Raw genomic sequence first — 85,598 nt, 5'->3', positions numbered from 1 at the left:
TCAACTAGAAAATTTAATTTTTTAATTAATCTTTCAATTTAACTTTAACTTTCTCTTCAGTATGCGTTTTCTCTCGCATCCCGCCGTGTCAGTGGGTGCGCATTATAGGGAGATTTGAATTTGGATCAAGTACTTTTTATAAAAAACTTATAAAAACACGCACTTTGAATAAAAAACAAACTAAACCCCCATTTTTTGTAGATTAAAAGTACAACCCAGAGCTTTTATCATAGCTGTTTCGTTTTTTTATTAGCTATATAAGCTAATAAAGGGAGGAATATTATGCTGCCGTGCTTAATGCTAAGAAAGGATTGTAGAAAAACTGTGATAATAGGAGTTTTAAAAACAAAAAAGCCGAGCTAATGCTCGGCTTTTTCGTGTCTTATAAAGACTTACTCTGCAGACTGCGCGTCTTCTTGAACTTCTTCAGTCGCTACTGGGCGATCAAGTAGTTCAATGTAAGCCATTGGCGCATTGTCACCTGCACGGAAGCCACACTTAAGAATACGAGTGTAACCACCTGGACGGTCCGCGAAACGAGGACCGATCTCAGAGAACAATTTACCAACTACTTCTTTATCACGCGTGCGAGCAAACGCTAAACGACGGTTTGCTACGCTGTCAGTCTTAGCCAGTGTGATTAAAGGCTCAATTACACGGCGCAACTCTTTCGCTTTAGGCAAAGTTGTTTTGATGATTTCGTGCTTCACCAAAGAACCAGCCATGTTGCTGAACATCGCTTTGCGATGGCTGCTGTTACGGTTTAATTGACGACCACTCTTACGATGGCGCATGACCCTATCCTTCTAACTAAACTAATATAGTAATCTGATTATTCAGCTAGACTTGCAGGTGGCCAATTTTCTAGGCGCATGCCTAGAGAAAGACCACGAGAAGCTAGCACGTCTTTAATCTCTGTTAGAGATTTCTTACCAAGGTTTGGCGTCTTAAGAAGCTCGACCTCAGTACGTTGTACCAGATCACCGATATATTGAATTTGCTCGGCTTTCAGACAGTTTGCAGAACGTACTGTTAGCTCTAAATCATCAACTGGACGAAGTAGAATCGGATCAAACTCCGGCTTCTCTTCTTTTTCTTCTGGCTCAGAAACATCACGCAAGTCTACAAACGCTTCTAGCTGTTCAGCTAGGATTGTAGATGCACGACGGATCGCTTCTTCAGGATCTAGTGTGCCATTAGTTTCCATATCGATAATTAGTTTATCTAAGTCAGTACGCTGCTCAACACGGGCTGATTCAACCGAGTACGCAATACGCTCAACTGGACTGAATGATGCATCTAGCAACAGACGACCAATTGGACGCTCATCGTCATCAGAGGATAAACGACTTGACGCCGGAACATAACCACGACCGCGCTCAACACGGATACGCATACTGATATCGCTATTGTCAGCAGTTAAGTGACAAATAACGTGCTCAGGATTAGCAATTGTTACATCGCCGTCGTGCTGGATGTCAGCCGCAGTCACAGGGCCTACACCAGACTTAGTCAGGGTAAGGAAAACTTCATCTTTACCTTCTAAAGTAACTGCTAAACCTTTAAGGTTTAACAGGATTTCAATGATGTCTTCTTGTACGCCTTCTTTCGCGCTGTACTCGTGTAATACACCGTCGATCTCTACTTCTGTCACTGCACAACCCGGCATAGACGAAAGAAGAATACGACGTAAAGCATTACCTAAAGTGTGACCAAAGCCACGCTCTAGAGGCTCTAAAACTACTTTAGAACGGGTTGAGTTGATAGCGTCGATATCGACTAATCTTGGTTTTAGGAATTCGGTTACAGAACCCTGCATTTTATCCTCTCTTAACTCTTAACTTTACTTCGAGTAAAGTTCGACGATTAGTTGTTCATTAATGTCCGCAGACAGATCAGAACGCTCAGGTAGGCGCTTGAAAGTACCTTCCATTTTCTTACCGTCAACTTCAATCCAAGTTGGCTTTTCGCGTTGCTCAGCCAACTCTAGAGCAGCGATGATACGCGCTTGCTTCTTAGACTTCTCACGGATTACTACTACATCTTCTGGAGTAATAACGAAAGAAGGAATGTTAACAACACGACCATTAACCATAATCGCTTTGTGGCTCACTAGCTGACGTGCTTCAGCACGTGTGCTCGCAAAACCCATGCGATATACAACATTGTCTAGACGTTGCTCTAGAAGCTGTAACAAGTTTTCACCTGTGTTACCTTTAAGGCGAGCAGCTTCTTTATAGTAGTTGCGGAATTGCTTTTCAAGTACACCGTAGATACGACGAACTTTTTGCTTTTCACGTAACTGTAAACCGTAATCAGATAGACGACCTTTACGTGCGCCGTGCTGACCAGGTGCTGTTTCTAGTTTACACTTAGAGTCAATTGCTCTTACGCCGCTTTTAAGGAACAGGTCAGTACCTTCACGACGACTCAGCTTGAGCTTAGGGCCCAAATATCTTGCCATGTTCTTTCTCCTAACCTATTAATTATACGCGACGTTTCTTCGGTGGACGACAACCATTATGTGGGATTGGCGTCACGTCAGTGATGTTTGTGATACGGAAACCAGCAGCATTCAATGCACGTACAGCAGACTCACGGCCTGGACCTGGACCTTTAATGAATACTTCTAGGTTCTTAAGACCGTACTCTTGTGCAGCAGTACCTGCGCGCTCAGCAGCAACCTGTGCAGCGAACGGAGTAGACTTACGAGAACCACGGAAACCTGAACCACCCGCAGTCGCCCAAGAAAGAGCATTACCTTGACGGTCAGTGATGGTCACAATAGTGTTGTTGAAAGAAGCATGAACGTGAGCCATACCGTCAACAACTTGCTTTTTGACCTTTTTACGACGAATTGGTGCTTTTGCCATAACTTACCCCACCTTATTTCTTGATAGGCTTGCGTGGACCCTTACGAGTACGCGCGTTAGTCTTAGTACGTTGACCACGTAGTGGTAACGAACGACGGTGACGTAAGCCACGGAAACAACCAAGGTCCATAAGACGTTTGATGTTTAGTGTTACTTCACGACGAAGATCACCTTCAACAGTGTACTTGCCAACTTCTTCACGAAGGATGTCAAGAGTTTCGTCGTTTAACTCGCCGATTTTAGTAGTTTCAGCGATACCTGTCGCAGCTAAGATAGCCTTAGCGCGAGTTTTACCTACACCATAGATGCTTGTTAAACCAATAACAGCATGCTTATGGTCAGGAACGTTAATGCCTGCGATACGGGCCACTAACATATCTCCTATAAATAAACCTGATTATCATCTTGTTGGAAAGCCCGTACAGGATACCCAACCGACATTCAAGTTTTACCAATGAAACAGGCTAAGTGATTAACTTAGCCTGCACGACTAGATTTCTTAGCCTTGCCTTTGCTTGTGCTTAGGCTCACTGCAAATCACACGTACTACACCAGCACGTTTGATAACTTTACAGTTACGGCAAATTTTCTTAACGGAAGCACGTACTTTCATAACTCAACTCCGTAACAGACCCTATCGGCCGTAGCCTTTAAGGTTTGCTTTTTTCAGCACAGAATCATATTGATGAGACATCAAATGAGTCTGTACTTGTGCCATAAAGTCCATGATAACAACAACGATAATCAAAATTGATGTACCGCCGAAGTAGAATGGCGTTTGCCATGCCATGGTCATAAACTCGGGCACCAGACAGATAAAGGTAATGTACATTGCACCTGCCAATGTCAGGCGTGTCATCACTTTATCAATGTATTTAGACGTCTGCTCACCTGGGCGATAACCTGGAATAAATGCGCCAGATTTTTTCAAATTATCTGCTGTTTCACGTGGGTTAAACACCAACGCTGTGTAGAAAAAGCAGAAGAAAATAATCGCTGCGGCTAGTACCATTGCGTACAGAGGCTGACCTGGGGTCAACACAGCTGACACTGCTTGTAGTGCATCAGCAAGTGGACCTTCACCTTGGCCGAACCAGCTTGCAATTGTACCAGGGAACAGAATGATGCTGCTAGCAAATATTGGTGGAATAACCCCTGCCATGTTAACTTTCAATGGTAAGTGTGTACTCTGCGCTGCAAAGACCTGACGGCCTTGCTGACGTTTCGCATAGTTAACGACGATACGACGTTGACCACGCTCAAAGAATACTACCATGTAAGTTACTGCGACAACGATAAACGCAATAAGTGCTAAGATAAAGACATTCAAATCGCCTTGGCGCGCCATTTCTGCTGTCGAACCGATTGCAGACGGCAGGTTAGCTACAATACCAACAAATATCAGTACTGAAATACCGTTACCGATACCACGTTCTGTAATTTGTTCGCCCAGCCACATCAGGAACATAGTACCAGTTACTAAACTCACCACTGCGGTGAAGTAGAAACCGAAACCAGGATTCACAACCAAGCCTTGCATCATATTTGGCAGGTTAGTTGCGATACCGATCGACTGTATTGTAGCAAGCACGAGCGTGCCGTAACGCGTGTACTGGCTGATCTTCTTACGGCCTTGCTCACCCTCTTTTTTCAGCTCTATCATCGCAGGATGTATATGCGTTAATAGCTGCATGATAATCGAGGCTGAGATATAAGGCATAATACCCAGCGCAAGTACAGATGCACGCTCAAGCGCACCACCACTGAACATGTTAAACATGGCAAAGATGGTGCCCTTTTGTTGCTCGAAGAACTCGGCAAGTACAGCGGCGTCAATCCCAGGGATAGGCACGAATGAACCTAAACGGTAAATAATGATGGCACCCAATACGAATAGTAATCGGCGCTTCAACTCCGCAAGCCCACTTTGTGCGCTTTGCATATCTTGACCTGGTTTAGCCATAGTGTACTTCCTTAGTCTTCTACCTTGCCTCCGGCAGCTTCGATAGCTTCGCGAGCACCTTTAGACACTTTAATGCCTTTAACAGTAACTGCGCGTGAAACTTCGCCAGATTTAACAACTTTAACGAACTGAATGTTCTTCTTAACGATACCAGCTGCTTGTAGTGTGCTTAGCTCTACCACGTCGCCTTCAACCTTCGCGATTTCGAAAAGGTTAACTTCAGCAGATACTAGTGATTTGCGTGAAGTGAAGCCAAACTTTGGTAGACGGCGTTGCATAGGCATTTGACCGCCTTCAAAACCAACACGTACTTTACCGCCAGAACGCGACTTTTGACCTTTGTGACCACGACCACCAGTCTTACCTAGACCAGAGCCGATACCACGACCAACGCGCTTACCAGCAGTTTTTGAACCTGCAGCAGGAGAAAGTGTATTCAATTGCATCGAATTAGCCCTCAACCTTAACCATGTAAGAAACTTGGTTGATCATACCACGTACTGCTGGAGTATCTTCTAGCTCAACAGTATGGTTGATACGACGTAAACCAAGGCCACGTAATGTAGCTTTATGCTTCGGTAAACGACCGATTGAGCTACGTACTTGTGTTACTTTAACTGTGTTTGCCATGGTTTCTTACCCCAAGATTTCATCTACGCTAAGACCACGTTTCGCAGCGATCTTCTCTGGAGAGTTCATGTTCTCTAGAGCAGAAATTGTTGCGCGAACGATGTTGATCGGGTTAGTAGAACCGTATGCTTTTGAAAGTACGTTCTGTACACCAGCTACTTCTAGTACTGCACGCATCGCACCACCGGCGATGATACCTGTACCTTCAGATGCAGGCTGCATGTATACTTTAGAACCCGCGTGGCGACCCTTGATTGGGTGCTGTAGCGTGTGACCGTTAAGATCAACATTTACCATGTTACGGCGTGCTTTTTCCATTGCTTTTTGAATCGCAGCTGGAACTTCGCGTGCTTTACCGTAACCAAAACCTACTTTACCTGCGCCATCACCAACTACAGTTAGTGCAGTGAAGCTAAAGATACGACCACCTTTAACCACTTTAGACACACGGTTTACCGCGATTAGCTTTTCAGCCAAATCAGGCTGTTGTTGCTTTGCTTCTACGTTAGCCATTGTCTACTCCTAGAATTGCAGACCGGCTTCACGCGCTGCATCAGCAAGCGCCTTCACACGGCCGTGATATTTAAAGCCACTGCGGTCAAAAGCAAGCTTTTCGATGCCTTTGTCTGCCGCGCGTTCAGCAACTGCTTTACCAACTGCTTGTGCAGCTTCGATGTTGCCAGTGCCTTTAACTGTTTCAGCAATTGCTTTTTCAACAGTAGAAGCAGCAGCCAGTACAATACCCTCAACGTTTACGATTTGAGCGTATATGTGACGTGGCGTGCGGTGGATAACAAGACGCGTTGTGCCTTGTTCGATAATATTTCTACGAGTGCGCTTAGCACGACGTAGACGAGCTGTTTTCTTATCCATCGTCTTACCTTACTTCTTCTTAGCCTCTTTACGACGCACGTGCTCATCAGCGTAACGTACACCTTTACCTTTATAAGGCTCTGGTTCACGGTATGAGCGGATGTTTGCAGCAGTTTGACCAACTAGCTGCTTGTCTGCGCCTTTAACAACGATTTCAGTCTGGCTTGGAGCTTCGATAGTGATACCCGCTGGGATCTCGAAGTTCACTGGGTGTGAGAAGCCAAGAGTTAAGTCTAAAACTTTACCCTTAACTGCAGCACGGTAACCAACACCGACTAGTTGTAGTTTCTTTTCAAAACCTTCGTTAACGCCGATGATCATGTTATTGATCAGAGCGCGTGCAGTACCAGCTTGAGCCCAAGCATTTGCTACTTCACGAGGTGCTGTAGTGATAACGTTGTCGTTAAGAACAACTTCAACTGCGTCATTAAGAACGCGAGTCAATTCACCATTTTTACCTTTAACTTTGATTTCCTGGCCGTTAATTGCAACTTCAACACCGGCAGGAACAGCAATAGGAGCCTTCGCAATACGAGACATAGTTCCCCTCCGATTAAGCTACAAAGCCAATGATTTCACCACCAACACCAGCGGTACGCGCAGCGCGGTCTGTCATCAGGCCTTTAGAAGTTGATACGATAGCGATACCTAGACCACCCATTACCTTCGGTAATTCGTCACGTTTCTTGTAGATACGTAGACCAGGGCGGCTAACACGCTGGATGCTTTCGATAACAGCTTTGCCTTCGAAGTACTTAAGTTCGATAGTCAATTCTGCTTTTACGTCGCCTGATACTGAATAACCAGTGATGAAACCTTCGTTTTTCAGTACGTCAGCAACAGCTACTTTCAGCTTTGAAGTTGGCATTGTTACTTCTACCTTCTTCGCAGACTGACCGTTACGGATGCGTGTAAACAAATCCGCGATTGGATCTTGCAAGCTCATGTCTTACTCCCGTGATTCTATTACCAAGAAGCCTTTTTAAGGCCAGGAATTTCACCGCGCATAGCTGCTTCGCGAACTTTGATACGGCTTAGGCCGAACTTGCGAAGGTAACCATGTGGGCGGCCCGTAATGTTACAACGATTACGTTGACGTGAAGGGCTAGAATCACGCGGTAAAGACTGAAGCTTTAATACCGCGTCCCAACGCTCATCATCAGATGTTTTAACATCGCTGATGATAGCTTTAAGTGCAGCACGCTTTTCTGCGTACTGTGCAACTAATTTAGCACGTTTTACGTCACGCGCTTTCATTGAATTCTTTGCCATAACCCTACCCTTACTTTTTGAATGGGAAGTTGAACGCTTCTAATAACGCACGGCCTTCATCATCTGTTTTCGCAGAAGTAGTGATTGTGATATCCATACCGCGAACACGGTCTACTTTATCATAATCAATTTCTGGGAAGATGATTTGCTCACGTACGCCCATAGAGTAGTTACCGCGACCGTCAAAAGACTTTGCGCTAACACCGCGGAAGTCACGAATACGTGGCATCGCGATTGAGACTAAACGCTCAAGGAAATCCCACATACGCTCGCCGCGTAGGGTTACTTTACAGCCAATTGGGTAACCTTCACGGATCTTAAAGCCAGCAACTGATTTGCGTGCTTTAGTCACTAGAGGCTTCTGACCAGAGATTGCTTCTAGATCTGCAACAGCATTTTCTAGAATTTTCTTGTCAGCTAGGGCTTCACCCACACCCATGTTAAGTGTGATCTTCTCGATCTGAGGGACTTGCATGACAGAGCTGTAACCGAACTTTTCAAAAAGCTCTTTTACTACTTTGTCTTTGTACACTTCATGCAGTTTCGCCATCGTCTACTCCAACTATTAAATAGTTTTGCCAGTAGACTTGAAGAAACGGACTTTTTTACCGTCTTCAAATCTAAAACCAACACGATCTGCTTTGCCTGTTTCGGCATTGAAAATCGCTACATTTGATACGTCGACAGACGCTTCTTTCTCAACAATACCGCCAGCTTGCTGTAGTTGTGGTACAGGCTTCTGGTGTTTCTTGATGATATTTACGCCTTCAACAAATACACGACCAGTCTCAGTTACAACTGAAAGCACTTTACCGCGCTTACCTTTGTCTTTACCGGCTAGTACGATTACTTCGTCATCACGACGGATTTTTGCTGCCATGATCGACTCCTTATAGTACTTCTGGTGCTAGTGAAACGATTTTCATGAACTTTTCGTTACGTAGTTCACGCGTCACAGGGCCGAAGATACGAGTACCAATTGGCTGATGGCTATCATTTAAGATAACAGCCGCATTGCTATCGAAACGGATTAAAGAGCCGTCTGGACGACGAACGCCTTTCTTAGTACGCACTACTACTGCGTTTTTAACATCACCTTTCTTCACTTTGCCGCGAGGAATTGCTTCTTTAACAGAAACTTTAATGATGTCACCAACACGCGCGTAGCGACGGTGCGAACCACCAAGGACTTTAATACACTGCACTTTGCGAGCGCCGCTGTTATCAGCAACGTCCAGCTGAGTTTGCATTTGGATCATTGTCTATGCTCCGGTGTAGTTAACATTTACCTAGATTTTGTATAAAACCTAAGCATTTAGATTAAATTCCACTCAAAAAACGAAGCTTTCGTCTTTCAAGGGCGGGGAATTGTAACAGCAAAGTTCAGCCAAAGATAGTTCAATTTTTAATTAATTTATCAATTTGCCATATCTGCTATCACCGCCTTCTTTCATATGAGGGCGGTGAACTGGAAAACAAGTCTAATGAATAAATTTTAAACCTTTGTTACAGTTTAAAAAATAGCCACACATTGATTTATCTATGCTTTTCAATATAGGTTGCAATCTCATCGACTGTTGCCAACCAATATCCATTTTTGGGGTCTTTTAAGTAAACAATCAGCGCATCTAAGGCTGCTTTATCCGTGGTATAAAGGCCTTTTTCCCCGACTTCATGCCCAGCTAAAATAATCCATTTATTATTTTCTTTGAGCATATCTAGCAGACCTTTGATTTCTGCAAAGCTCATCCCGTCCATTCGGTTGCCAGCCAACTGTGCAAAATCGGTATAAGTTGGATTATTCCCCGTCTCATCTAGCCAAGTACGTCCAGTTTTAAATAGCTCGGCAATGAGCGGCACATAGCTTTTTACCTCTTTGCCCCTGCCAACAAAAGTGTTTCCGCAAGGGTATGCAAATGAGCGCGGTTCGACATCGAGTTTCTCTTTCATGTAGGTCGTTGTGGCTTCAATGTCTTGTCTTAACCAGGCTAAGTCAACCTGCTCAAGCCCCAGATCATCTTTTCTCAGCCATGCAAAGTTGCCTGTGCACAAATGAGAACTCGTATGATTACCTAATTCATGCCCATTTTTTGCGGCTTTTTTCCAGCCATCCAATCGCTCATCAACAAATTTTGGATTGACATAAAAAGTCCCTTTCACATTATGCTTATCTAAAATGGGAATACCGACATCTACTTGACTATTTCGTGCATCATCAAAGGTCAATGACACAGCATATCGCGCGCCATTTGGATATGTAAAATCAGACGTTACTACATTTTTTTGTTGGGTTGCTGCACAGCTGCTCACTGACAAAGTCAATAAAGTTACTGTGGTAAGTTTTTTAATGGCATTCATAGTACACATATCCTTTTCCATTTCTGGTTAATTTAAGTCACTCGCTACGCAGTGTGCGTAGTGGCCATGTTATCTACCATGAAGAAACAGTGAAGGTATTCTTATTTTCTATTTAACAAACATAACCCAATGATATTATTTGTTTTATAAAAACACCCTATCTAAAAGTTGTACCATACTGACAAGCGATAGTCCGCTTTATGCGTACGGTCAGCGACTTCATAGCCAGATATTATTGCTTGTTCATAAAAAGTTCGTTCACGTCTAAATCGGCCGGTATTCATATGCGTTACTTCAAAGCGTACTTTAAAACGATGAATCCAAGACGATTCAATAAACCCTTTCAATCGTTTATTGCCATGCACAATCAGCGTTTCATATGGATAGTAAACCGGTTCTGTATAATCCCCCCAATACTCAAGCCCCCATGAACTTTTGAGGTTTGGGATATCATGACGGAACTGCATCCACAGCCAATCATCTAAGTAGTTGCTTAACCGTTCACTGCGCCCATTTGGATGGCTGTAATGTGAATTAGTATGCTCATAAGACACCTCAAAGAGCGCATTGTCTAGAATGGGGGCTAAGTCAATCGCTATGCCTATCGTACTGCCCCAATACTCTCCATCTCCTGCATTGCCTATCGCGCTGCTGGTGTCCGTTATCGCGATATGCTCCAATACATCTTTTCGCCATTGATACAGTAACTCTACTTTCAAATTACTGCGTTTTGAAAAATACCACTGATACTGCGCTGAGACTTCGGTGGTCTGTTGTGGGCGTAACTGCGTGTTCCCAGCTTGACCTCTTGCATCTAACGGGTCAACGCTACGTGCAAAATCCGAAAAATCAAGCTGGCCCACGCGATGTTCAGCCGCAGCACTTAGACTTTGTTTTTCTGCAAACTGCCAGTCTGCCTTAAGCCTTGGCTTGAAAAAAGAGAGGGATTGCTCACTGTTTTCTTGTGCAGATACATCAATACGCGAGCTTTCATAGGTAATCCCCACTTCACTGGTGAGGGTCTCATGCACTTGGTAATTGACATTGCCAAATAGCTCAGCTCTAAGCTCACTGACATCAGTACGGTCCATATTTTGATCGCCAGATTGCAATACAAATGATTGCATTCTGTTCTCTACTAATTCAATACCAAATTGAGGTGTGAAACGACCTATTGGAGATAGTTCAATGCTGCTTCTCAATATGAGTTCTGTTTTCAACTCATTTTGATGCCATGTAGAGTGAGCAAGCGCAGTCGGAAAAAAGACATCTGTATTGGCAAACGTTTTGTCTTCAATGACCCAAATAGCGATATTCTGCCACCGATGACTCCCCCTTTTAACGAGCCAATCTATACCTAGCTCTGCAATATCCGTTGTATTTTCTACTTCGAGTTCTCGAATTAAATACAGCGCTTCATTACTTGGCTGCATATCATCATATCTAACAGTTTCACCCAGATACTTTTCACGGCTCACTTTACTTGTCAGCATAGTTTCTGTGTCTGTACCTATTTGGCTCAATTGAGCCGTCAATTTAAACTCTTTAGTAGATTCATCGAGCACTTCCGATGATTTTGCGATGGCTTTTTTTTGTTCATCTCGCTGTGTAATAAGTGCAGTGCGATAACCAGGGGTATTATTTGCTTGAATACCTACTGATGCCTCCCTCCCTAACAACGACGTTGTTAATTGTAATGCGACTTTTGGCTTTATACTGCCATCATGAAATTGCACTAGCTCCCCTTGCACATTTCCCGATGTTTCTACATCAAGTAAGATCACATCAGCAACCACAGTGTTACCGGCCGCAACTGGCGGGATTTGACTGCCCCGATAAATGCGGATCTGTTGCACAGAAGCAGCTGGCAGACGATTTAACACATTGCTGAGTTTTTCAGACTTAACAACTGGACGAGCGCCATTAATTAAGACATTCCCGACATTGGCGCCAAAGCCACGGGCAGAGCTCGTATTCTGAAATGAAAAACCAGGTAAGCGGTAAATCATATCCAAGGCTGTTTGTGGGTGATACTGCTCGAAGAAAACACGGTCAAATACCTGACTTTCAAGTGGAGGTGCTTCCTCAGCATTTAATTCTGGGACTAAAAACATCATACTTAATGTAGACATGAAGAGTGAAAGTATATTTCTTGTCCAGGTCATTCTCTTTTCTGTCGCTCGACATGCGGTTGTATCACGTTCTAACAATGTATTTCCTGTATTGGGTCAATCTGATGATATGTGCGCCAGCTCCGTTGGGAACTGGATGCTGTGTTCACTGTATTGGTTCGGCTTCACCTCAAAGCCAAGTTGCTTATCTAAAGCGCGATGTTTTGCTAAAAAGAACTCTTTTGTGCAACAAAAAGTGTTACTTTGCAGATAAGAACAGGATTCTACTGATACAAAATCACCGCTTTGGGACAGTCCTATCGCGTCTAATTTATTATTTTTTAAATAATAAAGTTGCAAGCTAAGCCACTCATTCGATATCCAAGCACACGCTTCTGGGCAGATAACGACATAGTCACAATTAATTGCTAATGCCAACCGTTCTGGCGTCTTAGCATTCAAATTCAAAGGCAAATCAAAAGGTAATGAGCGCACTGTAAAGCTTGCTTGTTGAGATACCTCACACCGCAGTGAGGGCGGGTGGCATATCACAACTTCCATAGGGCATAGGGACTGATGTTCTAACATGCTTAGAACTTTATTTAGCTCTGAGCACTGCTCAATTACACAAATACAGGTGATGTCCATCTCATCATGATCTGTCGTTAGCTCTGTATCTATGCCAAATAGCGCATTATCTTCCGGCTCGGTTTGTCCCTGTATAACTCGACTGATCATACAAAATGCTCTTGATGGTTATGGGCTACCGCAATGACAGATAGACGCCAAAATATGAAGGGGTGCCATTGGGCAAATTTAATTTTTATCTATGTATATGATGATCACAACCACTTATTGCGCTAGAAAGAATTGGGAAGCACCATAGGAACTCGGTGCCTCCCAGCAACTTAAAATCGGGCAGTGCCAGTTATGTCGGCAAACTCGATTCTGCCAGGGCGTCGCCTATCGGGTGAAAGTGCTCTTAGCTCAACCTTAGTTCCGGCTTTCAACGTCAATGGCTGATCATACTCTCGCCATTCTCCTTGATTGACTCTGAACTGAATTGGTAACCCAGGAATGATCGTAGAGGCATGCAACCTATTGTCTATCACCTTGCTCACCACATTCGGGATCCGATAAAAAACACCCAATCGATCAAACTTTTCAAGCTCTTTATGTCCAACGGCATGAATAAAGTCTTGCCACTGTTGATCTCGCTGTTCACGCATTTGAGCAGTTAGGAACCCTGTTGTGTGGTCATACTTTTCACCAGCATAGTTATAGGGTACTTCCCACTTCGCACGATGCCATGCTTTCTCTGCCAACGCTAATAACCGAGGAAATAACATGTACTCAGCTAAGTGATCTTTGCGTACGACCTCAGACCAAAGGTGACCTTGGATCCCCGTAACACGGAAACCTTCTGGAAGTGGTTGATGAGTAAACTGACCATTTTCATCCACTTGCGTTCGATCATCAGCCACATAGTTCCTACCTATGGTGTCTTTCTTAACTTCCGCATTAGCTGGCAAGTTATCAGGCATAAACTCAAAAATTGTTTTGCTATTTGTTCTTCTCGCCCCCCATTTATAGCCACTCTCTTTAGGGTCTAACTCATAGGGAAAATCTAAGTAAGTGACATCCGGCGTTGATAAAATAATGTCCCAACCCCGTCTGGCATGAGCACTCACAACCTTGTGAGCATTTTGCGGTAATGTTGCCCAGACATAAGACGCCACTTTACGTGGCATCTTGTCCTGTCTCGTTTCAGAAAGACCATCATTCCAACCAGCTACCTCAATACCTTTTTTAGCAATCATTGCCGACACTCGCTCAATAAAGTAGCCCGTCAACTCTTCCACTTCATGCACATCATTGGACTTGTCAGCTATGAACTTTTTACAGGCTGGCGACTCAACCCATGCCCCAGCAGTTTCGTCTGCACCGATATGGTAGATATTTAGCGGTGAGCCCGCTTTTTTATGTTGCGCAGCCACTTCTGAAATCACCTTATCAACAAATGCATAAGTTGACTCCATACAAACATTTAATGTGTTGTCGTTGTAGTGTTGAATTGAGCGGTATTCGGTGACATCTTGCGGATCACTGAGCAGATACTGGCGCGCAGCGTCATGTTTACCTGCTTTGGTGAGCGTGTAAAAGCGCTTCTCCATGGCTTTAACCGCTGCACGCGAATGACCTGGCATGTCTAACGAAGGAATAATTTCAATATGATGTTGCTTGGCAAAATTCAAGATCTCTTGGTAATCAGCAATAGAATAATAACCATCTCTGTCAGTATTGATTGCTGACCCCAACTGAGGTTGTAAACAATGCTTATCATCCAAATCAATACATCGATGTGATGATAACGCTGTCAATTCAGGTAAACCCGGGATCTCAATGCGCCACCCTTCATCATCTGCGAGATGAAAATGCAGCTTATTAAGCTTATAAGCAGACATTTTACTGAGTAACCGCAATACAAACTCTTTAGAACGGAAGTTACGCGCCACATCCAAGTGCAAGCCTCGATAATCATAGCGAGGTTTATCAACTACATTTACCGCAGGCACCTGCATAGAGTCCAGTGACAGCAAACTCGCCACCGACTGTAATCCATAAAATGCACCTGTACTATCTTGCGCTTCAATCTGTATTTGCCCTCTTTGAGTGCTGAGCTGATACGCGCCGTTATGACCTTGTTGCTTGCCGCGCACAATGATATTCACTGCAACGCCATTGTGCGTTTGCTTAACCCCTAACGCATCTAGACGCTTTAGGGCCGCTGCCACATCTCCATACTCCAGCCCAGAAAGCTGTAATTTAATACCGCTACTCAAATTAAGTGGCGCCTCATTGCTAAACACCTTCATTGCATCAGGCGTTGGCACAATTGCATGCGCAATAGCATCAACTGAATAATCGTCGATTTTATAGTTTTCAAATAAAGCAGCTGAGGTAAAGTTTGCATATTGATCATCAGGATGAGATTGCATCACACTGGTTTTGGCACTGACTGCTGCATAAGGCTTTATTTCTAATCTTGTATCCTGCTCAATGTATGATTGGGTGCTTTTTATCACTTTTGGCTCAAGACCCTGTGCGGTGAGTATATAGTTGGGCATCAACTCACCTTCATTAAGCAGTGAACTGGCGACCCAAAATTCAATAACTTGGCTCTTCCCTGCTTCGAATCCAGTGAATGCGTTACTTGGTGAGATGTGGTTCAGGTCGCCATTAAAGTGACGTAATGCCAGCTGCTCGCTTTTACTTTGTGTCGCTGGATACACTTGGCTATACAGGATTTTCCAACCATCTACCTTTGCAGTAAACGGACTCGTGATTTCAATTTGTGCGTGATAACAAAATTCAGCCGTAGAACCTGGACATTGCTCAGGCATATTACTGAGTAAGCGATACTTCACATCGAGGGTGTCAGCAAGCTGATTAAGTTGCTGCTGATTTATTTGTGCTAGGCTGGTGCTGGCCCAAGTTTGGCCAGCTATTACCATGGCCGGTAATAACGCAACCAAAGTGCGCGCCGTTAATGCTTTTTTGTTCTCATGCATAAGTCCTATCCTGCTGTTCATTATAATTAAAACATTAAGTTGGTTAAAAATTAGCTAAAACATCTCAATTTAGAACTTTTATAAACCTGTTTCAATTTCGAAACATTCATATAGACAGGAATAATTTACCTAAACACAATAGCTGAATATCCAATGTTTAAGAGGCGTAGTACAACAAAGAAGGTTGAGTGATTAACTATGACACGCCTTCCCTATCGCCTAACACATGAATAGAAAATAAAAAGTGAGTCGATTAAAACAGACCAAGCATGACACTTTACGGCAAGAGAAATGACATAAATGTAAACCTGCGCTTTCTTATTCTAAAAATTAGTGAGCAATTGGAAAGACTGGACTTTTATTATACAGTTTGTAGGTAAGCATGATATTTTTACTACAAGCCAGTCATACTGTGGCATACAGAATTACATTCGCTTTTTAATGAATGTCCTACAGTGCGAATAGTAAGCTGTAATTACCATGCGTATCTCATTCCAACATGACATTTATTCATTTTTGCCTGCCACCTAATCATTTAAATCGTCTCTGCGTCGCACTGTAATGATTGCTCAGCCAGGTGCATGTCATTATCAAGTACCAATCTTCCTCCTTCCATCACCAGTGCCCTTTCACAATAGAGCGAAAGATCTGCAATTGAATGACTTGATAACAAAACGGTCAATTTATCCTCTGCTGCTAAATGCTGTATCGAACGCATAATTGCTCGCTGTGATAAATAATCCAATCCAGCAATCGGTTCATCTAAAAACAGCAATTCTGGACTATGTAGCAGTGCAGCGATCAGCTCCATTTTTATGCGCTCACACATAGAAAGGCGCCGTACTTGAATGTCTAATAAATGTGTCACTTGCAAAAATTCAGTCAAATAAGACAACCGACGTTTATAAACAGGAATGGGGATCTCATAAATGCCTTGGCATAAATTAAAACTATCCATCGCAGGTAAATCCGGCCAAAGCTGAAAGCTCTGCCCCATAAAATATGAACATCGTTTTTTAAATGCTGCTTTGTGTATACAGGGAGACTGGCCAAACACAGTGATATGCCCTTGAGTCGGATTGATCATCCCTGATAACATCTTCATCGTTGTGGTTTTTCCTGCCCCATTTTGGCCAACCACTGCCACGGTCTGACCGCGCTCAATATCGAAAGAAATCCCTTTAACAGCTTCAGTGTACTCAATTTCTCTGTGAAACAGATTTTTTAAGGAAGCTGATAACCCAAGAGGCTTGCGATAGCCTTGATAGGTTTTACTCACGCTCTTCACTTGGATCACCGCCCTATCACTCTTTAGTCGCATCATCTCGCCCCTAAACAGTATCGAGTGGCCGTGTAGCGCATACAAAAAAGCACACGGAGTAAATTGATAACACCTAACAAGTCATGAGTAATAAGCATGGTCTACATGTTTATCTATTTTGGGAATATGCCTAATAGCATTAAACAATAGCTGTATACTTTTCAATCAAAAATATCGCATGTACACAGTACTATTCGTAATTATCAAATGCCCGATTACTTATCGTTTTAGATAACTGAGACTTAGGGATAATAACGCCTAGAATATATGTAAAAAAAGCAAGAATTAATTTATACCAATGGTGGATTTACATTATGAGCTAAAGGTGTATTGAAGAAAAGATAATGCCGAAGTGAAATGGCAGCGATGCATATTGTTGGCGTTGAACAATATGCATCGCCTAGGCTTAACCGCCAAATAGGCCTTTGAATTTGTCTTTAAGTTTATCTTTAATAGTGTCTTTGGCTTTGTCTTTTGCCGCACTGCTTAAGTCTAAGTTCGTTTCCACTTTGTGGAATGGGCCCTTGATCCGTACAGGGACTTTAAAGCCTGTACTTTTATCACGGCTACTTTGCCCTTCAATGGTATCGACTATACCTGTTACCAAACGATAATCGACAAACGTCTTAGGCAAATCAACATCTCCAGAGCCGGTCACGCGAATAAGTGGGCTTGCCAGCAATAAATCAGTATTCGTCCCAACACCTTTATTAAACTTAAAGCTCCCCGTGAGTGCTGAAAAGTCGGTTTTCTGCTGAGGATCAAAATCTGCATTAATGCCTTCAGACAGCCCAGAGAAATTGCCCTTGAGCATTTCTTGGCCTTTTCTTACCATCTCAGCCAAATTGGCCCCTTTTACGCCCCCATCCTTAAACTCAAATGCCAATTGTCCACCTAGCTGCGAGACAAATTGCTTTTGGCTCACCCCTTGAGTAGTTAACTGCCAATTAATACTGCCTTTGCCCAGTACCTTATCAAAGTCGATGGCGTCGGTGAGTAATGGCTCGGCATTAATGCCATTGAGCGCAAAATTTGTCTTGATCAGATATGGTTTTTTAGCCCCATTGATTTCTATTTTCCCTTTACCAGTTCCCTCATAAGCATTAAAGCTATCCAATGACACTATGGCTTTGCCGCCATTTAACTTCACTGACAACTGGTTTTTGCCTAAAGTGACTTTGCGCGCTTTTAATCCAGTTGAGCGCACCACGATATCCGCATCTAATGTATTTAAAGCGGACAAGTCAATTTCAGTATCATCCCATACGATTGGCTGCGCAGGCGTGTCTTCTTTTGGCTCTGACGTTTGCTCAGGCGCTGCAGCAAGCTCTGGTAAATACGGGTTTAAGTCAAGCATGCCCAAATCGACATCTGCAGTGACCGATAATCTCTGGGCTAAGTTCACTTGTGCACGACCCTTTATGGCCAACTCATCTAGCGCAGCAGTGAACTGCTTGAGACTAAACACATTGTCCGCAAATGACATGTCTCCTGTGACTTCAAACTGGTTAAAGGCATTATCTTTGGCATTCAAGTCAACCTTTTGCCATGCAGCCAACGATTTCACTGAACTGCCCGACAGCGAAAGCGCGCCTTCGAACAGCTGACCTTGCTTGAGTACGCTGCCATTAAAATCGATATTTACCAGCTCATTGCGAAGCTTTTTAGTAAATTTGAAGTCTTCACTTTGAATTGCCTTAGCTGGCGTATCTACGCTTAATTCAAGGTCAAAGCGCTGACCTTGAAAAGTAACTTGGCCTTGCACTGAAAGTGATTGATATAATGAAGGTAGGGCTACACTCAATGATAAATCATTCAGTTCTTCTTTAGTTCCACCTTGATTATCGACATAAGTGAGTGAGCCGCCATAAATTGCCACTTCCCCTAAAGCAATATCAAATCCATCAGGTAAGGTGACAGGACCTGAGCTTGTTTCATTCGTTGATGTACTTGCTGATGTCGATGTTGCGCCAAATAACTGCCAGTTTGGCTTGCCTGTTGAGTCCACTTCCAACAAAATTTTGGGGTTTTGAATGACAAAACGCTCCAGCTTAAAATCACCTGATAGCAAAGATCCCCATGGAATATGTACAGCTAGCTGCTCCATTTCCAGCATATGTGGTGCACTGCCCGTTGGCATGTTATCAAAGGCCACTTGGTTAAGCTTAATGTTCAACTCTGGCAAAATGGATAATTCACTATCACCTGCAATCGTTAACTTTCGACCTGTGGTCTTCTCCACTTGAGTCGTGATCTGTGACACAATCGTTTCAGTTGGGATCAACATGGGTGCCACAACTATCAACACCACTATGAATATCAGTAACCCTACTACACCTTTTAATATCGCCTTCATCATCCATCCTTCCAGAGAAATAATTATCTATGCATTATGATAGCGAGGCTGATAAAAAACCACAAAGCAGCACTGAGGCTAAATGCTATCTTGCAAAAATAAAAATCAATTTAGCGTTTAATATAATTATCTAACAGATTATCAGAAAAACCCTAAACCTTTGTTTTTATTGTTTGGAAAATACAATTAACGATCAATCACTGGAAATTATATTAGCACCTACTGGCGGCAAGAGACAGAAAATACCAAATCGCAGCATTCCCTATTTTTCGCAAAATACGCGCAATAAAAAACACAGCTTAAATCAAAGAATAAAAAAGACGCAAAAACCACATTGCAACTGTGCTAGAACTCGGTATGATCCTCGCCCTTGCCAGTTTAACGATACGTTCGCTAAACTGAATAGTCTAGATTTCAACCTAACCTTGGAGTACTCACGCAGCATGAAAAAGTTGCTCATTTCACCGTCAAATATGGCTTTGGGCGAACAAGAAAGTCAGATTTACCAAAACATCTTAAAGCAATCTACTGAGATCAGCCTAAACCTGATGGCAGTTAAAGTAGAGAATCACCCGGAGGACTTCCTGGGTTGGTGTTATGAGTTACTCGATGTGGCTAAAAACCGAATCAATTTTGACCTGCTGGATGACCACCAGCTACCCACTGTTAAAAAACTCCAAGACATGCTGATCTCAGCGATCAGCTTTTTACAGGTCAAAACCCTGAGAATTGCACCTTGGCCTGTGGTCGGTGAGTTCATCGCTCAGCGCAGTGACGTATTAGTGCTAGATGAGCAGTTAAAACTATTGGATTACATTGCCACACTACGCGATAGCAGACTACAAGATATGATTGTAGAGGACCGTCTAGCTTTTGCCGGCAAACATACAGCAAAGCATGATACCAGTGTTTATCAGTTTGATGTCGAGTGGTTTGCGTCGACAAAAAGTGCCAAAGGGTTCCATCAACAGCTGGCTGACCTACCGGGTGCTTTCGATGATGCCTTAGCGCATATTCCACTTGAAGGCCCAGTCACGTTAGAGCACTACCAAGGCTTTACCATCGCATTTCTCAGCGCTTTCAACGGCAGCGATGAAAAGCCAACGCTTGCACCAGCTACGCGCTTACTTGCTATGCGCCGTCCTGATGTATTTACGCCTATCAGTAACAATCGCCTTGATGCCCTTTGCCAAGCGTTGGGGATCACACGCTTAAACAACCGTGACTTTGAGCGGTACTGGCAAGATATAGTGCAAACAATCGCTAAAATGCCTTGGTTTGCAATGGCCAGTGGCAGCAATGAACTTGAAACCAAGTTGGCTGATATCAAGGCGCTTCTACCTGTACTGTTTTATTATGTCGACGAAGACATGGCGACCTCGTCGAACTATTACAAGCTACTGCATAAGCCAAAACGCACATCGAGCGGCTCTGGTACTAAATCTGTGCGCCGAAGCAAAGAATCAGCTGAAACGCTGGTTGATAGAGCACTCAGTGATGAATCTATGCCTGAACATATTCGTAACAAACGCGATTCAATCATCGCGGAAGTCGAAAAAGGCCGAAGCGTTGATGAAACCATTCAGTTAATGCGTACCATATTTGGCTAATCACCTAGCTCACAGCCTGCATACTATCAGTGCAGGCTGAAACAATCCGCACCATAGATGTGCACCCTGATAAAATACACCTCTTCACACAGTTAGTCTGACAAAAACTTATTACATTTTATTTCAATCACCTAAACTAAATTCTAGCCAATGCGCCTAAAGTGGCGCGCAGTTTGCGATTGCTGATATGCCTCTGCGGCTTGGTCTCTCGCTGACCACCCCAGAGCCACTCGTTTTAAAAATACGATTTACTCTGTGCCATATAGGAACCATTATGACAAACAAAGCAACTCTCTTATTGTGTACGTGTGCAGCGCTCCTTTCTACTCAGGCTATTTCAGCCAGCGAACACTCTGTCTCCGCCAATGCAGCTGCCAGTTCAAATTACTTTTGGCGTGGCATTACTCAATCTGATGATGGCGCAGCCGTATCAGGGGGGATTGACTATAGCCATGATTCTGGCTTTTATATCGGCACTTGGGCCTCCAATGTCGACTTTGGTGATACATCCAGTACCAGCTATGAATTAGACTTCTATTTAGGGTTTAGTGGCGAGGTAAAGGCGCTGAGCTATGACGTTGGCTATATTCACTACGCTTACCCTGATGCAGCTGGCGATATCGATTTTGGTGAAGTCTATGGTGCACTCGGTTGGCGTAACGTCAGTTTAAAAGTGAGTTATATGACACATGCGCAATCCGATAGCAGCACAGAAGAAGATATGCTCTATGTTGAACTGAGTGCTGCTTTCCCTGTCTTCACAGATGCCGAGCTGGGCTTACATATTGGTAATTCCAGTGGTGATACCGTCATGGAATGGACAGGAGAAGATGACAGCTATATGGATTATGGCGTCAGCCTGAGTAAAGATGCCTATACTTTTGGCTTAATAAAGACCGACCTTGATGCCGATGACGACCTCAAAGTCTATGTGAGCTACGCCATCGATTTTGATTTATAGGTTTAATTTGCTGCAAACCTTGGGGCCGTAAGGCCCTATTTCAGGCAATTAAACAGTATATTCAACCGCACCGCTGACACGTTTTGCTTTTTCTATCGCTTCATCCACACTATTATCTCGTGCCAATGCAACGCCCATGCGCCTGACACCTTGAACCTGTGGTTTACCAAACAAGCGGATATCGGTATTGGCTTCTGCCAATGCTTGCCCTAAATTGCCAAATTGCACTTGGTCAGACTCACCTTCAACAAGAATAACACTGGATGCAGAAGGGCCATGAAAGTGAATCGCAGGAATTGGCAAACCAAGCACAGCACGCGCATGCAAAGCAAACTCACTCAGATCTTGGGAAATCAAGGTCACCATGCCAGTATCATGTGGACGCGGAGATACCTCACTAAAATAAACCTCGTCCCCTTTGATAAATAGCTCTACACCAAACAAGCCGCGACCACCGAGTGCCTCAGTAATTTTGCTAGCTATGTCTTTACTGCGTGCCAATGCTAGTTCGCTCATTGCCTGCGGCTGCCAGCTTTGCTGATAGTCTCCACCGGCTTGTACATGTCCAATTGGTGCACAAAAGCTAGTCCCCTGACTATGGCGTATGGTCAGTAAAGTGATTTCATAATCAAAATCGACAAAGCCCTCAACAATAACACGTCCTTGCCCCGCTCTACCGCCTTGCTGTGCATATTGCCACGCAGACTCAATATCCTCATGTGTTTTTACCACACTTTGCCCTTTACCTGATGAGCTCATGATCGGCTTCACTACACATGGCATGCCAATATGTTCAATGGCCGCACGAAAGTCGTCGATGCTATCAACAAATTGATAAGGTGACGTCGCTAACTTTAATTCTTCAGCTGCTAATCGGCGGATCCCCTCTCTATTCATGGTGAGTTGTGTTGCTTTTGCCGTTGGTACAACCGTAAAGCCTTTAGCCTCTAACTCAACCAGTGTATCTGTGGCAATCGCCTCAATTTCTGGCACGATGTAATCAGGCTGCTCTGCACGAATAATTTCTGCCAGTCGTTCACCATCCAACATAGAGAGCGTATAGCTTCTGTCTGCAACCTGCATGGCTGGCGCGTTGTCATAGCGGTCTAACACAATGACCTCTGCCCCTAATCGCTTAAATTCAATCACAGTTTCCTTGCCCAGCTCACCGCCACCACAAAACAGGATTTTACATGCCGTTGGAGAAAAAGGGGTTCCCAAAGGGGTAATACGCATAAAGATTCCTTTTGGTTAACATAATCTGATTATTTATCAAGTGAAAATACGTGTTTTTTTCAAAAAATGAGAAGAAAACACCTCAAAAAGCACATATTGAAAACACAATTGCAACATAGTGTAGCGACTGCGTTAATTAATTTGAAGGATTACCATAATGACTGCAAACATATCAATTCATAACAGCGAGCACCCTCAAGCTATTTTAAAACATGCTTTCTCAGCATACGCAAATAATGTTGCCTTAATTTTTGGCGAAGACCAAATAAGCTATCAAGAGCTTGAAATTCAAGTTGAAAGAGTTGCTGCTAATATTCAACAACATGCTCAAGAGAATCCATCTGAGTCACCTTATGTGGCACTATATCTTGAGCGGGGTATTGATATGGTAATCGGTATTCTCGCTGCAATCCAATCAGGAAAAGGTTATATCCCTATCTCGACTGAAGCCCCAATCTCTCGTTGCCAATTTATTATTGAAGACAGTCAACCCGCTTTAATTTTGACGCATAGTAAATTTCAAAATTCAGGGGTATTTAGCGATTATCCCACAGTATCAATTGAGTCAGCGAGTACACAAGCGTTTACCCCGCCACACTCTGCTATGTCTGATATCGCTTATGTCATTTATACCTCAGGCACAACTGGTAATCCTAAAGGGGTCGAAATCCCCTACCAGAATTTATTATATTTAGCTGAGGCGCAGATCAACCGCTTTGGTATTGATAAAATCGAACGTGCACTCTTGTTTGCATCCTATATCTTTGATGCCAGTATATTCGAGTTGATCACTCAGCTGATGCTAGGTCAGACAGTTTACATTGCCAATGAAGAGCAACGTCATGACGCGACTGCTTTGGGAGAGCTTCTTGCCAACAACGCGATTCAGTTTGCCAGTATTCCCCCCGCTTTATTGGCATTAATGGATTTAAAACATCTACATACATTAGAAACATTAGTCGTAGCAGGTGAGACCCCTAACCTTGATATGCTAAAGCAGATATCAAAAGTCACCCGTATTTTTAATGGCTACGGACCGACTGAATATACAGTGGGCACTTGCGCCAATGAATACTCAGAAAGTCATTCTGAATTCAATATTGGTAAGCCATTTGTGCATACACGACTTTATTTACTCAATGATCAGCTCGATGCGGTCGATGATGGAGAAAGTGGCGAGTTATATATTAGTGGCGCAGGCATCGCCAAAGGCTATTTAAATCGACCTGATTTAACACAAGCTCGCTTTATTGATAACCCATTTTATCAAGCAGACATAGATCCTCCTCATTTCGAAAAACTCTACAAATCTGGTGATTTAGCCCGCTTCGATGGCAAGAACTATCACTTTATCGGCCGCAATGACAACCAGGTTAAACTGCGAGGATTTCGCATTGAGCTAGGGGAAATTGAGCAAGTAATTGCACAACATGACACTGTTAAACTCGTTAGCTGTCAGGTCGTAAAGCATACGAATACAAAGTTTTTAGTTGCCTTTGTCGTAACTCATGAAACACCTGATAACCCCCTTACTAAACGCATCAATGATCTTGTCACCAGTACACTGCCCGACTATATGGTACCAGATCACTATCAGTACCTAGATGCACTCCCCATGACAGAGAATGGCAAAGTTGATGCTCACGCTCTTTCAAGCTCTGAGCTGACGACGATGCAACCTGCAAACTATGTCGATCTTGACTCATCTCAGCAACAGTTTTTGGCGCAATTTCAGTCTTTCTGTTTGCCCGGATTAGAGTGGGAGCAAGACTTTTTTCAACAAGGCGGTGACTCGCTCTCTGTTATCAACTTAAGTAACCAACTCTTTCAACATTTAAATATCAGTGTGCCCGCCGCGCTCATTTACCGTCATCGCAGTGCAGGGCAAGTATGGCAAGCTTTACAATCGCAAAAATTCGAAACCATCGCCTTGCCAAAGCGCCATGAAAAACTCCAACATGCGATCCCACTCTCTTTGCAGCAACGCGCTATTTGGTTCCTAGCAAAAGCAGATCCGAGTGATAAAGCATATCATGCAAAATGCACCACCACCTTTACTGGGGAATTAGATGTGCCTGCCATGCAGGGGGCAATTCAAGATGTTGTGGATAATCACGCTGTTTTTCGCACCTACTATGATTTACATGAACCAATCCAGTATATAGATCCAAATTACAAACAAGATGTTCCCTACTTCGACTTTAGTGAATACTCAGAGTCCGTGGCACTTGAACATGTCGACAAGCTTGTAAATGGAGATATGAATGATATTTTTGCGATAGACCAGCTCCCACTGGCACGTTTTGCCATTGTTAAAACGCATCAAGATAAATATGTCTTAATCCATATCGAGCATCATCTAGTGCATGACGGATGGTCATCTAATATCTTCATTAACCACCTATTCAGTTGCTACAAACAACGCTTAGATGGTGCAGACAAAGCCACTTTGCCTGAAATTACACAATATGCCGATTACGCAGCCTATCAACATGACTGGCTGAGTTCAGAACAAGCATCTCATCAACGACAGTTTTGGAAAGAGCAGTTAAAAGATGCACCGGGACGTATTAATCTACCTGTATCTCGTCTAGGAGATGCCCCCACTGAACGAGGCAGAGCACATCGCGTCAAGCTATCCCGAGCACTTTGGAATGACGTGAAATCTTACAGCCAACAAAATCAAGTCACGCCTTTTTCTGTCGCATTGGCTGCACTGAATATCGTCTTATCTCGCTTCAGTGGTGATCAAGATATTTGTGTCGGCTCAGGGGTAGCGAACCGCAGCTACACCAATGTCGAAAACACCATAGGGATGCTAGTGAGCACCGTGGTTGCACGCGTAAAACAAAGCGCAGAAATGAGTGTCAACTCACTCGTACAACATTGCTTCGAGGTAAGTAATGATATGCTGGCAAATCAAACTCTGCCTTTCACAGAAGTCGTTGCCGATGTCAATCCTGAGCGTATTAAGGGGGTCAATCCGCTATTCCAAATCTGTTTCAGCTTCCATGACTCACCGCTACCAGATCTGACGTTACCCGGCTTGGATAACATACAATATTACGAAGCCATCAGCAGTCAGTCATCAAAATTCGAGCTCAATATCGTTGTAATTACTCGAATGGGACAAGACCAAGATGATTCAATTACCATGCTATGGGAGTTTGACTTAAACCGTTACGACCCTTGGTTTGTTGATGCGTTAAGTGAAAACTTTAACCATATCCTTGCTCAACTTATTAAGACGGATGGCGAATTACCCATTGAGCAGCTAACGCTGACAAGCCCGCCTCAGACCAACAAACAACCAGAGCAATACCATAAAACTGATCTGCTATCGCTGCTCACAGCACAAGTTACAGCACAACCAGACCAAACAGCACTGTTGACCACTGATAGAAAAATGAGCTATCAAGAGTTAAATGACCGTGCAGATAAGCTAGCTGGCAACTTATTGCAGCAATTTGGCCAACAAAGCTATATTGGACTCTATTTTACTCCTTCTATAGATACCGTTATCGCGATGCTCGCCGTACTGAAAGCAGGTGCAGCCTATGTTCCGATCTCTACCAGAGCACCAGCAGCAAGAAACGAATTTGTTATATCTGATGCTAAATTACAAATAGTACTGAGTAATACTGAAAGCATTGCCACACTGACAGATACACAACAACTCGATTGGCCGCTATTTAATATAGAAGGTGAGTTCCCCCAATGCTGCGCACCAAGCATTCAACCGACTCCAAAAGACAACGCATATATCATCTATACCTCAGGGACGACAGGTCAACCCAAAGGGGTTATACAAACTCATGAAAATGTCACACGGTTACTTTCTGCAACACAGCAGCAATATCAATTCAGTAACCAAGATACATGGGTGCTTTATCACGATACTATTTTTGATTTCAGTGTCTGGGAAATTTGGGGAGCGCTTTGCCATGGCGGGCAGTTATTTATCCCTAGCTATGCGCAGGCACGCGACAGTTTTGGGTTTGTCAAACAATGTGAGCAGTTTGGTATTACTGTACTTAACCAAACACCGAGCGCGTTTTACAATTTTAGCGACATCGCAATTGAATCAAATGCCACACTTAGTCGTTTAAGAACGGTCATATTCGGGGGAGAGCAACTAAATTATTCACGCTTGGCCCCATGGTGGAAGCACTTTGGTGAGCACATTCAATTAGTCAATATGTACGGGATCACAGAAACCACTGTGCACGTAACCTCTCTACCGCTAGAGCCAAAGATGAATTCGCATATCGCTGATATTGGTAAGCCATTAAATGATATGCAAGTATTTATTTTGGATAGCCAGCTGCAACCTGTGCCAGTGGGTGCGCAAGGCGAGCTATTTGTGAGCGGTGCAGGTCTTGCAAAAGGTTACCTCAACCAAAGAGAGTTGACTCATGATCGATTCCTTGAGCTCTCTTTAAATGGCCAAATGGTAAGAGCCTACAAAACGGGTGATAAAGCCAGATTATTACCAAATGGCCACTTAGAATATTTAGGCCGACTCGACAATCAAATCAAAATACGAGGCCACCGTATTGAGCTCGGTGAGATCGAATCACATTTGCTTAATATTGAAGGTGTGAAGGAAGCTGCGGTGATCACTTATACGCGCCAGCAACAAACAGCACTCAGTGGGTATGTTGTGATGCATCCTGAGGCCCTTTTCGATGAAAATGATTTTTTAAACCAGCTTAAAACACATTTGCCAGCTTATATGGTCCCTGATGCGATCTGTCAGCAAACCTCTATGCCTTTAACTGTGAATGGTAAATTGGATAGTAAGGCACTGCCATTACCCACACTCAACCAGACTAAACAATTTGTCGCGCCAACAAATGAGCGGGAAGCTCTGCTTTGCGAGATTTGGCAACAGACATTAGGGTTAGAAAAAGTGGGTATCCACGATAATTTCTATCGATTAGGAGGGAACTCTATCCTAGCCGTGCAACTTGTTCGCAACGCGCAAAAGTGGCATCAACTGGCTATTCCATTATCGGCGATTATCGCGAGTCCTTCAGTAGCGGCTTTGGCACAGCACTTAGACACATTGGATCTCATTGATATTTGTGATTCAAACAGTGACGAACCGAGCTCAGCTTCTGCTCAAGTAATGGAGCTGTAGCAATGGATATGCATCAATTAATCAACCATCTTCACGCGCAAAAATTGCGCGTGTGGGTGTCCGAGCAAGATACGTTGGCACTGGGATATGAGGATAACGTAGCGCCAACCTTGCTCACGACACTCAAAACTCATAAAGCGGATATATTGGCGCTGCTCAGCGCCCATAACATTCGCTCTGAGGCTGCATTCTTGAAATGGCCAGCCATCAAGCCTATGCAACTATCAAACACACAGGCAAGATTACTGTTTGTAGATAACCTAGACTCACAGCGATGTGCATACCATATACCGCTCCTCGTTAAGCTAAATGAGGGGGTGAATAAAGAAGACATCACAAATAATGTTGATCAAGTTGTCGCTAAACACCCACTATTGAATAGTTATATCATTGAGGATGCACGTGGCCTGAGTTGTCAAACTCAGCTGAACCCACTTAGCTACTCTTCACGGCGCGTTACTTCAACCGCAGAGCTCAAATCTCAGGTTTACGAAGCGATCCATACGCCATTCACACTATCTCATGAAGCGCCTTTCAAAGTGTGTTTTTATCAGTTAAATAATGATACTTACTGCTTATTTTTATGGCATCACATTGTTTTCGACGCTTGGTCAATGCGTGTATTTTTTGACGAACTCGCTGGGCAGTGCACGATACAAACTCCAGCCACAACCAGTTATTTTGATTATGTACGATGGCAATCAAAGCAAAATTTTGCAACTGCTCACCAGTACTGGCAGCAGCAGCTTTCAGGCGCTCATCCGACACAGATCCAAGCGACGCAATACCAACAGGTAGGCAGTAGTCAGGCACAAAATCACTACTTCTCTCTTTGTCGGACTCAATCAAATGCCGTCAAGCAACTTGCCAAGCAATTTAATACAACCCCCTATGTGATTTTGCTGAGTCAATTTGTATATCAAATCGCCCAATATAGCGGCGAATCCGATATTGTCATTGGCGCACCGACAGACAATCGAGATCACCCTCAAACACAAGATATTATTGGCTGCTTGGTCAACACATTGTTACTCAGAGTAAATACATCAAATCATGCTAATTTTAGTGAGTTAATCCAGCAAACAGCAAATACACTCAAGTCCGCTAAACAGCATCAACACCTGCCATTTGATGAACAATTACAATACCTTGATGGAGCTACAAACAGCGCATTGCCTAGCTTAATGTTCAGCTTACAGCGTTTTGGCAGTGATTTAGTTGACGAGTTTAATTTGCCATTTAAACGCGCCGACGAATTCAATAATGACGAGCTTTATAATCCCGTCAAATGTGATTTACGTCTGGCATTTGACGATAGCCAAGAGGAATTACAAGGTCAACTCAACTATGATCCCAGTAAGTTTGATTTAGACTTTATCGTTCACTTTGCCAACACATATCAAATCACATTGGCCAAAGCAATTGAAAACCCTGAGCGAAGTTTAAACTTAGGTCATGTAAACGCATTGCCTTCTTTTGAGTGTATGCACCAAGAGGTAGCGCAGCATCGCTCGTTATATCAAAATTTCAAACATGTCGCATTGACCCATAGCAGTGACGTCGCATTGCGTTACCAACAGCAATCTATCAGTTATTCATCGCTGCTAGGTCAAGTCGAACACCTTGCAAAGCACTTGAAACATCACATGGAGCAGCAAGCATCCTCCACTGTCGCGTTAATGTATGAACGCAGTCCGGAGATGATCATTGCTCTGCTCGCGGTATTGGCTGCTGGCGGGCATTATGTGCCACTTAATCCAACCCAAGGCAGTCACCGCAATGAATTTATACTCAATGACTGTGGCGCCAAAATATTACTCCACAGCATCTCAGTTAAAACAAGTCTATCTGAGCTCAACTTCAGCCATACCGCCATCACGATAGATGAATTGAGCGAAACACGCACACCTGACATTGAGCTTGGTACGCGTCAGCATGATCAACTTGCCTACGCCATTTATACATCGGGCAGTACAGGCTCGCCCAAAGGCGTTTTGGTTGAAGACAGACAAGTCCTTGCATTAATTGAAAGCACAACCAGCTATTACCAATTTGACAACACTGAGCACGTGTGTGCGCTGCCACCTTATTATTTTGATGCCTTTGTCGAACCGTTATTTTTAGCCTTGTTAAATGGCGCCACCTTTATTGTGCCCACAGAGCAAGAAGTTAATTCGCCAGAAAAAATTAATGCGCTGCTGAGCGATGACGTAACACATTTGGTCGCCTCACCGGCAATTTTAAACGCACTAACGCGACCGCAAAAATCACAGCTAAAACGTGTTATTACGGGTGGAGAAGCCTGTAATCGACAACTACTAGAGACTTGGAAACCCCTACTGTTCATTGAATACGGACCTACAGAAGCCACGGTGACGTCTTCAATATATGCAACCAAAACAAATGTTCAAACACCTGCAAATATTGGTAAACCACTAGAGCACTGCGCATTTATCATCGTCGATGAGCAGCTCAATGCCTTACCCGATTACTGCCCGGGTGAAATACTCATTAGTGGTCACGGTATATCACGGGGTTACTTGAATCTGGAATCACAAAATCGGTCACGCTTTATTGAGCTCAATGGCACACACTATTATCGCACTGGCGACATTGCGAGGCGTTTAGCAAACGGAGACTATCAATACCTTGGTCGCAATGACAGACAGGTCAAGCTACGAGGCTTGCGCATTGAGTTGACTGAAATTGAGAATGCATTACTCATGCACCCAGGAATTAATCAAGCATGCGTCAAGGTACAAAATTCCGCTCAAGGCGATGCACTGGTCGCTTACCTCTGTGGAGAAACGGTTTCTGTAAGAGCAATTAATTCAACGCTCAAAACATATTTACCGGAATATATGCACCCCAGCGCCATCTCTTGGCTGCCCGCCTTGCCGCTAACCGCCAATGGCAAAGTCAATCTCGCGGCTCTTGAGCCGATTGAAATAAGCTCTTCTGAACAGTATCGTCCACCGAGAAATCACTTAGAGCAAGCCTTATGTAAACTCTGGCAAACCGAACTGAATTTACCCCAAGTAGGCATTGATGATGATTATTTCATGCTTGGTGGTAACTCGGTAAGTGCGATGAGCTTAGTGGCAAAAATGCAACACCAACACGGCATAGTCATCGAATTAAAACAATTTCTTGCAGCGCGTACTATCGCCAAAATAAGTCATCAAGACTTAGCTAAAGACACCATATCAGTTGTGAACGCGCCGCTTGTTGAGCAAGGTTTAACCCATCAACAAACAGCTTTGCTCGTCAATGAACAGCTAAGCCCAAATGCTGCTGCGTACCATATCCCTCTTTTCTTAGAATGTGATACGGTGCACAAGCAACAAGCATTGCTCAATGCCATTCAAGACTTTATCGCGCACTACCCTATTTTGCGCACTACCTATAAACAAGATACAACAGGCCAATGGTGCTATCACCGCACCCTAGAGGATATTCACCTAGAGAACCTATCGTTAGATGAGCTCAGCCAATTCACTCAACGCCGTTTTGAATTAACTCATCAAGCACCTTTGCGAATAGCTTTAATCAATTCACCGACAACCTCAAACTATGCTATTTACATGGTTTTCCACCATATTGCATTTGATGGTTGGTCCACACGCGTCTTGTTACAATCACTGGATGCAATATTAAATGGTCAATCGCATACCCCAGCGCCAGTCCAATTTAAAGAGTATGCAGCGTGGCAAAGCCAACGCTCAGAGCAAGATCTCGATTTTTGGCAAACACGATTTGCAGGACTATCACTTGCGCCATGGGAAACTGACACGCCCCGTCAAGCAGTTAACGATCACATCGGGGAGTCTATCGACTTTACCTTTGCCGATGATCTCACACACAAGCTAAGAGCTTTTGCTAAAGCGCAAAACACCTCTCTTTACACGGTTTTATTAACCGCCTACCAGCTTTCTCTTTGCCTCTGGAGCCAGAGAGAACATGTTGTCGTAGGATCGCCCAGTGACAACAGACCGAGTGAATGCAGGCAAGCCGTCGGCTATTTTGTAAATACTCTGCCGCATATTTTGCAAAAGCAAGACAGTCAAAGTTTTTGCACTCATATCAAAAATAATCAAAGTTATCTAATTGAAGCCAAAGCACATGAGTCGGTCTCGTTAGATAAGCTCAGCAATGCTGTTGAGCCAACGCGCGCCGCTGGCGTGACACCATTGTTTCAGACTTTTTTTAGCCTAGATCAATTCAATATATCAGAGCAGCAAAGCCCGCACTTTGAGGTTGCAAAACGAAGTACACAGGTCGGCGGTGAGTACACCCCAGCAAAATTCGATTGGAACCTCATTTGTAGAGACGATGGCACAACACTACTGGCTCAATTTATCTTTATGGCGTCGTATTATGAATCAGATAGGTGCCAACAATTTTTAGACTTTTTTACTGTATACATTAACAATCTGTGTGACTATTCCGAGCAACCGATCTGTGATGTACCGATGATCTCACAGCGCGAATTTAAGTCTTTAATGCCCAATACAGACATTACGCCACCGAGCTTTTTGGCGCAATTTAGTGCAGCAGTTCAGAGCCATTCAGATAAAGTAGCGTTAAGGTATCAGGACACAGAGATAACCTATGCTCAGTTAGACAAAGTTTCTGATCATATCGCTCACCAACTCAGCACCTGCACACCATCAATCGTGTCTAACATTGCACTTTATTTTGAAAAAGGTGCCGTTGCTCCTGTGATTATGTTATCTGCCCTCAAAGCAGGTATCCCTTTTGTCAGTCTATCTACTAACCACCCTGTGACACGCAATCTTGAAATCCTCACCTTGGCACAAACAGACCTTATTGTGTGTGAACATGCCGCACCTGATTGGTATAAAGGGCAATCATTGGTCATCGACCTTGATAAACTTCTACTAAAGCACACACTCGATGATTTTGAACCGCTAACATACCCACAAGACAAACTCGCTTATCTTATATTCACATCCGGCACCACAGGTAAGCCAAAAGGTGCGATGTTGCATCATGGTGGGTTGGCCAATTTATGTCAGCATATGCGACATAGCCACCAACTTGAAAACGCAGAACAAGTGATTGCCAGTCAATTTGCTGAATACGTTTTTGATGCCAGTATTTGCGAAATTTTCCCCGCTTTAGCAGCTGGTGCGCAATTAGAGGTAGTGCCTGAAACAATGCGCAAAGACCCCACGGCTCTTTGCCAATTTTTAGTTGAAAGACAAGTTAAAGTCGCATTTTTACCTACGGTTTTAATCAATCAATTTGCAGATAAAATTGCGCAGATACAATTGCAACTCTTATTTACCGGCGGCTCAAAGTTGAACCCTGTTGATATAAAACTCGCAGAGACATTTTTGAATGAGTACGGACTGAGCGAAACCAGTGTATGTGTCACACAAGCCCAAGTCATATGCAACCAGCCCATAAAAATAGGACATGCGATTAGTAATACCCAAACCTTTATCCTTGACGCAGAAAAAAATATATTGCCCAAAGGTGCGATTGGAGAGCTATATGTCGGTGGTCAACCTATTGGACTCGGCTACTGGCAAAACCCACAACAAACAGCAAAGCATTTTGACCAACATGCCTTTGCTCACGGTCATCAACAAATCACCTCATACCTTTATCGTACCGGCGATTTAGTGAGGCTTGATAAACACAATGGCTTAGAGTTTATCGCACGTGCCGACCAGCAATGGGATATTGACGGTCACCGCATAGAGCCTGCTGAAATTGAGTGCAAGTTACTTAAACATCCCGATGTGAAGCAAGCCGCAGCACACTTGATTAAAACGCATGCGGGCGCCAATTCACTCGTGGCCTATATTGTTACGGATCACGCAGACACCTCATCCATCCAACATTGGTTTAATGCGCAAGTGCCTCATTACATGCAGCTAACTCATGTCACTGCGATGGCGACGCTACCTTTAACACTTAATGGCAAGCTAGATACCAGTAAACTGCCAACCGTTATCATTGAGCACAATACCGATATACAAGCGCCTGAGACTGAAACTGAAAAAGCGCTGGCGCCACTTTGGTCAGAATATTTAGGCGTCGCTAATACTGACCTCAATCAGCACTTTTTTGCGCTAGGCGGGTCGTCCATCGTCGCGGCAAAGCTCGTGAGTCAATACAGTACGCAACTGAATATGGATATACCCCTGTCTTTATTACTGACCCACCCGACCTTCAAAGCATTTGCACAGGCAATAGCAGAACGACAGCAACAGAGTCAGATCTCTGATGATGAATTTGAAATGGAGATTTAACAGATGATCATAGATATTATTTATAGCCTGAAGCAACAAGGGATCTGTCTTTGGCTCAACGGCGATAAGTTAAAAATTACCAGTCAAAACGATATTTCAAACAGCGATACTGTGGCTACTTTACGTATGCACAAAGCAGACATCGTAAGCTACTTAAAACAGCATCATATTACTGACAAGCAACGTTTTGAAGCGCTGTCTATTCTGCCTACTAACAGTCATAGCGCGCCACTCACTGCGGGACAAAAGCAGCTCTATTTTACGCATACCTCGTCAGATTCTTCGAGCGCCTATCATATTCCCTGCTTATTAAAACTAACATCTAAGTGTGAAGTCGCACAGCTAAAAGAAGCATTCACAAAGCTCATACATCGCCACAGTGCACTCAATTGCAAATTTACATTTAATGAGCAGGGGGAGCCACATCAAACACGCTGTACAGAGCCTGTCAGTTTTGAACACGCTCAATGCACAGACGATGAATTAGACGCGCTGTGTGAAGACATCTTCTGCGCCCCGTTTGATCTCACTCACCACAGGCCGCTGCGCATCACATTCATACACACAGCAAGTGACATCTATGTTTATTTAGTATGGCACCACATCGCATTTGATGGGTGGTCGCTGAGTATTTTTCTCAATGACCTTGAACAGTTATATCTAGATCACACTCTGCCACCAGCGCTACAGTTTAATGATTTCGCTCACTTTCATTACGCCGAACAACAACTCATTGCTCAGCGTCATGCCCGTGAATATTGGGCTCAACAACTAGCAGGTTTGTCCCCACTGACGTTGGCTCAATGCAAGTCAAGACCGAGTGTATTTAAACACCAAGGTGCTTCCTTTGAGCTGCCTCTTGAAAGTGGCTTTTCAGAACGAATCCAGAGCACGGCACAGCAACATCAAGTCTCTTTAAATACCCTCGGGCTTGCTGCTTGGTACCACACCTTAGCGTTATTCAGTGCGCAAAATAACTTCGCTGTCGGCATGCCAAGCGAAAATCGTAATATCCAAGCTGAGCAAGGCATCATCGGCTATTTTGTTAATACCTTGCCAATTAAACCTACCCTTACCCATACACTCAGCGTGTCTGAATGGATAAGTGAGGTGAATAATCAGGTGATCCAAGCAAAAGCCCATCAAACATTACCCTTTGATGAGATAAAATCCTTACTCGATATCCAACTAGACACCAGTATGCACCCGGTGTTTCAAAGCATATTTACGCTCACTCAATTCTCACCCGAGCCAACCTATCAGCACTGGTCTATAGATGAGCCCAGTCAGTCAACTCAACAACAAGCAAAGTTTGATTTATCCGCTTTTCTCGATTTAGGTACTAGCTCAAGTATTAAATTAAACTATGCAACAGCACTGTATAGCGACCACTATATCAAGCGTATCGCAAGTCTATTCAAACGTATTTTACAGTGCTACATAACAGACAATCAAAATAGCAAACTGAGCGCGCTTGCGTTACTCACAGAGCAAGATATCTCCCATTTACACACGCTGAGTTCGAGCGCCTGCGTCAGCGAGCCGAGCACCAATATGCTCACGCGGTTTAATGAAATTGTCACCGCTTATCCACAAAAAATAGCGCTGCGCAATGCCTCCTCCGCATTGAGCTACAAGCAACTCAATGATAAAGCAAATCAATTAGCCAATATCATCCGGCAACAAACTCAACACCCTGAGGTCATTGCAATCTGTATGGAAAGTGACATGGCTATGGTTGTTGCCATGCTTGCGACACTCAAGCTGGGTGCGGCTTATACCCCTTTGGCACTCAAAGACCCAAATGATAGGAAATCTTATCAACTGAGTGACAGCCAAGCTGATTTCTTGCTGTACGATGAAAGCTCAGAGCAATCACTATCAAGCCTACTCGACACTCACGCTATTTCGGCATTCAAAATCAATGCGCGATTGTCCTTCTCAGATATCAGCACAGAACTTGATTCACCAAGGCTCGACAGCACAGCCATTGCAAACATAATCTACACGTCAGGGACAACTGGGAAACCAAAAGGCGTCACTGTTACACACGCGGGGTGCGTATCTTTAACGCACAGCAGCGAACATCTCACCTACAGCGCCGAGGATCGCTTCATTCAATTGGCAAATCCCGCTTTTGATGCTGCGACTTTTGAGATCTGGGGCGCGCTATTAAACGGCGCAGAACTGCACATCGGATATCAACACATCTTAAACTCTGCAGCCCAATTTAAAGACACCATTAACACACTGAAGATTTCAACACTGTGGTTAACAAGAACGCTATTCGATACCTTGTTCAGCCAAGATGAATCTATTTTCCGTCACCTGACATATTTACTTGTCGGTGGGGAAGCGCTTACACAAAGCTTGGTACATAAGCTATTGTCCTCAAATTTTAAGCCGCAATATTTTCTCAATGGTTACGGCCCTACAGAGTGCACAACATTCACGACACTTCATCGCGTGAATACTAACGACTCTCCAATTCCAATTGGAACACCGCTCCCTGGCCGCTCTGTCGCTGTAGTTGGTGCAGACAAGCAATTATTACCTCTTGGTTGCCCGGGGGAGCTATTGGTTTACGGTGAAGGCGTTGCTCAAGGATATTTAGGCAAACCCGAGCTTACTCAAGCGCAGTTTGTCCGCCAAGCGCTATTTGATAACGAACAAGATTGTTATTGCACCGGTGATATTGTGTACTGGAATGATAACCATACATTATGTTATCTCGGCCGTTCAGATGAGCAGGTCAAAATCCGTGGTTTCAGAGTCGAACTTCAAGAAATTGAGCGACATATCAATGCACTCAAGGACGTTGATAACTGCGCAGTGACCACCCAAAAAACAAACGGCAGCACACTGCTACATGCCTATATTGTATCGGCATCACAAAATCTGAAAAAATCGCAAGCTAACGAAGGGATACTCTGTGCTCTGCGTCATAAAGTCGCGCACTATATGCTACCGCACACCATCACGTTTTTAGAAACGCTGCCGGTGACGCTGAATGGCAAGTTAGATAAACGCAAACTTCCTCAGCCGACGTATGCACACAAAGAAGTTGAATTACCAGCAACGGAAACGGAGCGAAAAATACACACACTATGGCAACAGATCCTCAGTTGTCAGGAGATATCGGTGACAGAAGCCATCACAAATTATGGCGCTGACTCTCTTAGTCTTTTGAGCTTTTGTGGACAAGCTCGTAAGTTAGGCTGGCAACTTACACCTCAGATACTGTTGGAAAACATCTCGATTAGAGCATTGGCTAAAGTCGTGCGTAACTTATCGATACAGCAATTTGCTCATTTAAATGATGAGCAGGCACTGGCACATGCCCTAATACACCCTCATTTCAACCCAAGCCTAATACTGAACTCTGATAACGCTCACATCCTCCATATGCTGCCTGCGGCAGCCGGTGCAGATAGCTTCACCCATCTTGGGAATGAACTCAGCAATATTTGCTCTTTGCATGTCGTTGAAAATGTAAAGCTGTTCACCGGAAAGCACATTGCGATGCAACCTTTGGTGATTTATTATGCCGAGCGTATTCTTACTCAGCAACCCAGTGGGCCATTTTATCTCGGTGGATTCTGCGAAGGGGCTATGATGTCTTTAGAAGTCGCAAACTACCTTCGCGACATGGGACATCAAGTTGCTCATTGCTTCTTAATTGATCCTGTCTTGCCAATGCTAACGACAAAACAGCAAATGCAAGCGGAACAATTAATTGCACTGAGCGATGACATTAAATCTTCCACAATCGCAAATGCCTTCTTAACATTGACGCGGCACTTCTCCACGGCACCGCCCTACGAACATGACACCACCTTTTTCTCAGCTAATGATGTCAGTGAACAAGCCGTGCCCTTGACTGTGCTAGACATAATCCATCAAGTGACTGATATACCCACACTCTATCATGAGGCTTTTCAGCCTCCATGTAATGGTTTAGACCACATTTTACGTTCTGTAGAGATTATTTCGCTTGAAAGTCTGCATGATGAGATCATGACCAATGCACTTGATTTAGCCTTGATAGCGACAACTATCGATGAGAAGCTCAAGGAGCGTGCACACATACAAAAGGTATCAAACCTATGACCCAATCGCAGTTTGCAACTCAATACGGTATACACTTGGGACTGACAATGTTCGCCTGTATGTTAGCAATGCCAATATTTACGCCTTATATGCTCAATTTAGGCTTTGCCTTACAAGATATTGCATTGGCTATGATGGTCATGGCTGTCACTATCATACTAATCGAAGTCCCAAGCGGTATGCTTGCCGATATGTTGGGAAGACGTAAAGTCTTTCTCTTTTCTCTATTCTTCGGCGCATTGTGTAATAGTATCTTGCTGTTTAGCGAACATCTCTGGCATATCTGTGCAGCCATGTTTTTTTGGGGTCTGAGTCAGGCAACTTTAAGCGGCACGCTCAATGCGTGGTTTGTTGAAAAGTACCAACGACTGCAAGGAAATGCGCCCATCAATAAAGGGTTTGCCAAGGTGTATGGTTTAAGTTATCTCATTGGTGCAAGTGCGGCCTTGTGTGCCGCGTTATTCTTAGCGTTTGCTGATGCACAGGTTTGGTCTTTAACAAGCTTATATCAAATCCTGTTCACAAGCTCCATATGCGTTTTTATCACGGTATTTATTCGCACTTATTTTGTTGTAAAAGAAACAGCTAGGGCATCATCTGCCAAATCAACAAACTCGCTTGCGTCTCAGTGCTTAGCAATATTTAAAACGTGTAAGCAAATCGAGATGAGAAGGCTATTGATCATCCTGATTTTTGCTATCCCTGTGGCAAGTAGTATTGAGAAATTTTGGCCAGCGCTCGTTGAAAACTATAGTCATGCGCCTGTAGACACAATTGCATGGTTATTTCCCGCCATGCTTGCTGCCAGTTTTGCCTTAAACGGGCTCGCAGCTGCGATAAGTACACAATTATGCCGACTGTTAAACCAGCGCCTAGGACTAGTGATGGCGCTGGCACATATGGCAAAGCTTGTATGTGTGCTGCTGCTCGCTTTGGCAAGCTCAATACATATGTTCCTTGCCGCACTGATCTTTTTTTATTTTTGTATGGGCCTTGCACAACCTGCACAACAGCAATTTCAACATCAACTAAGCCATGATGATGTCAGAGCCAGTATTGAATCGGTCACGTCATTAAGTACACGTCTTGGTGGATTGCTTGGCACAGCGTTAACAGCTTTAATGTTAAGCTACACAACGCTCTTATCAAGCTGGCTAGCACTGGCAGTATTATCCTTGGTCGCGATTATACTTTGCTGTACCAAACGACTTAATCGCGCTGAACCTCAGCAATTGCAAGCGATGCCTTCATAGATATATTCACTTATATATCACTTAACGTAGATGGCATGACATGGCCATCTACTCCACAATTGCTTGCCATTGATGCGCTTCACCTAACTCCAGTTTTAATCTATCCCCTTTAGCAAGCTTACCAACACCCTGTGGCGTGCCTGTCATCACAATATCGCCTGGCTGCAAGGTAAAGTATCGAGATATCTCTTGAAGTAGGTGGTCTAGTTTAAAAATCATCTTATCTGTTTCACCATGCTGTTTAAGCTGATCATTTTGCCAAAGCTTAAACTCTAAAGGCGGCGTCAACTCTAACCCTTCTACAGGCATAAATGCAGACAGACAAGCGCTGCCATCAAATGCTTTTGCGCGCTCCCAAGGGTGTCCTTGCGCTTTAAGCTGAGACTGTAAATGACGTAAAGTCAGATCGAGCCCAAGGCCAATACCGCAAATATGAGACAACGGCTCTTGAGTGTTAGCGGTTATCGTCTCGCCGACTAACAACACCAACTCCGCCTCATAGTGGTGCTCACCAAGTTGTTCATTAATCGTGAATGCTGGGGCAAAATCGCAAAATGCATTGGCAGGTTTGATAAACAATAAAGGAGACTCGGGTATGGGGTTATTTAACTCTTGCGCATGAGCCACATAGTTACGGCCAATACAGACGGCTTTACCGGCTGGAAATAATATTGTCTCTCCCGATACCCATTTATGCTGATACATTACTTTCTCCATTACTATCCTCTGATCTGCCTAGAATTGTACCTAACTTCAAGACAAACATTGAGCAGCTTATGCTTATACTCAATATACATAGATATTATTTTGCGCACCTCACTGCACGCGACAGTAAACTTATTTTGCCACTGTTATGGAAACTTTATGTTAATCAAAATGCGCGATAAGTTGAAACCTTTATAATCACAAGTTATAAAAACCACACAGCAAGTAACTAGGAATCACATCCATGAAAGCCCATGACAATATCCCACTCACCGACTTTATAGAATATTCGCCGCAAGAGATGCAGCAACGCGCCGATGATAACTTCTCGCTCATGCAACGTAGACATACCATTCGTAGCTTCAGTGACCGCCCTGTACCCAAGGAAGTTATCGAAACCTGTATCAAAACCGCAGGACTGGCGCCAAGTGGCGCAAACCACCAGCCGTGGCACTTTGTGGCGATCCACAGCAGTGATGTGAAAAAGCAAATTAGGGACGCTGCCGAGCAACTTGAGCGCTCCTTTTATGAAGGCCGTGCAGGTGATGAATGGTTGGATGCGTTAAAGCCTTTAGGTACAGATGCCCAAAAGCCGTATTTAGAGCATGCGCCTTGGCTCATTGCTATTTTTACCCAAAAGAAAGGCGGGATCCATTCAGAGGATAAAAATACCAACTATTACGTACATGAGTCAGTCGGTATCGCGACTGGATTTTTGATCCAATCACTACACAACGCAGGATTGGCAACATTGACTCATACTCCGAAGCCGATGAGCTTTTTAACAGAGATCTGCCAACGAGATAAAGACAATGAGCGGCCATACATGCTGCTGATAGCAGGCTATCCAGCTGAGGATGCCACGGTACCAGAGCATGCATTAGTTAAAAAGCCATTGGATGAGATTGCATCATTTATTTAACTGATTAAGAGGGTGTACTGGCTATCGCCAGTACTTCCCCTGCTGCTAACCCAGAGACCACCACCACATCCTCTCCCAATGCTTGACCTAAGCGGACCAGTCTGCGCTGTTTTATACCCTGCTCAACAACATACACCATGGTTAACTGCCCAGTGCGCTTTACATACTGCAGTGGGATCACCACCCTCTTGAGAGGCTTGGACGGCAAGCTTATCTGCGCATACATGCCCGGCTTACTGCCTTTTGGTGGCACAATATCTAGCTTGATTTCAAATTGTCGGGCTAAACTATCGGCTACAGGTACAATTTCACTGATAGTGCCCATGACGGTTGTACTCAACGCCTTCAATTCCACCTGCAATGTATCACCCACTTTGAGCTGCCCCGCTAAGCTAGAGCGCACAGCCCCCCTGACTTGCAAACTCGCAGGGTTAAAAATCTCAACAATCGGCACACCAGGGCTAAGCATGCTACCTGGCTCTTGCAGTCTTTCCACCACCACGCCAGATAATGGCGCATGCAAGCGCGTATAACTTAGCGCAGCTTGTGCGCCACTTAATTGCTCAGTCAGTGCAGCGCGGCGTGCCTTGAGCTCATCAACTTTACTTTGCCATTCATCCATTTGATTATTAGCGACGAGTCCTTTACTCAACAAAGTTTCGCTGCGAGAGAGCTGCTTTTGTGCCTGAGATAATTGCGCTTCATTGGCCCGACTTTGCGCGCGAATTTCCTCCATAGAAGCACGTAGTTGGGTATCTTCTAAAGTCGCGAGCAATTGGCCCTTTTTCACTAGTTGACCCGCTCGCACCTCGAGCGTGTGTAATTGTGCCAACACACGACTAGATACGTGCGTATTCTCTTTAGCAACTAAACTGGCGCTGACAAAGTCTTCAGGCGCCACCTTTGCCGTGGTAACAAGGTATTGCTCGCCACTGTATACAGCAGGCTTAGTGCGAAGTTGCGGCTCAACTTGTGGATTAAATAGCCCGGAAAAAGCACCTAATAAAACCCCTAAAGCAATGAATGCGCCCATCGCTCCCCAATGTCTAGTTATTAAGCGCATTGTCCGCCTCCTCATATTGTGTGTCTTTAAACACCAAAAAATACACCACAGGCACCACAAACAGTGACAATACTGTGGATGCCAAAGTGCCAAAAATAATCGCCAGTGCAAGACCGCTAAATACAGGGTCTAAAATAATCACTAAATTACCTAACATGGTTGTTCCAGCCGCAAGCAATACTGGCCGCATGCGCACTTCCCCAGCCTGATATAGAGCCTCTTTTATTGCCACCCCACGTGCACGTTGCTGATTAACAAACTCGACTAGAATAAGGCTATTTCGCACCACAATGCCTGCCAACGCTATCATGCCAATCATGGCAGTGGCGGTGAACAACACGGGCTCAGGTGCGCCAGCTATGGTGCGCTCACCAAATTGATTTAATAGCCAAAACCCCGGCATGATCCCTATCATGGTCAACGGAATAGCCGACATAATGATGCCAGCCAGTGCACTCGATGCTGTTTGCCAACGTAAAATGATGAAAATCGCCGTCAGTGCAAAGGCAAAGCCAATCCCCATATCGCGAAATACATCCACAGTAATACGCCACTCTCCTTCACCAGAGAAACGGTATTCTGTCCCTGCTGGCAACTGCCAACCAAGCCCAGCGCCACTGGATAAAAATGTTCGTGACTGCCAAGGCCACTGAATGTGCTGTGTTGTTTTACCCTCATCACTGACAATATCTGCAATGACCGCAGCCGGCGTTCTTCCATTAAGCTCAGCCGTCACATAAATCACCTCTTTGAGATCTTTGCGATAGATAGGCTGCTCCACTGAACTTTGCTGCCACTGTCCAAGCTCCCCCAAAGGCACCAGAGGTGAAGTGGCACTTTCAAGTGCGTTCCCTGCCGTCATTTTTGCTAATGTATGCGTACCTCTTAACTGCAGTGCATTGATCACAGGCCATTGGTTGCGCTCTGCAAAGGGCAACTGTAATTCAATATCAAGCGGGGTGACTTCATGGGGCACTTGCAACACACCGGCAACGAAGCCACCACTGGCAATTTGCAATGTCTGATTCACATCCTGAGTGACAATACCTGATAAAGCGGCTTTGCGTTTATCCAAAATGAAGCGTTGGCGCATCGCTTGAGGGACCAAAGACATATCGACCTCAGTCACATGTGCTTCTTGCTCAAGTCGTGCTTTGAGCGCATATGCGGCTGCCACATGCGTGGCCTTATCTGTAAATAAGTCACTGGCATACACTTCAGCGACTAATGTCGACATCACAGGAGGCCCGGGTGGCACCTCAACCACTTTGATGCGAATGCCATTTTTTATCAGTGGCGCCAATGCTTCTCGCATTCTCAGCACCACAGCATGAGACTGATGAACGCGGTGCTGTTTATCAACTAATAAGACTCTTAATTCTGAAAAGTGACTACTATGGCGTTGATAATACCCGCGCACCATGCCATTAAAATCAACACTGGATGGCCGAGCAACATAGGCAGCCATTGCCGTCACTTCCTGTAATTGCCAAACAACCTCTTGTACTCGCTGCGTCATTGCTGCCGTGGCCTCTAAACTCGTACCTCGTGGCATATCAATGAGCACTTGCACTTCATTTTTGTTATCAAATGGTAGGAGTTTGAGTGGCACCGCCCGCAGCAATGGCAAGCTTACACTCACAATAAATAAGCCAAGTACAGACCAAAGTAGCCATTTTGCTCTGATTGGGCTAGCAAGCAGCGAACTCAGCCACCGTCTATACCATTGATTATGTTGCGCAGTCTCTGTGATTGTCGTGCTGCTCAGTAGTTTACTGCCCAACCAAGGCGTGACAAACAAAGCCACTAAGGTCGATACAATCACCGCCACTGGAATGTTAAACGCCATGGGTGCCATATAAGGGCCCATCATGCCAGTAATAAATGCCAATGGAATGAATGCCACGATGATGGTAAATGTGGATGTTAATAGCGGTACTTTTACTTCAAGCATCGCATCCACAATGGTATTGGCACGTTTTGATGGGCTCAACCTATCTGTGTGACGACGTAAAAAACGAGTCATATTGTCGACCCCTGTAATGGGGTCATCCACCAATAACCCCAAGGCAAGGATCAATGCAAACAAGGTTACCCGGTTAATGGTGTAACCAAATAGATAGCCCAAACTGAGTGTGATCCCATAACACACAGGAATAGCCAAGCCAATGATCAGTGCCTGCCGCCAACCTAAAAAGAGGCCAATAAATACCACCACAGTCACAATCGCAAAAGCCAAACTCGCAGTGAGATTGTTTACCTTCTCATCCGCTGTCTGCCCATAATTTCGCAATACCTGATATCGTACACCGGCTGGAAATAATTCAGACTCCAGTCTCTCCATCATGGCCAGACTTTGCTCAGCGACCTGAACGGCATTGCTGCCGCGCTGCTTAGCAACACTCAAGGTCACCATAGGTAAATTGCGTCGCTTATCATCCAGTGTGATCCACTGATAGTGATGTGGCTCACTGGGTCCATCATGCAAAGTGGCAATATCCGAGAGATAAATCTGTCTGCCATTAACGACATTCACAACCAATTGGTTTAATTGTTCGGTCGTACGCAGCACATCTCCAGCTTGCAACTGCCAAAGCTTATCGCCAACAACAAAGTCTCCCACCGTATCTAGTTGGTTGGCATATTCAATTGCCTTTAATACATCCAGTGGCGTGGTGTGATACGCAGCCAATGCACTGGCGTTGAGTGCGACCTGAATTTGCCGTGTACGCCCCGATAGCACCGACACTTCGCTGGTGTCATTAATGGTCTGCAATTGTGCCGAGACTTCTTGCGCAATGCGCGTTAACTCGAAGTCGCTATAGCGTTCAGGGTCTTCACTGTATAAGCCCAACATCAGTATCGCCACATCATCCACTTCAACCGGTTTTATTTGCCAGTGCTTTACCACACTCGGCATCGTATCTTCATTGGCATATAATTTGGTATAAGTGTTGAGGATAGCGCGCTCACGGTCCTGACCGACCTCAAAGCGCAGAGTGACAGCAACACTACCAGATGCACTGGTCGAATAGACATGCTCAACACCCGGGATTTGCCTGAGTATTTTTTCAAGGGGTTCGGTCACCAAACGTGCCACTTCAGAGGCCGCAAAATTTGGCACCTCAACATGGATATCCAAAATTGGCACCACGATTTGCGGCTCTTCTTCACGTGCAGTCTGATGCAGCGCCAGTATCCCGAATAGGATACTGATCAGTAATATAAATAGAGGAATGCGACTATGCAGCAGTTGTCTCATAAAGCGTGTAAACATTAACTGCCGTCCTCATCGATAGCTGGCTGACAAAATAGTTGATACAACTGAGCCAAAATCGCCGTGACCTTATCATCAATGATCCGATAGTAAATTGTCTGTCCATCACGACGCGTTGCCACCACATTGGCTTTACGAAGCCCAGCCAGATGCTGCGACAATGCAGACTGTGCCAGTGGTACCTGCGCATTTAACTCACTGACACTCATTTCTTGCTGTAGCAAACTACATAAAATCATTAAACGGTTTTTATTTGCCATCAGTTTAAGTAGCGCCTCTGCGTGCTCTGCACTTTGCGCCATATCTTGTGCTTTCAATGTTATGTCCATGTCACTTGTCTTTGACGGCATTATAGACAAGTACATTAGAAAGATCTAATATTAGTAAATGCTAATATAATGATCTCACAATTATGACCAAATCTGTGCAAGCACTACTCACCATCCTCAAAGACCAACAAAGGTGTATTGATGGTATGCAAGCAAAACAAGAAATACAGTCCGATCACGGTTTATTGATTGATGTGCGGGAAGTGTCGGAGCACCAAGCCGGCGCCCCCATGGGCGCAGTCAATATCCCAAGAGGTTTACTCGAGTTTAAACTGCCTACATTAGAGCCGGATCAAAATCGCGCCATCTATCTGCATTGTGCGGCGGGTAGTCGCGCTTTATTTGCCGCCGAGCAACTTAAACGTATAGGTTATCAGCGGGTGACTGTCGTAACGTGTCGCGCAGACGAATTGTGTACGATGTTCGTTAATTAATTGCCTCATCACGACCATGCACCTCATGATAGAGCCACACCATGCGATCGAGAAACCATGTTTTTGCGAGGATGAGGCCAACTGTACCGGTGCACGTACTGATCGGCTCATGAAAAAACAGCCCGGCAACAGACATCGCGGTAAATACAAATAATAACGCTGAAATCACATCGAGTGTTTTGAAGTGGTGCAAGGGTACTTGCGCACGCTGATAAATTAAGATGCGCTCTCCAAGCACACTTTGTGACGCCCAGCTGTCTGTATGGGCAGGCTTTTTAAAGCATCTAGGGTTTATCCAAATCCACACACCCAGTGCAACTAATATTGGCCAAAACCAAACTCCAAATAGCTCACGCCACCAAATACACGCAATCAACATAGGTAAACAGCTATAGCGCGTCCAAACACTCCAAGGATTTGTGTGTCTTTGCCACACGTCCTCACTCATAGAAAAGTACTTCGCTGCCAAATTTTCAAACCGCATCTATTTATCCTTAAACACACCATGCTCAACAGACTAACCGCAAACAAAGCGCTGAACTGTTTAAAAATGTAGCTTCGATTACACATTTACTGACGTTTTTAGTCAACTAGCTTACAGCACATCCAATTACTGACTTGTAGACTCGATGTCACTTTATGTAGACACCAACATACAAAGGATTGCTGATTATGATACTGGCTTTGAAATACACCTCCTGTTTAATGGCCACCTGTTTAATGCTCACTGGTTGTCAGGATAATCAAGATCATCGTACTGATTTGCAGCGCTCCGCGGGAAGTTGGCAAAAAACAGGCTACGGACAAGCCCTTCATATCACCATGAATCGCGTCCTCAGTTATCAGTACAACAGCTATGGCTGCATTCAAGTGTCAGCGCAACCACACCATGAAGCAAACGCAGCGTTTTCATCCGTTGACATACTCGACTCGAATCGATTGCGAATACAACGTCAAGGAAATGTGTACCCAAGCCAATATACACACAGTGATGCATTGCCAAGTCAGTGTGTAACCCCCATAAAATTATCTAAGGGCGCTTCACCTCATGCTGTCTTTGACTACTTCTGGCATACTTTTAACGACTACTATGCGTTTTTCTCAGTCAAAGACCTTGATTGGCAGGCACAATATCAGCAATACCGCGCCCAAGTGACTGATACAATGACTGATGAAGCACTTTTTACACTGCTTTCAGACATGGTTGCGCCACTGCAAGATATGCATGTCACCATCTCCTCTGCACAACAGGAGTATTTTTCTCACAAGCCAACGCCTATCCTAAGCGCCATACAGCAAGATGCGGCCTTACAGCGCTTGCAAGGCAAGCCCGGTGACGTAAATACACTCTTCGAAGATTATCAAATTCAATCACAGCAAGTGAGTAAACAATACCTCTTAACAGAAAGCATCCAGACACACCCTCAAAAGAGTGACAATACCACTGCACTTTGGGGTAAGACAGCAAGTAATGTTGGGGTGCTGGTTCTAAACAACCTAGACAGCTACGCCACACACGATGATGCTGATGAAGTTCAAAACCTAAAGGCCGCGCGCGCTATGATGGACAACGTTATGGCCGACCTCCAAGATACTGACGCCATCATCATTGATATCCGCCATAACACTGGCGGAGATGATGCCATCGCCTTGGCCGTTGCCAATTACTTTTCTGACCAAGATGTGTTGGCATTTAACAAGCGAGCCATCAACACCGCGGGGCGCGGTATTCCTGTGCGTCAACAGTTGAAAGCCAAGCAAACTGCTTACACACGACCTGTATACCTACTCACTAGCCAGTTAACCGTCAGTGCCGCAGAGGTATTCACCATGGCCATGGATCAACTCCCCCATGTATCCTTAGTCGGTGAGGAAACCGCAGGGTCACTGTCTGATGCCCTGCGTTTTACCCTACCAAACGGCTGGCAAATCAGTTTATCCAATGAAGTGTATCGCAATGCCCAAGGCGACATGTTTGAACATTCAGGCTTCACACCAGATCACCTTGTCCCTGCATTCAGTAAATATGACCTCAAAATGCGCAGATTTGAAACCTATGACTTTGTGCTGAATAAACTCGATAAAACACCCTTCCCCACAATGGATATCGACGACTTTGAGCGTCAAGTCACGGCGCTTCAAACACAAGGTAACATCCCAAGTATCGCCATTGCGGTTATGGCACAGGGTAAGCCCATATATAGCCAAGGGTTTTCAATAGAACCCGAACGTACCGTCAATACCAACAGTCCGTTTGATGTCACTGGTTTAGACAGCGTGTTAATTGGAGATGCGATGCACAATGCCAACATTGACGGCATGTTACAGCTCGACCAGCCTTTGGCGCATATATTGCCTTTTGAGCTCGACAGCCCCATTGAGCATATCACAGCAGCGCAGCTGTTAACGGGCAAAAGCGGTATTGTTGATGATCAATCTCTCTTGTCCTGTATCACAGACCCCGCGCAAAGCCCCTGCCCTGACTTGTTTAACAGCCCTGACGTTTTGCTAGAAGCATATTTACATAAAGCAGGGGCGCTATATCACAAAGGCAACTTTTCGAGCCATTATGGGGTTGATAAAAGCAATGCTGAGATTTACTCTCGCTTAGGTCTCACACTGGCCAGCTCACTTTTTTCACAAACACATCAAGCGCCCTTGTCTCAGTTAACCCAGCACTATGTTTTTGAACCACTCAATATGCACAGTACACACTGGTATAGCGCATCAGATCAAGCACAACACAAACTCATATCTACCGCAAATGATATCAGCAATTTATTGAGCAAACAGTCGTCTGAAATATCCAACGAGCATGCACCCCACCCTCATTATTTTTGGCATCGTGATAATCGCAAGTTTTATCACCCTAGTCATGGTACAGGCCCCACTTCATTGCTCTTCACTGATACCTTTAATCAAACTGGCTATGTTTTACTGACAGATACTTACGCGAAAACAGACGAGGTTAAAGCCGTGTACAATCAACTGGAAATCTTGTTATTTAGACTTACTCTTCAACTGCCAAAACAGCAGCCCTAACATGACTAGCGTGGTGAAAATGAGGCCAGCGGTTCAATAAGCTGGGTAGGTATTTTAGGTAAATGATAAGGGGCGACTAATTTATCCAGCGTCTTATTTTTTGCCATAGTGTGCATTTGCTGAGAGATGTGGCTACCCAATCCAGAATTGGCAAACGACTCACTCATCGCCATATAGCCATAAATTGGTTGGGTATGACGATACTGCATTTTCTTTAATTTGTGCATCGGTTGGTCAAGCACATCCATCGCAATATCTGCGGTGTCTTCAACCGCAATCACCAAATCAACGCGCCCCTTCAAGACAAGGTCTACCGCAACACGCTCAGACGGCACCGCGACTTTATTTAAACTATTGTCTTTATCAAACTGTGGGAAAAAAGCACCACCGCGCATCACAGCAATACGCTTACCTTGCAAGTCTTCATAGCGATTGACTTCAATATCGCTATTATGTTGACCATAAAAGACAAACGATGAAGACAGCACCATATAAGGCGGCTCGACAAAGGACATGATTTTTTCGCGTTCAGGGGTTCGAATTAAGCCGCCCATGACATCCACTTTGCCTTTGCTGAGCAAACGCACACAACGTGAAAAAGGACAGGGTACAGCTTTGATTTTATATTTTTTTCCGCTGGTTAATTCAGCATATTTGAGGATATCTAAGATAAGACCCTGTGGATGGTTATTATCGTTTAAACGACTATAAGGCGGAGCATGATCAACAGCAACATGGACAATTTGGTCAACTGCAAGGCCATACGCACTAAATGTCAAAGCGAACATACTCTGTATTAGCACGTTTATTAACTTCATTCGATCACCTACCTAATATCACGCATTTTGACATCAAGACACTCAGCGTACTTGCCACTACCTTTACCTGCTTTCCCTCTTTATAACATATCTGATTGTCACAAAAATACCACAATAAAATCGTGACTGTGTCATCACCTTAACATACTAAGTGCACTCAGCTCAGTGATTTTTGTACGCTCAGTGCATTTTGCTTTACCTAGCCGTGATAATGCGATTACAACACTTGGTATGGTCGCAGCTCAAACTCATTGAGTAACAACAGCATTTGGTCGAGAATATTCGCCTGAATATGCTCATAGTTCACCCAGCTTTTGTCTTTACTGAAACAGTAAAATTCCACTGGAATGCCGTGGTATGATGGTGATAGCTCACGTACCATGCAGGTACACTCTGTATTTATCTCGGGTCTTTGCTTTAACAAATACTCAGCATACATCCGAAAGGCAGTGAGGTTGCTACACATCTCGGGTAGCTTGAGCGCATTCAATGCAGGGAACTTCTCTTTTAACTCGCTGATTTGCGCTTCCGTGAGCAAACAGACACTATTCATATCAATAGGGATATTGCGTTTGATGCGTCTGCCAGCAGATTCTTGCATCGCGCGCCAATTTTTAAAAGAATCCGATATCAAAGCGTATGTTGGAATGGTCGTCACCGTATTATCCCAATTGCGCACTCGGACCGTATTGAGGCCTAAATCAATCACTTCTCCATCGGCACCAAATGTATCGACTTGGATCCAATCACCTGTGGCAACCAGCTTATTGGCCGCAATTTGAATACTGGCAACCAAACCCAAAATGGTGTCTTTGAAAACCAATAAAGTAACCGCTGCAATGGCGCCAAAACCTGAGAGTATATATGTCGGTGATTTATCGACAATGGTGCTCACCACCAACACAGTTGTGACAATAAACACCATCAGCTTTACCAACTGCACGATGCCCTTAATCGGCACGTCTTTAGCAAACTTTTGTTGTTGATAAATCGTATGGGCAATGTTCAATAATGAACTCACCAAGAAGCCAAACGCCACTATCAAAATCACTTGGGCCAGCAATTGCAACTGACTCATGACCCACGCCGGTGCAACAAACATGTACTTGTTGATCATCACAAACAAAATACTGCTGATCAGCAATGCGACACGGCCACTGAGTTTACTTAACTGAGGCGCAAGATAGGCAATCTTAGCGCGTAAGAATTGAGACAACATGTTTTTGACTTTGGGCACGAGCGCAAGCTTTATCAAGGCAAAAATAACCACTAACCCGATCAGTGATACACTGTTTGTTAGCGACGCCAAGATAAATGGGTGCATACTCTGACCGCCAACAAAAGGCGAAATCACATCTTGCAAGTGGACCATGCTCATAATGAGTTCACCTCTGATGGCACATTATCCGCTTCCCCTTCAGGGCGCTGCTCTAATCTTGCTATCTGTGCAGATTTTTGCTGCCAAAGTGTATTCATATAAGCCTGAAATTGTACTCGATATGCTTTATCACCTTGATAATCTCCCAAAGGCAATTCACTCATAGGAATATAGTCAACTTGCAAAGAAACTGCATCAAGGCGCCCAAGCACAAAGGCACGACAAATATGTAGGTCCTCGCTGTGATACACCAAAGCGGTATTTAATAAGCCATCAACCTGCTCACTTAATACATCCAATGCAAATGCAGTTCCCCCCGCTTTTGGTTTCAGGAGGTTATCAAAAGGACTCGCTTGGCGACGCTGTTTTTGCGCTGTGAAGCGCGTCCCTTCAGCAAAGTTAATCACCGTCGTTGGGTGATGCTTAAAGTTTTTACAGCTTTGCTTTGTGCGCTCGACATCCATGCGCTTTAACTTCGGATTTTTAGCAATTTGCGCTTTACTGGCACGCTTCATAAACGGCATATCCAAAGCCCATGCCCCAGTGCCAATCAATGGCACATATTTCAATTCATCTTTAAGGAAAAACTTCGGGGCGGGCAGCTGGGATTGCGCACTCAGTACCACTATGTCCAACCAACTTATGTGGTTTGATACCAGTAAATACCAACCATTTACTGAGATAGCTTGCGGCATTTTGACATGCATAGACACCCCACCGAGCTTTAAGCCAATGCGATTGCCCACACACCATTTATGATAAGCCCAGTGTAAAAGCACCGAGAGTAAGCGAACGCGCAGGCACCATTTTACGATGCCTAAGCCCAGTATGATCAGCCCCCAAAATGCAGTGTTGAGTAACAAAAATAAAGCGCCAATCGCACCGTGAAACCACTTCGGTAATATACTCTTCATAGTTTGTTTCCCTTACTAACTTGTTATTGTGGGCCGTACTAAACAATTACTCGCTTGGAGTAGCTAATTGCTCAATGCATTTGTCTTTTTCAGACCACAGACGGTTAAGCTCCCCTTGAAATTGAACACGAAACTCATTATCGCCCGTGTAATCTCCCACCAGCTTGTCACTCACTGGCATTAATTCAACTTCAACATTAATCTGCCCAGCTTTACCAGCCACGAAATCCATAAATGTCGGTACGCCGTTGGGATAATGAATGGTCACATTCACCACTTGATTTATTTGCTCACCCATCGCCTGCATCACAAATGCAATACCACCCGCTTTAGGTTTAAGTAAATGTTTAAATGGGCTGTTTTGTCTTTGGTGCTTTTCATCTGTAAAGCGCGTGCCTTCAACAAAATTCACAATGCTCACTGGCATCGTTTTGAATTTTTCACAGGCTTTGCGTGTCGTCTCGATGTCTTTGCCTTTTAATTTAGGATTTTTCCTAATTTGGCTTTTACTCGTGCGGGTCATAAATGGAAAATCTAATGCCCACCAAGCTAACCCCAAAAACGGTACGTACAATAACTCTTTTTTCAAAAAGAAGTTTAAAAATGGAATTTTGCGATGCAATACCCGCTGTAACACTAAAATATCTACCCAGCTTTGGTGGTTCGCAATCACTAGGTACCAGTCTTTTCTGTTGATCTTATCAGCGCCATTGATTTGCAGCTGATACGGTGAGACGCAGCGCTGATTTACGTTATTGCCAGCAACCCACATACTTGCACATGATTTAGCAAGTTTGCTTAGTAGGCGCTGCAACGGAGGAATGGGGATCAGTTTGAGCACACCGCATATAAATATCGGCACAAACCAAATTAATGTATTTAGGACGTATAAAATCAGCCCCACAATTTGACGGACTAGCGACATGCAAAGTTCCTTTACTACTTTTATTTTACTCGACTATACCTCATCACAACTTAGTATTGTGATGAGGGCATCATACGCAATTTCAAGGGAATAAAAAATCTGAGCAGTTAGGGTTAATCTACAAAATAGGTATAACCAGTTAACCCCATCTTTAATTCCTTTAAAAAGGTTTCTTTTGTTTTTGGCGCCACGGCCACTGCATTGACCTGACGAGTGAAGTTATCGATAAGTTGCTGCTTATCGTAATGCACAAAACGTAACACGTCTTCCACACAGTCACCTTTGAGCGCATTTGTCAGCTGATAGCCTGTCTCATTCAATTCGACATGCACGGAGTCTGTATCACCAAATAGATTATGTAAATCACCCAAAATCTCTTGATACGCGCCAACCATAAACATCGCTAAATGGTACTGCTCAGATGGCTGGTATTGCGGCATAGGCAAGCTAGACTCAATCCCAGCCCCTTCTACATACTCACGAATTTGCCCGTCAGAATCACATGTAATATCTTGAATAATCGACCTTTGCGTCAACGGCTGGTCGAGATTTGAAATCGGCATCACAGGGAACAACTGCTGAATCCCCCATACATCCGGCAAGGATTGAAACAATGAGAAATTAACAAACAGCTTATCTGCCAGCTTTTCGTTTAAATCATCCAATACTTCACGATGCGCCCTTGATTGCGCACTTAAACTGTCACGCACTTGTCTCAATATCGTAAAATACAGACGTTCAATTTGCGACCACTGTGCCATAGATATGAGACCATGAACATATTGATCATGTGCGTCACCAAATAAGTGGATTGCATCATGATAGGTTTCCAGCGCAAGTCTTGGCGTAAGGCGAGATAACGCCTGTCGCAACTCTTGTATTAGATGGTGTTCATCACCACTGATCTGCTCTGGCACATCTTCACTCGGTGCGGTTTCAATATCTATCACATCGGTGATCAACACGGCATGATGTGCTGTTAAGGCACGACCAGACTCCGTAATAATATCAGGATGTGGTAAATCATGTTGTTCAGCGACTTCGGCAAAGGCGTTAACCACGTTGCGTGCATACTCGCCTACCGTATAATTCATAGAGCAAGCACTGCGAGAACCCGAACCTTCATAGTCCACGCCTAAACCACCGCCTACATCCACGGTTTTTAATGGCACGCCCAACTGTGATAATTCCGCATAGTGCCTCGCACACTCTCTCAGTGCGCGTTGGATATCACGGATATTCGCGATCTGTGAGCCAATATGGAAGTGGACTAACTGCATCAAGTGCAGCTTGTTATGACGACGTAACGTGTCAACGGCATTAAGTACCTGACCAGCTGTGAGACCAAATTTGCCCTTTTCCCCTCCGGTATTTTGCCATTTACCTTTACCGATCGAGTTAAGACGGATGCGAATACCAATGGCTGGCTCAATGTGCATATCATCCACTTCTTTGATTAATGCATCGAGCTCTGACAGTTTTTCTACCACAATTTGCACTTTATGGCCCATCGCTTGACCAATCAGCGCCAAACGTAAAAACTCTCTGTCCTTATAGCCATTGCAAACAATCGTGATCGGCGAAGTAGCCAAACCTAAAATAGCCATCAACTCGGGCTTAGAGCCGGCTTCTAGACCAACCAAGCCGCTTGGGTGACTCAACAGTTTGCTCACCACCGAGCGTTGCTGATTCACTTTAATAGGGTAAACACAGGTATACTCACCTTGATACTCTCTTTGCGCTTTTGCCTGTGCAAACGCATCTGTTAACGTATCAACACGATTCTGAAGAATATCAGTGAACCTTACCAATACCGGTAAGGTTAGCCCCTGCTCTTTAAATCGCTCAGTGAGATCTGATAATACGATTGGCGCTTTACTATGGTCACCATCAGGGTAAGCAATCAGCTCACCACTGTCATTGATATCAAAGTAGCCATCACTCCAATGCTGTACATTGTATGTGTTGCGTGCAGTATCGACTCCCCACTCCATTATTTACCCTACTAAAAAATTCTCATACTGTGCTCATTTTAATACGCCTTATCGTGATTAGCGATAGTTAAATATGCCTTGAGATACACAGACTGTGACCTACTGATGACAAACAGACAAACTGCTTGCTATCGACTAAAATAGATTGAGCAAATTCCTCGGCGCTGGTAAATTTGCGCCAAATTTAAATTCAATGTGAAAGCAAACATGTCTAATTTAGAAGCAAACCGCTGGTTTACAGAGATAAGTGACCGAGATGGCAGCGCTTTTTCTCTGCGTATCAATAAAAAGCTGGATGAGGTTCAGTCGCCGTTTCAAAAAGTTGAAATGTACGAGACAACCGACTTTGGCAATCTGATGATCATTGATGGCTGCACTATGGTCAGCACACGTGAGAACTTTTTCTATCATGAAATGATGAGCCATCCAGCGCTTTTTGCACACCCTGCACCAAAAAACGTGGTGATCATCGGTGGTGGTGACTGCGGTACATTACGTGAAGTGCTTAAGCACCCAGATGTTGAATCAGTCACGCAAATCGACATTGACGAAGTGGTGACACAAATGTCACTTAAATACTTCCCAGAGCTTTGCGCATCCAATGACGACCCGCGTGCAACCGTGATGTTTGATGATGGCATCAAATACATGCGTGAAGCAGCGGCAAACTCTATCGACGTGATCATTGTTGACGGTACTGATCCAGTTGGTCCTGGTGAAGGCCTATTCAACCATGCGTTTTACACCAGTTGTTTGGCAGCACTGAGTGATGGCGGGATTTTAATCCAGCAAAGTGAGTCACCGCTGATGCACATGCCGCTGCTAAAAGAGATGCGCCAAGCAATGAAAGATGTTGGCTTTGCGGATTTACAAACTTTACCGTTCCCACAGCCAATTTACCCAAGCGGTTTATGGTCTGCCACTTTGGCGCGTAAAGGTGAGCAGTTTAATGGCTTTAGAGAGCAAGATGTGGATGCTGCCGAGTTTGATACTGAGTATTACAACACAGGTATTCACAAAGGGGCACTCGCAACGCCAAACTTTATGCGCCGCGCATTTGACAAATAAAGCGCGCCACATAAAAACAAAAAACCCAAGCAAAGCTTGGGTTTTTTTGTTTTTGTCCAGTATTACTTTTGATGATACTGACGGCTAAACTCATGGACAGAGTTGATGAATATACCCGCATTTTCAGGGTCTACATCTGGCGTGATCCCATGGCCTAAGTTGAATACATGGCCGCTGCCTTCACCAAAACCAGCTAAGATAGACTGCACTTCTTCACGAATACGCTCAGGCGTGCCATGGAGCATCGCAGGGTCCATATTGCCTTGCAGTGCGACCTTATCACCAACACGTCGTTTCGCATCCGCAATATCAATGGTCCAATCTAAACCAATCGCGTCACATCCTGTCGCAGCAATAGACTCAATCCACTGACCGCCATTTTTAGTAAATAACGTCACTGGCACCTTGCGTCCATCGTTTTCACGAATAAGGCCATCAACAATTTTATGCATGTATTGCAACGAAAACTCTTTGTAATCACGTGGGCTGAGTACGCCGCCCCAAGAGTCAAAGATCATCAGCGACTGAGCACCTGCCTTAACTTGTGCATTTAAATAATCAATTACTGAATCCGCAACTTTATCGAGCAGCAAGTGCAACGTCTGCGGCTCTGCAAAAGCCATCTTTTTAATCTTGCCAAAAGTTTTGCTGCTACCGCCTTCAATCATGTAGGTCGCCAAAGTCCACGGTGAACCTGAGAAACCAATTAAAGGCACTTCACCTTTTAGCTCTCGACGAATCGTGCTCACTGCATTCATGACATAGCCCAACTCATCGGTTGGGTCTAACTTAGGCAGTTTTTGCACATCAGCCAGAGAAGAAATTGGACGCTCAAATTTAGGACCTTCACCCGTTTCAAAGTATAGACCTAGGCCCATTGCATCTGGGATAGTTAAAATATCACTGAAGAGAATCGCAGCATCCAGTGGATAACGACGTAACGGCTGCAATGTCACTTCACATGCAAGCTCCGCATTTTTGCACAAACTCATAAAGTCGCCAGCTTGCGCTCGCGTCGCTCTGTATTCAGGTAGATATCGCCCCGCTTGGCGCATCATCCATACAGGTGTCACATCAACCGGCTGCTTCTGCAACGCGCGTAAATAACGATCATTTTTCAACTCGCTCATAGCGTGATTCAATTCCAGTGCTGTAAAAATTGTTCGAATTGTATCACTTTATCCCTACTCGCCCTAGCTGTTCAAACGTTTAAATCACTTCTCTATGATCCAGATTAATGAGCTGCACTGTCAGGTATGCCTAATATGATGAATCACAATGCTACACCCAAGCCCTGTGCATCCGTGTTTCATAAACTTGAGATATTAAATTCACAAAAAAGTAGCGCAGAACATTTGCACCACAAAAAAAACCTTGCTATAAAAATGCTGCGCAAAACAACAATAACAAAACACCTTCTAACAAGAATAAACTCAAATCGCTAAACTGATTTCAACCACCTTCGGGTGGTTTTTTGTTTTTAATACACTATCCGTATTCAAGCTCACTGAATACGGAATAAAAATGATTAACACCAAGAGTAAAAAACCCAGCTAGGGTACAAATCAAAGAAATTATGTGCTTTTTGCAAAAAGTGGTTGATCTTTTCATCAGTTTTCATTTTTATAGGAGGCAAGATTAAGTATTCAGTATTACCAAATTGCTGTCTGTTTTTGGGTCCAAGCCATCCTATTTTGATGTACCCATGAAAATAATACCCGTTACATATACACAATTTGGTCAGTGCAGGGCCTAAATAACGACCCGCTAAGGAGATAACTATGCTTTCACGGTTAGAACAAGCCCAACAAAAATGGGGAGGGAGTCATAGTGTTATCGATAACTGGCTCATGGAACGTCAAGAGCTACTGTTGCTATATTATAAAGTCGCTGGATTATCGCCTTTTGAGAGCAGTGACAAAGCTTTGCCAGAGCAAGTGCAAATTCAATCATTTTGCCAAATTTTAATGGATTACTTGTCGGCAGGCCATTTTGAGGTGTACGACAATATCGTCGCCGCCTGCAAAGAAAAAGGACCGGAAAGCTTAAAACTGGCACAATCGATTTATCCAAAAATTACGGCATCGACAGACTTGGCTTTGGATTTTAACGACAAATATGCTGAAGCAAACAGTGACAACCCACTGGCGGATTTTGATAAGGATTTATCTACGCTGGGCGAAGCATTAGAACAACGTTTCGGATTGGAAGATGAGTTAATCGATAACCTCTTCGCAAATCATACTGACTAAAATAATAGAAATTAAAAAAGGGCTACTTCACAGTGGCCCTTTTTTTGTTCGCGCTGTACAAATTATGCAGCAGGCTTTTCTTGGTCTTCTTGGATCTCAAGTAGTTCAACTTCAAATACAAGCGTAGAGTTCGCCGGGATCTTACCTAGGTTACGCTCACCGTAACCTAGCTCTGCAGGAATAGTGAACTTATACTTTGAGCCAACTGGCATTAATTGTAGGCCTTCAGTCCAACCTGCAATTACTTGGTTAAGTGGGAAAGTCGCAGGTTGATTGCGAGAGTATGAGCTATCAAACTCAGAACCGTCTAGTAGAGTACCTTTGTAGTGTACTTTAACTACGTCAGTCGCAACTGGCTTCTTACCTTCACCTGTTGAAATAACTTCGTACTGAAGACCAGACTCAGTTACGGTTACGCCGTCTTTCTTCGCGTTTTCAGCTAAGTACTTTGCGCCTTTTTCTTTGTTTTCTTTTGCGTCAGCTTCCGCTTTAGCTGTTTGCTTTTCACGTACAGACGTATCAAGTGCCGTTAGCACTTCACGAATTTTTTCGTCATCTAGCTTAGAGTTACCAGCAAGTGCATCTTTAAAGCCTCTCATCAGAAGCTCTTGATCAAGCTCAATGCCTAGACCTTGCTTGTCAGCTAGGTCTTTCTGTAGGAAGTTACCAACTGATGCACCGATACCGTATGCTTGCTGTTGTACTTCAGTTTCTAGTTTTACTTCTTCTACTTTTGCAGTTTCTTGTGCTTTTTGATTACACGCAGTTAGTGCAAGTACTGAGGCTGCAATTAAAGACAGCTTAATAGTTTGTTTCATTTTATTTTCTCCGACATCCGAGCAGCCAGCAACATAACGTTGCCCTCTAACTTCATTGTCATGTTAAATAATTATTAATTTAAAAAGGTGATGTCACATTATCACTCATTGCCACCAAAGCCAAGATTCACACCCAGAGAACCTTGCCAAGGGAAATATCTGTACGACTGGCGACATATTTTAGCGAATACGCTAATATCTGTTTGTGGCCCAATCAATTTTACCACTAGTCTACTCGGTGCAAATCATAGAGTTAAGAGGAAATACCGAATTTATGGCCAAATTTTTTAAATTGCACACTTCACTCTGTGTTTGCCTGCTCATACTGATATTGCCCGGCTGCTCTCCTGATAGCTCCAAAGCGCAACTTACTGTCGAACATGCATCACGCGGGGCATTTGCAGCCGCTATTTCACACGATGGCCGTTACAGTTTAGTGTCATCTGTCGAACATGGTGCGGTTTTATGGGATAACACCACCCATGGACTTAAATATCAGTGGTCTCACTCGGACCAACCTGATGACTTGATCCACTCTCTTGCCATCGCACACGATAACTCAACGGCTATCACAGCGGCCAACGACCGCTTTGCCATATGGCAAATTGAAGATGGTAAAAACATCGGCTACTACCAAATAGACACAGGTACCATTCGCGACATCGCCATCAGTAATAATGGCCGATATGTTTTATACGGTCGCAGCGATAATGTCGTTGTGCATCTCGACTTAGATAGCGGAAGGCGCATAGAGTTCCTTGGACACCAAGAAAAAATTAATAGTATTGCGCTCTCACCCAATGGCCACTTCGCTTTAACCGGTGCAAACGACTACAGTGCTTACTTTTGGGATACCAGAACAGGTCAAGTCATACACCGCTTTAACCACCCAAGTCGCGTAACCAAAGTGGCCTTAGACCCACAAGGGCGCTACGCATTTACTGCTGATAGCATGAAAAAAGCCAGTATTTGGCAGCTGACTTCAGGTGATCTTGTGGCACAATTACAGTATATTGCGAGGCAGAAAATATTCAGTGCCGTACGCTTCAACCAACAAGGCAACCTGCTCGCAACAGGCTCTCCTAACCGCCAGCTTACCCTGTGGCGGATAAGCGATGGTACAAAGCTAAAAACTTGGCGAGTCAAGCCACGAGAAGGAAGCAGGCCTAAATCAGCCGTTGTCTTTGATGTTGCATTTGCAAAACGAGACGGCATCTTGGTCACAGAAAGTTCAAGTGGTTTGATGGAGCAGTTCGAAAGAGTAATAGAGTAATGACAGAGTTAGAAAGTCGCGTAAATGAACTTGAAGCAAAGATTGCTTTTCAAGAAGATACCATCGAGACATTAAATGATGAGCTCAAAATCCATCAAGCAAGGTTATCAACCATGCAGCACCAGATCAGGTTGCTGGCAGAAAAGATAAAAGAAGGTAAAGACGACGGCATGATGCCGATTGAGCAAGAGCCACCACCGCCACACTACTAGGCATGACCCAAGTGATGCGCTCAGGCGCATCATTTACTGTGGTTTAAATACGCCAATAACTTGCTCAAACTGACGCGTTGACGCTTGTACCGCTTCTTCTGGTTGCGTCATTGAATGGCCACATGCCACACACTCGACCTTTTCCACATCATGCTCTTTATATAACATCATCACATCCATTTTATTACAAGCTGGACAAGATGCGCCGGCAATAAACCGTTTTTTTGTTCTCACAATACAACCCCACTGACTCTGTGAAAGGCTATTTTAACTTAAGTTCGGATGCTTTTATACGCTTGTTCTCTAGTTATAGATCCATGTTATCATTCAGGCAGTGATTTTGAATTGAGCTTATTATGATCCAACTTTCTGATATTGAACTGTTACGTGGCGGAAAAACGCTTTTAAAAAATGCCAGCGCGACCTTGTTTGCACAACATAAAGTCGGTTTAGTCGGAGCCAATGGCTGCGGTAAATCGTCTCTATTTGCCTTACTCAAGTCCCAGCTGCATGCCGACGCCGGTAACTTTCAAATACCAAAAGACTGGTCAATAGCCTCAGTAAAGCAAGAAACACCTGCGCTTTCTATTTCAGCGATGGAATATGTGCTGCAAGGTCATCAGCAATATTATGAGCTGCGCACGGCATTGCAACAGGCAGAGGCACAAGGTGATGGAGAGAAGCAAGCCCAAGTGCATCAGCAAATGGAGCTGGTTGGCGGTTATAGCATCGAAGCCAAGGCTGGAGAGTTATTGCATGGCTTAGGGTTCAGTAATGAACAGCTCGACTACGCCGTGAGTGAGTTCTCTGGTGGTTGGCGAATGCGCTTAAATTTAGCTCAAGCTTTGATCCGCGACGCCGATTTACTGTTACTGGATGAGCCAACCAACCACCTAGATCTAGACGCTGTCTATTGGCTAGAACGTTTTTTAAAAGCCTACCAAGGTACGCTGGTATTGATTTCTCACGACAGAGAGTTTTTAGACGCGGTTATCGACCAAATCTGGCACATAGATCAACAGTGTATCAATGTCTATAAAGGGCACTACTCCCAGTTTGAGCGCCAAAAGGCAGAGCGCATGGCACAGCAACAAGCCATGTATGAAAAACAACAAGAAACCATTGCGCACCTAGAGCAATTTATTACTCGATTCAAAGCTAAAGCCAGTAAAGCAAAGCAGGCACAAAGTCGTGTCAAAGCCCTTGAACGTATGGAGAAACTAGCGCCAGCGCATGCCGACTCTCCATTTAGTTTTGAATTTTCTAACCCAGATAACATCCCTAACCCACTGATGACGCTCGATCAAGCACAAGCGGGTTACGGAGATATCACCATACTGCACCAAATTAAGCTCAACCTTGTACCTGGTAGCCGCATCGCATTATTGGGCAGAAACGGTGCGGGTAAATCAACCTTAATCAAATTACTGGCTGGCGATATTAGCCCTCAAGCGGGCGAAGTATTCCAACACCAAGGCTTAAAAGTAGGTTACTTTGCTCAGCACCAACTGGAGTCGCTGGACTTAAATGCCAGTGCCGTCACTCATTTGCAGCGCTTAGACCCACAGGCCACTGAGCAATCACTACGAGATTTCCTCGGTGGCTTTGCGTTTCATGGAGACAAGGCACTCGACCCTGTCGCACCGTTTTCAGGTGGAGAAAAGGCCAGACTGGTATTGGCCATGTTAGTGTATCAATCACCTAACCTATTGCTACTCGATGAACCTACCAACCACTTAGACTTAGAAATGCGTCACGCCTTAGTCATGGCATTGCAAGGTTTCGAAGGGGCGATGGTCACCGTTTCTCACGATCGTCATATGCTGAAAAACACAGCGGATGAATACTATCTTGTCGATAATGGCACCGTCTCTGCGTTTGGCTACGACCTAGATGAATATTATCAATGGTTACTCAATGCCAATAAAGAAGCGAAGCAAAAGCCACAAGTAGAAGAAAAAGCGCACTCAAGTGTAAATCGTAAAGAGCAAAAACGTCTTGAAGCCGAATTTAGAAAATCCGTGCAACCGCTGAAAAAATCCATTGATAAACTGGAAAAACAGCTGGATAAGCTCACCAGTGCGCTCGCAGAGGTAGAGTCACAATTAGCTGATAACAGCCTTTACGAGGCAGAAAACAAAGCCAAGCTAAGCGACTTATTAGCCAAGCAAGCAGACATGACCCCTAAGCTCAACGATACGGAAGAATCGCTTCTTTTAGCCCTTGAGGAGTTAGAGGAAAAAGAAGCCCACTTCGCGAGCACCGGCAAAATATGCTAAGCCCCGACAGTTTTTGGCGCTTTGCCTGCGATGTTTATCGCAACACGCAGGTCCAACAGGTACTCTTAGAGTGCCAGGACCTGCATGGTAAAAACGTCAACCTGTGCCTCTTGCTAGATTATCTAACTACGTACTCTATCCAACTTACCGAGCTGCAAGTTCAGGCCTTAGCAGCCTGTGCAGCAGATACAGATAAAACATTACTGCATCCCTATCGCACCACTCGACAGCAAGTGAAAAAGCACTTTGATGATTACCCTGAGTATGCAACCCTACGAAAAAGCTTATTAAGTACAGAGCTTGAGCTTGAAAAGCTACAGCAGCACTGTCTCATTGAGTTGGTCACTGGATTTGATTTAGAGCGCAGCGTTCAGCAAGTCAGCAACCTAGAACTGTACTTGCCAAAGCAACTCGTCACACGCTTTGAGTACGCGAAAACATGATCAAGATCAAGCGCTATCCCGAGTGCATATCGGCTAAATAATAAACTTGATCTCGATCATAACCCTATCAGCAAGGCTCCTCTACTATTTACTCATCGACAAATTGAGGAGTCACAGCCATGAACGTATTCTTTAGAGATTTCTTTTCCGACCCAGTATTGTATTTATCATTCGGTCTACTTGGCGTCGTCATTGCGCTGTGTATCTACTATGTCTATTACTTTGTGAAAAAGGTCAACGAGGCTGAAGTACCAGAGTAAAAGCAAGTCACCTGACTATTGTTAAGTAAATTTAGTTCCCGTTTCAGAATTAAGCACGACGCACAAAGCACCTTATCAGCTTCGCTGGTCGGGTGCTTTTTATATCTCATCGACACACATACTCATTTGGTTGCAGCTTTGGTACACTGTTTAAGTTAACCGTCACAAGAGAATGTCACCGTCCTATGTCAAAGCAGCTTGATCTAAATTTTCGGCCCGCTTGGTGGATGCGCAACCGACACGTTCAAACCATACTTCCTCGCGCATTTCGACCAAACTTAAAAGCCAATGTCAATTTTGAACACCTCTCTACGCCAGATGACGACTTTTTAGAATTAGCTTGGGCTAATAATGGCAACCCAAATGCCCCTTTGGTTGTTGTTCTGCATGGCTTAGAAGGCAATATCAACAGCTTTTATGCCAAAGGGATGTTGCGGGCGCTCACGCGCTCTGGGTTAGATGCCGTACTGATGCACTTTCGCAATTGCTCTCGAGAAGTAAACAAGCAACCCCGCGCCTATCACAGTGGTGAAACGCAGGATTTAGGCTTTTTAATTCAAACACTGAGCAAACGCTTTCCGGGTCGAGCGCTGTTCGCTGTCGGCTTTTCTTTAGGTGGCAATGTCCTTGCCAAATATCTCGGTGAAAAAGGTCAAGCAAGCCGCTTAGCGGGTGCGGCAGTCGTTTCTGCCCCCTACCACCTCTCTTCATCATGTCAGGTGATCAGGAAAAGCTGCTATAAGCTCTATCAAAAATATTTATTAGATAGGATGAAGCACTCTTTTTCACGCAAGCTCAACCAAATACAAAGCTCGATTAATCTGACTGCCAATGAACTAGCCAAGATAAACGATTTATGGCAATTTGACGACCGCGTCACAGCGCCACTGCATGGCTTTAAGGGGGCTGAAGATTATTACGCTCAAGCCAGTTCACAGCCATACCTCGGCCTAATAGAAACCCCAACCTTACTGATCCACGCAGAGGATGACCCCATGCTTTCAAAGCAAGCGATCCCCTTAGCAGAGCAGGTCAGTAAACAGGTTAAGTTGGCGGTCTCTTCAAAAGGCGGACATGTAGGCTTTATTGCGGGTAACAACCCATTCAAACCTGTTTACTGGCTCGAAAAGATCGTGCCTGACTATATTCATTCACTTATTAAATAGCGGTATCTGTATGCTTATTCCTTATCAACAAATTGCCCCCGAAACACTCGCTAGTTTGATTGAGCATTATGTTTTGCGTGAAGGCACAGACTATGGCGACAGCGAAATCACCACAGAGCAAAAAGTGGCGCAAGTAAAAGCGCAACTACAAAGTGGAGAAGCATTAATTGTCTTCTCGGAGCTCCATGAGTCCGTGAATATTGTCAGTAAAGCTGAGTTTCATGCGATGCAAAGCCAAGATTATACTTCTGAGCCCGTTTATTAATAATTCAGCGATTAAAATAACACCGCATATTGAGCCTTTATAATTAGTTGTTACAATCAAACTTCACAATCATAATAAAGGCGCAAACATGAAGTTAAGCTTAGCTCTTTGTGTTCTGGCATTGGCAACCACCTCTGTCCATGCAAAAGAATACACCGCATCCGAACGTGCCATTCGCTTGGCACAAGAAAACCTGCTCATCGACACCCATATTGATGTTCCTTATAGAATTAACATGAAGTGGGACGATGTCTCAAAAGCCACCGAAGGCGGGGATTTTGATTACCCACGCGCTATGCAGGGCGGACTCAATGCGCCTTTTATGTCAATTTACATTCCTGCCAGTCTTGAGTTTGAGGGGAAAGGGAAAAGCTATCAGCTTGCCAACCAGCTCATTGATGGTATGGAAGCGCTGGTTCATCGTGCGCCACATAAGTTTGCCATTGCCCACAGCACTAAAGATATTGAGTCACAGTTTGACAAAGGCTTGATGTCAATTGCGATGGGTATGGAAAACGGCTCGCCTATTGAGGGAGAGATGAAGAACTTACAACACTTCTTCGACAGAGGCGTACGCTACATCACACTGGCACACTCTCAAAGTAACCATATTTCTGACTCGTCTTATGATTTACGTCGAAAATGGAAAGGCCTCAGTCCCTTTGGTAAAGATCTGGTTGTCGAAATGAACAAAGTGGGCATGTTGATAGATGTCTCACACATTTCTGATAAAGCGTTTTATCAGGTCATGGAGATCTCAAAAGTGCCCGTGATTGCATCACATTCATCGCTGCGAAAATATACACCGGGATTTGAGCGTAACATGGATGATGACATGTTATTGGCGTTGAAAAAAAATGGCGGTGTTATCCAAATAAACTTTGGCTCGAGCTTTGTCACCTCAGCATCACGAAAATGGTATGACAAGCGCAGCGAGGCAGAACAAGAAGCAACCAGTCGCGGTGCCACAAAAACGGATTTTCGTGCAGCGTATTTAGCACGTAACCCATTCCCATTCGCCTCTTTAGAGCAGGTACTAGACCATATTGATCATGTGGTTAAACTGATTGGCATCGAGCACGTCGGTATTGGCTCTGATTACGATGGCGTAGGCGACTCACTGCCAATCGGGCTTAAGGATGTTTCTACCTACCCGAATCTTGTGCAAGGCCTGCTTGATCGCGGCTATAGTGATAAAGACATTAAACTGATTTTAGGTGGGAATACCCTCAGAGTCTGGAAACAAGCTGAAGCGTTTTCTGCTCAATTTTAATTTATAGCAGGTGGGCTACTCAGCCTGCCTGCGCTTTTATCAGTAACTAAATAGAACATCACTTTTTGCAATATTAAAACCCCAATTTAGGCACTTCTAAATAGCGACTTCTAATTTATTAATGAGTGTAAGCATACGTATGAGGAAATGATATTGATTTACAAAAGCAGCGAAAGCCCACGCCCCCACTGCGATATATTATGATATTAGCACAGACAACTGTGACCAATTAGGCAGCTGATTTCTCTTGAAATAGTTTTGCAAGTATCAGGCCTATCTCTAGATGGGCAAGCTGTTGTATTTTGACATGTAGAACCCGGTCTTGTGGTATTAAATGCAGCACCACCGGCAACGTTTGGTGTTTGCTCTGTCATGACACTTTGGCTTTTAGACAAGGTTTTTAGTTTTTTCTTTTGAAGAGATAATTTCATTTTAATTTCCTTTTTAATTTTAAGTTAGAAGCAGCGCCGCTTTCCATTATTAATCTAATTTATAAGCCAAAATCTTCAAAGTAATCCCACGTAAAGTTTTGTAAACTTGTTATTTATATTTATTTCTCACGTGACATGTATTAAGTTATTTTTTGAGGTGACGTCTAAACGGTCACTTTTATTTTGAATCAGTTAAAAAGGAAAGTTTAATGAAACTAAAAATAGAGAAAAAAAAGCTTAAATCGCTAACACATGAAAAAGTAATAGATCCTGCACAGACACCAAATATCGCAGGGGCAAGAACCGCTAATACAGCATGCTGCCAAGCTTCAATTGCACATAGCTGCATTGGTAACCGCTCATCTTGCCGCTGTTAAGCGATAAGAAATAACCAGCGTACTGAATAGTGCGCTTATTTTAAATAAACAGAAAAAAATTATTTTAATAAATATGAGTGATATTAATTTAAAGGGGAAATAAATCAGTGATATTTTTGATTAATACAGGGAGTTGGTTGCGGGAGCCGGATTTGAACCGACGACCTTCGGGTTATGAGCCCGACGAGCTACCAGACTGCTCCATCCCGCGCCTGTATTGTTAAGTTTGTTTTGCTTCTTTCTTAACTAAGAAGTTGGTTGCGGGAGCCGGATTTGAACCGACGACCTTCGGGTTATGAGCCCGACGAGCTACCAGGCTGCTCCATCCCGCGCCTGTAATGTTAAGTTTGTTTTGCTTCTTTCTTAACTAAGAAGTTGGTTGCGGGAGCCGGATTTGAACCGACGACCTTCGGGTTATGAGCCCGACGAGCTACCAGGCTGCTCCATCCCGCGCCTGTATGCATCAATAAATCGATGCTTCTTTAAGTCAGTGCTTTGCAGCTCTTCCTTAAAGAGGTCGCTATAATATCTAAATTTATTTTTATTGCAAGGATTTGACAAAAAATAATTGCTCAAATGAACAAAAATACGGCAAAACTGTGTTTTTCTTTAGAAAAGCGCGTATTTGAGTAGAAAGCTTAACGTGCCAACCACGTATTTTACCCACGTTACATGACAAAAATACGCAGCCAGAACCTTACTCATTACCTTTGATGAGGGCTGATCAACTTCTGAAACTGCCAATCAGGGTGACCCATAACAATAAAGTCAGGGTTTTCAGTGGTCTCTCTTTGGTTATAAGTCAACGGATTGAATTGTGCATCAGTAATACATCCGCCCGCTTCTTCTACAATCACTTGAGATGCCCCCGTGTCCCACTCTCCTGTTGGGCCGACACGTAAAAAGCAATCCGCTTTGCCTTCAGCGATAATACACGCTTTTAATGAGCAAGAGCCCAGTGCAATCGTATCAAACTGACTATTTAAATACTGGCTCACTGCTTCGATTTTTTGTCGTCGGCTCACAGCAAGCGTTAGCGTATCAGGTGGCGCCACGAATATTTGCTCATCCGTCTCGCCTGAGCGCTTATATGCTCCGGCCCCTTTAGTCGCAAAATAAGTGACATTTTTTGCTGGCCAATGGATCACACCCAATACGGGCTGATTCCCCTCAATCAAAGCAATGTTGACCGCAAAATCGCCACTTTGCAAAATAAACTCACCGGTTCCATCCATTGGGTCTAAAAGCCAATAACGTTGCCAATCTTGTCGCTGCTCAAGCGGGGGAATAGGCGTTTCTTCAGACATCACGGGAATATCCGGCGCGAGCGCTTTTAAGCCATTGAGCAATACCTCATTGGCAGCCAAATCAGCGGCAGTGACAGGGGTATGATCAGACTTTTCCTGTTGACCAATATCATCTTGCTGATAAATAGCCATAATGGCCTTACCTGCCAATTGCGCAAGTTCAATACATGGCTCTAAGTAGGTTTGCAATTTAAACCTCCTTTAATAAATGCTGCTGTAATAACAACAGTGCAGCCACACTACGCGCTTCAGTAAAGTCACTTTGATCCAGTAGAGATTGCCAGTCATCAAGGGGCCATTTCACCACCACCAGCGGTTCCGGCTCATCTCCTTCTAAACGTTCAGGGTACAAATCTTTTGCAAATAAAATATGCATATGTGCTTTGAAATAGCTGGGCGCAAGAGAAACCGTTTTTAAGTCGACAAATTCATTGGCGCCAAATCCGACTTCCTCTTTTAATTCTCGATTACCAGCTTCTATGGGTGTCTCACCTGGATCAATGAGCCCTTTAGGGAAGCCCAGTTGATAGTCATGTGTGCCTGCACAGTATTCTCTTACTAATAATAGTTCATTTTCAGCCGTTATTGGCACAATCATGACCGCCCCGCGACCACCACCTTTAACCCGCTCGTATTGCCTTCGCTCACCATTTGAAAACTCTAAGGATAAAGCTTCAACGGTAAACAACCGACTCGAGGCAACGACATCAGATGACAAAATTTCCGGCGGACAGGGATGCTTTTTCTGTGACATAAACTTTTATTTGCTATGATGTGGATAACCTAATCATAAAGCCTTTGCAGTTAAAAGCCTATGCTAAATTGGTCAAAAATCGATACCGTCTTACTCGATATGGACGGCACCCTTTTAGATCTTCATTTTGATAACCATTTTTGGTTGGAGATCATCCCCAAAGCCCATGCACTCAGACAGGGCCTTACGCTTGAACAAGCTCGCGCAGATATTCTTGCCAGATATGAAGCCGTAACAGGGCAGATTGAATGGTATTGCCTTGATTACTGGCAAGCAGAACTTCAGCTACCGATTATGGAACTCAAACGCGAAGTGGAACATCTCATTTCGCTCAGAGAGGATGTGCCAGACTTTTTACAGGCGCTCAAAGATGCAGGTAAAGAATTGGTGCTACTTACCAATGCCCACCCAGATAGCTTAAGCCTTAAAATAGAGCGCACTCAGCTCATTGGCACGCAATTCGATGGCTACTTGGACAAGATCATTTCGACCCATGAATATGGTGTCAGTAAAGAAAGTCAATCTCTTTGGCAGCAAGTGCAAGCAGACCTTGGTTTTGATAAGTCGCGGACTTTATTTGTAGATGACAGCTTAAGCGTATTAGCTGCTGCAAAAGAATATGGCATTGGCCACTTATTGGCGATCAATAACCCTGACAGTCAGCAACCTCCAAAGGAGATCACTGACTATATGGCCATCAGTGACTATCGTACACTCTTACCCATTACGTAAATTACGCAGGGTAGCGTGCCTGTAAGCCGCTATATACTTGCTTAGCAAAGTCTGGATGCTCAGTGTCTAGACTTTTAACTATCTCCACCAAGTGCTCATTATCCTCTTTGCCATCCCACTCTTTGATATAGGTACCCTCTTTGTAACCGTGATCTTGACGGAAGAAGTTCAACGTATTTTTACCCACATACCCTCGGTATAAATCATCGATACTCATACCAATTTGCGCCATGCATCCTGCAAATGCTGCCGCATTAAATGCTTTGTCAGCCACAGCACTGGCTGCCAACAACTCAAGCGTTTGTTTGAAGTCATCAGCTTGGCTCGGAGCAGCAAGCTCTTTATCTAACTGCTTTGCCAACTCTTCAAATGAGGTTTCGCCATCAATACGCAGTGATAAACCAAAGTGAAAAATATCTACCAGCTCTAAGATCACCTGCTCTGTGTCTGGCGTTTGTTTTTTCCACCACTTCCAACCGTAGTGGTCTAGCATTTCTGCACACTCGACCCAAATTGCTCGATACCATTCAAAACCCTGACTAAACCATTGCTCATGCACCTTGGTATTCATCGCATTTTGCATTTCCAGCATTACCACCAGCTTTGTGATATTTGCAGACATATTCGCTCTCTTTGACCTGATAAATTATAAAAGTTACACACAATATCATACCCGAGCGAAAGCCTTTCGTCACTTTGCCTGTCTTATATCACTGACCAATCATTTTTATCGAGGAACTTATGCAAGTATTACTCTTTGCTTTACTGTTAGCTGTGCTACCAAGCGCATCTGCGGCCACTGTCACCAACATCAGTAATTCACAAGAAACGGTGGCGCCGCTGCTACCGGGATTAGAGGCGCCAGCGATAACATTAAAAAATAATCAGGGTAAAGCGGTCGATTTAGCCAAGCTATATCAAAACAAAACGACCCTCGTGGTCGTTTATCGTGGCGGATGGTGCCCATACTGTGTGCGCCAACTAAACGGGATCCAAAAAATTGAGCCGCAACTGAAAAAATTAGGTGTGCAGATAGTGGCTATCTCACCAGACTCACCACAGTCTCTTGCTAAAAGCACCATAGAGTCACCCAATTATATGCTGCTGTCTGATGCTGAGCTGGCTTATTCTCAAGCACTCGGGTTGGCTTACTACTTGGACGACAAAACCGCCAAAGCATATCGTAACAAGTTAGGCGTGAACTTTGTCGACCTCGATGGGAAGGACCGTGTTGCACTCCCTGTGCCTGCAGTCTTTGTTATCGATAAAAAGGGCTTAATTCAGTTCCAATACGCGAATCCAAATTACAAAGTGCGTTTGGATGAAAATGTGTTACTCGCTGCAGCGACAGCATCCAGTAAACTTTAAACGAGGCGATAAGTGGTGTCAGCTGAGCTGCTGTCACCACTTTTTTATTTATCGATTCTCTAATCGGTTGTAATCAAATAGACCAAACTCTACACCTCGCGCCTGCTGGGCAATCTGATGCAGTAAGTCACTATATTGCCAAAACTGAGGATGGGTGCGTCTGATCCCAAACTGCGCTTTTAACGCCTGATAACTTGCTTCATCCGAGACCTGCTTTAAGCCATCGCTAAACGCGGTTATGTGCGCTTGATTTGGCAAGTACCATATGGCTTCAGGGTAATCTCCAACAAAACCTGGTAACAGGGTCACATAATCCTCTTTATACGCTCGCTGACCTGCTTCATTCAGTAAAGATGAGATATTAAAATGGGCATTGTGGCGCAGCAAGGTATAGCCCTTGAGTTCGCCCAACTCGTCGCTTGCCAAAATAAACGTCACTTGCGGCAATGTATTGATGGCTTCAATGGATAAATGATTCAGTGTTTTTAACGTCTCAGGGACTGACATATAATCATATTCTGTATGCAATACAGGTGTTAAATAGGCTGTCAATTTGTCATAGAGCTCGCGTTGTGGGTCGTGACTGTGATACTGAATATGGCTCGGTGCGCCCAACAAGCTCTTGCGATTAATAAACTCGCTTAAACTCAAATGAGAGTTGCGGTACCAGTGCTGTTTAATGGCTTGGCGGTGGCTTTGCGGCAGTAAATTCAAAAAGTTCTGCTCGCCTTCCAGGCGCAAAAAGTCCATATATAATCGCGTTATTAATTGATGACCTATATTGCCATAGACGTCAAAACCAGCCACCAGCAAATAATGAATGCGTTCAAACAGTGCATAGTCTAATACCCAAGCGGTTTTTGGCTGCTGCCCCACAAGCCCTTTGACAACGGTTGCACTGTTAAAATGACGGAAAATAGTCAAGGCTGCATTGGGGTTATGACCATCTCCTTGCCAGATCAAGTTTAAGTCTAACTTACCACCTTGGTTAAATATCTCTTCCGACAAGCGCGTTTTTGCTTCTAGGTAATCACTTTGATGTTTGGCGTATTTTGCCCAGCTCGATAGCGGCAAGGCATTACTCTGCTCAGCTGCAGGCAACAACAAATCATCATCATGGGCTATCAACAGTGCTTCTACCGCTGGGGACGCATTTTTATCAGGGTCAACAAAGGTTACCCAGAAATGGTCATTAATCACATTCAGGGCGATTTGCCCGCGACATACAGGGCCTTTAATGAAGCCTTTTACGATCAGCTCAGCTTCGTCCAACATAAATTGATAGCGCGACTTAACCGGTATGGCTGCAAATGTCTTAAATGGGTTTGCGGCCAATTTGGGCGCATAACCGGGCAACTCAGATACTTGATAATCACTGCCAATAAATTGCGCATACAAGCGGGCCATTTTTTTATCACTGAGCGCCAGCGGCAGATGTGTTTTAGACAAAATGGAGCTGCGCTCATGCATCAGGCGATAATAAACTCGTGAGACTTTCGGGTCGTCAAATGGCCGAACAGTTGCGATCAACTCAACCGGCTCTCCAGGTGGAGTTTTTGATCTCACCAACTTAAAAAAGTCTGAATGGCTATGGTCACTAAAGTAGATATTGGCCAAATACCAATGTTCATAAATATAGCGTGCAGCCAACTGATGTTTATTGCCTGATTGATTTAAAAACACTTCCCATTTATTGACCTGAGCAATCACAGAGGTCTTTGGCGCGGGGACTTCTCCCATCCGTGCGCCTTGCTCAAGCCAACTCTGCAGCTGAGCATATTCTTGAGAGGTCAGTGCCGGTAAACCATAGGGCATGCCGGCATGTGGATTGGTATTGGCGTATTGCTCATACTCATCCATCGTTGGACATGTCTGCTGTCTATCTAATGAAAAGTCGTACTCTTCACCTAAGACTGATTGCACAGGAAACGCCGTGCGCTGTTTGAGCAGTAGACTGTGATACATCACACTGCCTTGCAAATTAGCATAAGGGGTTTGCACACGTTCATTTAATACTGGCGTAAACCCCTTATCTCGCCACTGGGCAGTCGTGGTTGCATCAAATAAGAGGCGCGTTGGTGGTGTCGCTAAGATACGCGTACCGTCATACACCAACGCTTTACTCAATCCGCGCTCAATGCCTTGTGGCGAACTCAGCTTTAACTGACAAGGCGCATCATAGCAGCCGTGACACACCACACAGCGATTATCCAAAATGGGCTTTACTTGCTGCAAATACTGCGCGCCACCTTGACGGTAATCAACCACTCGTTGACGTGGTTGCTCTGGTCCAAATAAATCATCATAGTGACTCACTCCCAGTATGGCACAACCACTGAGTGCTAACAGAGCACTGGCCAGCCAAATCACGCGCTTTTGCAACATGTACTCCCCTCTTCGCTTAACTATTTTTTGCCGTCTCTTCGTCTTCTTCATCATCTTCGTCATCTAGACCAAGATCGAAGGTTGGCATCATGTCGACAGGTGGAGAAACAAATAGCATCTCTTCGCCTACTGGGCTTAAAACCGCACTGAGTACGGGACCATGATTTAAAATTAGCTGCGCTTGATGTCCATCATTCAAAGCGGCTGTAAAGCTGGCTTCAATGTCAGTCACCGCATAGTCTTCTAGTGGAATGCTCATGCTTTGCTCTGGTGCTGGGTTTTGGCATAAGTTCGCGAGTAAATCAGAGGTTAAGTTAACCGACAATTGCATATCAGGTGACTCAATATCGCGATTTTCTAGTTGCTCATTTAATTGAAAAAGAGGAAGTGTTAATGGCGTATTTTCTTGCAGTTCCATACGGGTCTCTGAGGTGATTTTTTTGCAAGTGTAGCATAGTTCACCAGCGCAGCCCCGAACAACAATGCGTGGGCCGCTGTACTCGACCCATCGCCGTCATTTAATTACCAAGGTAATAACTCACCGTTTGAATGCCAAAATGACCCCGAGTTTGTCAGATTGAGTTCTTCTATACGCAAGATCAATCGCTCTGCTGACGCCTGTGCAGAAATATCGCCGGCAAAATTGACCATTTGCGTTTGTACAAATCCAGGATGCAGTAGTGCCACAGCAACGCCTCTAGGTTTAAGCTCATGGGCCAAACTCACTCCTGCCGCATTGAGCGCGGCTTTTGACATACGATAGCCAATATAAGCACCAGAGCCATTGTCTTCAATTGAACCCATACGACTGGTGATCATCGCTACTTTAGCGCCGCTTGAGAGATGAGATTGCAGTGCATGTGTCACGCGCACTGGAGCCACCGCATTGACAGCCAATTGGGCTTCTAGCTGGGAAAAATCCATCTCAGCAAGACTTTCATTACTAAAAATACCGGCATTATTTATCAGTATATCAATGGTCTTCGATGCCATTAATTCAGCTAGACGCGCAACATCCTGCTCAAGACTTACATCAATATTATCAATCACGTCTACGTTTAATGCATCAAGCTCTGCAGATGAGCGTCTCACCACAGCCGTCACTTGATGGCCCTGCGCCTTATATTGACGACAAAACTCCAGTCCGATACCTCTATTTGCTCCAGTGATCACTACGTGTTTGGTCATGTTTCCCTCTTAGTTTAGGTCACGATTTATCTTAGTTGTTGGGGCAAACACAGTGGGATTCAAGAGAATAATTACACGCAAACTGCCTGCAATTGAAGACTTCTGCTAGGCTTAAACCAAGCAGCAAAGATTAGGAAGAACTGTGTATCGCTTAATTGCATTGATGTTACTGTGGGTATGCAATCAGTCATTAGCCAAAGAGTTCAACATCAATATCAGTGAGGGGTTGTCATTCCATTTAGCCAAAGAGCAAATCGAGGATATCTTCACACGTATTTATGGCCCACTGGATATCCAACCGAGCTTTCACTACTTGCCAACACAGCGTGGATTGCAATGGGTCGACAGTGGCCGCTTTGATGCGGAGGCTGGACGTGCCGCAAATGAAATGAGCGCATACACTCAACTTATTGCTATTCCGACCCCCTTAGCCACTGTTCGACTTGCGGTATTTTGCTTAAAGCCAGAGCTGTGTCACATCAGCAATGACAGTGACATCATCACCATTGAAGGAAGCTTGATCACCACCAGCTTTTGTCGTCGTACCAAACTCACTTGCCATGGTGTTAAAAACAATGTTTCGGCATTTCAGGCATTAACACGGCATCACAGTGACCAATTGCTTGCAACCGATCACTTTAGTATTGGCTCTTTATGCAGCTCCGGACTGAATAAAATTTACATGCGTATTTTACCCGCCAAGGGCATTGTGATACGCCACTATATTCACAAAAAACATCAAGCATTGGTGCCAAAGCTTGATAGCATTATTCAAGGCATGATGAAAAGCGGCGAATTTGCCGCTTTTATTGATCGCATCAATAATGGGTTTGCCGATTGCGATGGTGAAATTATCAAGCTAACCAACCATGTTCCGGCTAGCTTGTGATTTCATCCATCGCAGAGGCCATAATGGAAAATACCGCTCCTTGAGGGTCAGTTATCACAGCAAAGCGCCCAACCTGTGGGATATCTGTTGGTGGGACACAGACCTCGCCGCCCAATGAGGTTGCTTTTTCAGCTAACTTGTCACAGTCCAGCACCGCAAAGTACAACATCCAATGTGGTGGCAAACCTTGCCATTCATCCGTCATTTCGAGCATACCAGCGACGGGTTTACCTTGATGACTAAACACCACATAATCCATATTTTCCATCGCCTGATGATCAGCTTTCCAACCCAGTAAATTGCAGTAAAAGGCCTCACTTTTGGCACTATTTTGACTGGCCAACTCATACCAATAAGGGACATTAGCTTCGAGCTCTCGCTGAGTGCCTATGTGCGCACCGGCTTGCCACAGGGCAAAATGCGCCCCTCCTGGTTCATGTAGCATTACCATGCGTCCAGCTTCGGGTACATCATGGGGACCCGCAATGATCTCAGCCCCTAATGCCGTTGCCCGCTCGGCCAGCTGATCCACATTATCTACCGCAATATATCCAAGCCAATGACTTGGAATTTTTGCCGCTTGCTGCTCTGGCATCATTTCATACATGGCAGCAATATCAACGCCATGCTTTTGCAGCATGGTGTAATAACAATCCTCACCAATGGGCTGATCAACACTTTGCCAATCAAACAACTGAGTATAAAAACTTTTGCCTGCCGCCCAATCTGCGCTGCAAAGCTCAGACCAACAAAACTCGCCTACCTGACTTCGTTCAATCAATGCCATGTGCTCAATTCCTATCTTGCTGTTTACTCTGTACAGTTAAGCAGATTTTAGGTCATTCGCAATGATGACATGAGAGTCAGTAAGTTCACGCTAAACACCGATTTACATGTCTGAAGCGGAAATAAACTGGGTAGCATCTTTGGGTTGAAATACTTTTATTTGCGCCGCAGCCACCGTATCTCCACCACAGAGAATTTGCCCGTCAAACAGAGCGAGCCCCGACTCGTCCTGATGAACTTGTGTCACATGAATTCGCAGCGTTTTCCCTGCTTGAAAATGCGCGCACTGAGCTTGGTATTTGCGTGTGCCCAGTAAAAACCCGATGTCTACTTCTTGCCCTGCATCCAACGCATTCGCGCCGGCAAGGGCCGCAATAGCTTGCGCGATATATTCAATGCCCACATAACTCGCGACCCCTTGCTCTGTCATAAAAGTCGACTGCGCATTTAGAGTGACTTCACCAATGGCTTGCTGCTTATCGTATTCGACAAGCCGACTCAGCAATGCCATTGGTGCTCGATGTGCTATCAACTGATTAATGTCATAGCGATTTTGCTGCATCGGCCTGACCAATTAACACACTGATATTATTGCCACCAAATGCAAAGGAATTGCTCAAGCAAATACGCGAAGCCTGTTGAGTCACTGATTGCACCAATTGGATCGGATCTAGAGATTCATCACGTGGCTTTGTCATTTTATGCGGCGGAAGCGGCGTGTCTGCATCAGTCAGATGCAGCCAGCATAAACCCAACTCGAGCGCACCCGCTGCACCGAGCGTATGGCCTGTTAAACGCTTAGTAGAACTACAAGGAACCTTATCCGAAAACAAGGTATACACCGCCCTTGACTCCATTTCATCATTTTTAATTGTCCCTGTACCATGGAGATTTATATAATCCACATCTTCTGGGGTACGATTGGCCATCTCTAAAGCAATATTAATGGCACGGATAGCACCATCCCCGCTGGGATCAGGCGCTGAAATATGATAAGCATCTGATGTCTCCCCAACGCCCAATAATGCCACTGGACCGGGCTGTTTGGACATGACAAAAAATGCAGCGGCTTCACCGAGGTTAATCCCGTCGCGACTTTCACTAAATGGCTCGCACAAGCTTTGTGATGTTGAGTCCAGTGCTTCAAAGCCATTCACAGTTAATTGGCACAGTGAATCAACACCACCACATAACACCACATCTGCCATATCGGTATCGAGCAGCATATGCGCAGTCGTCATCACTTTAGTGCTCGAACTGCAAGCTGTTGAAATAGTATAAGTTGGGCCATTTACGCCCAAATATTCAGCGAGGAACTGTGCCGGAGCAATCAATTCCTGACATTGATGCCCATATTCTGCAGGAAAAGCATCTGCCGCCATGTAATGCGCGACCGCTTCCTCAGCCGTACGCACCCCAGCCGTCGTCGTGCCAATGATCACCGCGATGCGTTGACTATCAAACTTAGCTAACAAGGGAGATAATGTTGGTTCAAGCTGTTGTACGGCCATTAATGCCAGCGCATTATTACGCGTCTGCTGATACGAGGGAAAAGCAGACATATCCGGTAATGCCCCTTTAACTTTTCCCACATAGACAGGATCACCGTCCAAATGCAACTCATGGTCTAAGCTCTGATACTCTAGCTCTGGATGATGTAGCGCCTGTTTGACTTCGCTTTTATTATTTCCAAGCGCGCACACAACCCCAAAATCATTTAAAAATGTCGTCATAATTTAACTCAATCCTACGCTTCTTTGAGTGTGTTTTGATAGCGCACACATTTGCCAACACTATGTGTGCTATCAGTTTCAAAATATCCTTTCTTTTGCACCTGAGCTCATCAGTATTCACTGAGATATTACTCGCGGTTTTTATTTTCGTGCCACAATGAACCCCGATTACGCAGCTGATGCGGCAATGGCCTCTCGCAACCTTTGAGCAAGCGGTTGTGGGGTTGTAAATTGCATGGCTTTACTGGCCATTTCCACAGCCACTTGCGTGGTCACACCCGTTGTAAGCTTTTTACCGCTCTCAACATCCGTGATCAGATACGCGATTTTTAGCCGGTCTTCATACTCCAATAGTTGGGCTGAGACATTAATTTTTTGCCCGAATACACACGACCCCACAAACCGCGTTTGCATATCGATAATTGGCCACACATAGCCAATTTTCTCCATATTGTCATAGCCGCATTCATAGGCGCTCAATAACTTGCAACGCGCTACTTCAAAATAACGCGCATAGTTACCATGCCAAACCACATTCATGGGATCGCAATCATGAAACGGAATTTCAATTTCTACACTGGCCTCAAGCAACGGCTTAAGCTTTTTCATATAATGCCCACTTCTGAGTTTGAATCGCCGCGATGGTCTCTCTTAATACTGACTCAAGCGGTCTATCTTCTTCTAACATTGGAAAAAGCGTATCAATATCATCAAACATGGCACCCACACTTGGGGCCAGATCATCACGGCTCAGTTGATTTTGACGAATGCGTAAACGCACTCCTTGCACAGCCGCCAGTAACGTACTGGCCAACACTTGCTCTGTTAGCTGTAATACACGAAGCGCATCTCTTGACGCAATCGTGCCCATGCTCACCTTATCTTGGTTGTGACACTCTGTAGAGCGAGAAAAAACACTGGCAGGCATGGTCAGCTTTAGTGCTTCTGCGGTGTACGCTGATGCACCAATCTGAACGGCTTTGAAGCCATGGTTAATGTATTTACGCGCTTCGCTGCTGGCCGATAAATTAGAAGGCAGCCCATTGTTGTAACGGGTATCCACCAAAGATGCCAACTGGCGATCCGCTAAATCTGCAAGGTTAGCAACCGCTGTTTTCATCGAGTCCATCACCATCGCAATATGCCCCCCATAAAAGTGCCCACCATGCAACACGTGCTCCCCAACGCCATCGATTATCGGATTGTCATTGGCAGAGTTAAGCTCATTCTCAATGGTCGACTCGAAAAAAGGTAAGCTATCTTCTAACACGCCAATCACATGAGGCGCACAGCGAATAGAATAGCGGTCTTGCAATCTAGGTGAGTTTCGCGGATGTTCTACATGTCTTAAGTCTGAACGGATCCTTGCTGCAACTTGCTGCTGACCCAAATGCGGCTTAACACTAAATAAAATTTCATCAAAATGGTGTGAGTTGCCTTGTAATGCAATACTTGCCAATGAGGTGATGCGCGTTGCAAGTCGACTTAAATAGCGTGCTCGCTCATAGGCCAAGCAAGATAATGCGGTCATTACCGCCGTGCCATTCATAATCGCCAAGCCTTCTTTTGGACGAAGTGTGATGGGCATTAATCCTAATGTTTCCATGACTTCTTTCGCAGCACGGACTTCCCCTTGATACATCACGTTGCGCTCCCCAACTAAGGCGCCAGCGACATAGGATAGAGGCGTTAAGTCTCCGCTTGCCCCTACAGAGCCCTCCTGTGGGATCTGTGGAATAACATCATGGTTAATGAAATCTCGCAGTCGTTCTAACATCGGCCAATCAACCCCAGAATACCCTTGGCATAGAGAAGCTAAACGCGTTGCTAAGATTGCTTTACCTTGCACTTCATCAAAATACGCCCCGAGCCCACAACCATGGAAACGCGTCAGATGCAGTGGTAATTCATTGACAAGATCTAGTGGTATATCCACGGTGACTGAGTCGCCATACCCTGTTGTTACGCCATAAATAACGCCTTCTTCTTGCAATAACCCATCTAAAAAAGCCACCGCCGAATTTATTTTTTGTTCAAACTGGGGGTTGCAACTGATCGATGCTGTGGCGCGGCTCATTGCAATATCAACCACATCTTTAATCGTCAGCCTTCCTTCGCCAAACGTGATAAAACTGTTACTCACTCACCTACCCTCTTCACATTAAAATGCGTTGAACCACATGATCACTTTGCCAACGGTTGTGCTTGATTTGTGACTATCACATCACCACATTCATACCTTACAAGCACACATCTTTAACAAGCTCACTCAACGTTTCCTTACGTCATTCAAATTGCCCACTTCATTCGAGACAATTTGAACCCTCAAAACTAATCACAAATTAAAACAACAACCTACCAGCACCATGCAGTCCCTCACAGGAGTGATATCTAAACACCACCTTGTTGTCCCCTGACTTATTCAGATTTAATATCACCTGACTATTTGGGTGAATAACTTTCTGAAACTTCAGCGCTTGCACTTCCATCACATGAGCTGAGAAAAATGGAAAGTAACGCTGTGCGAATTGCACCGCCCAATCGAGCAACACAACACCTGGTAAAACGGGGGCATTGGGAAAATGGCCTTGAAAATACATCACGTCAGCTGTAATACTGAGTTGCAGCACCACCTCCTGCTGGTTTTCAGTGACAACCTGACTCTCGGGTATTTTTATCTCTTTATTCAAACAAGCCCTCCAAATTTGCAATGGTCACTTTGCCTTGATCATTGACTGGCAGAGTCTCAACATAACGCCACTTTTTAGGCACACAGATCAACTCAAATTTATTTGCTAAGTGTTTTCTTAACTGTTGGCTTAACTTAAATCCTGGCCTTTCACCAACAGACTCATTAACTACCACAACAGCCGCCAACTGTAGCCTTTGACGCTTAATAACCAGTAGCCGACACGTGTCTACTCCATCATGTTCACAGAGGTAACGCTCCAAATCTGATAAATTGACCCGCTTTTCTTCGATTTTGACCGTCCTATCAATACGCCCTAACAACTTAAACTGGCCATTTGGATATATCTCAACTTTGTCATCCATTTTGATTTCAACGTCGTCTAAATAGACAGAGTCCAATATCAAACGCTGCGTATTCGCCTGCGCACGCACCTTAATAAGCTCAAACGGCGTCCAAAGCGGTTGGAACACTTGGCCGTGAATACGCGAAGCAATGCCACCTGACTCTGTGCTGCCATACACTTCATAAAACATGGCGCTAAGGTGTTCATAGAGACTGTCCACCGCATGCTCGCTCAGTACGCCGCCAGAAGAAACAAAACAACAAAGCTTATCTGCGTAATCATCAAGCACCGTGTCTTCACTTAATCGCTCAAGAAATGCAGGGCTCGAAACCACCACCACTCGACGAGTTTGTGGCTGAGCTAAAATAGGTAGAAAATGTTCGGGGTATGCCTTTATCGCATAGATCGTTGCACCCAGCTGCATAGGTAAAAGCACTCTAAATAGCAAACCATAAATATGATAATGGGGCACTGTTGGAATAAAAGTTATCGCACCTTGGTGAGGAAACTGACCCACTAACTGATTAAGCTCCCTGAGCAAAGCTACCCAAGACTTAATGATCAATTTACTTTTGCCCGTCGAGCCTGAGGTTGAAAATACGAGCTGTCCAGTACTAGGCCAGTTTGCCTGTTGGGCAAACTCATTCTCGCCACTCACAGTCATTTTATCTATATGATGTGACGTAGCTTGCCATGGGGCATTGCCGCACACCAAATCGCAAGTTTGCTGCGCTTCAGACAAGGTCTCGGGCTGCATATTGGCGGGTAAAACGACCTCAACGCCTTGGTTGAGTAATGCAAATAACTTGTAGCAAAACGCCCCTGGTTCAGTATCGAATAAGGCAGCTCTTATCACCGTTACTTCAGTATTATTGGCCTGTAAATGCCTTATTTTTTGCTGGTACTCGGCACAATAACGCCAGAAAGTATCAGCATTCATTTCATTTTGTTGGTGATCCACAAACGAAAAGGCCTGTGGTGCACAGTCGATTGATTCAAGCATAAGTTACTTAGCGTATGTCCTTATTTTCGGCCATTTAAAATGGCCGGTTCTACCAATGCCTGGTGTCATTTGTTATAGCTCGCACAAACTTTGCGGTTGAAAGTGTTTTTCATACCAACAAAGAACAATGCATAAACTAAAAGCCATCAGCTTTGAGAACTAGATCCCGCTTTACAGCCAATAATCAGACAGGATACACATCCTCACCACCCAAGCTCAGCGCAGTTACAGCTCAATATCTGACATAATTTCCTTTTTAAATCCCCAACAAGGTACTTGGCGCTTTTCACAGACAATCAACGCATTTGTGTAAAGCGAGTAGGCTCGTCTTTCGTGTAAAGCGCTTTCACAGCCAACCTTGATGAAGATTGACCGTTGAGAAATACAAGTTTATGCAGGCTCATGGCTGGCAATAAAAGCGCATAGACTCGCAACAGAAGCAAAATGCTGCTTCGTGCCTTCGCTGTTTGCGTCAATTTTTACGCCATATTGCTTTTTAATTGCTAATCCCAGCTCAAGTGCATCAATACTGTCCAAGCCAAGTCCATCAATGAATAGAGGCTCATCATCAATGATCTCCTCTGGTGAAATATCCTCAAGTTCGAGGCTTTCAATAATCAATTTTTTAACTGCTAAATTCAGTTCAGCGTGTGCCATTTTGTTCAACTCCTTTTTCGACTCTCGGCAAATCATGCATAACCTAATGCTCTAGAGAGTTTGACCATATGTAGTGAGTAGAAGCCCGACTAGACTTTAACAAAAAGTTAATCAACGGTTCCTAATTGGGATACTATCACTGTTTTTTTGTTAAAACACTTTAATTTTATTAAATTTGAAATGGGCATAAATCTATTAGCTTATGCCTGTGTCTGCGCTAATTTAGTCGCTCAATAGCCCAACTTTGCTTGCTACCTGATAAGTTTAGCTGCGCTTGATTTGCATCTAACCACTTTGCAAACTCACACACAGGCGGCTCAGCGGTATCATCGGCATGAGGTACATGTTGATCGCGAACAAAACGGAGATTATTAGGTCGCGAGCCTTGTCGCTCATCTACTTTGGATACAACCATTGCGAGAGCATAATCTTTCTGCTGCTCATCACTGTATTGTGCAAACTGCTCTGGCAAACTTTGGTCGACTAATACCACCACAACCTTGCTTATTTGCTTACTTTCCAAGCGTATATATGCGTCCGTTAACGCTGCAAACAAGCCATTCTTGCCCGCAGCAATAGCGGTGATAGGCACTTTCTTTTGCATAAATATTGAGTACATGCCTGCTACGGCGTTATGAACGGATAAACTAAACCCTGAAGGAGAAACACTTTCTTTTAGCGCTAAGCTGGTAAGTAATTCGCTGGTTTTATGAAAATCACCATGGCGGCTGGCAAACACCAACTCCCAATCTTCATCTTCTAACAGCTGCTCATCTAGGTTCAATAAAGCACCTATCGCAAGCTTTGAAAAGTTGCTTAGGCGCCTTTTTTGCATTGGCTTTAATTTGCTGATCAGATCTTTTAATTCAATTTTCCCTATTTGGGTAGAACTAATAAAAAAACTGTCATCTATTGCGAGTTCAAATCTCATATGACGCTTCCCATATACATGTTCAGTAAGTTTAAATATTTCTAAACGAGGTATCCTTAACCAATTTATGTTACCTCAATCGATCTGTGCTCGCTATGGGTAATTGGATAAAAAGGTTAAAAAACGCACCAAAAAAGGAATTTATTAATCCTAAAAAATGAAAGTAAACATATATTTTATCGATTTAACGGTCATTTTTTTGTCGTGTAAAAGGTTAGCGACAGTGAACGAAGTGAGCCCGCTCTTTTTACGCAAGGTGAATATCGTGCGAAAGGTTTGTGACACAGTGCGAAGCACTGACACTCTTTTCGCGCAAGGTGAAATAAGCCATTTTAACCGAACAAAACCAATAGCCCTTTCCAAGCACAGCAGCCAACTCAAAACAGAAAACATGGATCCTGAAACGAGTTCAGGATGACGTAGTGCCAAAGGTTGATGACAACGAACACAGTAAGTACATTTCTTTCACGCAAGAAAGGTGCAAAAGGTTAGCGACAGTGAACGAAGTGAGCCCGCTCTTTTTACGCATGGTGAATATCGTGCGAAAGGTTTGTGACACAGCGCGAATCGCTGACACTCTTTTCGCGCAAGGTGAATATCGTGCGAAAGGCTTGTGACACAGTGCGAAGCACTGACACTCTTTTCGCGCAAGGTGAAATAAGCCATTTTAACCGAACAAAACCAATAGCCCTTTCCAAGCACAGCAGCCAACTCAAAACAGAAAACATGGATCCTGAAACGAGTTCAGGGTGACGTAGTGCCAAAGGTTGATGACAACGAACACAGTAAGTACATTTCTTTCACGCAAGAAAGGTGTAAAAGGTTAGCGACAGTGAACGAAGTGAATTCGCTCTTTTTACGCAAGGTGAAGTGAGCCATTTTGACAAACGATGAGACAAGCACCAACTAAGTTTAAAAAGTGCTAACTCTATTTATGGCAAAAAAACATAAAAAAAGCCGCTCAATGAGCGGCTTTTTACTATTCG

76 protein-coding genes and 3 tRNA genes are annotated in these 85,598 nt (G+C 44.3%); 23 read left to right on the top strand and 56 right to left on the bottom strand.

Annotated features, from left to right (window positions below):
* Nucleotides 1-392 precede the first annotated feature (392 nt).
* The 23 genes from rplQ to N477_RS05825 form a co-directional block, all read right to left on the bottom strand.
* The gene (rplQ, locus tag N477_RS05930) at nt 393-794 is read right to left on the bottom strand and encodes a 50S ribosomal protein L17 (RefSeq protein WP_010386932.1); all 402 of its coding nucleotides are present in this window, start codon (nt 792-794) and stop codon (nt 393-395) included.
* Between the two features lie 38 nt (nt 795-832).
* Nucleotides 833-1,819 carry a DNA-directed RNA polymerase subunit alpha gene (locus N477_RS05925; protein ID WP_023401260.1) on the bottom strand — a complete coding sequence of 329 codons (987 nt, stop codon included), beginning with the start codon at nt 1,817-1,819 and terminating at the stop codon, nt 833-835.
* Nucleotides 1,820-1,843: 24 nt separating this feature from the next.
* Nucleotides 1,844-2,464 carry a 30S ribosomal protein S4 gene (gene rpsD / locus N477_RS05920; RefSeq protein WP_039611418.1) on the bottom strand — a complete coding sequence of 207 codons (621 nt, stop codon included), beginning with the start codon at nt 2,462-2,464 and terminating at the stop codon, nt 1,844-1,846.
* 22 nt (nt 2,465-2,486) lie between these two features.
* Nucleotides 2,487-2,873 (bottom strand): 30S ribosomal protein S11, encoded by a 387-nt coding sequence (rpsK, locus tag N477_RS05915; protein ID WP_010386935.1) that lies wholly within the window; start codon nt 2,871-2,873, stop codon nt 2,487-2,489.
* Between the two features lie 13 nt (nt 2,874-2,886).
* Nucleotides 2,887-3,243, bottom strand: a complete 357-nt coding sequence (rpsM, locus tag N477_RS05910; protein WP_010378282.1) for a 30S ribosomal protein S13 — start codon at nt 3,241-3,243, stop codon at nt 2,887-2,889.
* 129 nt (nt 3,244-3,372) lie between these two features.
* Nucleotides 3,373-3,486, bottom strand: coding sequence for a 50S ribosomal protein L36 (gene rpmJ / locus N477_RS25585; protein WP_002959476.1), 114 nt, complete (start codon nt 3,484-3,486; stop codon nt 3,373-3,375).
* A gap of 21 nt (nt 3,487-3,507) precedes the next feature.
* Nucleotides 3,508-4,836, bottom strand: coding sequence for a preprotein translocase subunit SecY (gene secY, locus N477_RS05905; protein WP_023401262.1), 1,329 nt, complete (start codon nt 4,834-4,836; stop codon nt 3,508-3,510).
* An 11-nt stretch (nt 4,837-4,847) separates the two neighbouring features.
* Entirely contained in the window at nt 4,848-5,282 is a 435-nt protein-coding gene (rplO, locus tag N477_RS05900; RefSeq protein ID WP_039611416.1) for a 50S ribosomal protein L15, read from the bottom strand.
* A gap of 4 nt (nt 5,283-5,286) precedes the next feature.
* On the bottom strand, nt 5,287-5,466 hold the full coding sequence (rpmD, locus tag N477_RS05895; RefSeq protein ID WP_010378276.1) for a 50S ribosomal protein L30: 180 nt from the start codon (nt 5,464-5,466) through the stop codon (nt 5,287-5,289).
* A gap of 6 nt (nt 5,467-5,472) precedes the next feature.
* Nucleotides 5,473-5,979 carry a 30S ribosomal protein S5 gene (gene rpsE / locus N477_RS05890; protein WP_023401264.1) on the bottom strand — a complete coding sequence of 169 codons (507 nt, stop codon included), beginning with the start codon at nt 5,977-5,979 and terminating at the stop codon, nt 5,473-5,475.
* A gap of 9 nt (nt 5,980-5,988) precedes the next feature.
* Nucleotides 5,989-6,339 (bottom strand): 50S ribosomal protein L18, encoded by a 351-nt coding sequence (gene rplR, locus N477_RS05885; RefSeq protein ID WP_023401265.1) that lies wholly within the window; start codon nt 6,337-6,339, stop codon nt 5,989-5,991.
* A gap of 9 nt (nt 6,340-6,348) precedes the next feature.
* Nucleotides 6,349-6,879, bottom strand: a complete 531-nt coding sequence (gene rplF, locus N477_RS05880; protein ID WP_023401266.1) for a 50S ribosomal protein L6 — start codon at nt 6,877-6,879, stop codon at nt 6,349-6,351.
* Nucleotides 6,880-6,892: 13 nt separating this feature from the next.
* Nucleotides 6,893-7,285: a 30S ribosomal protein S8 gene (gene rpsH, locus N477_RS05875; protein WP_046357859.1), complete on the bottom strand. Its 393-nt coding sequence runs from the start codon at nt 7,283-7,285 to the stop codon at nt 6,893-6,895.
* A gap of 20 nt (nt 7,286-7,305) precedes the next feature.
* Nucleotides 7,306-7,611 carry a 30S ribosomal protein S14 gene (rpsN, locus tag N477_RS05870; RefSeq protein ID WP_023401268.1) on the bottom strand — a complete coding sequence of 102 codons (306 nt, stop codon included), beginning with the start codon at nt 7,609-7,611 and terminating at the stop codon, nt 7,306-7,308.
* Nucleotides 7,612-7,621: 10 nt separating this feature from the next.
* Nucleotides 7,622-8,161, bottom strand: coding sequence for a 50S ribosomal protein L5 (gene rplE / locus N477_RS05865; RefSeq protein WP_010386945.1), 540 nt, complete (start codon nt 8,159-8,161; stop codon nt 7,622-7,624).
* A 15-nt stretch (nt 8,162-8,176) separates the two neighbouring features.
* On the bottom strand, nt 8,177-8,491 hold the full coding sequence (rplX, locus tag N477_RS05860) for a 50S ribosomal protein L24 (RefSeq protein WP_023401269.1): 315 nt from the start codon (nt 8,489-8,491) through the stop codon (nt 8,177-8,179).
* Between the two features lie 10 nt (nt 8,492-8,501).
* Nucleotides 8,502-8,870 (bottom strand): 50S ribosomal protein L14, encoded by a 369-nt coding sequence (rplN, locus tag N477_RS05855; RefSeq protein WP_039611414.1) that lies wholly within the window; start codon nt 8,868-8,870, stop codon nt 8,502-8,504.
* A 277-nt stretch (nt 8,871-9,147) separates the two neighbouring features.
* On the bottom strand, nt 9,148-9,969 hold the full coding sequence (locus tag N477_RS05850; RefSeq protein ID WP_063361913.1) for a polysaccharide deacetylase family protein: 822 nt from the start codon (nt 9,967-9,969) through the stop codon (nt 9,148-9,150).
* 161 nt (nt 9,970-10,130) lie between these two features.
* On the bottom strand, nt 10,131-12,179 hold the full coding sequence (locus tag N477_RS05845) for a TonB-dependent receptor domain-containing protein (protein ID WP_155731815.1): 2,049 nt from the start codon (nt 12,177-12,179) through the stop codon (nt 10,131-10,133).
* 18 nt (nt 12,180-12,197) lie between these two features.
* On the bottom strand, nt 12,198-12,818 hold the full coding sequence (locus tag N477_RS05840; RefSeq protein ID WP_063361915.1) for a hypothetical protein: 621 nt from the start codon (nt 12,816-12,818) through the stop codon (nt 12,198-12,200).
* Nucleotides 12,819-12,988: 170 nt separating this feature from the next.
* Nucleotides 12,989-15,652 (bottom strand): family 20 glycosylhydrolase, encoded by a 2,664-nt coding sequence (locus tag N477_RS05835; RefSeq protein ID WP_063361916.1) that lies wholly within the window; start codon nt 15,650-15,652, stop codon nt 12,989-12,991.
* 535 nt (nt 15,653-16,187) lie between these two features.
* Nucleotides 16,188-16,976 carry an ATP-binding cassette domain-containing protein gene (locus tag N477_RS05830; protein ID WP_081216459.1) on the bottom strand — a complete coding sequence of 263 codons (789 nt, stop codon included), beginning with the start codon at nt 16,974-16,976 and terminating at the stop codon, nt 16,188-16,190.
* A gap of 403 nt (nt 16,977-17,379) precedes the next feature.
* Nucleotides 17,380-19,329, bottom strand: a complete 1,950-nt coding sequence (locus N477_RS05825) for an AsmA family protein (protein WP_063361918.1) — start codon at nt 19,327-19,329, stop codon at nt 17,380-17,382.
* A gap of 443 nt (nt 19,330-19,772) precedes the next feature.
* On the opposite strand from N477_RS05825, the gene N477_RS05820 reads away from it, so the two are divergent.
* Both N477_RS05820 and N477_RS05815 read left to right on the top strand, forming a co-directional pair.
* The gene (locus N477_RS05820) at nt 19,773-20,939 is read left to right on the top strand and encodes a hypothetical protein (protein WP_063361919.1); all 1,167 of its coding nucleotides are present in this window, start codon (nt 19,773-19,775) and stop codon (nt 20,937-20,939) included.
* A 274-nt stretch (nt 20,940-21,213) separates the two neighbouring features.
* Nucleotides 21,214-21,900, top strand: coding sequence for a TorF family putative porin (locus N477_RS05815; RefSeq protein WP_063361920.1), 687 nt, complete (start codon nt 21,214-21,216; stop codon nt 21,898-21,900).
* 48 nt (nt 21,901-21,948) lie between these two features.
* Here N477_RS05815 and purT read toward each other — a convergent pair whose 3' ends face one another.
* Nucleotides 21,949-23,136, bottom strand: a complete 1,188-nt coding sequence (gene purT / locus N477_RS05810; RefSeq protein WP_063361921.1) for a formate-dependent phosphoribosylglycinamide formyltransferase — start codon at nt 23,134-23,136, stop codon at nt 21,949-21,951.
* A gap of 157 nt (nt 23,137-23,293) precedes the next feature.
* Between purT and N477_RS05805 the strand changes: the two genes are divergently transcribed.
* From N477_RS05805 to N477_RS05790, 4 genes are read left to right on the top strand one after another with little or no spacing between them, the layout of a single operon-like run.
* Nucleotides 23,294-28,279: a non-ribosomal peptide synthetase gene (locus N477_RS05805; RefSeq protein ID WP_063361922.1), complete on the top strand. Its 4,986-nt coding sequence runs from the start codon at nt 23,294-23,296 to the stop codon at nt 28,277-28,279.
* Between the two features lie 2 nt (nt 28,280-28,281).
* Nucleotides 28,282-34,563, top strand: a complete 6,282-nt coding sequence (locus N477_RS05800) for a non-ribosomal peptide synthetase (protein ID WP_063361923.1) — start codon at nt 28,282-28,284, stop codon at nt 34,561-34,563.
* Between the two features lie 3 nt (nt 34,564-34,566).
* Entirely contained in the window at nt 34,567-38,673 is a 4,107-nt protein-coding gene (locus N477_RS05795) for a non-ribosomal peptide synthetase (protein WP_063361924.1), read from the top strand.
* The gene (locus N477_RS05790) at nt 38,670-39,926 is read left to right on the top strand and encodes an MFS transporter (protein WP_063361925.1); all 1,257 of its coding nucleotides are present in this window, start codon (nt 38,670-38,672) and stop codon (nt 39,924-39,926) included. Before N477_RS05795 ends, N477_RS05790 begins: the two co-directional genes overlap by 4 nt.
* A 48-nt stretch (nt 39,927-39,974) precedes the next feature.
* On the opposite strand, the gene N477_RS05785 is transcribed toward N477_RS05790, so the two are convergent.
* Entirely contained in the window at nt 39,975-40,631 is a 657-nt protein-coding gene (locus N477_RS05785) for a fumarylacetoacetate hydrolase family protein (RefSeq protein ID WP_063361926.1), read from the bottom strand.
* A 244-nt stretch (nt 40,632-40,875) separates the two neighbouring features.
* Here N477_RS05785 and N477_RS05780 point away from each other — a divergent pair, with 244 nt between their 5' ends.
* The gene (locus tag N477_RS05780; RefSeq protein ID WP_063361927.1) at nt 40,876-41,553 is read left to right on the top strand and encodes a nitroreductase family protein; all 678 of its coding nucleotides are present in this window, start codon (nt 40,876-40,878) and stop codon (nt 41,551-41,553) included.
* A gap of 4 nt (nt 41,554-41,557) precedes the next feature.
* Here N477_RS05780 and N477_RS05775 read toward each other — a convergent pair whose 3' ends face one another.
* Genes N477_RS05775 through N477_RS05765 form a run of 3 tightly spaced genes read right to left on the bottom strand, consistent with a single transcriptional unit; the run spans nt 41,558 to nt 46,222 of the window.
* On the bottom strand, nt 41,558-42,616 hold the full coding sequence (locus tag N477_RS05775; protein WP_196760587.1) for an efflux RND transporter periplasmic adaptor subunit: 1,059 nt from the start codon (nt 42,614-42,616) through the stop codon (nt 41,558-41,560).
* Nucleotides 42,600-45,893: an efflux RND transporter permease subunit gene (locus N477_RS05770; protein ID WP_063361928.1), complete on the bottom strand. Its 3,294-nt coding sequence runs from the start codon at nt 45,891-45,893 to the stop codon at nt 42,600-42,602. Before N477_RS05770 ends, N477_RS05775 begins: the two co-directional genes overlap by 17 nt.
* A complete protein-coding gene (locus N477_RS05765; protein WP_063361929.1) occupies nt 45,893-46,222 on the bottom strand; it encodes an ArsR/SmtB family transcription factor in 330 nt (109 codons plus the stop codon). The genes N477_RS05770 and N477_RS05765 overlap by 1 nt, the downstream gene beginning before the upstream one ends.
* A gap of 83 nt (nt 46,223-46,305) precedes the next feature.
* Between N477_RS05765 and N477_RS05760 the strand changes: the two genes are divergently transcribed.
* Nucleotides 46,306-46,656: a rhodanese-like domain-containing protein gene (locus N477_RS05760; protein WP_063361930.1), complete on the top strand. Its 351-nt coding sequence runs from the start codon at nt 46,306-46,308 to the stop codon at nt 46,654-46,656.
* Here the strand turns inward: N477_RS05760 and N477_RS05755 are convergent.
* A complete protein-coding gene (locus N477_RS05755) occupies nt 46,649-47,140 on the bottom strand; it encodes a DUF6653 family protein (protein WP_063361931.1) in 492 nt (163 codons plus the stop codon). The two genes, N477_RS05760 and N477_RS05755, sit on opposite strands and share 8 nt — an antisense overlap.
* A gap of 188 nt (nt 47,141-47,328) precedes the next feature.
* Between N477_RS05755 and N477_RS05750 the strand changes: the two genes are divergently transcribed.
* Entirely contained in the window at nt 47,329-49,698 is a 2,370-nt protein-coding gene (locus N477_RS05750) for a S41 family peptidase (RefSeq protein ID WP_063361932.1), read from the top strand.
* Between the two features lie 5 nt (nt 49,699-49,703).
* Here N477_RS05750 and N477_RS05745 read toward each other — a convergent pair whose 3' ends face one another.
* The 5 genes from N477_RS05745 to speA all read right to left on the bottom strand — a co-directional run bounded on the left by N477_RS05745 (nt 49,704) and on the right by speA (nt 55,727).
* Nucleotides 49,704-50,516, bottom strand: coding sequence for a substrate-binding periplasmic protein (locus N477_RS05745; protein WP_063361933.1), 813 nt, complete (start codon nt 50,514-50,516; stop codon nt 49,704-49,706).
* A gap of 217 nt (nt 50,517-50,733) precedes the next feature.
* The gene (locus tag N477_RS05740; protein ID WP_063361934.1) at nt 50,734-51,894 is read right to left on the bottom strand and encodes a mechanosensitive ion channel family protein; all 1,161 of its coding nucleotides are present in this window, start codon (nt 51,892-51,894) and stop codon (nt 50,734-50,736) included.
* Nucleotides 51,891-52,808 carry an acetyltransferase gene (locus N477_RS05735; protein WP_063361935.1) on the bottom strand — a complete coding sequence of 306 codons (918 nt, stop codon included), beginning with the start codon at nt 52,806-52,808 and terminating at the stop codon, nt 51,891-51,893. The genes N477_RS05740 and N477_RS05735 overlap by 4 nt, the downstream gene beginning before the upstream one ends.
* Before the next feature lie 46 nt (nt 52,809-52,854).
* Nucleotides 52,855-53,733, bottom strand: coding sequence for an acyltransferase (locus tag N477_RS05730; RefSeq protein ID WP_063361936.1), 879 nt, complete (start codon nt 53,731-53,733; stop codon nt 52,855-52,857).
* Between the two features lie 113 nt (nt 53,734-53,846).
* Nucleotides 53,847-55,727 carry a biosynthetic arginine decarboxylase gene (gene speA, locus N477_RS05725; protein ID WP_081216461.1) on the bottom strand — a complete coding sequence of 627 codons (1,881 nt, stop codon included), beginning with the start codon at nt 55,725-55,727 and terminating at the stop codon, nt 53,847-53,849.
* 207 nt (nt 55,728-55,934) lie between these two features.
* On the opposite strand from speA, the gene speE reads away from it, so the two are divergent.
* Nucleotides 55,935-56,795 (top strand): polyamine aminopropyltransferase, encoded by an 861-nt coding sequence (gene speE / locus N477_RS05720; RefSeq protein WP_063361938.1) that lies wholly within the window; start codon nt 55,935-55,937, stop codon nt 56,793-56,795.
* 62 nt (nt 56,796-56,857) lie between these two features.
* Here speE and hemE read toward each other — a convergent pair whose 3' ends face one another.
* Complete coding sequence (gene hemE / locus N477_RS05715) at nt 56,858-57,925, bottom strand: uroporphyrinogen decarboxylase (RefSeq protein WP_063361939.1); 1,068 nt, start codon at nt 57,923-57,925, stop codon at nt 56,858-56,860.
* Between the two features lie 651 nt (nt 57,926-58,576).
* Between hemE and N477_RS05710 the strand changes: the two genes are divergently transcribed.
* The gene (locus tag N477_RS05710) at nt 58,577-59,047 is read left to right on the top strand and encodes an Rsd/AlgQ family anti-sigma factor (RefSeq protein WP_063361940.1); all 471 of its coding nucleotides are present in this window, start codon (nt 58,577-58,579) and stop codon (nt 59,045-59,047) included.
* A gap of 62 nt (nt 59,048-59,109) precedes the next feature.
* On the opposite strand, the gene fkpA is transcribed toward N477_RS05710, so the two are convergent.
* Nucleotides 59,110-59,865 (bottom strand): FKBP-type peptidyl-prolyl cis-trans isomerase, encoded by a 756-nt coding sequence (fkpA, locus tag N477_RS05705; RefSeq protein ID WP_063361941.1) that lies wholly within the window; start codon nt 59,863-59,865, stop codon nt 59,110-59,112.
* A 274-nt stretch (nt 59,866-60,139) separates the two neighbouring features.
* On the opposite strand from fkpA, the gene N477_RS05700 reads away from it, so the two are divergent.
* Both N477_RS05700 and N477_RS05695 read left to right on the top strand, forming a co-directional pair.
* Complete coding sequence (locus N477_RS05700) at nt 60,140-61,138, top strand: WD40 repeat domain-containing protein (RefSeq protein ID WP_063361942.1); 999 nt, start codon at nt 60,140-60,142, stop codon at nt 61,136-61,138.
* On the top strand, nt 61,138-61,350 hold the full coding sequence (locus N477_RS05695; RefSeq protein ID WP_063361943.1) for a SlyX family protein: 213 nt from the start codon (nt 61,138-61,140) through the stop codon (nt 61,348-61,350). The genes N477_RS05700 and N477_RS05695 overlap by 1 nt, the downstream gene beginning before the upstream one ends.
* A 33-nt stretch (nt 61,351-61,383) precedes the next feature.
* Here N477_RS05695 and N477_RS05690 read toward each other — a convergent pair whose 3' ends face one another.
* Complete coding sequence (locus N477_RS05690) at nt 61,384-61,584, bottom strand: YheV family putative zinc ribbon protein (protein ID WP_023401300.1); 201 nt, start codon at nt 61,582-61,584, stop codon at nt 61,384-61,386.
* Nucleotides 61,585-61,706: 122 nt separating this feature from the next.
* Between N477_RS05690 and N477_RS05685 the strand changes: the two genes are divergently transcribed.
* The 6 genes from N477_RS05685 (at nt 61,707) to N477_RS05665 (ending at nt 67,036) form a co-directional block, all read left to right on the top strand.
* Nucleotides 61,707-63,629, top strand: coding sequence for an ATP-binding cassette domain-containing protein (locus N477_RS05685; RefSeq protein WP_063361944.1), 1,923 nt, complete (start codon nt 61,707-61,709; stop codon nt 63,627-63,629).
* On the top strand, nt 63,623-64,072 hold the full coding sequence (locus N477_RS05680; protein ID WP_063361945.1) for a TIGR02444 family protein: 450 nt from the start codon (nt 63,623-63,625) through the stop codon (nt 64,070-64,072). The genes N477_RS05685 and N477_RS05680 overlap by 7 nt, the downstream gene beginning before the upstream one ends.
* A gap of 119 nt (nt 64,073-64,191) precedes the next feature.
* Nucleotides 64,192-64,332: a hypothetical protein gene (locus tag N477_RS26270; protein WP_196760586.1), complete on the top strand. Its 141-nt coding sequence runs from the start codon at nt 64,192-64,194 to the stop codon at nt 64,330-64,332.
* 185 nt (nt 64,333-64,517) lie between these two features.
* A complete protein-coding gene (locus N477_RS05675; RefSeq protein WP_063361946.1) occupies nt 64,518-65,498 on the top strand; it encodes a hydrolase in 981 nt (326 codons plus the stop codon).
* A 10-nt stretch (nt 65,499-65,508) separates the two neighbouring features.
* Nucleotides 65,509-65,763 (top strand): YheU family protein, encoded by a 255-nt coding sequence (locus N477_RS05670; protein ID WP_063361947.1) that lies wholly within the window; start codon nt 65,509-65,511, stop codon nt 65,761-65,763.
* A gap of 88 nt (nt 65,764-65,851) precedes the next feature.
* Nucleotides 65,852-67,036: a dipeptidase gene (locus tag N477_RS05665; RefSeq protein ID WP_063361948.1), complete on the top strand. Its 1,185-nt coding sequence runs from the start codon at nt 65,852-65,854 to the stop codon at nt 67,034-67,036.
* A 206-nt stretch (nt 67,037-67,242) separates the two neighbouring features.
* On the opposite strand, the gene N477_RS05660 is transcribed toward N477_RS05665, so the two are convergent.
* The gene (locus N477_RS05660; RefSeq protein ID WP_063361949.1) at nt 67,243-67,467 is read right to left on the bottom strand and encodes a hypothetical protein; all 225 of its coding nucleotides are present in this window, start codon (nt 67,465-67,467) and stop codon (nt 67,243-67,245) included.
* A gap of 209 nt (nt 67,468-67,676) precedes the next feature.
* Here N477_RS05660 and N477_RS25930 point away from each other — a divergent pair, with 209 nt between their 5' ends.
* Nucleotides 67,677-67,844 (top strand): hypothetical protein, encoded by a 168-nt coding sequence (locus tag N477_RS25930; protein WP_155731814.1) that lies wholly within the window; start codon nt 67,677-67,679, stop codon nt 67,842-67,844.
* A 134-nt stretch (nt 67,845-67,978) separates the two neighbouring features.
* Here N477_RS25930 and N477_RS05655 read toward each other — a convergent pair.
* The 5 genes from N477_RS05655 to nudE all read right to left on the bottom strand — a co-directional run bounded on the left by N477_RS05655 (nt 67,979) and on the right by nudE (nt 69,905).
* A tRNA-Met gene (locus N477_RS05655) sits at nt 67,979-68,055 on the bottom strand.
* Nucleotides 68,056-68,099: 44 nt separating this feature from the next.
* A tRNA-Met gene (locus N477_RS05650) sits at nt 68,100-68,176 on the bottom strand.
* Between the two features lie 44 nt (nt 68,177-68,220).
* Nucleotides 68,221-68,297, bottom strand: a tRNA-Met gene (locus tag N477_RS05645).
* A 251-nt stretch (nt 68,298-68,548) separates the two neighbouring features.
* Nucleotides 68,549-69,340 (bottom strand): 3'(2'),5'-bisphosphate nucleotidase CysQ, encoded by a 792-nt coding sequence (gene cysQ / locus N477_RS05640; RefSeq protein ID WP_063361950.1) that lies wholly within the window; start codon nt 69,338-69,340, stop codon nt 68,549-68,551.
* Between the two features lies 1 nt (nt 69,341).
* Nucleotides 69,342-69,905, bottom strand: a complete 564-nt coding sequence (gene nudE / locus N477_RS05635) for an ADP compounds hydrolase NudE (protein WP_063361951.1) — start codon at nt 69,903-69,905, stop codon at nt 69,342-69,344.
* 60 nt (nt 69,906-69,965) lie between these two features.
* On the opposite strand from nudE, the gene yrfG reads away from it, so the two are divergent.
* A complete protein-coding gene (gene yrfG, locus N477_RS05630) occupies nt 69,966-70,637 on the top strand; it encodes a GMP/IMP nucleotidase (protein WP_063361952.1) in 672 nt (223 codons plus the stop codon).
* A gap of 1 nt (nt 70,638) precedes the next feature.
* On the opposite strand, the gene N477_RS05625 is transcribed toward yrfG, so the two are convergent.
* Nucleotides 70,639-71,259: a dUTP diphosphatase gene (locus tag N477_RS05625; protein WP_063361953.1), complete on the bottom strand. Its 621-nt coding sequence runs from the start codon at nt 71,257-71,259 to the stop codon at nt 70,639-70,641.
* 119 nt (nt 71,260-71,378) lie between these two features.
* On the opposite strand from N477_RS05625, the gene N477_RS05620 reads away from it, so the two are divergent.
* Nucleotides 71,379-72,005, top strand: coding sequence for a peroxiredoxin-like family protein (locus N477_RS05620; RefSeq protein ID WP_063361954.1), 627 nt, complete (start codon nt 71,379-71,381; stop codon nt 72,003-72,005).
* A gap of 48 nt (nt 72,006-72,053) precedes the next feature.
* Here N477_RS05620 and N477_RS05615 read toward each other — a convergent pair whose 3' ends face one another.
* The 3 genes from N477_RS05615 to N477_RS05605 all read right to left on the bottom strand — a co-directional run bounded on the left by N477_RS05615 (nt 72,054) and on the right by N477_RS05605 (nt 75,578).
* Nucleotides 72,054-74,390 (bottom strand): fatty acid cis/trans isomerase, encoded by a 2,337-nt coding sequence (locus N477_RS05615; protein WP_063361955.1) that lies wholly within the window; start codon nt 74,388-74,390, stop codon nt 72,054-72,056.
* 16 nt (nt 74,391-74,406) lie between these two features.
* Nucleotides 74,407-74,808 (bottom strand): hypothetical protein, encoded by a 402-nt coding sequence (locus tag N477_RS05610; protein WP_063361956.1) that lies wholly within the window; start codon nt 74,806-74,808, stop codon nt 74,407-74,409.
* Nucleotides 74,809-74,912: 104 nt separating this feature from the next.
* A complete protein-coding gene (locus N477_RS05605) occupies nt 74,913-75,578 on the bottom strand; it encodes an SDR family oxidoreductase (RefSeq protein WP_063361957.1) in 666 nt (221 codons plus the stop codon).
* A gap of 142 nt (nt 75,579-75,720) precedes the next feature.
* Between N477_RS05605 and N477_RS05600 the strand changes: the two genes are divergently transcribed.
* Complete coding sequence (locus N477_RS05600; RefSeq protein WP_081216462.1) at nt 75,721-76,467, top strand: hypothetical protein; 747 nt, start codon at nt 75,721-75,723, stop codon at nt 76,465-76,467.
* On the opposite strand, the gene N477_RS05595 is transcribed toward N477_RS05600, so the two are convergent.
* From N477_RS05595 to N477_RS05555, 9 genes are all read right to left on the bottom strand, one after another.
* On the bottom strand, nt 76,457-77,254 hold the full coding sequence (locus N477_RS05595; protein WP_063361958.1) for a VOC family protein: 798 nt from the start codon (nt 77,252-77,254) through the stop codon (nt 76,457-76,459). The genes N477_RS05600 and N477_RS05595 overlap by 11 nt on opposite strands.
* A gap of 102 nt (nt 77,255-77,356) precedes the next feature.
* Nucleotides 77,357-77,815 carry a hypothetical protein gene (locus N477_RS05590; RefSeq protein WP_063361959.1) on the bottom strand — a complete coding sequence of 153 codons (459 nt, stop codon included), beginning with the start codon at nt 77,813-77,815 and terminating at the stop codon, nt 77,357-77,359.
* A complete protein-coding gene (locus N477_RS05585) occupies nt 77,796-78,986 on the bottom strand; it encodes a beta-ketoacyl-ACP synthase (RefSeq protein WP_063361960.1) in 1,191 nt (396 codons plus the stop codon). The genes N477_RS05590 and N477_RS05585 overlap by 20 nt, the downstream gene beginning before the upstream one ends.
* A gap of 168 nt (nt 78,987-79,154) precedes the next feature.
* Entirely contained in the window at nt 79,155-79,595 is a 441-nt protein-coding gene (locus N477_RS05580) for an acyl-CoA thioesterase (RefSeq protein WP_063361961.1), read from the bottom strand.
* Entirely contained in the window at nt 79,582-81,129 is a 1,548-nt protein-coding gene (locus N477_RS05575) for an HAL/PAL/TAL family ammonia-lyase (RefSeq protein ID WP_063361962.1), read from the bottom strand. The genes N477_RS05580 and N477_RS05575 overlap by 14 nt, the downstream gene beginning before the upstream one ends.
* Nucleotides 81,130-81,328: 199 nt before the next feature.
* Nucleotides 81,329-81,676, bottom strand: coding sequence for a hypothetical protein (locus N477_RS05570; protein WP_063361963.1), 348 nt, complete (start codon nt 81,674-81,676; stop codon nt 81,329-81,331).
* Nucleotides 81,669-83,024 carry an AMP-binding protein gene (locus N477_RS05565; RefSeq protein WP_063361964.1) on the bottom strand — a complete coding sequence of 452 codons (1,356 nt, stop codon included), beginning with the start codon at nt 83,022-83,024 and terminating at the stop codon, nt 81,669-81,671. Before N477_RS05565 ends, N477_RS05570 begins: the two co-directional genes overlap by 8 nt.
* Before the next feature lie 390 nt (nt 83,025-83,414).
* Nucleotides 83,415-83,681, bottom strand: a complete 267-nt coding sequence (locus tag N477_RS05560) for a phosphopantetheine-binding protein (RefSeq protein ID WP_063361965.1) — start codon at nt 83,679-83,681, stop codon at nt 83,415-83,417.
* Nucleotides 83,682-83,898: 217 nt separating this feature from the next.
* On the bottom strand, nt 83,899-84,612 hold the full coding sequence (locus N477_RS05555; protein ID WP_063361966.1) for a beta-ketoacyl synthase chain length factor: 714 nt from the start codon (nt 84,610-84,612) through the stop codon (nt 83,899-83,901).
* Nucleotides 84,613-85,598 lie beyond the last annotated feature (986 nt).

Origin of the sequence: Pseudoalteromonas luteoviolacea H33-S, assembly GCF_001625695.1 — a bacterium.
GTDB lineage: Bacteria > Pseudomonadota > Gammaproteobacteria > Enterobacterales > Alteromonadaceae > Pseudoalteromonas > Pseudoalteromonas luteoviolacea_B.
The sequence above is the reverse complement of the archived record's forward strand: the minus strand, read 5'-3'. Positions and strand labels throughout refer to the sequence as shown.

Bases quoted from the DNA above. Each gene is read 5' to 3' on its own strand.
- N477_RS05800 (WP_063361923.1), top strand. From the start codon at position 28,282: ATGGATATGCATCAATTAATCAACCATCTTCACGCGCAAAAATTGCGC.
- N477_RS05595 (WP_063361958.1), bottom strand. From the start codon at position 77,254: ATGGCATTGATTGAACGAAGTCAGGTAGGCGAGTTTTGTTGGTCTGAG.
- N477_RS05625 (WP_063361953.1), bottom strand. From the start codon at position 71,259: ATGTCTGCAAATATCACAAAGCTGGTGGTAATGCTGGAAATGCAAAAT.
- yrfG (WP_063361952.1), top strand. From the start codon at position 69,966: ATGCTAAATTGGTCAAAAATCGATACCGTCTTACTCGATATGGACGGC.
- rplQ (WP_010386932.1), bottom strand. From the start codon at position 794: ATGCGCCATCGTAAGAGTGGTCGTCAATTAAACCGTAACAGCAGCCAT.
- N477_RS05835 (WP_063361916.1), bottom strand. From the start codon at position 15,652: ATGCATGAGAACAAAAAAGCATTAACGGCGCGCACTTTGGTTGCGTTA.
- N477_RS05685 (WP_063361944.1), top strand. From the start codon at position 61,707: ATGATCCAACTTTCTGATATTGAACTGTTACGTGGCGGAAAAACGCTT.
- hemE (WP_063361939.1), bottom strand. From the start codon at position 57,925: ATGAGCGAGTTGAAAAATGATCGTTATTTACGCGCGTTGCAGAAGCAG.
- N477_RS05560 (WP_063361965.1), bottom strand. From the start codon at position 83,681: ATGGCACACGCTGAACTGAATTTAGCAGTTAAAAAATTGATTATTGAA.
- rpsK (WP_010386935.1), bottom strand. From the start codon at position 2,873: ATGGCAAAAGCACCAATTCGTCGTAAAAAGGTCAAAAAGCAAGTTGTT.
- nudE (WP_063361951.1), bottom strand. From the start codon at position 69,905: ATGTCACAGAAAAAGCATCCCTGTCCGCCGGAAATTTTGTCATCTGAT.
- rpsN (WP_023401268.1), bottom strand. From the start codon at position 7,611: ATGGCAAAGAATTCAATGAAAGCGCGTGACGTAAAACGTGCTAAATTA.
- N477_RS05830 (WP_081216459.1), bottom strand. From the start codon at position 16,976: ATGATGCGACTAAAGAGTGATAGGGCGGTGATCCAAGTGAAGAGCGTG.
- N477_RS05780 (WP_063361927.1), top strand. From the start codon at position 40,876: ATGAAAGCCCATGACAATATCCCACTCACCGACTTTATAGAATATTCG.
- N477_RS05695 (WP_063361943.1), top strand. From the start codon at position 61,138: ATGACAGAGTTAGAAAGTCGCGTAAATGAACTTGAAGCAAAGATTGCT.
- rpmJ (WP_002959476.1), bottom strand. From the start codon at position 3,486: ATGAAAGTACGTGCTTCCGTTAAGAAAATTTGCCGTAACTGTAAAGTT.
- N477_RS05610 (WP_063361956.1), bottom strand. From the start codon at position 74,808: ATGGAACTGCAAGAAAATACGCCATTAACACTTCCTCTTTTTCAATTA.
- fkpA (WP_063361941.1), bottom strand. From the start codon at position 59,865: ATGAAACAAACTATTAAGCTGTCTTTAATTGCAGCCTCAGTACTTGCA.
- secY (WP_023401262.1), bottom strand. From the start codon at position 4,836: ATGGCTAAACCAGGTCAAGATATGCAAAGCGCACAAAGTGGGCTTGCG.
- rplR (WP_023401265.1), bottom strand. From the start codon at position 6,339: ATGGATAAGAAAACAGCTCGTCTACGTCGTGCTAAGCGCACTCGTAGA.
- N477_RS05555 (WP_063361966.1), bottom strand. From the start codon at position 84,612: ATGAGATTTGAACTCGCAATAGATGACAGTTTTTTTATTAGTTCTACC.
- N477_RS05740 (WP_063361934.1), bottom strand. From the start codon at position 51,894: ATGAGCATGGTCCACTTGCAAGATGTGATTTCGCCTTTTGTTGGCGGT.
- N477_RS05840 (WP_063361915.1), bottom strand. From the start codon at position 12,818: ATGATCAGTCGAGTTATACAGGGACAAACCGAGCCGGAAGATAATGCG.
- N477_RS25930 (WP_155731814.1), top strand. From the start codon at position 67,677: ATGAAACTAAAAATAGAGAAAAAAAAGCTTAAATCGCTAACACATGAA.
- N477_RS05745 (WP_063361933.1), bottom strand. From the start codon at position 50,516: ATGAAGTTAATAAACGTGCTAATACAGAGTATGTTCGCTTTGACATTT.
- N477_RS05770 (WP_063361928.1), bottom strand. From the start codon at position 45,893: ATGTTTACACGCTTTATGAGACAACTGCTGCATAGTCGCATTCCTCTA.
- rplF (WP_023401266.1), bottom strand. From the start codon at position 6,879: ATGTCTCGTATTGCGAAGGCTCCTATTGCTGTTCCTGCCGGTGTTGAA.
- N477_RS05765 (WP_063361929.1), bottom strand. From the start codon at position 46,222: ATGGACATAACATTGAAAGCACAAGATATGGCGCAAAGTGCAGAGCAC.
- speA (WP_081216461.1), bottom strand. From the start codon at position 55,727: ATGGAGTGGGGAGTCGATACTGCACGCAACACATACAATGTACAGCAT.
- N477_RS05790 (WP_063361925.1), top strand. From the start codon at position 38,670: ATGACCCAATCGCAGTTTGCAACTCAATACGGTATACACTTGGGACTG.
- N477_RS05795 (WP_063361924.1), top strand. From the start codon at position 34,567: ATGATCATAGATATTATTTATAGCCTGAAGCAACAAGGGATCTGTCTT.
- rpmD (WP_010378276.1), bottom strand. From the start codon at position 5,466: ATGGCAAACACAGTTAAAGTAACACAAGTACGTAGCTCAATCGGTCGT.
- N477_RS05700 (WP_063361942.1), top strand. From the start codon at position 60,140: ATGGCCAAATTTTTTAAATTGCACACTTCACTCTGTGTTTGCCTGCTC.
- rplN (WP_039611414.1), bottom strand. From the start codon at position 8,870: ATGATCCAAATGCAAACTCAGCTGGACGTTGCTGATAACAGCGGCGCT.
- rplX (WP_023401269.1), bottom strand. From the start codon at position 8,491: ATGGCAGCAAAAATCCGTCGTGATGACGAAGTAATCGTACTAGCCGGT.
- N477_RS05850 (WP_063361913.1), bottom strand. From the start codon at position 9,969: ATGAATGCCATTAAAAAACTTACCACAGTAACTTTATTGACTTTGTCA.
- N477_RS05615 (WP_063361955.1), bottom strand. From the start codon at position 74,390: ATGTTGCAAAAGCGCGTGATTTGGCTGGCCAGTGCTCTGTTAGCACTC.
- N477_RS05590 (WP_063361959.1), bottom strand. From the start codon at position 77,815: ATGCAGCAAAATCGCTATGACATTAATCAGTTGATAGCACATCGAGCA.
- N477_RS05665 (WP_063361948.1), top strand. From the start codon at position 65,852: ATGAAGTTAAGCTTAGCTCTTTGTGTTCTGGCATTGGCAACCACCTCT.
- N477_RS05680 (WP_063361945.1), top strand. From the start codon at position 63,623: ATGCTAAGCCCCGACAGTTTTTGGCGCTTTGCCTGCGATGTTTATCGC.
- N477_RS05775 (WP_196760587.1), bottom strand. From the start codon at position 42,616: ATGCGCTTAATAACTAGACATTGGGGAGCGATGGGCGCATTCATTGCT.
- N477_RS05710 (WP_063361940.1), top strand. From the start codon at position 58,577: ATGCTTTCACGGTTAGAACAAGCCCAACAAAAATGGGGAGGGAGTCAT.
- rplE (WP_010386945.1), bottom strand. From the start codon at position 8,161: ATGGCGAAACTGCATGAAGTGTACAAAGACAAAGTAGTAAAAGAGCTT.
- N477_RS05580 (WP_063361961.1), bottom strand. From the start codon at position 79,595: ATGAAAAAGCTTAAGCCGTTGCTTGAGGCCAGTGTAGAAATTGAAATT.
- N477_RS05825 (WP_063361918.1), bottom strand. From the start codon at position 19,329: ATGAAGGCGATATTAAAAGGTGTAGTAGGGTTACTGATATTCATAGTG.
- N477_RS05565 (WP_063361964.1), bottom strand. From the start codon at position 83,024: ATGCTTGAATCAATCGACTGTGCACCACAGGCCTTTTCGTTTGTGGAT.
- N477_RS05730 (WP_063361936.1), bottom strand. From the start codon at position 53,733: ATGTCGCTAGTCCGTCAAATTGTGGGGCTGATTTTATACGTCCTAAAT.
- N477_RS05805 (WP_063361922.1), top strand. From the start codon at position 23,294: ATGACTGCAAACATATCAATTCATAACAGCGAGCACCCTCAAGCTATT.
- N477_RS05675 (WP_063361946.1), top strand. From the start codon at position 64,518: ATGTCAAAGCAGCTTGATCTAAATTTTCGGCCCGCTTGGTGGATGCGC.
- N477_RS05755 (WP_063361931.1), bottom strand. From the start codon at position 47,140: ATGCGGTTTGAAAATTTGGCAGCGAAGTACTTTTCTATGAGTGAGGAC.
- rpsH (WP_046357859.1), bottom strand. From the start codon at position 7,285: ATGAGCTTGCAAGATCCAATCGCGGATTTGTTTACACGCATCCGTAAC.
- N477_RS05750 (WP_063361932.1), top strand. From the start codon at position 47,329: ATGATACTGGCTTTGAAATACACCTCCTGTTTAATGGCCACCTGTTTA.
- N477_RS05815 (WP_063361920.1), top strand. From the start codon at position 21,214: ATGACAAACAAAGCAACTCTCTTATTGTGTACGTGTGCAGCGCTCCTT.
- N477_RS05925 (WP_023401260.1), bottom strand. From the start codon at position 1,819: ATGCAGGGTTCTGTAACCGAATTCCTAAAACCAAGATTAGTCGATATC.
- N477_RS05670 (WP_063361947.1), top strand. From the start codon at position 65,509: ATGCTTATTCCTTATCAACAAATTGCCCCCGAAACACTCGCTAGTTTG.
- rpsD (WP_039611418.1), bottom strand. From the start codon at position 2,464: ATGGCAAGATATTTGGGCCCTAAGCTCAAGCTGAGTCGTCGTGAAGGT.
- purT (WP_063361921.1), bottom strand. From the start codon at position 23,136: ATGCGTATTACCCCTTTGGGAACCCCTTTTTCTCCAACGGCATGTAAA.
- N477_RS05585 (WP_063361960.1), bottom strand. From the start codon at position 78,986: ATGACGACATTTTTAAATGATTTTGGGGTTGTGTGCGCGCTTGGAAAT.
- rplO (WP_039611416.1), bottom strand. From the start codon at position 5,282: ATGCAATTGAATACACTTTCTCCTGCTGCAGGTTCAAAAACTGCTGGT.
- N477_RS05735 (WP_063361935.1), bottom strand. From the start codon at position 52,808: ATGAAGAGTATATTACCGAAGTGGTTTCACGGTGCGATTGGCGCTTTA.
- speE (WP_063361938.1), top strand. From the start codon at position 55,935: ATGTCTAATTTAGAAGCAAACCGCTGGTTTACAGAGATAAGTGACCGA.
- N477_RS05620 (WP_063361954.1), top strand. From the start codon at position 71,379: ATGCAAGTATTACTCTTTGCTTTACTGTTAGCTGTGCTACCAAGCGCA.
- N477_RS26270 (WP_196760586.1), top strand. From the start codon at position 64,192: ATGAACGTATTCTTTAGAGATTTCTTTTCCGACCCAGTATTGTATTTA.
- rpsE (WP_023401264.1), bottom strand. From the start codon at position 5,979: ATGGCTAACGTAGAAGCAAAGCAACAACAGCCTGATTTGGCTGAAAAG.
- N477_RS05820 (WP_063361919.1), top strand. From the start codon at position 19,773: ATGAAAAAGTTGCTCATTTCACCGTCAAATATGGCTTTGGGCGAACAA.
- N477_RS05760 (WP_063361930.1), top strand. From the start codon at position 46,306: ATGACCAAATCTGTGCAAGCACTACTCACCATCCTCAAAGACCAACAA.
- N477_RS05605 (WP_063361957.1), bottom strand. From the start codon at position 75,578: ATGACCAAACACGTAGTGATCACTGGAGCAAATAGAGGTATCGGACTG.
- N477_RS05660 (WP_063361949.1), bottom strand. From the start codon at position 67,467: ATGAAATTATCTCTTCAAAAGAAAAAACTAAAAACCTTGTCTAAAAGC.
- N477_RS05785 (WP_063361926.1), bottom strand. From the start codon at position 40,631: ATGTATCAGCATAAATGGGTATCGGGAGAGACAATATTATTTCCAGCC.